The sequence below is a fragment of the Pectobacterium polaris genome (assembly GCF_002307355.1).
In the GTDB taxonomy this organism is placed as follows: Bacteria; Pseudomonadota; Gammaproteobacteria; order Enterobacterales; family Enterobacteriaceae; genus Pectobacterium; species Pectobacterium polare.
The window spans coordinates 747691-863033 of record NZ_CP017481.1 but is presented as its reverse complement, the minus strand read 5'-3'; the positions used below and the strand labels follow the sequence as shown (position 1 = coordinate 863033).

Here is a 115343-nt window from a genome sequence, read left to right as displayed (position 1 = left end):
CGAAGCCCTCTTATTGAATTATGGACTGACGATCGATGTTAGCCATCCACTTGGTAATTATTCCATCGCGGTTCAGCAAATTGTAGCGATTGCCAGAGCTATCGATCTTTCCGCTAAAGTTTTAATTCTTGATGAACCGACCGCAAGCCTTGATGCCAAAGAAGTCGATATGCTTCTGGATATATTGCGGAAGTTGCGCGATCGCGGAATCGGTATGATATTTGTGACGCACTTTCTGGATCAGGTTTACCGCATTAGCGACAGAATTACTGTTTTACGTAATGGACGGCTAGTTGGAACATTGCCTGCCGCAGAATTACCACGTATTGAATTAGTCCAAATGATGCTGGGGCACAGTTTTGATGAAACGTTACTGAAACGTGGTGAGCATAGTGATGTCTCGGGTGAGCCCATCGTGCAGTTTAAACACTATGGTCGGCGTGGCTCGATTAATGACTTTGAGCTTTCCGTGCGCCCGAGAGAAATCGTTGGCCTCGCTGGTCTATTGGGTTCCGGCCGGACAGAAACCGCGCAGCTGATATTTGGTATTAACGTGCCTGATGCCGGTGAAGCAAGGGTTGATGGCAAACAAGTCAGTATTCGCACGCCGCGTGCAGCAGGAAAGCTCGGCTTTGGCTATTGCCCTGAGGATCGCAAGACTGACGGCATTGTCGGTGCGGCAACGGTACGAGAGAACATCATTCTGGCACTTCAGGCGCAGCGCGGTTGGTTGAAGCCCATTTCCCTACGTGAGCAAACCCGTATCGCTGAAAAATTTATCAGCCTATTAGGGATTCGTACGCCCAGTCCAGAGCAGGAAATTCAGTATCTATCGGGTGGGAATCAGCAAAAAGTCCTGCTGTCGCGCTGGCTGGCAACAGAACCACGCTTCTTGATTCTGGATGAGCCAACACGAGGAATCGATGTCGGTGCGCATGCGGAAATCATTCGCCTAATCGAAAAATTGTGTGAACAGGGGATGGCGTTACTCGTGATCTCTTCTGAATTGGAAGAACTGACTGGTTATGCGGATCGTATCATTGTGCTGCGTGACAGGCAGCACGTTGCACATCTTGAACATAATGAGATCTCGGTTGCCGCAGTGATGCAGGCAATCGCAGTACAAACGGGAGCAGCCGATGACAGACAATAACGTCAAACCTGCCAAAAAAGTCCGCCTAACGTTCACCAAAGGGGTGCCACAGCTTCTGGCACTCGTTGCCATCTTGCTGATTGATAGTATGGTCGCGCCCAACTTCTTCTCCCTCCACATTCAGGATGGGCGCTTGTTCGGTAGCCTTATCGACATCCTTAACCGCGGCGCGCCCGTTGCGCTACTGGCATTAGGTATGACGTTAGTGATTGCAACCGGCGGAATCGATTTATCGGTTGGCGCGGTAATGGCGATTGCAGGCGCGACGGCCGCAACGCTCACTGCTGCTGGTCATCCGCTGCCTTCTGTACTGCTGATTGCGCTATTGGTTGGCGCATTATGCGGGCTATGGAACGGTTTTCTGGTTGCAGTGTTACAGATTCAGCCGATTGTAGCGACGTTGATGCTGATGGTTGCCGGACGAGGCATCGCTCAGCTGATTACCGAAGGTCAAATTATCACGTTTGATAACGCCGGGTTGGCTAAGCTGGGTAGCGGAAGCCTGTTCTATCTCCCCATGCCAGTGATTATTGCCTGCGTGATGCTGCTGGCGTTGTGGATTTTGACGCGTAAAACGGCACTTGGGCTATTTATCGAATCTGTCGGTATTAATTTGCGATCGGCTCGCAACGCTGGTGTGAGTACGAAGCTGGTATTGGTCGCAGCTTATGTCATATGCGGCGTGTGTGCGGCCGTAGCGGGCGTTATCGTGACGGCAGATATCCGCGGGGCGGATGCGAACAACGCGGGCCTCTGGCTGGAATTAGACGCGATTTTGGCTGTGGTGATCGGTGGTGGTTCGCTACTTGGGGGCCGCTTTAATTTGCTGCTCTCTGTCGTCGGTGCATTGATTATTCAGAGTATGAATACCGGCATCCTGCTGTCTGGCTATCGCCCGGAATTCAACCTGGTTCTGAAGGCACTCGTCGTTCTGCTGGTTTTGGTTATGCAATCCCCGCGTATTTCGTTGCACCACCTGTTCAGGAGGAAAACATAATGTTGAAACGCCACTTCCCCCTGTTGATGACGATTCTGGTCTTTATTGCTGGCTATCTATTCTGTCTCAGCCAGTTTCCCGGCTTTGCTTCGACGCGAGTTTTCTTTGATTTACTGACGGATAACGCCTTTCTGGGGATCGTGGCGGTTGGGATGACGTTTGTCATCTTGTCTGGCGGTATCGATCTCTCTGTAGGGTCAGTCATTGCATTTACCGGTGTGTTACTGGCCAAATTGATCGGTACGTATGGTATTGATCCTTTCTTTGCGTTCGCAATAGCGCTGGTGATGGGCGCCATGTTTGGCGGGGTGATGGGATGGATTATCGACACGCTGAAATTGCCTGCCTTTATTATCACGCTGGCAGGTATGTTCTTTGTCCGAGGGATGAGCTTTATCGTCTCACAGGAGTCGATTCCAATCGATCATCCGGTCTATAGCCAGCTGGCGGGTTTAGCATGGCGCATGCCGGATGGGGGACGATTTACCTTTCTGGCGTTAGTGATGTTGATTGTGGTGTTGTTGGGGATTGTGATAGCGCATCGAACCCGTTTCGGTAACCGTGTTTATGCGATTGGTGGTAGCAGCTATTCTGCGGAACTGATGGGGGTGCCTGTCAGGCGGACGACGATTCATATCTATATGCTTTCCAGTACGTTAGCGGTGCTGTCAGGTATTGTTTTCTCTCTCTACACCTCCGCGGGTTATGCCCTGGCGGCAAGCGGTGTAGAGTTGGATGCCATCGCTGCCGTTGTCATCGGCGGCACACTACTGACCGGCGGTGTTGGTACCGTATTGGGAACCCTATTTGGCGTACTGATTCAGGGCCTGATTCAAACGTATATCACGTTTGACGGGACCTTGAGCTCATGGTGGACAAAAATCGTCATTGGTTTCCTGCTGTTTGCTTTTATTGGGTTACAGAAAGCGTTAAGCACATTCTGGTTAGCCAGACGTGCTTAGGTTGGTTGTGAGCAAAATAGCTCATGGATTAATCACAATAGGCGTTTTCAGCAATTGACGAATCATAGTCTGCTGATCGCTGTTTTGTAACCAAACGGCATAAAACGGGCGCACGACGGGCTGACTGTCGCCGACTATCCGCAGGTTGGAGTAGGTTTGTAACCAATGGCTAGGTAAAAACGCGCAGCCGCCGGTTGTTTCAAGCAATTGGCGGGTCAACTGGGCCGATGTTGTTGTCAAAACGGGAAGCTGATCGCTGGCTAATAGGCGATGTTCCTGCTGATGAAAGTCTGCGCCCCACTCCAATTTTATATAAGGCAGTTCCTGTCCTGGTGGATGCGCTTCTGCTGCAAACAGCGAAAGGGAGAAATTGCCCAGCAGCTGGCTTGCCAATTCTTCCATTTTTGGCTGTTCGGTCGTAATCAACAGATCCAACTGGCGCTCATGGAGTTGTTTTACCAGCGAGTGGCGTAAGGCAATGCGCGCTTCTAGCTGGAGCAGCGGACGCTGTTGATACAGCGATTGTAACCAGGGAGTCAGATAGGCTTCCCAGAGCGATGCGGTTGCCCCCACCGAAAGCAGGCTGTGTTGCTGCGAGCGTGCGACTTCTTTTTTGGCGATCTGCCAGGTACCGATAAGGCTTTCCGCATAGGGCAGAAGTCGTTCGCCGGCTGGCGTCAGGCGTATGTTGTTCCGATGGCGCGTGAACAGGTTGGCACCAAGCTGCGTCTCTAACTGGCGAATCCGAAAACTCACCGCTGACTGCGTGAGATACAGGGATTCGGCGGCACGGCCAAAGTGTCTTGTCCTGCTGACTTCCAGAAAGGTTTTTAGTAATTCGGTATCCACGCCCATCTCCAAAAAAATTTTGTCGTAATGATTTAAATGTTTTGTTTTACACAATGTCAAGCCTATCTAATACTCCGCGCCATAAACAACACGACCATAGAAGAATTAGGAGCGTGTAAGATGGCAGAAAGCTTCTCTACCACTAATCGTTTTTTTGATAACAAGTTCTACCCGCGTGGTTTTTCCCGACATGGCGACTTTACGATTAAAGAAGCACAACTGTTGGAGCGCCACGGTTACGCGTTTAACGAGCTGGATTTAGGTAAACGTGAACCAGTGACTGAGGAAGAGACATCGTTTGTTGCAATGTGCCGCGGCGAGCGTAAAGCGGAAACGGAACTGGAAAAAATCTGGTCCAAATATCTGGATCGTATCCGTCGTCCTAAACGCTTCCATACGTTGTCTGGTGGTAAGCCGCAGATGGATGCAGTGGAAGAATACACTGAAAGCGATGATTAATTAAGAATGGGGCTAAGGCCTGACGGTTCCCCATAAATAAAGACAGGCATAGAAGGTTGTGATCTACTTAGTGTTCCACCAAAAAGTAAGGTCACGCCTCTATGCCTGCTTCACAAGTTTGCCATAAATTTTTTAGCCAGTCCCTGAACTCACTTCATCAGTACCGTAAAAATGCTCTGCTCGATATGACCGTCGCACTGACGCGTGGCGCATCGCTCTCTCTTACCAGCATCGGCAGGTATCTGCCAGGACCGGCACGGGTTAAGCACAAGATTAAGCGTGTTGACCGGCATCTCAACAGTGACCTGATGTTTAGCGATGTCCCCGCTGTTTATCAGAAGCTTGTATCCCGCCTCACCAGCAGCCTTTCATTATGCGTTATTGCCGTGGACTGGAGCGGCTATCCGTCATCGGAGCTCAGCGTTTTGCGGGCGAGTCTACTGTGCGATGGAAGAGCTATCCCGCTGATGAGTAAAGTCATTTCCTCTCAATACCAGAACAACGCTACCGTTCAGAACGACTTTCTCGATCAGATGGCTGCCGCCATCGGCAAAGATAAGCAGGTCATTGTTGTGACTGATGCAGGCTTTCGCAGCAGTTGGTTTCACCACATTCGCTCTCTGGGCTGGCATTTTGTCGGACGTGTCAGAGGTCGCCTTTATTTTCAGATAATCGGGGATGAGGAATGGAAAATGGCGCGGGATATTACGTCAAGAGCGAAGTCATGCTATCTGGGATTTGGGCGACTGGCACGCAACGCCAGCCGTGACTGCCTCGGGCATTTCTATACCGTGCATAAGCGGGCAACGGGCAGGAAAGGCAACCAGTGCTTCCCTAAAACGGACAAGATGTATCGTAAAAGCGCGCGTGAACCGTGGCTGCTTTTTACCAGCCTGATGGGATATAAACCACGTGAGATAGTTAAAATTTACAGTCGCCGTATGCAGATAGAGCAGAATTTCAGGGATGAGAAAAGTGAGCGCTATGGATTGGGGCTTAGGGCAAGTAAAAGTCGGGGCGAAAAGCGAATATCAGTGCTTTGCCTGATAGCGACACTCTACAGCATCATCATGTGGCTGACGGGTTATTATCTTGAAAGCAAAGGAATAAATAGATGGTTTCAGGCGAACAGTGAGAAATCTCGGAGGGTGTTGTCGTATCTGACATTGAGTGAAAATGTCATCCGTCAATCACCGAGGATCCTGTCGGGGATGAACCCCGACAGGGTATACGACGATATGGCGAGAGCCTATCGAAACATCATCATGGTGTATTGATGATGTTTCTGGGGATCTCTCAGGGCTAACGCCCCATTTCCTTTTGTGGCGAATAAACGTTGTACTCTCGCTATTCAAGGCTTTTGTGGAGCTGGATGAGCAATCGATCCATACAGCGATAGCTCAGCGCTTCGGCAAGGTGTTTTCTCTCTATGTTGTCCCGATCGCCGAGGTCAGCGATCGTGCGCGCAACTTTCAATATCCTGTGCCACGCACGTACGGATAAGCCAAGTTTGTTCATCACCTCTTCCAGATAGGTTGCATCAGCCATCTCCAATCCGCAGTGTTTTTCTATTTCGCGTGACGTGAGCAGTGCGTTGATTTTATTTGCCCGCTTCAGTTGTATCTGCCGTGCGGTCAGCACGCGCTCACGAATTGTCGCGCTGCTTTCGCCTTGGTAATGCTGCTGAGATAAAACCCCTGATGGTAGCAAAGGGACTTCGATTGAAAGGTCAAAGCGATCCAAAAAGGGACCGGAAAGTTTGCTGAGATAGCGCAGTATTTGCTGTGCGGGTAACCGGTTATGAATGCCCTGATAGTGGCCCGATGGGCTGGGATTCATTGCGGCGACCAGCTGCACCCGTGCTGGATAGCACACTTTGGCCCGAGTGCGGGAAATGATAATTTCACCGGACTCCAGAGGCTCTCGTAGTGAGTCCAGTACGCGTCGCTCAAACTCCGGTAATTCATCCAGAAACAGTACGCCGTTGTGGGCGAGCGAGATTTCTCCGGGTTTGGGCAGTGACCCTCCGCCCACAAGTGCAGCCATGGAAGAGCTATGGTGAGGTGCTCTGAATGGTCTGGCCCGCCAGCGCGTCATGGTGGCATCAATGTTGATTAGACTGTTGATGGCGGCGCTTTCCAGTGCTTCTTCATCGCTTAATGGTGGCATCAGGTTGCCTAACCGACTCGCCAGCATGGTTTTCCCTGTTCCCGGTGGTCCTAGCAAGAGCAGGTTGTGACCGCCTGCCGCCGCTATTTCCAGTGCGCGTTTAGCTTGCTCCTGACCGATGATATCCTTCAAGTCGAGCGTATCTTCCCCGATCTGTGGAACGGGCGTCATGTCGGAGCAACTGAGCAATTCCTCTTCTCCGCTGAGAAAAGCACACACGTCCAACAAATGCCCGGCCATCAGCGCTTCACCCTGCGGTATCAGCGTCATCTCCCGTTTATTGTCATCTGGCAGGATAAGCTGGCGGCCTGACTTTATGGCTTCCAATGCAGCGGGAATCGCGCCATTGACGCCACGTAAGGTGCCAGACAGGCCGAGTTCGCCAAGAAACTCGTAGCGGCTTAGCTTTTCACCATCGATTTGTTCTGAGGCCGCCAGAATCGCCAGAGCAATCGGCAGATCGTAGCGTCCCCCTTCCTTTGGCAGGTCTGCGGGGGCGAGATTGACCGTGATGCGCTTTGCTGGAAATGTAAATCCGCAATTGATAAGTGCGCTGCGCACGCGATCGCGTGCTTCCTTGACGGTGGTTTCTGGTAAGCCGACCAGCGTTAGGGCCGGTAGCCCGCTGCTGATGTGAACTTCGATATAAACGCCCGGCGCTTGTACACCAATCATTGCCCGAGTATAGGTAACTGCCAATGACATGCTATTTCCCCTTTGCTGATGGTTTGCATCATGTTCGGCAAGCGAGAAGAAGTAGAGACCGTCTTCGCCAGTCTGCGCGGCGATGTCATGAAATAATTCACTGTTTCAGTAATGCGTAAAATTTGTGCGCGATGTGTCGCAATTATCTAAGGTGAACCGATTGCTTAATGTTATCCGACGATCGACGACGCCCGTTTGCATCTGCCACGTTTCTCATACAACGCTCATTTTTACGCCAACAGGCGAAAATAATTTGATGCGCTTCTACCTTATGATTACGTTGTATTTTTTCCCGTATCATAGGTAATTCTTACGGGTGGCAATGAAAAAAAATGGTTGTCAGTCCATGTCTGACTGTGATAACTCTGTAGGCATTCGTTCGACAGAAGATTAATGAACAACCTATTATGAAAGCCCTATCCCTAGTGATTAGCCTAGTCGTGATTAGCGTGGTGGTGATTATTATCCCACCGTGCGGGGCTGCACTTGGACGAAGAATGGCTTAGAAATCAAGGCCTAATTCAAGAAAACCCCCGCACCGAAAGGTCGGGGGTTTTTTGTTGGGCGTAATCTATAACGGAAAGGAACAGAAAATGAACATCAGCATAAAATTCTGTTATTCCCATAAGATGTCGGGGAAATAACTATGAATGGAGCACAGTGGGTGGTTCAAGCGTTGCGAGCGCAGGGAGTGGAAACCGTTTTTGGTTATCCAGGGGGCGCGATAATGCCAGTCTACGATGCACTTTATGACGGCGGCGTTAAACACCTGCTGTGTCGCCACGAGCAAGGCGCGGTGATGGCGGCGATTGGTTATGCCCGCTCCACGGGTAATGTGGGCGTCTGCATTGCGACATCCGGCCCAGGAGCAACGAACCTGATCACCGGTTTGGCCGATGCGCTGCTGGATTCTGTGCCTGTGGTGGCGATCACCGGACAGGTTGGGTCAGCACTGATTGGCACCGATGCTTTCCAGGAGATCGACGTGCTGGGGCTGTCGCTGGCCTGTACGAAACACAGTTTTCTGGTTGAGTCTCTCGAATCACTGCCGGAAGTGATGGCAGAAGCGTTCGCGATTGCCAACAGCGGTCGTCCAGGCCCTGTTTTGGTCGATATTCCTAAAGACATTCAGCTGGCGGTGGGGGATTTCACTCCAAACTTTGCGCCTGTTGTTAACGATATCGATTTCCCCGATCAAGATATTGCGCAGGCGTACGCTCTGCTGGCGAAAGCGCAAAAACCGGTGCTGTACGTTGGCGGTGGAGTCGGCATGGCGAATGCGGTTCCGGCACTGCGTGAATTCCTGAGCGTAACGGATATCCCGTCCGTTTCTACCCTTAAAGGGCTGGGTGCCGTGGATGCCAATCATCCCTATTACCTCGGTATGATTGGTATGCACGGCACGAAGGCGGCGAACCTGATTGTGCAGGAGTGCGATTTGTTAATCGCGGTTGGCGCGCGTTTTGATGATCGCGTGACTGGCAAACTTAACGCCTTCGCGCCTCACGCCAGTGTTATTCATATGGATATCGACCCAGCGGAATTGAGCAAATTGCGTCATGCTAATGTTGCATTGCAAGGCGATCTGAACGCGATATTACCCGCGCTGCAACAGCCGCTGAGCGTCAGCGCGTGGCGCGAGCAGGCGACCATGATGAAGGCGGAATACCCGTGGCGTTATGATCATCCCGGTCAGGCGATTTATGCGCCTGCGCTGCTGAAAACGATCTCCGAACGAATGGATGCAGACACCGTGGTCACGACCGATGTGGGCCAGCACCAGATGTGGGCTGCACAGCATATGACGTTCAGCCGTCCTGAGAATTTCATCACCTCCAGCGGCCTTGGTACGATGGGCTTCGGTGTACCCGCTGCGGTAGGCGCACAGGTTGCGCGCCCGGACGACATGGTTATCTGCATTTCCGGCGACGGCTCTTTCATGATGAACGTTCAGGAGCTGGGCACCATCAAACGAAAACAGCTGCCGTTGAAGATCGTGCTGCTGGATAACCAACGGTTAGGCATGGTGCGTCAGTGGCAGCAGTTATTCTTTGATGAACGTTACAGTGAAACCGACCTCTCCGATAATCCTGATTTCCTGACGCTGGCAAGCGCGTTTGATATCCCAGGCCAGCGCATCACCCGTAAAGATCAAATTGATGTCGCGCTGGATGCTCTGTTTAACAGCGAAGGACCCTATTTATTGCACGTATCGATTGATGAATACGAAAACGTTTGGCCGCTGGTTCCGCCGGGTGCGGGTAACGAAACGATGCTTGATAAAACCAAGTAAGGCTCGATAAAACCAAACAATGGCCGACTTACACAGAATAAGTGCTGGAGACAACAGAATGACACACCATCAACTTTCGATTCAGGCGCGCTTTCGTCCCGAGGTTCTGGAGCGTGTATTGCGAGTTACCCGCCATCGCGGTTTCAAAGTTTGCGCGATGAATATGGTGCAAACCACCAATGCCGATCACATTAATATTGAACTGACCGTTGCCAGCCATCGTTCGGTGGATTTATTGTCAACGCAATTGAGCAAGCTGTTGGATATTGCCTGCGTTGACATTCAACCGATGACGACATCACAGCAGATCAGCGCCTAACGCAAAAGAGTAAGGAAAAAGAAGAATGACAAAAAAAGCGGACTACATTTGGTTCAATGGCGAGATGGTTCCATGGGCTGAAGCAAAAGTACACGTTATGTCGCATGCCCTGCATTATGGCACCTCCGTCTTTGAAGGTGTTCGTTGCTACAATTCACATAAGGGCCCGGTGGTTTTCCGTCACCGTGAGCATATGCAGCGCCTGCGTGATTCGGCAAAAATTTACCGTATGCCCGTCGCGCAAAGCGTAGATGAGCTGATGGAAGCCTGTCGTGAAACGCTGCGTAAAAATAACCTGACCAGCGCCTATATTCGTCCACTGGTGTTCATTGGTGATGTGGGCATGGGCGTTAACCCGCCAGATGGTTATCAAACCGACGTCATCATCGCGGCCTTCCCGTGGGGGGCGTATCTGGGTGAAGAGGCGCTGGAAGCCGGTATTGATGCGATGGTGTCGTCCTGGAATCGTGTAGCGGCGAATACCATTCCAACTGCCGCGAAAGCGGGTGGCAACTATCTATCCTCTCTGCTGGTGGGTAGCGAAGCACGTCGCCACGGCTATCAGGAAGGGATCGCATTGGATGTCCACGGCTATGTTTCTGAAGGTGCGGGTGAGAACCTGTTTGAAGTGAAGGACGGTATTATCTTCACGCCGCCGTTTACCTCTTCGGCGCTGCCGGGCATTACACGTGACGCCATCATCAAGCTGGCGAAAGATGCGGGATATGAAGTGCGTGAGCAGGTGCTATCCCGCGAGTCACTGTATCTGGCCGATGAAGTCTTCATGTCCGGTACTGCGGCAGAAATTACTCCCGTGCGTAGCGTCGACGGCATTCAGGTCGGTGTTGGCAAACGTGGCCCGGTCACCAAAGCCTTGCAGCAGGCGTTCTTTGGCCTCTTTACGGGTGAAACCGAAGATAAATGGGGCTGGTTGGATCCGATCAATCAGTAAGCAGTCAAGACAGACAGTCAGGCGGTGATGCGTTCCGTCATCGCCAAATTCGTAATTTTTGGAGTAAAAGAGCATGCCTAAGTACCGTTCAGCCACAACCACTCACGGCCGTAATATGGCTGGTGCCCGAGCCTTGTGGCGCGCCACCGGGATGACCGACGACGATTTTGGTAAACCGATTATCGCGGTGGTCAACTCCTTCACCCAATTCGTGCCTGGCCATGTGCACTTGCGCGATCTGGGTAAACTGGTTGCCGAGCAGATCGAAGCCTCCGGCGGCGTCGCGAAAGAATTTAACACCATTGCCGTTGATGACGGCATCGCGATGGGACACGGCGGCATGCTCTATTCTCTGCCTTCCCGTGAACTGATCGCCGACTCCGTGGAATACATGGTCAATGCCCACTGCGCGGATGCCATGGTGTGTATTTCCAACTGCGACAAAATCACCCCGGGGATGTTAATGGCGTCGCTGCGCCTGAATATTCCGGTGATTTTTGTTTCTGGTGGCCCGATGGAAGCAGGGAAAACCAAGCTTTCTAACCAAATTATCAAGCTCGATCTCATCGATGCCATGATTCAGGGTGCAAACCCTAACGTCAGCGATGCCGACAGTGAGCAAATTGAACGTTCCGCCTGTCCGACCTGCGGCTCTTGTTCAGGGATGTTCACGGCGAACTCGATGAACTGCCTGACCGAAGCCCTGGGGCTCTCTCAGCCAGCCAACGGTTCATTGCTTGCAACGCATGCCGACCGTAAGGATCTGTTCCTGAACGCGGGCACGCGCATCGTAGGTCTGGCGAAGCGTTATTACGAGCAGGATGATGCAAGCGTATTGCCGCGCAACATCGCGAATAAAGCCGCGTTTGAAAACGCCATGATTCTGGATATCGCCATGGGCGGTTCCACTAATACCGTATTGCACCTGCTGGCCGCGGCGCAGGAAGGTGAAATTGATTTCACCATGTCGGATATCGACCGCCTTTCACGTAAGGTGCCACACCTGTGTAAAGTCGCGCCTAGCGGTCAGAAATACCATATGGAAGACGTACACCGTGCTGGTGGGGTGATCGGTATTTTGGGCGAGCTGGACAGAGCCGGTTTGCTGAACCGTGAAGTCAACAACGTGCTGGGTAAAACGCTGCCGGAAACCCTGGAAGCCTACGACGTGATGCTGACGAAAGATGAAAGCGTGAAACGTATGTATTCTGCAGGTCCAGCGGGTATCCGTACGACCAAAGCGTTTTCTCAGGATTGTCGCTGGGATTCATTGGATACCGACCGTCAGGAAGGCTGCATTCGCTCGCGTGAATATGCTTACAGTCAAGATGGCGGGTTGGCCGTGCTGTACGGCAACATTGCGCTAGATGGCTGCATCGTGAAAACCGCAGGCGTTGATAAAGATAGCCTGATTTTCCGTGGCCCGGCAAAAGTCTATGAAAGCCAGGATGACGCGGTAGAGGCGATTCTGGGCGGAAAAGTCGTGGCGGGCGATGTGGTAGTTATCCGTTACGAAGGGCCGAAAGGCGGGCCAGGAATGCAGGAAATGCTGTACCCGACTACCTATCTGAAATCGATGGGCTTGGGTAAAAGCTGTGCACTGATCACTGACGGACGCTTCTCTGGTGGTACGTCAGGGCTGTCTATTGGCCACGCGTCTCCTGAAGCCGCAAGCGGTGGCACCATTGGTCTGGTGCAGGATGGCGATATGATTGCCATTGATATCCCGAACCGTAGCATCGTGCTGGACGTCGCAGATAATGAACTGGCAAGCCGCCGCGAAGCGGAAGAGGCGAGAGGCGAGCAGGCCTGGACGCCACATAACCGTGAACGTCAGGTCTCTTTTGCGCTTCGTGCGTATGCCATGCTGGCAACCAGCGCGGATAAAGGCGCTGTGCGGGATAAAAGCAAGCTGGGAGGCTAATGCTGATGGCTGTGTCACAACCTCTTCCTGCCGCGCCGGGAGGCGCGGAGTACCTGCGGGCGATCTTGCGATCGCCGGTGTATGAAATCACGCAGGTCACACCGCTGGAGAAGATGGAAAAGATCTCTTCGCGGCTGGGTAATGTCATTCTGGTAAAACGTGAAGACAGGCATGCGGTGCACAGCTTCAAGCTGCGTGGCGCGTACGCGATGATGGCTGGTCTGAGCGATGAGCAAAAATCCCACGGCGTGGTGACGGCATCTGCTGGTAACCACGCGCAAGGTGTTGCGCTTTCTTCCAGCAAGCTGGGGATTAAATCGCTGATTGTGATGCCAGTGGCGACGGCTGATATCAAGGTCGATGCGGTGCGTGGTTTTGGCGGCGAAGTGCTGCTACACGGTGCCAACTTTGATGAGGCCAAGGCGAAGGCGATTGAGCTGTCACAACAGCAGCATATGACCTTTCTGCCGCCGTTCGATCACCCTGCTGTGATTGCGGGGCAGGGCACGCTGGCGATGGAATTACTACAGCAGGATGCGCATCTGGATCGCGTGTTTGTGCCAGTCGGCGGTGGTGGTTTGGCGGCAGGTGTTGCCGTACTGATCAAACAGTTGATGCCGCAGATTCAGGTGATCGGCGTAGAAGCGGAAGATTCCGCCTGTCTGCGTGCGGCGCTGGATGCCGGGCAGCCGGTCGATCTGCCGCGTGTCGGGCTGTTTGCCGAAGGCGTGGCGGTGAAGCGCATTGGCGATGAAACGTTCCGCCTGTGCCGGGAATATCTGGATGACGTGATTACCGTCGACAGCGATGCCATCTGTGCCGCAGTGAAAGATCTGTTTGAGGATGTCCGTGCAATTGCTGAACCGTCCGGCGCGCTGGCGTTGGCGGGGATGAAGAAATACATCCAACAGCATCAGATTCAGGGTGAACGTCTGGCACATATTCTGTCCGGCGCGAACGTCAATTTCCACGGGTTACGCTACGTTTCCGAACGCTGCGAGCTGGGTGAACAGCGCGAAGCCTTGCTGGCCGTTACGATCCCCGAGAAACAGGGAAGCTTCCTGAAGTTTTGCCAACTGCTGGGCGGTCGTTCCGTTACCGAGTTCAACTACCGCTATGCGGATGCCAAAGACGCCTGCATTTTTGTCGGTGTGCGTCTGACGCGTGGCTATGCGGAGCGGCAGGAAATTATCGCCGAGCTGTCCGCAGACGGTTATGAAGTGGTGGATTTGTCCGATGATGAAATGGCGAAGCTGCACGTTCGTTATATGGTCGGCGGACGCCCTTCCAAACCGCTCCAGGAACGGCTGTACAGCTTTGAGTTCCCAGAGTCGCCGGGCGCATTGCTGAAATTCCTGCAGACGCTGGGGGCGCACTGGAATATTTCACTGTTCCATTACCGCAGCCACGGCACGGATTTTGGTCGCGTGCTGGCCGCGTTCGAGTTGGATGCAGGCGATCGGGAATTCGAGCAGCACCTACAGGCGCTGGGCTATGAATGCCACGATGAAACCAATAACCCCGCGTTCCGCTTCTTTCTGGCGGGTTAAGTTAGCGGTTAAATGTTGAGTGTTCCCTTAACGCCGCCGATGGTGTTTCACCGTCGGCGGCGTTATCTTTAATGTCATCTGACAGCAACAGGGATGGCATTTCTTTATGGCAACGCAGTTCACGGGTTTTTCTCAAGCGGGTTTAACGTTTCTTCAGCAGGTGTCTCAAGGCGTTGTTGAATAAATCTAATCGCAGTTCGTTATTATTATTTTTAAATTAATTGTTCATTTTTCTAATTTCTTTAATTATTGATAATAATTATTTTCTAGGTTAGTTTGGTGAAAAGTGGAATAACACATGGAGACCGAGTGTGAAAAATAAAGAAAAACTTGCCATTCAGTTAAATGAACAATTAAAGAATAACCTTATTAATAGTTCGTTACCTCCTGAAGAAATACTCGCATTGATGATGAAGCTATGCCTTTCTCTGATGCAAGTGACTCAAAGTAATCTTGTGAAAATGAAGACGTCCGATGGGCGAAAACTTTCACTCAAGCTCGATACACCATCAGTGCATTAAAAATATTAACTCTTAGAGGCTGCTAAAAATGTCGAGTATTATCTATTTAGAGTTGACGGGTGATAAACAGGGGTTAATTTCTTCTGGTTGTTCAACATTGCAGTCAATTGGTAATAGAAGCCAAATTGGTCATGAAGATCAAATTCAGGTGTTAAGTTTAAATCACTCAATGAGTCATGCTGATAATTTATCCTGTCACCCCGTTGAAATAATTAAACTTATCGATAAATCGTCACCGTTACTTGGTGTTTCTACCTCTTCCAATGAAAAGTTAAGTGCAAATTTCTTTTTGTATAGGATAAATTCCGCCGGGCAATTAGAGTTGTTTTATGTCATTAAATTAACAGATGCCCGGATTGTTGACATTTCTTGTAGTTATCCGCATTCGATTAATGACAATGACGTAATGCCATATGAGAAAATTTTATTGAAGTATGGTTCTATATCATGGGATCACAAAGTTGCGGGAACATCAGGTTATAGCATCTGGAATGATAGTGGTATTTAGTTTGACTTAGTAATAAAATATGCAGCCATTTATAATTATGTTATTTGTGGCTGTTTTTATTGATTCATCACTAACCGAAAAAGATGCTAAATAATTTTGTACATTGGCGTTGCGTATTAATAAAAGGAATTTACTCAATGCTAAGAGTACCTCAAGGACAAATAACCTTTGATGGCGAAGGGGATGATGTTCCCAATAGCCCTTTTTTTAGCCGAGTCATTCACTGGCCAAGAAAGGCTAAGTCTGGTGTGACGCTGGGGCGAGGCTATGATATGGGGGAGAGAACCAAGGGTGAAATCTATTCGGATATGCTCAGAATTGGTATTGGTAGTGAAAAAGCGAATTTGATAGCGAAGGGGGCAGGGTTAAAAGCAGGTGCTGCCGCAACTTTCGTGAAAGAATATAAAGAAAAAATTGGCATGATTACACATCAGCAACAAATAGCTCTATTTAATATGGTTTATGTTGGGTATATAGAAATAGCGAAAAAACGATATGCACGTTATTCCGCTAATGTACCTGATAGGGTGAATTGGGATGAACTTCACCCCGCTATCAGAGATATTCTGATAGATCTTGCCTATCAAGGGTTTGCTGGGGAGACGACTATTCCTATTGCAGCAAAAAATGATATCGATCTGTTAATAAAGAAAATAGAGAGTACGAAAGATTTTCTAGACTATGAGGCAGGAAGAAATCGAGCAGGTTATTTAAGGATGAGAAAATGAAAAATATCTACTTCTGTATGTTGATGTTATTTGCTATGAATGGTATATCCCCTGCATTTGGTGAGATTTATTGGAGTAAACTGGAATTAATGGAGAAAACGTTATGTAAAGATATAATGAAAGGGGAAAGCTATCATGAAGTGGATATTTGTATTGACCGGATGCTTGCTGATTCGACAGAAAAACTAGAACAAAAAAATAAAGAAGCAATAGAATTTCTCTCCAAACTTATAACTATGGAGGATGAGGAAGATGCCGTTAAGCTTTTCAAAACAGATCAAGCCGCGTGGAAAAATTATGTTGTCCATCGTTGTGCGTATAAAGTACACCCGTATATTAAAGATAGCCCTATTTATTTTTCTGGTAAAAGTCTTTGCGAGGCGGTAGAAAACTACAGGCGGATCGAGTCGCTAGACGGTGAGCTCAATATCCCTTAATACTTATCCCTTGGATAAGTGTGTTACGCCATCGATGGTGTTTCGCCGTTGGCGGCGTTATCTTTATGTCATCTAACAGCAACAGGGATGGCATTTCTTTATGGCAACGCAGTTCACGGGTTTTTCTCAAGCGGGTTTAACGTTTCTTCAGCAGGTGCGTCAGTACAACGATAAAGCGTGGTTTGACGAGCATCGTGCGGTTTACGATGAGCAACTGGTTGCGCCGTTCCGTACGCTGGTGGATGAGCTCAGTCTGACCATGTTGCAGATTGACGACCATTTTGAAACGCGTCCTGCCATCGGCAAAACGCTCTCCCGTATTCACCGCGACACGCGCTTTTCTCACGATAAATCCCGCTATCGCAGCCAAATGTGGCTCACTTTCAAACGTACCCGCAAAGACTGGACGGACGCGCCGGTGTATTTCTTTGAAATCACGCCGGATACCTGGCGTTACGGGCTGGGCTATTACAGCGCGACGCGTAATACGATGGACCTGTTCCGTCAGACGCTGCGCGGTAATCCGTCGCAGTTTCTTGAAGTGGCAAGCTGTCTGGGAAAGACCTTCACTCTGGAAGGCGAAAGCTACAAACGTCCGTTGATTAAAGGTCAGGAGCCGGAGCTGGCTGATTGGTATAACCGTAAGTCGTTTGCCGCGATAGATACCCGACAGGATATGGACGCGCTGTTTTCCGGCGATCTGGTGACGGTTCTGTCACAGGGTTTTACCCAGCTTGAACCGCTCTATCATTACCTGATGAACGTCGAAACCATGAAGAAAGCCGCGCAGGAAGCGGAGTCCGATACGCGGGCCTTTTCGGCGGATAAGTGGTTTGAACGCTAGAACCCAAGTTAGCCAACGCTACGGTGTTTTCTGCTGCTCCAGTGGCGTTTTATCGCGCTCTAACAAATAGTTAAACAGGTAACCTTCTTCCCGACTGCTGCCGAAGGTGGCGATTTGCAGATGATCATCGTCAATGCAGGTGAGCAGTATTTTCACCTGCTGGCCGAAACTGCTTTCGCCTTTGCCAATCGCCTGTACATCGCTCATCTGACGAGCGGTGAAGGTGGAATCATCCAGCTTGTTACCGTAGCGGAATGCAATGGATGCACCGCCTTCAATCTTGCCACGTTGGTTGGTCATCGTCAGGCTGACGGCGTGGTAGGGCGCTTTCTGGTCGTACATTTCCCGAAAATACTCCCCCAGATCGCGGTACTCCTCGGTGGAAAGCCCCGACATCACATACTCATAGCTGAATGAGCCGTGGAAACAAGCGGTGCTTTTCACGGGCGTAATCGGCGATGGGAGTGCGTGTTGCGCGATGTCATTCAGATAGCGCAGCCGATTTAACTGCTGCTGGTAGCGCTGACGCAAACAGTCTTCGTCTTTGCACTGATCGCGTGTGGTCAGCCAACTGCGCTGAAACTGGTTGAGCGTTTTTTCCCACGGTGCGCTGTTGTCGTACGCTGTCAGGAACGTGCGGGAGCTCTTCCATGCCTGTGCCAGTTCTTCATCGAGCTGCCCGAGCAATGGGCTGGCACAAATCAGCTTTTCCTGCGCTGAGGCGGCTTTGTCGCAGGAGAAACTGGCGGCTTGCGCATTATGGCTGAGGGAGGCCAACGTCACCCCTGCGGCGATGAGGGCAGTGAAGGCTATCTTCATGGGGTGTCCTGTAATATGTCCCAAAAGGCGGCAATCAGCGGTTCGCTAAGCCGTTTTTTCTGTACGCATACGCCGAGTTCAAGCGGCTCCATTACCTGCTCGACAAAGACGGAGACGCGGTTGCGTACCGGTTCCGGGCTGTTTTCCAGCACGACGTTGGGAATCAGCGCGATGCCACAACCTAGGGCGACCATCGATACCATCGCTTCATGCCCGGAGATGGTGGCGTAAATTTGCGGGTTGGTGATGTGGTTACGTCGGAACCACAGATCGATGCGCTTACGCACCGGGCCGTGCTCCGGCAGGATGAACGGAATCTGCGACCAGTCTGGGTCTGCCTGCCGCACCAGCGACTGCACGGGGCAGGGAAGTGCCGGGATAATCAACGCCAGAGGCAGTTTATCGAGTGGCATGAAGTCAACGCTGGCCGGGAGCGCTTCCGGGCGTCCCGCTATCCCCAAATCTCCATCGTTCGACTGAATTTTCTCAACCGCATCGGCGGCATCGCCCGTCGTCAGTTTAATTTCTACCAGCGGGTGCAGCGCCCGAAAGCGATCCAGAATCGGCGGCAGGTGGCTGTAGGCGGCGGTGACGGAACAGAAGATCCGCAGCTCGCCGCTTAATGACGGCCCGTGCTGGTCTATCGTGTGGCGTAGCTGCTGATATTGCAGCAGCGTTTGCTGGGCAAACAGCTTCAGGTGCTCTCCGGCATCGGTGAGCTGCACGGTACGGTTATCACGCAGGAACAGCGTCTGCCCTAAATCCTCTTCCAGCCGTTGAATTTGCCGCGATAGCGTGGACGGGCTGATGTGCATCGCCTTGGCGGTACGGCCAAAGTGTCGGCTTTCCGCAAGGTGCAGGAATAATTTGAGATCACGTAAATCCATGCGATACAGGCCCCGTTTTTTATCTTGCAGATAGTGCAATGTGACGTTGTTAATATATCAATTTAAGCAACGCAATTCCTGTCATATGATGGGGTCATAGTGAATTCCCATCTGACGGGAATCCTTTCTCGAATAACAGATAAACAAAACCGTATACGGAGCACGACATGGCTAACTATTTCAACACATTAAACCTGCGTCAGCAGCTGGATCAATTGGGCAAGTGCCGCTTCATGGGGCGTGATGAATTTGCCGATGAGGCGAGCTACCTGAAAGGGAAAAAAGTGGTGATCGTCGGCTGTGGTGCTCAGGGTCTGAACCAGGGTCTGAACATGCGCGATTCTGGTCTGGATATCGCTTACGCCCTGCGTGCTGAAGCGATTGCCGAAAAACGCGCATCATGGCGCAAAGCGACCGAAAACGGCTTCACCGTTGGCACCTACGAAGATCTGATCCCGCAGGCTGATCTGGTGGTTAACCTGACGCCGGACAAACAGCACTCTGCAGTAGTTCAGGCGGTACAACCGCTGATGAAACAGGGCGCAGCGCTGGGCTACTCTCACGGTTTCAACATCGTTGAAGTGGGCGAGCAAATTCGTAAAGACATCACCGTCGTGATGGTGGCTCCGAAGTGCCCGGGTACGGAAGTACGTGAAGAATACAAACGTGGTTTCGGCGTACCAACGCTGATCGCGGTTCACCCAGAAAACGATCCGAAAGGCGAAGGCATGGCCATCGCTAAAGCGTGGGCTGCGGCCACCGGTGGTCACCGCGCTGGCGTTCTGCAATCTTCTTTCGTTGCAGAAGTGAAATCTGACCTGATGGGTGAGCAGACCATTCTGTGCGGTATGTTGCAGGCGGGTTCTCTGCTGAGCTTCGACAAACTGGTTGCTGAAGGCACCGATCCGGCTTATGCAGAAAAACTGATTCAGTTCGGCTGGGAAACCATCACCGAAGCGCTGAAGCAGGGCGGGATTACGCTGATGATGGATCGCCTGTCTAACCCAGCGAAACTGCGTGCTTACGCACTGTCTGAGCAGTTGAAAGGCATCATGGCGCCGCTGTTCCAGAAACACATGGATGACATCATCTCCGGCGAATTCTCCAGCGGTATGATGGCTGACTGGGCGAACGATGACGTGAAACTGCTGACCTGGCGTGAAGAGACTGGCCAAACGGCATTCGAAAACGCACCGCAGTTCGACGGTAAAATCGCTGAGCAAGAATACTTTGATAACGGCGTGCTGATGGTTGCGATGGTGAAAGCGGGCGTTGAGCTGGCGTTTGAAACCATGGTGAGCTCTGGCATCATCGAAGAGTCGGCTTACTACGAATCACTGCATGAGCTGCCGCTGATCGCCAACACTATCGCGCGTAAGCGTCTGTATGAAATGAACGTGGTTATCTCTGATACCGCAGAATACGGTAACTACCTGTTTGCTAACGCTGCCGTGCCATTGCTGAAAGATGCGTTCATGGCCTCTCTGCAGCCGGGCGATCTGGGCAAAGCGGTAGCGGGCACCGAAGTGGACAACGCGCAGCTGCGTGATGTTAACGAAGCCATCCGTAACCACCCAATCGAAACCGTAGGCCACACGCTGCGCGGTTACATGAAAGACATGAAGCGTATCGCTGTTGCGGGTTAATGTTATTTTGACGTTTACCGAAACATGATGATTGCTATGCTGCTCCCTTGGGGAGCAGCATTTTTTTATCTGCGGTTATCCCTCATCTCGCGTTGTCTAGATCGTTTACTGGCAGTGTGTTACGTGAGGCAAGCGCCAGCGCTGTGGTTAATTCTGCTTTTGTCATCCGTATGCAGTAAGACGGCATGTTTCTTTCAAATCGCCAGCCTTCAGACAAGGCCCCCGCGTCTACCCCATCAAATCCGAACGCGTCATAAAGCTCAGCCACAATCGTTTTTCCTTGAGGATCATCACCCGCAAGCGGTAGCGCTCGTCGCTCGGGATGACCCGCGGGTAAACCGTGGTTTTCCAGATGCGTCATGGTAATCGCGTTAAATGCTTTGATGATTTTTGCACCGGGTAACGTATCGGCAAGGAGTTCGCTGGTCGTTGTTTGCTGTGCATCAAGAGCGATGACGCTTCCGTCTCGTTCTGGGTAGTAGTTGACGGCATCAATCGCAAATTTACCCTGTAATGCCTGTGTAGGGAGATTGCCGATAGCGGAGAGCGGAACCGCGATAACGACAATATCGCCAAATGCAGCGGCTTGTGTGGGCGTTCCAATATCGCAGCCGATCATAGGCCGTAGGCTGAAAAGCGTTTTGGGGTCACGCGAATTGCTGAGCATGATTTGATGCCCCGCTTGGATCGCCAGTTTAGCGATCGCCCGTCCGACAAAACCCGCGCCAATAATGCCAATTTTCATCTTTTTTCACCTTCAATGGTTTTGAGACGAAAAGGTTAATCCTCTACTTTTTGAAGATAAAGTGTGTTATCTGAGATAGATAAACAACAAAAATGAGGGAATCATGGATCGGTTTACCAGTATGAACATTTTTGTCAAAACCGTGGAGCTGGGCTCTTTTGCTGCCGCCGCGGATGCGCTCACCCTTTCGCCACAGATGGTCGCAAAGTATGTGGCGTGGCTTGAGGCTCGGCTTGGCTCTCGGTTACTCAACCGCACTACCCGTCGTCAGAGCCTGACGGATGTCGGTCAGCGCTATTACGAACGCTGCAAAGTCGTTCTTGCTGAATTGCAGGCGGCGGATGATATTGCCCGGGAAATGCAGACGACGCCTTCGGGTATTATTCAGGTCAACGCTCCAGTGACCTGGGGATCGCATTTGCTTGCGCCGTTTATCACCCGTTATCTCGAACGCTACCCCGACACGCAGATCGCATTAACGTTAAACGATCGTCAGGTTGACCCCATTGAGGAAGGGTTTGAGGTGATTATCCGTATCGGAGAGTTGGCCGATAGTACGATGGTTGCCTGGCCGCTTCAGCCCTATTCGCTAATAGCATGTGCATCGCCAGATTATGTGGCGCGGGCTGGCCTACCTGATACGCCATCAAGCCTCGCACACCATACCTGCCTGATTTATGGTGTAAAATCCGTCCTTGCACCTTGCCGATGGGTTTTTCAAAAAGAGGGGAAAACGGAAGAAGTCAGGCCGAAGGGCAGACTGTACGCCAACGACTGGAATGCGTTATTGCATGCCGCGATAGAAGGGTATGGCGTTACCCTTGGGCCAGAAGCGGTGCTGCGCAAGGAAATTCAGAGCGGGCGTCTGATTCAGGTGTTGTCTGATTATGACGGGCCGGTGCGTCCCGTGCATGTCATGGTGCCTTCTGTGAGGCGCACAACGGTCAAAGTGAAAACGTTTGTTGATGCGATCAGAACGCATTTCGGATAGTGGCGGTATGCTCTGTAATGAGCGAAAAAAGCCGCTAAGAGCTTCAGAATATGGAGTAAAAAGACCATCGTATGAGATGTCATGCCGAACGGTTGCTTAGCTGACTTGCACTAACCAACACAGGTTGCTTATTGTCATTCAACTTGCCATTCAATTCCCCACATTCTTTTTTGTGCCGCTGTCGCGGCGATGCTGCGTTTTATAGTCATCACTCGGGTTGGAACGGGATCTGAAGGTAATGATGGGCTGCAACGGATCTATTTGTTAACAAGGTTGCACAAGGTTGCAACATGGCTAATATTGACGTTATCCCGATGTGCATCTTCTCATGACAGGAGTGGACTCTATGGGTTCTACCACGATGGGTGTAAAACTCGATGAGGAAACGCGCGAACGTATCAAGACGGCAGCACAGCGTATTGATCGTACACCGCACTGGCTGATCAAACAGGCTATTTTCCATTACCTCGAATGCCTCGAAAATGGCCTCGATACGCCTGAAACACCGCAATGGGCGAACGTCAGCCACATTGAAGCGGAAGAGATTATGCCGCAATCTCGGGAAGAAGAAACCCACCAACCCTTTCTTGATTTCGCCGAACAGATTCTTCCCCAGTCAGTTATTCGCGCCGCCATTACTTCTGTTTACCGCCGCCCCGAAAGTGAACTGGTACCTATCTTACTCGAACAGGCAAGACTTACCGATGAAATGTCGCAGTTAACGCAGAAGCTGGCTTATCAACTGGCAGAGAAATTACGCGGTCAGAAAGCCGGAAATGGGCGTGCGGGCATTGTGCAAGGGCTGCTACAGGAATTCTCACTTTCTTCTCAGGAAGGGGTGGCGCTGATGTGTTTAGCCGAAGCGCTGCTGCGCATTCCTGATAAATCCACGCGCGATGCGCTGATCCGCGACAAGATCAGTCGGGGAAACTGGCAGGCACATATTGGCCAAAGCCCGTCACTCTTTGTGAATGCTGCAACCTGGGGGCTGCTGTTTACCGGAAAGCTGGTGGCGACGCACAACGAAGTGAACCTCTCGAATTCGCTGAATCGCATCATCGGGAAAAGCGGTGAGCCGCTGGTCCGCAAAGGTGTCGATATGGCTATGCGGCTGACGGGGGAGCAGTTTGTCACTGGGGAAACTATTGGTGAAGCGCTGGCGAATGCCCGCGAACGGGAGAGTAAAGGCTTCCGTTACTCTTACGACATGTTAGGTGAAGCCGCGCTGACGGAACACGATGCTGCCGCGTATCTGACGGCCTATCAGCAGGCGATTCATGCTATTGGCAAAGCCTCGAACGGGCGCGGGATTTATGAAGGACCGGGTATCTCCATCAAACTGTCGGCGCTGCATCCCCGCTATAGCCGGTCGCAGTATGACCGGGTGATGGAAGAACTTTATCCACGTTTGTTGATGCTGACGTTGCTGGCGCGCCAGTACGATATTGGGATCAATATTGATGCGGAGGAAGCCGATCGGCTGGAGATCTCACTCGATCTGCTGGAAAAACTCTGCATGGATCCGCAGTTGGCGGGGTGGAATGGCGTTGGGTTTGTCATTCAGGCTTATCAGAAACGCTGCCCGTATGTGATTGATGCACTGATTGAGCTGGCACAGCGCAGCCGTCGGCGGCTGATGATTCGTCTGGTGAAAGGGGCGTACTGGGACAGTGAAATCAAACGTGCGCAGGTTGACGGGTTGGAAGGCTATCCGGTCTACACGCGTAAGGTCTATACCGATGTGTCGTATCTGGCGTGCGCCCGCAAGCTGTTGGCCGTACCGAATCTGATTTACCCGCAGTTTGCCACGCACAACGCGCAGACGGTAAGCGCGATCTACCACATGGCGGGCAACAATTATTATCCCGGTCAGTATGAGTTCCAGTGCCTGCACGGCATGGGCGAACCGCTCTACGATCAGGTAGTGGGCGCGGTGGCTGACGGTAAGCTGAACCGTCCGTGTCGTATTTATGCTCCGGTCGGAACCCATGAAACGCTGCTGGCTTATCTGGTGCGACGCCTGTTGGAAAACGGCGCGAATACCTCGTTTGTTAACCGCATTGCGGATACCTCAATGGCGCTGGAAACGCTGATTGCCGATCCGATTCGTGGTGTAGAAGCGCTGGCAAAAGTGGAGTGGATCATGGGCGCACCGCATCCCAAGATTCCTCTGCCGCGTCAGCTATATGGGCAGGAACGGCAAAATTCGAGCGGACTGGATCTCTCTAACGAGCACCGGCTGGCTTCGCTCTCCAGCGCGTTGCTGAATCATGCGTCACAGCCGTGGTATGCCGCGCCAATGATTGAGGGGGAAAGCGAGGCGAGTGAAGAAAGACCTGTCGTGAATCCCGCAGATATGCACGATGTGGTGGGCTACGTTCTCGATGCCTCGGTGGCGGATGTTGAGCTGGCGGTAGACGCGGCGGTACATGCTGGCACCATTTGGTTTGCGACGCCACCCGCAGAGCGTGCCGCGATATTGAATCAGGCCGCCTCGCTGATGGAAGGTCAGTTGCAAAGTCTGCTGGGGCTGCTGGTGCGGGAAGCGGGTAAATCCTTCAGTAACGCGATTGCTGAAGTGCGCGAAGCGGTGGACTTCTTACGCTATTACGCGGCTCAGATTCGAGACACGTTCACTAACGATACTCATCGTCCGCTGGGGCCGGTGGTTTGCATCAGCCCGTGGAATTTCCCACTGGCGATCTTCACCGGTCAAATTTCTGCTGCACTGGCGGCAGGCAACAGCGTACTGGCGAAACCGGCTGAACAGACGCCGCTGATCGCGGCACAGGCGGTGCGTATTTTACATGAGGCGGGCATTCCTCAGAGTGTGCTGCAATTGCTGCCCGGACAGGGAGAAACGATTGGTGCGGCGTTGGTGAACGATGAGCGGGTACGCGGCGTGGTGTTTACCGGGTCGACGGCCGTTGCCAAAACCCTGCAACGCAGCATCGCGGGCAGGCTCGATCCACAGGGGCGTTTGACGCCGCTGATTGCTGAAACGGGCGGCCTGAATGCGATGATTGTCGATTCGTCTGCGCTGACGGAGCAGGTGGTGAATGACGTTATCGCCTCTGCGTTCGACAGCGCCGGACAGCGTTGCTCGGCGCTGCGCCTGCTGTGCCTGCAAGAGGATATTGCAGATCGCACTCTGGCTATGCTGCGTGGCGCGATGGCGGAGTGTCGAATGGGGAATCCTGAACGGTTATCGACCGACATCGGTCCGCTGATTGACGCGGAAGCGAAAGAGAACGTGGAACGGCATATTCAGACGATGCGGGCGAAAGGCTATACCGTATTTCAGGCAGCGTATCCGCAGGATGAGGAGACGTGGCGGCACGGGACGTTTGTGAAACCGACTCTGATCGAACTGGGCAAAATAGACGAGCTGAAAAAAGAAGTTTTTGGTCCAGTTTTACACGTAGTTCGCTACCAAAGCCAGCAGTTGGATGCAGTGATTGAGCAGGTCAACGCAGCTGGATACGGCCTGACGCTGGGTGTGCATACCCGCATTGATGAAACTATCCTGCGTGTGACGGGCAAGGCGAAGGTGGGTAATCAATATGTGAACCGCAATATGGTCGGTGCCGTTGTCGGTGTTCAACCGTTTGGCGGAGAAGGCTTATCAGGAACCGGACCAAAGGCGGGCGGGCCGCTTTATCTGTACCGCTTGCTGACACATCGGCCGGACGGCGCGCTTGCGGCAGAATTCGCACAGCAGAACCGTGAGCAAGCGCTGGATGCGTCTGCCCGATCGTCGCTGCTGGCGGGGCTACAGGCGCTGGAAGACTGGGCGATTACCGGAGAGCGTCATGGGCTGGCGACGTTATGCCAGCGCTACAGAGAATATAGCGTTAGCGGGACAACGCGATTGCTGCCCGGCCCGACAGGAGAAAGTAATTCCTATACGCTGCTGCCGCGTGAACGGATTCTGTGTCTGGCAGATAATGAGGACGATCGCTTGATTCAGACGGCGGCGGTGCTGGCGACGGGCGGGAAACTGCTGTGGCTGGAAGGTGAGCACGAGAAAACGCTTTATGGCCGTTTACCCGCAGGCGTGCAGTCGCATATTCAGTTCACGCCCGATTGGCAACGGCAAGACGTGTCTTTTCATGGCGTCATTTATCATGGGGATGCCGATCGGTTACGGCAATTGAGTGAAGCGCTTGCAGAGCGCGATGGCCCGATTATCCAGCCGTTAGGCTATGCGCAGGGTGATACCCACGTTCAGTTGGAGCGTCTGTTGACCGAACGTTCTCTGAGTATTAATACCGCTGCTGCGGGCGGCAATGCCAGCCTGATGACGATAGGCTAATCAGTATACCCGTCATTCTTCGAGTTGCATGTGCGTTGGCTGCGCCCAGCCACCCGAATCACTTACTCAAGTAAGCTCATCGGGATTCCTTCGCTTGCCGCCTGCCTGAAACTCGAATTATTTAGGGTATAGTATAAAAAGCGCGGCAAACCAGAAGGTCGGCGCGCTTTTTATGTTCGGGCGTCGTCGTGGCGACTTAATTACGACACAACTTAGTTGCGGTAAAGCACCTTGATCACATGGTAACCAAACTGGGTTTTCACCGGACCAAACGGTTTCAGCAATTCGCAGGAAAACACGGCCTTATCGAAAGCTGGCACCATGTCACCTTTACGAAACTCACCTAAATCGCCGCCGTTGCGTTTTGACGGGCAGGTCGAGTGCTTCTGTGCCAGTTTCTGGAAGTCTGCACCTTTTTCCAGTTGCGCAAGAATGTCGTTAGCTTCCTGCTCAGTGTCTACCAGGATGTGTAGGGCTGCTGCGGTATTTGCCATGTTATTACCTTTTTTGCTAAAGAGATTCCGGCGCGCAATGTAACATTTGCAACGCAAGATGTGGACTGCGATGTGCTTTCCTTAATAACAAATCCTTGGTCAAGATCGATACGGCTTTCTGCTACAATCGCCTTCCGTTTTATGAGTGAGCAAGATCGTTATGCGCTTAAACCCCAGCCAACAACACGCCGTCGAATTTGTCACCGGACCCTGCCTGGTGCTGGCGGGCGCAGGTTCAGGCAAGACCCGCGTTATCACCAACAAAATCGCGCACCTTATTCGCCAGTGTGGCTATCAGGCTAAGCACATTGCCGCCGTGACGTTTACCAACAAAGCGGCGCGTGAGATGAAAGAGCGCGTGGCGCAAACGCTGGGGCGTAAAGAAACGCGTGGGCTGATGATCGCAACCTTCCATACGTTGGGGCTGGAGATCATCAAACGTGAATACGTCGCGTTGGGCATGAAATCTAATTTCTCATTGTTTGACGATCAGGACCAGATGGCGCTGCTGAAAGAGCTAACGGAACAGTGGCTGGAAAACGATAAGGTTTTGCTGCAACAGCTGATTTCGACGATCTCAAACTGGAAAAACGATCTGATCGATCCTGCCGGTGCGGCAGCAACCGCTCGCTCCGAACGCGATAAGCTGTTTGTGCATTGCTACTCGCTCTACCACGACCACCTGCGCGCCTGTAACGTGCTGGACTTCGACGATCTGATTTTGCTGCCTACACTGTTGCTAAAGCGGAATGTTGAGGTGCGTGAACGTTGGCAGAACCGCTTACGCTACCTGCTGGTGGATGAATATCAGGACACCAACACCAGCCAGTATGAGTTGGTTAAGTTGCTGGTTGGCACCCGCGCGCGTTTTACCGTCGTAGGCGATGACGATCAGTCTATTTACTCCTGGCGCGGCGCGCGACCGCAGAATCTGGTATTGCTACAGCAGGATTTCCCCGCGCTTGACGTGATCAAGCTGGAACAAAACTACCGCTCGTCCGGGCGTATTCTGAAAGCAGCCAATATTCTTATCGCCAATAACCCGCACGTCTTTGAAAAGCGTCTGTTCTCGGAGCTGGGTTACGGTGATGAACTCAAAGTGATTACAGCCAACAACGAAGATCACGAAGCGGAGCGGGTCGTTGGTGAGCTGATTGCCCATCACTTTATTAAAAAGACCCAGTACGGCGACTATGCCATTTTGTATCGTGGCAACCATCAATCGCGTCTGTTTGAAAAGATGCTGATGCAGAACCGTATTCCATATCGTATCTCCGGTGGCACGTCGTTTTTCTCTCGACCTGAAATCAAAGATTTACTGGCCTACTTACGCGTACTGACCAACCCAGAAGACGACAGCGCGTTCTTACGCATTGTGAACACGCCTAAGCGTGAGATTGGCCCGGCGACGATGAAGAAGCTAGGCGAGTGGGCAGGGCAGCGCAATAAAGGCCTGTTCAGTGCGAGTTTTGATCTCGGGCTGAGCCAGTCTCTGACCGGTCGTGGGCTGGAATCCCTGCAGCGGTTTACCCAGTGGCTGGCGGAGATTGCCCGTCTGGCAGAGCGTGAACCGGTCGCCGCCGTGCGAGACCTGATTCATGGGCTGGACTACGAAAGCTGGCTGTATGAAACCTCACCCAGCCCAAAAGCCGCAGAAATGCGGATGAAGAACGTCAATCAGCTATTCAGTTGGATGACGGAAATGCTGGAAGGATCCGATCTGGATGAACCGATGACGCTGACGCAGGTGGTAACGCGTTTCACGCTGCGGGACATGATGGAACGTGGTGAGAGTGAAGAGGAACTGGATCAGGTCCAGCTAATGACGTTGCATGCGTCCAAAGGACTCGAATTCCCGTACGTCTTTTTGGTTGGGATGGAAGAAGGTCTGTTGCCGCACCAAAGCAGCATTGATGAAGATAACGTCGACGAAGAGCGCCGTCTGGCCTACGTGGGGATTACGCGTGCTCAGCGCGAACTGTTCTTCACATTGTGCAAAGAACGCCGCCAGTATGGCGAGTTGGTGCGCCCCGAACCGAGTCGCTTCTTGCTTGAACTGCCGCAGGATGATGTGGTGTGGGAAACGGAAAGAAAAGTGGTTAGCGCACAAGAACGTATGCAGAAAGGTCAGACGAACGTCGCCAGTATCCGGGCTATGTTGGCGAAAGCAAAAGGGGAATAAAGCGAGCTCCCCTATGTGCTTATTAAGCTGGAGTTTCTTCCAGCATTAGCGGCCAGTGTACGTAGCTCTGCCAGCGGCTTTCCTGTTCCAGCATTTCTGTCCGTAACGGGTGCTGAGCCAGCCAGCCAGCGGGCAGAATCAAGCGCAACGCTTCGCCTTCTACGCGCAACCGTACTGCTGGCAGCGTGTCATCGCGGCGGCGGCTGGCAAAAATAATCGCCAGACGCAACAGGCGGCACAGGCGCTGTGCCTGATTGACTGGTAGCGCATTTTGCTGACTGAGCGGCATTAAATCGACAGGGTTAATCTGGTTTTGCAGGAGTGTGGCTAACAGCTTTTTCTGGGCGGGTGTAAAGCCGGGGAGATCGCTATGACGAATCAAATAGGCTGCATGCTGGGGCGATTGGCGAAAATCGATGCTCAAACCGATTTCGTGTACCAGACAGGCGCTGCGCAGTAACTCGCGACATCGACTATCTAACTGCCAGTCACGGGCAACCTGTTGTAGAAAGTTGTCCGCCAACGCACTGACGCGTTTAGCCTGTTCGGTATCCAGCAGATAACGGCGTTGCAGCGTCGCTAACGTGCGGTGACGAATATCCTGATCGACGGGCAGATGCAGCATGCCATAGACCAGCCCTTCACGCAGCGCGCCTCCGGCCAGCGTCATCGTTTTGATGTCGAGCTCCTGGAAGATCGCCAGTAGAATGGCTAATCCGCTGGGGAAAACCAGCGCGCGTTCCAGCGTCAGGCCATCAATTTCTAATTCTTCCAGCTTATCGCACTGAATCGCATGCTCTTTAAGCTGTCTGAGCTTCGGCAGAGTAATGTATTCATCCATTCCCTGCGCGACCATAATTTCTTGTAGCGCCTGAACTGTGCCGGAAGCACCGACGCAGATTTGCCAGCCCTGTTCGCGCAGAGAAGCCGCGACAGGACGCAGCATTTCACGTGCCGCCTGTTCAGCGCGTTCAAAGTTACCGGCTTCCAGATTGCGGTCGCTGAAATAGCGATCCAGCCACGTTACGCATCCCATCGGGAGGCTGATCAACTGGGTCGTTTTTGCGCCGATTCCCGTTGCCAGTTCGGTACTGCCACCGCCAATATCCACGACCAGACGCGCATCTGGGCCGCCTGTCGTATGTGCCACGCCTTGATAAATCAAGCGTGCTTCTTCTTCACCGCTGATAACCTGAATCGGCAAGCCCAGAATTTCCTGAGCCCGTTGCAGAAACTCATCAGCGTTCGTTGCCAGCCGCAGGGTTGCAGTAGCGACGACGCGCACCTGATCCTGCGGAATGTCCTGCAACCGTTCGGAGAACAGTTGTAGACACTGCCAGCCACGCTGCATCGCTTCCTGCGAGAGCCGATTCTGTTTATCCAGCCCTGCCGCAAGGCGGACTTTACGCTTTATTTTCGCCAGCGTCTGAATGCTGCCTGCGGTTTCCCGGGTGACCAGCATATGGAAGCTGTTCGAGCCGAGATCGATGGCAGCGTAAAGTGAAGAAGAGCTCAGCATCGACGGTTATTCCGCTCGTTTACGGTTATTACGGGGCGCTCCGCTGCGGCGCGGCGCATTGTGTCGGCGCGGGCCATTATTGGAACGCGGTGGACGCGTTAAACGCTTCGGCGCAGGTAAATCATTCATCAGCGCGTCACTGTTGTATTTGCTGACTGGGATACCGTGACCGATATAGGTTTCGATAGCCGGGAGATTCAGCGCGTACTCTTCACAGGCCAGGCTGATAGAGAATCCGCTTTGTCCCGCACGGCCCGTACGACCAATACGGTGAACGTAGTCTTCGCAGTCATCCGGCAGATCGTAGTTGAAAACGTGGGTCACAGAAGGAATATGCAAACCGCGTGCTGCAACGTCCGTTGCCACCAGAATATCCAGATTACCCTGAGTAAATTCTTCCAGAATACGCAGACGTTTTTTCTGCGCGACGTCGCCCGTCAGCAGCCCAACGCGATGGCCGTCGGCAGCCAGATGGCCCCAGACGTCTTCGCAGCGATGCTTGGTATTCGCGAAAATAATGCAGCGGTCCGGCCACTCTTCTTCCAGCAGCGTTTGGAGCAGGCGCATTTTTTCTTCGTTGGACGGGTAAAACAGTTCTTCTGTAATACGGTGGCCGGTTTTCTGTTCCGGTTCGACTTCCACATACTCGGCGTTATTCATCTGTTCAAACGCGAGTTCACGCACTCGGTAGGAGAGCGTAGCGGAAAAGAGCATGTTCAGGCGCTGTGCCGCTGCGGGCATGCGGCGGAATAGCCAGCGAATGTCTTTGATGAAGCCAAGATCGTACATGCGATCGGCTTCGTCCAGCACGACAACCTGAATCGCACCGAGATTAATATGGTTCTGTTTGGCGTAGTCGATCAGGCGACCGGTGGTGCCGATCAGAATATCAACGCCGCTTTCCAGCACTTTAAGCTGTTTGTCGTAGCCGTCGCCACCGTAGGCTAAACCTAATTTTAGCCCAGTTGCATGAGACAGCGCTTCTGCATCAGAGTGAATCTGGACAGCCAGTTCACGGGTTGGTGCCATAATTAAAGCACGTGGCTGGTTGGTCTGACGCTCTGCATTTGCAGGGTGTGAAAGCAGATAATGGAAAGTAGACGCAAGAAAAGCCAGCGTCTTGCCGGTACCGGTTTGCGCCTGACCCGCAACATCACGCCCTGACAGAGCCAATGGCAGAGCTAACGCCTGAATAGGCGTACAGTTATGAAACCCTTTACTTTCAAGAGCTTCAATAACCTGCGGGTGCAGGGCGAAGTCGGAAAACTTCTGTTCAGTTAAGTGTGTTTTGCTCATAGTGTGGTAGAATATCAGCTAACTATTGCTTTACGAAAGCGTATCCGGTGAAATAAAGTCAAGCCGTTGTTGGTTAATGCTACACCAACAAGGTAGAAATAATCCTGCGGAGTAAAATATGAGCGATAAAATAATTCACCTGACTGATGACAGCTTCGGCACGAAAGTATTGCAAGCTGAGGGCGCTATCTTGGTTGATTTCTGGGCTGAGTGGTGTGGTCCTTGCAAAATGATCGCTCCTATTCTGGATGAAATTGCCGAAGAGTTTGAAGGTAAACTGACGGTTACCAAGCTGAACATTGATGAAAATCCGGCTACTGCGCCGAAATATGGTATTCGTGGTATCCCTACTCTGCTGCTGTTTAAAAACGGCGAAGTCGCTGCGACGAAAGTCGGCGCGCTGTCCAAAGGGCAACTGAAAGAGTTCCTGACGGCAAATCTGTAATTAGCTTGATACCCTAAAAAGGGTGTCGCCGGCGGGCGCAATTGGGCAATATGCAATTCTCATATTGACTGCTTGCCGCTCGTCGGGAAGCATGTTAGATTCTTCATCACTGCATATCGTACTTGCCTATGTTTAAGCCCTTAGGCTTAAGCCTGAAAGTTAGAGTCTAAAGCATTATTCTGTGTCGAAATCGAAAAAATCGTTGTTTTACAAGGTAATTGTTCTACAAGACGATTGTTTTACAACACGTTTGTGATCCGATTTGGGCAGTCTGCTAGTTTTACAATAATTGGTTTTATGTGTCTTCGATCTCCTGCCGTTGATTTATGCGGATATCGTTTATGCGGATGTTGTTTTGCGCGGATTTAATGCGCTTCAGGTGTGAAACCAGACAGGAATCCGGTGGTCGAAGGCTGTTATAGAGGCACGGATGATCCTGCCATACCATTCACGTTATAGTTCGAGATTTACCCCGAGTTAAAGAACCCACCACTATGAATCTTACCGAATTAAAGAATACGCCAGTTTCTGAGTTAATTACTCTTGGCGAAAATATGGGACTGGAAAACCAGGCCCGCATGCGCAAACAGGATATTATCTTCGCTATTCTGAAACAGCATGCCAAAAGCGGCGAGGATATTTTCGGCGATGGTGTGCTGGAGATATTGCAGGATGGCTTCGGCTTTCTCCGCTCCGCAGACAGCTCCTACCTCGCAGGCCCCGATGATATCTACGTTTCTCCCAGCCAAATCCGCCGTTTTAACCTTCGCACTGGTGACACCATTTCTGGCAAAATTCGTCCGCCGAAAGAGGGTGAACGCTACTTTGCGCTGCTGAAAGTTAACGAAGTCAACTACGACAAACCTGAAAACGCCCGCAACAAGATCCTGTTCGAAAACTTAACGCCGCTGCACGCAAACTCTCGTCTGCGTATGGAACGTGGTAACGGTTCGACAGAAGATCTGACGGCGCGTGTGCTGGATCTGGCTTCGCCGATCGGCCGTGGCCAACGTGGTCTGATCGTTGCACCGCCAAAAGCGGGTAAAACCATGCTGCTGCAGAACATCGCGCAGAGCATCGCTTACAACCATCCTGACTGCGTGCTGATGGTGCTGCTGATTGACGAACGTCCGGAAGAAGTTACCGAGATGCAACGTCTGGTGAAAGGCGAAGTTGTTGCGTCAACGTTTGACGAACCTGCTTCCCGTCACGTTCAGGTTGCCGAAATGGTGATCGAAAAAGCGAAGCGTCTGGTTGAGCATAAGAAAGACGTTATCATCCTGCTGGACTCCATTACGCGTCTGGCGCGTGCCTACAACACCGTGGTTCCGGCTTCGGGCAAAGTGTTGACGGGTGGTGTGGATGCCAACGCCTTGCATCGTCCGAAGCGTTTCTTCGGTGCGGCGCGTAACGTTGAGGAAGGCGGTAGCCTGACCATCATCGCCACCGCGCTGGTTGATACCGGTTCTAAGATGGACGAAGTGATTTACGAAGAATTTAAAGGTACAGGTAATATGGAACTGCACCTGGCGCGTAAAATCGCAGAAAAACGCGTGTTCCCGGCGATTGATTACAACCGTTCCGGTACGCGTAAAGAAGAACTTCTTACTACCTCTGAAGAATTGCAGAAGATGTGGATTCTACGCAAGATCATCCACCCAATGGGTGAGATCGACGCGATGGAATTCCTCATCAACAAGTTGGCGATGACGAAAACCAACGATGAATTCTTCGATATGATGAAACGTTCATAAATCCGGGCGTTCATCCATTACGGATAACTCGGGGAACGCCACGCTGGGTCGTGGCGTTTTTTTATCCCCCAATTGGTCAGATGTGAAGGGGCTTTCTACTGGGAAGCTGCGGTTATCACGTCAATTTGTACTGGCGATCAGGGTGGGCGATAGGATATAAGGCGTAAACCGAGTCTATACTGAGCAGCTACAGCGGAGCTGTTAACGGTGAACTTACTCACTATGAGTACCGAACTACTATTTATTTTCTTGTTTTCTCTGGGCTTTCTTTTTTTTGCTCGCAGCATTGCGGGTAAAATAGGGCTTGTCGATCGTCCCAACTACCGTAAACGCCATCGGGGCCTTGTGCCTCTGGTTGGCGGTATTTCCGTGTATGCGGGTATCTGTTTTACCTACTTTATTACCGATCAATATATCCCCAACTTCCGTCTTTATCTGATGTGCGCGGGTGTGCTGGTGTTTATAGGCATGCTGGACGATCGTTTTGATATCAGCGTGAAAATTCGTGCCGTTGTGCAGGCGTTTGTCGCCGTAGTGATGATGGCTTTTGCTGGCTTGACGATACACAACCTGGGATACATTTTTGGCCCATGGCAGATGGGGCTGGGGCCGTTTGGCTATCTGGTCACGCTGTTTGCGGTTTGGGCGGCGATCAATGCGTTCAATATGGTCGACGGGATCGATGGATTACTCGGCGGATTGTCCAGCGTCTCATTTGGGGCGATGGGTATTTTGCTGTACCTGAGCGGCCACACGAATCTGGCATTGTGGTGTTTCGCCATGATTGCGGCGACGTTGCCTTATATTCTGCTTAACCTCGGCGTGTTTGGCTCACGCTACAAGGTCTTCATGGGCGATGCGGGTAGCACGATGATTGGCTTCACCGCTATCTGGCTCCTGATTCAAACGACGCAAGGTCCGCAGCATCCGATTAACCCGGTTACGGCACTGTGGATTATCGCTATCCCGCTGATTGATATGATCGCCATTATGTATCGGCGCTTGCGTAAAGGGATGAGCCCGTTCTCGCCTGACCGACAGCATATCCATCATTTAATGATGCGGGCTGGCTTTTCTTCCCGTCAGGCGTTTGTGCTGATTACGCTTGCTGCCGCCTTGTTGGCAGCGGTCGGTGTGTTGGGAGAATATTTCTTTTTCATACCCGAATGGTTCATGTTGGCATTATTCTTGCTTGCATTTCTACTGTATGGCTACTGCCTGAAACGAGCATGGCGGGTCGCCCGTTTTATCAAGCGAATCAAACGCCGTATGCGGCATTCTGATGAGCAAAAGCAGTCATCCTGACCAAATAATTTTGGGGAAGTAATGAAATCAGAGAACTTGTCTACCGGGAATGCGTTGATTGATAACGAATTGGATATACGTGGTTTATTTCGCCTGCTGTGGCGTGGAAAGGTATGGCCGATAGCGATCGGCCTGCTTTTTGCCATTGTGGCATTAGGCTATTCCTATCTTGTTAAACAGGAGTGGAGCGCGACAGCGATTACTGACAAGCCGACGGTCAATATGCTGGGCGGGTATTATTCGCAGCAGCAATTCCTGCGTAATCTCGACGCCCGCTCTTTTTCCACGCCTCAGCCAGAGCAACCGTCTATTTCGGCTGATGCTTATGACGAATTCATCATGCAATTAGCGGCCTATGATACCCGCCGCGATTTCTGGTTACAGACTGACTATTATAAGCAGCGTCTGGAAGGTGATGGAAAAGCTGATGCGGCTCTGCTGGATGAACTGGTTAACAACATTCAGTTTACGCCGCGCGACAGCGGGAAAAAAACCAATGATTCTGTGAAGCTGGTGGCGGAAACCTCTGCGGATTCCAATACGTTGCTTCGTCAGTACGTGGTTTTTGCCAGCCAGCGTGCAGCCAGCCACCTGAATGAAGAGATCAAGGGTGCTTGGGCTGCCAGAACCATTTTCATGAAGTCGCAGATCAAACGTCAGGAAGCGGTAGCAAAAGCGATTTACGATCGCGAAGTCCGCAGCCTTGAACTGGCACTGAAAATCGCACAACAGCAAGGTATTAGCCGTAGCCAGACGGATACGCCAGCAGACGAAATCCCCGCATCAGAAATGTTCCTGCTTGGCAGGCCGATGCTTCAAGCCCGACTGGAAACGTTGCAGACCAGCGGCCCGCACTATGAACTGGATTACGATCAAAATCGCGCGATGTTGGCGACGCTGAACGTCGGCCCAACGCTTGAGGGCAGTTTCCAGACATATCGTTATTTGCGTACGCCGGAAGAACCGGTGAAGCGCGACAGCCCGCGCCGGGCATTCCTGATGGTGATGTGGGGTGCGATTGGTGCGCTCGTTGGGGCGGGTGTTGCCTTGGCTCGTCGTCCGCGCTAACCAGCTTGCTGATGCTCAGTGAGCGTCAGCGTCTAACCTGATTAAAGAGATTCAATGTGAAAGTATTGACAGTTTTCGGCACCCGGCCAGAAGCCATAAAAATGGCGCCGCTGGTTCATGCCTTGGCTCAGGATGGAGCCTTTGAATCGAGAATTTGCGTAACAGCCCAGCACCGGGAGATGCTGGATCAGGTGCTGCGTTTGTTCGACATTACGCCGGATTACGATCTGGATATTATGCGACCGGGACAGGGACTTAGTGAGATATCCTGCCGGATTTTATCGGGACTTGAACCCGTTATGGCGGAGTTCAAACCCGACCTGGTGTTGGTGCACGGCGATACCACCACGACGTTGGCAACCAGTCTGGCGGCTTTTTATCAGCGTATCCCCGTCGGCCATGTAGAAGCGGGATTGCGTACTGGCAATCTGTACTCGCCCTGGCCGGAAGAGGCTAACCGTAAACTGACCGGACATTTGGCGATGTATCATTTCGCCCCAACGGAAAATTCCCGCCAAAATTTACTGCGTGAGCATCTGTCTGACCGGCATATTTTTGTGACGGGTAATACGGTGATTGATGCGCTGTTCTGGGTGCGCGATCGTATTCTCGGGGATGCCGCGCTACGCCGCAGCCTCGACGAGAAATATGCCTTTTTAGACGATAACAAGAAGCTGATTCTGGTTACCGGACACCGCCGCGAAAGTTTTGGCGGCGGCTTCGAGCGCATTTGCAGCGCGCTGGCCGACATCGCCCGTCGACACCCCGAAGTACAAATTGTGTATCCGGTCCATCTGAACCCTAACGTCAGTGAACCGGTGAATCGCATCCTGAGCGGCATTGATAATGTGATGCTGATTGCGCCGCAGGACTATCTGCCTTTCGTGTATCTGATGAATCGGTCTTACATGATTTTGACCGACTCTGGCGGCATTCAGGAAGAAGCGCCGTCGTTAGGCAAGCCTGTATTGGTGATGCGTGATACGACAGAACGGCCGGAGGCGGTTGAAGCCGGTACGGTCAAGCTGGTAGGGACAGAAGTAACCAGCATTGTCGATGCGGTATCTATGCTGTTGACGGATGAAGAGGCGTATCAGGCAATGAGCCGTGCCCACAATCCTTATGGTGATGGTCAAGCCTGTCAACGCATCGTTGATGCTTTAAAAAATCGCTAGGAGCGATTTTAAACGTCGTCATGTGACGGCCCGATTTACAGAATGCAAACGGTGATAATGGAATAGAAGAGTAAAGCGTTTGCGCCATGGATGGCGCAATCCGAGCGTACAGGGATGTATTCACAGCGTCTTTACGATCTATCCATTATCACCGCTCAATGCATCTATCAGTATCCGATATCAGTATCCGAGAAATAATTATGGTGACACTATGAGCTTTACTACCATTTCCGTAATCGGTTTAGGCTACATCGGTTTACCCACTGCTGCGGCGTTTGCGTCGCGCCAGAAAAAAGTCATCGGTATCGATGTGAACAAACTGGCGGTCGAAACCATTAATCGCGGCGAAATCCATATCGTCGAGCCCGATCTGGATGCGTTGGTCAAAGTGGCAGTTGAAAATGGTTACCTTCAGGCGCTGACAAAGCCTGTGCCAGCCGATGCTTTCCTGATCGCCGTTCCTACCCCCTTCAAAGGCGATCACGAACCGGATCTGGCCTACGTTCAGGCGGCTGCGGCGTCCATCGCGCCCGTGCTGAAGAAAGGCGATCTGGTGATTTTAGAATCGACATCCCCCGTGGGTGCAACCGAGCAAATGGCCGAGTGGCTGGCCGATGCGCGCGCGGATTTGACGTTTCCGCAGCAGGTTGGAGAAACGGCGGATATCAACATTGCCTATTGTCCTGAACGTGTGCTGCCGGGGCAGGTCGTGGTCGAGCTGATTAAAAACGATCGCGTCATTGGCGGCATGACCCCAGTGTGCTCTGCTCGTGCGAGCGAACTGTACAAAATCTTCCTCGAAGGTGAGTGTGTGGTTACTAACTCTCGCACCGCCGAAATGTGCAAGCTGACGGAAAACAGCTTCCGCGACGTCAATATTGCGTTCGCCAATGAGCTCTCGCTGATTTGTGCCGAACAAAACATTAACGTATGGGAACTTATCCGATTGGCAAACCGCCATCCCCGCGTCAATATCCTGCAACCCGGCCCTGGCGTCGGCGGGCACTGTATTGCGGTCGACCCTTGGTTTATCGTGGCGCAGAATCCGCAGCAGGCTCGGTTAATTCATACCGCGAGACTGGTGAACGATGGCAAACCGCTCTGGGTGGTGGATCGCGTAAAAGCGGCCGTGGCGGATTATCTGGCGCAAACGGATAAACGTGCCAGCGAGGTTACGGTGGCCTGCTTTGGGCTGGCGTTCAAGCCTGATATTGACGATCTGCGTGAAAGCCCAGCGGTAGGGATTACGTCCATGATTGCACAGTGGAACACTGGCGTGACGTTAGCCGTCGAACCGAATGTCAAACACCTGCCGTCCGTGTTGGCCGGGCAGGTAAAACTGGTCGATACCAGCAGTGCATTAAAAGAAGCCGATGTGCTGGTGATGCTGGTCGATCACCGTCAGTTTAAAGCGATTAACCCAGATGATGTAAAACAACAGTGGGTTATTGATACCAAAGGAGTATGGCGTTGAAACGTATTTTAATTACCGGTGGCGCAGGGTTTATTGGTTCGGCGTTGGTCAGACACATTCTGACGGAAACGCAGGACAGCGTTGTTGTTGTCGATAAACTGACCTATGCGGGCAACCTGTCTTCGCTGGCACCCGTCGCTGATAGCTCACGCTTCGCGTTCGAGCAGGTTGATATCTGCGATCGTGCTGAACTGGACCGTGTCTTTACGGCTTACCAGCCTGCGCTGGTGATGCATTTGGCGGCAGAAAGCCACGTCGATCGCTCTATCGATGGCCCAGCAGCGTTTATCGAAACCAATATTGTCGGCACCTATACGATGCTGGAAGCAGCACGTCACTATTGGCAGAACTTAGCTGATGCGGACAAGCGTGCATTCCGTTTTCACCATATCTCCACCGATGAAGTGTTTGGCGATCTGCACGGGACGGATGATCTGTTTACAGAAACCACGCCTTATGCGCCAAGCAGCCCTTATTCCGCATCGAAAGCCTCCAGCGACCACCTTGTTCGCGCCTGGCTGCGCACCTACGGGTTCCCGACGGTTATCACCAACTGCTCGAACAACTACGGTCCTTACCATTTCCCAGAGAAGCTGATTCCGCTGGTGATCCTGAATGCGGTCGCGGGCAAACCGTTACCGGTTTACGGTGACGGCGCGCAAATCCGTGACTGGCTGTTTGTCGAAGACCACGCTCGCGCACTGTACAAAGTGGTGACGGAAGGCGAAATCGGCGAGACGTACAACATCGGTGGTCACAACGAGCGTAAAAACATTGAAGTGGTGCAGACCATTTGTGCGCTGCTGGAAGAGCTGGCGCCGAATAAGCCTGCTGGTGTAGCGCATTACCGCGATCTCATCACCTACGTGAAAGACCGCCCAGGCCACGACATGCGCTATGCGATCGATGCCGGGAAAATTGAACGTGAGCTGGGCTGGCGTCCAGAAGAAACGTTTGAGACGGGCATGAGAAAAACCGTCAGTTGGTATCTGAATAACGAAAAATGGTGGCGCAGCGTGCAGGATGGTTCTTATACCGGCGAGCGTTTAGGGTTGAACGACTAAACCCGTGTCAGACGTTGGCAAACCGGAAGTTGGAAAACCAGATGGCGGAAAAGAAAGGAGCGAAACGATGATCCATCCGATATCAATTGGAAAGGGAGAGATTCGCGCCACGGTTGAACCGCTGGGCTGGGAGAGCGAATTCTTCCAGATTGACAGCGGTAAGCTGAATTTTTCGCCATCTGCGCCTGCGTTGAAGCTCGATGCGCTGAACGCATTTACGCTGACGCAGGCTAAAATCGCAGCGGACAATCTGGTGCTGGCAGATGCGCTTGCCGATCTAGGTTTTCGATTGGTGGAAGGCGAGGTCGATCTCAGTCTGCCGCTGCAACGGGCTACGATTGTTACGCCGCTACCGCGCTGGCGTGAAGCCACACCCGACGATATCCCTGCACTGAGGGACGCTGCGTCACGTGTTTTTGCGCTGAGCCGTTTCCGTTCTCCGTGGTATCAACCGGAGGATAGCGGGCGTTTCTATGCGCAGTGGATTGAGAATGCCGTGCGCGGTACGTTCGACCACTGCTGTTTGCTGGTGGAAGACGCCGCTGGCAACCCACAAGGCTGGGTCACGTTACGCAGAGTGAATGACTCGGATGCCCGCATCGGGCTACTGGGCGTTTGGCCGGGTGTTACCGTACGGGGCATTGGTTCACAGCTGATGGCGCTGGCGGAAACGTGGTGCCGACAACAAGAGTTGATATGTCTTCGGGTCGCGACACAGGTTAGCAACGTGGCGGCGCTTCGTCTTTATCTTCGCCGTGGTGCCATGATTGAGAGCACGGCGTATTGGTTATACAGGTGATCACATGATTCCATTTAACGCGCCACCGATTGTCGGTACGGAACTGGATTATATGCAGGCTGCCATGAGCAGCGGCAAATTGTGCGGCGATGGTGGCTTTACCCGCCGTTGTCAGCAATGGCTGGAACATTATTCCGGCAGCAAAAAAGTCCTGCTCACGCCTTCCTGCACCGCGTCGCTGGAAATGGCTGCGATATTGCTGGACGTTAAGCCCGGCGATGAAGTGATCATGCCGAGCTATACCTTCGTTTCTACCGCCAACGCCTTTGTGCTGCGCGGTGCGAAGATCGTGTTTGTCGATATCCGCCCGGATACCATGAACATTGACGAAACGAAGATCGAAGCCGCCATTACGGAAAAGACGCGCATTATCGTGCCGGTTCACTACGCGGGCGTGGCCTGCGAGATGGACGCGATTATGGCTCTGGCGAAGAAATACGATTTATATGTCGTGGAAGATGCCGCGCAGGGCGTAATGTCGAGCTACAAAGGCCGCGTTCTGGGCTCTATCGGCCATATTGGCTGCTTCAGTTTTCACGAAACCAAGAACTACACCTCGGGCGGTGAGGGCGGAGCCACGCTGATTAATGACGCAAGGCTGGTGGAGCGTGCGGAAATCATCCGTGAAAAAGGCACCAACCGCAGCCAGTTCTTCCGTGGGCAGGTGGACAAATACACCTGGCGTGATATCGGTTCAAGCTACCTGATGGCGGATATTCAGGCTGCCTATCTTTGGGGACAGTTGGAAGCGGCGCGGCCGATCAACGAGCGTCGTCTGAAACTGTGGCAGAACTACTACGCGGCATTCAAATCGCTGGCCGATGCCGGGCGTATTACCCTGCCGACCGTGCCTGCCAATGGGATTCACAACGCGCACATGTTTTATATCAAACTGCGCGATCAGGATGACCGCAGTGCGTTTATCAATTACATGAAAGAAGCCGAAATTATGACGGTCTTTCATTATATCCCGCTGCACAGTTGCCCAGCCGGTCTGAACTTCGGTCGTTTCTCCGGTGAAGATCGCTACACCACGCAGGAAAGCGAACGGTTGGTACGTTTACCGCTGTTCTACAACCTGTCAGACGTCAATCAGCGGACGGTGATTAATACCATTCTGAGCTTCTTCTCCTGATATGTCGTTGGCGAAAGCATCGATATGGACGGCAGGCTCTACGCTGATAAAAATCGGCGCGGGGCTGGTTGTCGTCAAACTGCTGGCGGTCATGTTTGGCCCCAGCGGCGTGGGGATGGCAGGGAATTTCCGTCAGCTTATTACGGTTCTGGGCGTGTTGGCCGGTGCGGGGATCTTCAACGGCGTCACCAAATACGTCGCGGAGTATCAGCAGCAACCGGAACGGTTGAGGCCGCTGCTCGGAACGTCAGTCACGCTGGTGCTGGGCTTCTCCACGCTGCTAGCGATTCTTTTTCTTACTGCCGCAACGCCTGTCGCCACTCTGCTGTTTGGGCATGATGACTATCGCGATGTGGTGCGTGCGCTGGCGTTTATCCAGATGGGTATCGCTTACGCCAACCTGTTTCTGGCGATTCTCAAGGGCTATCGGGATGCGATAGGCAATGCGCTGGCTGTGATCGGCGGCAGTCTGATTGGGCTGGCAGCCTTTTGGCTCTGTCTGCAACTGGGCGGCTATGTTGGCGCACTGGCCGGGCTGGCGTTGGTGCCCGCGCTGCTGGTGATTCCAGCAGGCATCATGCTATATCGGCGCACGCCGCTCTCGCTGATATCGCTGAAACCCGCGTGGGATCGTGCGATTGCCGGGCAGTTGGGCAAGTTCACGTTAATGGCGTTGATGACGGCGGTGACGCTGCCCGTTGCGTACATCATGATGCGTAACCTGCTGGCGGCACATTACAGCTGGGATGAAGTGGGTATTTGGCAGGGCGTCAGCAGTATTTCCGATGCTTATCTGCAATTCATTACTGCCTCCTTTACCGTGTATTTGTTGCCGACACTCTCGCGTCTGACGGATAAAGCCGCGTTGTCGCAGGAGATTGTTCGCTCGCTGAAGTTTGTGCTGCCCGTTGTGGCAGGCGTTAGCTTTTGTGTGTGGCTGCTGCGAGATTTTGCCATCTGGCTGCTGTTCTCCAGCGAGTTCACGGCAATGCGAGATCTCTTCGTTTGGCAATTGGTAGGCGATGTAATGAAAGTGGGCGCTTACGTCTTTGGCTATCTTGTCATTGCGAAAGCGGCGCTGCGCTTTTATCTGCTCACGGAAGTGAGCCAGTTTCTCCTGCTGACCGGGTTTTCCCACTGGCTGATTCCGCTTTATGGCGCACAAGGTGCGGCGCAGGCCTATATGGCAACCTACCTGGTCTATTTTTTGCTTTGTTGTTGCGTATTCATTATTTACCGTAGGCGAGCATGACGACACTGATTCATGTATTGGGATCTGACATCCCGCATCATAACCAGACCGTTTTACGTTTTTTTAACGACGTACTGGCGACGGAATTCCCCGAACAGCAGATTCGGCATTTTATCGTGGCTGCTCACGACGGCATTTCATCGGCTGATTTTCCCGCGCTGCGTGTCGAAACCTGCGTGGATAAGAAAACGCTGGCTGAGGCAGTCATCGCCAGAGCCAAAGCGAATCGTAAGATGCGCTTTTTCCTGCATGGGCAGTTTAATCCCACGCTGTGGCTGGCGTTGCTGAGCGGAAAAATCAAATCCGAGCAGGTTTACTGGCACGTTTGGGGCGCGGATTTGTATGAAGAAGCGAGTAGCCTGAAGTATCGCCTGTTTTATCTGCTGCGGCGTATGGCGCAAAAGCGTGTCGGACACGTGTTTGCCACGCGTGGCGATCTGGCGTGGTATCAGCAGCGTTCACCTCGCGTGCCGACGTCATTGCTGTACTTCCCAACGCGAATGAATCCGGCGCTAACGGGCATGCAGGTGGATAAACCGCTGGCAGGGCCGATGACGATTCTGGTCGGCAATTCTGGCGATCGCACGAATCGCCATCAGGAAGCGCTGCGGGCGATTCACAAGCAGTTCGGGAAAAATGTGCGGGTCATTGTGCCGATGGGCTACCCTGCGAATAACGAGTCCTACATCGCGCAGGTGGAAAAGGACGGTTTGGCGCTGTTTGGCGTGAAAAATTTCCAACTGCTAAAAGACCAACTGGCATTTGATGATTATCTCAACATGCTGCGCACCTGCGATTTGGGCTATTTTATTTTCGATCGCCAGCAGGGAATCGGGACGTTATGTCTGCTGATTCAGTTTGGCGTGCCGTTCGTGATCAGCCGACAAAATCCGTTCTGGCAGGATCTGACGGAACAAGGGCTGCCCGTGCTGTTTTACGGTGACGAGTTGGATGAAGCGCTGGTACGTGAAGCGCAGCGCCAATTGGCATCAGTCGATAAGCACCAGATTGCGTTCTTTAATCCCAATTATCTGCAAGGCTGGCGCGATGCGCTGGCGTTGGCAGCGGGAGAACCAACATGACGCTGGGGCAATTTGGTGGGCTGTTTGCCGTCTACCTGATTTCAGTCATCTTTATCCTGAGCCTGACCTGGATGGAGTTTCGGCGGGTACGTTTTAATTTTAACGTGCTGTTTTCCCTGCTCTATTTATTAACATTCTATTTTGGTTTTCCGTTTACCTGCGTACTGGTATTCCGCTTTGGCGTTGAAGTGGTTCCCGTGCAGTTCCTGCTTCAGGCGATGCTGTCTGCGACGGCGTTCTATGCGATCTATTACGTCAGCTATAAGACGCGGTTACGCCAGAAAGCTTCCACGCCGCGTAAGCCACTCCTGACGGTGAACCGGGTTGAAGCCAATCTGACCTGGCTGCTGCTGGCGTTGATTGCGGTCGCCACCGTCGGTATTTTCTTCCTCAACAATGGCTTCTTGTTGTTTAAGCTAAATTCTTACAGCCAGATATTCTCCAGCGATGTGTCCGGCGTGGCGTTGAAACGCTTCTTCTACTTCTTCATTCCGGCGATGCTGGTAGTGTATTTCCTGCGGCAGACGCAGCGTGCTTGGATAATGTTCCTCATCGGAACGGTCGCGTTTGGGATGCTGACGTATGTGATTGTGGGCGGAACGCGTGCGAATGTGATTATCGCCTTCGCTCTATTTCTGTTTATTGGCATTGTGCGAGGCTGGATTACGCTCTGGATGCTGGTTGCGGCTGGTGCGTTCGGGATTGTCGGGATGTTCTGGCTGGCGCTGAAGCGTTATGGGCTGGATGTCAGCGGTGATTACGCCTTTTATACGTTCCTCTATTTAACCCGCGACACCTTCTCGCCCTGGGAAAATCTGGCGCTGCTGTGGCAGAACTACGACAAGATTGAATTCCAGGGGCTGGCACCGATTGCCCGTGATTTCTACGTCTTTATTCCTTCCTGGCTATGGCCGGATCGTCCGAATCTGGTGTTAAACAGTGCGAACTATTTCACCTGGGAAGTGTTGAATAATCGCTCTGGACTGGCGATTTCCCCCACGCTGTTGGGCTCGCTGGTGGTGATGGGCGGCGTGCTGTTTATCCCGCTCGGCGCGATTGCGGTAGGGCTGGTTATCAAATGGTTCGACTGGGTGTACGAGTTAGGGAAGAACGACAGCAATCGCTATAAATCCGCTATTTTGCAGGCGTTCTGCTTCGGGGCGGTGTTCAATATTATTGTGCTGACGCGTGAAGGCGTCGATTCTTTTGTTTCACGTGTGGTGTTTTTCTGTCTGGTATTTGGTCTGTGTCTGCTGGTTGCCAAGCTGCTCTATTGGCTGCTGGAAAGCGCCGGACTCATCCGGCAGCGTCTGATGCGTATGCGTGCCACGCCGCTCGCGCCGACACCCAACACCGTGGATCCTGTGATAAAGGAGCAGGTATGACAGCGTTAAAAACCACAGAGACCATTCCTCTGTATACCATTCGTGGTTTGCCCATTCACGGTTTTCGCAATATGGCGCAGTTTGTTGATTACCTGTTTGCGGGCGAGCGGGTTGAAACGGGCACGCTCGTCGCGATTAACGCTGAGAAAGTGCTAACGGCGGAAAAAGACGTAGCGCTGCGTGCGTTGCTCGATCGCGCTGAGTACAAGTATGCGGACGGCATCAGTATCGTACGCTCCATTCGACGCAAGTACCCGCAGGCTGATGTCACGCGAGTTGCGGGGGCTGACCTGTGGGAAGCGCTAATGGAACGAGCGGGCGAGGAGGGAACGCCGGTCTTTCTGGTGGGCGGCAAACCTGACGTGCTGGCACAAACGGAAGCGAAGCTGCGGGCGCAGTGGAACGTGAATATTGTCGGCAGTCAGGATGGCTATTTTACGCCAGAACAGCGCGATGCGCTGTTCGAACGTATCCGCGCCAGCGGTGCGCAAATTGTCACTGTTGCGATGGGGTCGCCACGACAGGAAATTCTGATGCGCGACTGTCGTCACCACTATCCCGATGCGCTGTATATGGGCGTGGGGGGAACGTATGACGTCTTTACCGGACATGTGAAGCGCGCCCCGCTCGTGTGGCAAAACTTAGGGTTGGAATGGCTGTATCGTTTGCTGTCACAGCCGAGCCGTATTTTTCGGCAGTTTAAGCTGTTGAAATATGTCGCCTATCACTACAGCGGTCGCCTGTAGCTTCATTGAATTGGCGCGTTAAACGCGCCAACTTTTCTCCGTTATCTTTCCCTGCAGTATATAAATCTGACTTCTTATTCCTATTCGATTTTAATTGTCTGTTTTCTAGCCAATCAGAAATACAGAATTCTATCTTTGGCGTATTCGTCATCCCTGATGTGTTATTCAAACCCACATTACGGTATTTTCATGCCGCTAATTTGGGGCAAGGGTACGTTCTTCCTCATCGGTAGTCGGCAGTATTTCTGAAATAAGAACAATAACCGGCAGCAGCCGGGATAAGCACAACATAAAGACAGAGGATATATGGCAGAAGATGTAAAGCAGGAAAAACTCCATCGGGGGTTGGAAGCCCGGCACATTGAGCTGATTGCGCTGGGTGGCACGATCGGCGTCGGGCTGTTTATGGGCGCGGCTAGCGCGCTGAAGTGGGCAGGGCCGTCAGTATTGCTGGCCTATATTGTCGCTGGGATCTTCGTTTTCTTCATCATGCGTTCAATGGGCGAAATGCTGTTTCTAGAGCCGGTTGCGGGATCCTTTGCCGTCTACGCGCATAAATACATGAGTCCCTTTTTCGGTTATCTCACCGCATGGGGCTACTGGTTTATGTGGATGGCGGTCGGGATTTCGGAAATTACCGCCATTGGCGTCTATGTCCAGTATTGGTTCCCCGATTTGCCGCAATGGCTACCGGCCATTGCCGCCGTTGCGCTGGTCGCGGGCGCAAACCTTGCGGCGGTAAGACTGTATGGCGAAATCGAATTCTGGTTCGCGATGATAAAAATCACCACCATTGTCGTGATGATTGTCGTCGGTGTTGGCATTATCTTCTTCGGCTTTGGTAACCACGGTCAGGCGACTGGATTTAGTAACCTGACCGAACACGGCGGTTTCCTCGCGGGAGGCTGGAAAGGTCTGCTGTTCGCACTCTGTCTGGTCGTGGCGTCTTATCAGGGCGTGGAGCTGGTCGGCATTACGGCGGGCGAGGCGAAAAATCCGCAGGTGACGCTGAAGCGCGCGATCAACAACATTCTGTGGCGCATCCTGATTTTCTATGTGGGCGCGATCTTCGTTATCGTCACGATTTTCCCCTGGAATGAAATCGGCACGTCCGGCAGTCCGTTCGTGATGACATTTGCGAAGATTGGTATCACCGCAGCGGCAGGGATCATCAACTTTGTGGTGCTGACGGCCGCGCTGTCCGGCTGCAACAGTGGCATGTATAGCTGTGGACGTATGCTGTATTCGCTGGCCAACAACCGCCAGCTCCCTGCCTGGTTGGGTAAAGTGACGGCTAGTGGCGTACCTGCGGCAGGCGTCATGATTTCTATTCTTTGCCTGATGGCTGGGTCGGTGTTGAACTACATCATTCCTAACCCAGAAAAAGTGTTTGTGTATGTTTATAGCGCCAGCGTGCTGCCGGGTATGGTGCCGTGGTTTGTGGTGTTAATCAGCCAGTTGCGTTTTCGTGAACAGCATCGTGCTGCGCTGGCCACACATCCGTTTAAATCGGTATTGTTCCCGTGGGTAAACTACCTGACGATGGCATTTTTGCTGTGTGTGCTGGTGGGAATGTACATCAATATCGATACGCGGATGTCTTTATTGGTCGGTGTCGCCTTTTTAGCCGTGGTCAGCCTGTGTTATTTCGCACTGGGACTGGGCAAAAAAACGTCGCTGACAGAGGGTAAATCGTAGTATTTGGGGGCGGGAAGGGCGGAACTGTGTGTTATTTAGCTTGGAATGAGCAAATCATAATCAAACGCATCATTTCGATAAAAAAGCACTAGACAGCCAGTCGCTAAGCCCGTAATATCCCGCCCCGCAACGGCGCTAAGCGCCCGTAGCTCAGCTGGATAGAGCGCTGCCCTCCGGAGGCAGAGGTCTCAGGTTCGAATCCTGTCGGGCGCACCATTATATTCTGTATGAAGTATGTTGTGTGCAAGAGCTGCGGTGGTACACTTTTTTTCGTAAAGAAAGTATCCCGTGAAAAGGAAGTACCGCGTAATAAGTAGTTGATGTAAAGTGTGGTGATGGTGGCTATAGCTCAGTTGGTAGAGCCCTGGATTGTGATTCCAGTTGTCGTGGGTTCGAGTCCCATTAGCCACCCCAGATTTTGCAACTAGAGTAGTTGATTGACTGTTTGTGAGTTATGCGAAGGTGGCGGAATTGGTAGACGCGCTAGCTTCAGGTGTTAGTGTTCTTACGGACGTGAGGGTTCAAGTCCCTCTCTTCGCACCACACAAACAAGAACATCAGTGATGTTCAAAAAAGCAGTACATTCGGCGAGTAGCGCAGCTTGGTAGCGCAACTGGTTTGGGACCAGTGGGTCGGAGGTTCGAATCCTCTCTCGCCGACCAATTAAAAAGAAAAGCACATCGAAAGATGTGCTTTTTTTTCGTTTGTACTTTGCCTTCTCTGGCGAAAGCCTTGTCGGATTTATCAACCCGACAAGACGTTGTTGTTCCCTGCGATATCGCGCGTTACGGCGCGTAATGCACGGGTGCCAGCGCGCTGCTATCGATACGTTCTCGCATTGATTTCAGTGCGGTATCAAAAGGACACAGTGTGCCTTTTTCTGTCTGCTGGCAGCCCTGAGAGGTAAATTCCTCTTTCAGTAACGGCTGCCGATCGTCAAGCGGCGTCAGTGAACGAATCTGATCCAGCGACTGCGTCTGGAAATAGATACGCAAGAAACGCTGCTGAGTGGTGGTATCACGCCAGCGTTCGAATACCAGACTGCCTGCGGGCGGAATATTATCCGCGGTATCGCCGGGTAGCTGCCAGTGAAACTGCAATAGCGTGCGCAGATAGGCGATGTTGGTGTCGTGAGCAACATACAGCAAGTAAGGAACGGCCGGTGGTTCACCTTGTGACGTGTCCTGCGCTTCCTGCGTCCCTTGCGCCAGAGCCTGTGCGATTTGCTGCATGAATAGCGAACCGCCGCGCTGTGCGATATAGGGAACATCATTGGTGAAGTCGTATTTAGCGGTCATCGGGGCCATCAGCGGAATGAGATCCTGTGTGTTGCTGACGTGACCAAAAGCGACCTGTGCCTGCGGCAGATTCTCGCTGTACTCCAGCAGGAAAACCTCGCTCATATTCGCCAGCGTATTCAGGCCGCTGATAGAAGTCGAACCGTCTTTATCCTGTTTTATCGCCCACGGTTTATCAAACACCGGGCACGGCTTATCTGCTTCGCATACGACCTGCTTCAACAGCTCGATACTGGGCTTAAGACGCTGATAGGCGATATTCAAATCACCGCCCATGGCTTCCAGCACCGCAGCCTTTGCCCGTTCGGGGTCAAGCGTGCCAATGCCCATTTTATCCCCGTGGAACAGCGGATCTTGCTTTTCATCCTCAACGGCATGCGTCGCAACGCCGCAGCCTGGAAACATGCCGTCCATATAAGCTTGTGCCGTTGCGCGGGTACGTTGTAGCGGACTGGCGAGCACATAAATCTGCTGTTCCGTCGGACAACCTGACGCGAACAGATGCTGTTGACGATAATATTCACCTTCGTAGCGGCCTTTTAATACGGTGGCGGCATAGCCATGTCCGGTTAATTCACCTTCCCGCGTGACCCACTGAGGCCACTGTCGTGCCGTGCCGGATTCCAGTGCCATCGTGTTGGATTCTATTGGAGGACGTACGCCATGACGGCTGACTTCAACGACCTTTTCCAGAAGATAGCGATCCTGCGCCTGAGCCTGAGTAGAAAAGGATGAAATAATGATCATGGTAATCAATAAGCTACGGGGAGTACGTAATGTCGTGTGGGAAAGCATGATAATCCTTCGGCAGCGGTCATACGGATAAGGAGTTTCATTGTAGGAAGAGGAAAGTGACAAATGGGTTTTTCAGCAGAGGAGAGAGTGTTAGCGAACATTTCTGCATGCATAGTTTGCAATCAAACTTTTTGATCTAAGATAGATCCCAAAGGTATAAAGCGCATAATTTCCGCATGTTATATTTTTAAAAATTAAAAAGACGATATAAATCCCGCCTGATAAATCCAACACTAACGAGTTAACTATGGCATCACATCTTATTGATTTTCTTCTTATAGGGAATAATTTTGGCACGCCTGAAATGCGCGGCGTCTGGTCCGAGCATAACCGACTGACTAAACAGGTCGAAGTAGAAGTCGCCCTGGCGCTTGCCGAGGGTGAACTGGGTGTCATTCCGCTGGATGCGGCAAAAACCATTGCAGAAAACGCTGACGCAAGCGCGCTTAACGTTGAAGAGATTGCAAAAGATGCCGCGCGCATGAAGCACTCTCTGATGCCGACGATTGCCGCGATTCAGAAACAGTGCGGTGCCGCGGGTGAGTTTATTCACTACGGTGTGACCACGCAGGACATCGTTGATACGGCGACGGTGTTACAGCTGAAACAATCTTTTGATATTGTCGTCAGAGATACACAACTGCTGGCCGTTGAGTTGAAACGTCTGGCAAAGAAACACCAGCATACGCTGATGGCCGGTCGTACCCACGGTATGCAGGCGCTGCCCACCACGTTTGGCTTCAAACTGGCCGTCTGGCTAGATGAATTTATCCGTCACCTCGAACGTCTGGGTGAAATCAAAGAACGTGTTTTGGTTGGCAACATCAACGGTGCGATTTGCACCTATGCCTCTTTTGGCGAGAAAGGGCCGGAAATCGAGCGACTGACGCTGGATAAACTGGGGCTGAATACGCCGAATATCGGCTGGCAGTCTGCCCGCGATCGCTTCTCCGAATATGCTTCTGTTACGGTTCTGATCAGCGGTACGCTGGGCAAAATCGGCAACGAGCTGTACAACCTGATGCGCACCGAGATTAACGAAATCGAAGAACCGTTCTCTGAAGGGAAAATCGGTTCTACGACGATGCCGCATAAACGCAACCCTGCCGCCCTGGAAGGGCTGGCGAGCCTGACGGCTCCGCTGTTTAAGAGCGCCGCGCTGATTCATGAATCTATGAAAGTTGAGCATGAGCGTGATGCGATGAGCTGGCGTGCGGAGTGGATTGCGCTGCCGGAAATCAATATCTATCTGTCTGCTCAGCTTCAGAATGCGCTTGGCATCCTGCGTGGCATGTCCGTCAACGAGAAGCAGATGCTGGCGAACCTCGATCTGCAAAATGGCCTGCTGCTGTCTGAGAAAGTGATGTTCGAGATTGGCAAACGTCTTGGCAAGCAGACTGCTCACCATCTGGTTTATGAATGTTCTATGCAGGCATTCGAGCAGAATCAGTCCTTTAAATCGGTACTGCTGGCTCACCCAGTGCTTTCTGAACAGGTGACCGCCGCCGATTTGGACGAATGGCTGAATCCGGCTAACTACGTTGGCAGTGCGCCGCAGAAGGTTGATGACGTGATTCGCTACGCGGATAACTCCGGCCTGCTGCCAGAATAAGGTGACATCATGAGTATCGTATTTCGTCAGGCTACGCTTGCGGACGATGAAACCTATCTGGCACTGGCGCTAGCGGCATTTGAGCCGATTCGCCAACTGGGTATCAACTTTTCCGCCGCCCATGCGGATATCGACATGGTGCGTACGCATATTGCCTCACACGGCGTTTATGTGATGGAAAAAGACGGTGAGATGGTGTCGTCATTTACCATCCGCTATCCGTGGGGGCCGGAGCCGGGCCCGTTCGGTCTACCCCATCTGGGCTGGTTTGCGACGCACCCTGGCTATAAAAAACAGGGGCTGGGTAAGCAAATGATGAGCTGGCTGGAGGAAGAAATTCTGATTAACCAGCTTAAAGCGCCTGCCGTGTCACTTGGCACCGCGCAAAACCACCCGTGGTTGATTGAGATGTACAGAAATTATGGTTTCAAGGAAGTCGGGCAGACGAATCTGGGAAAAGGACACCTGACAATCTGGATGGAAAAAATCCTTGATAACCAATTGTATGACCAGTGGAAAGATAAAAAATCAAAAAGAGAGGCAGTAAAATGATGAAAAAAGTAACGTTGTCTGTTCTGGCGCTGACGACCGCCTTTCTTGTGGCTGGCTGTGATTCTGGGAAAAGCGGCTCTGAGCAGGAAAAAGTATTGAAAGTGGGTTCAACAGGCCAAAGTTATCCAAGTGGCTTCAAGCAGGATAACAAGCTGGTCGGGTTTGACGTTGAAGTCACGGAAGCCATCGCGAAAGATCTGAACTACAAAGTTGAGTGGGTCACCGCCGATTTCAGCGGCCTGATGGGTCAACTGGAAGCGAGAAAACTGGATACTGTAGCGAACGTGGTAGCCATTACGCCGGCGCGTCAGGAAAAATACAACTTCGCCCAGCCGTACAGCTTCTACGGCAGCCAGATTGTGACGCACAAAGACAATGCGGACATTAATACACTGGCCGACCTGAAAGGGAAGACGGTTGCTGGGGTTCTGGGCTCTAACCACGTCAACAACCTGAAAAAAGCGTTTGCCGACGGCAGCGTGAATATTCGTACCTATGAAACACGCGATGGCGCGATGAACGATGCGCTGTCTAAACGTGTTGAAGGCTACGTGAATTCACGTCCGATTCTGTTGGCTGAAATCAATAAGCGTAACCTGCCGTTCAAACTGGTCGGTGAGCCGCTGGTGATTGAAGAAGTGAGCTTCCCGTTCCATAAGGACGAGAAAGGCGATGCGCTGCGTAAACAGTTCGATGCAGAATTGACGAAAATGCGCGCAGATGGACGCCTGAAAGCGTTCTCCGAAAAATATTTTGGTGAAGACATCACGGTATCACCGGCTAAATAACCTCGCGCCGTCATTCTGGCGAGCCGTTACGTAGCCAGATGATTTGTTATGTAGCTAGATGGTTCGTTATGTAGCAAATAGTTATAACCCTGTTCCACCGGTGCAATATGGCCGGTGGATGCATTAATGGTATTACTCATGAATATCGATCTTGCCTACCTGCTAAAGGTCTTTCCCCAGGTATTAATGTATTTGCCAACCACGCTGTTCCTTGCCGTGGTTTCGATGTTTTTTGCTATGGTGCTCGGCCTTCTCCTGGCGTTAGTCCGTGAAAGCAAGATCGTCGTGGTCGTAAAAATCGTCGAACTGTATATCTCGCTGTTCCGCGGTATTCCCTCGCTGGTTCAGCTGTTTATCATCTACTTCGGCCTGCCGCAGCTATTCCCTGGCTTATCCAATCTGGATGCGATGACGGCCGCGATTATCGGCTTTAGCCTGAAAACGTCCGCCTATATGGCTGAGATTTTCCGTGCGGGCTTGGCCTCAGTGGATTTCGGCCAGACGGAAGCGGGCCTATCCATTGGCATGAGTAAAGCACAGGTTTATCGCCGCATCGTGTTGCCTCAGGCCATGCTGAATGCGCTGCCCGCGACGGGGAACACTTTCATCTCCCTGATTAAAGATACCTCGGTGGCCTTTGCGCTGGGCGTCTCCGAACTGTTCGCGGAAGGCAAAATGATTGCCGCTGAATCTCTGCGTTTCTTTGAGACCTTCCTGGTTGTGGGTCTGATTTACTGGATGGTGATTGTTGTTTACGCCTGGCTGCAAAAACAGCTTGAGAAGAAACTGAATCACTCGCTACAGCGATAAGGGGCTGACATGATCAGTGTAAAGAATCTTTCTAAACGCTTTGGCGATCAGGTGGTGTTGGACAACATTAGTCTGGATATCGCGAAAGGCGAAGTCGTGGCGATTATCGGTCCATCTGGTTCAGGTAAATCCACGCTGCTGCGCTGCCTGAACCTGCTGGAAACGCCAGAGTCGGGCACGATTGAAATTGGCGAGCAAACGCTGGATACGCGTCGTTACTCCGCTAAAGAGGCCTATGCGCTGCGCCGTCAGACGGCGATGGTGTTCCAGAGTTACAACCTGTTTAAGAACAAGACGGCGCTGGAGAACGTGACAGAAGCGCTGATTGTCGTGAAAAAAATGCCGAAGCAGAAGGCGAATGAAATCGGTCTGGCTTTGCTGGAGCAGGTCGGTTTGCTGCCGCAGGCGGCACAGTATCCGGTGACGCTATCCGGCGGGCAGCAGCAGCGCGTGAGTATTGCGCGGGCGCTGGCGGTGGATCCGAAGGCGATTTTGTTTGATGAACCGACCTCGGCGCTTGACCCAGAAAGGGTACACGAAGTGCTTCAGGTGATTCAGAAGCTGGCGAAAAATGACACCACGATGGTGATCGTCACCCATGAAATGCAGTTTGCGAAAGAAGTGGCTGACCGCGTGATCTTCATGGCGGACGGTCATATCGTTGAGGAAGGCCCGGCGGAGCAGGTGATTAGCTTCTCGGATAACCCGCAAACCCAGCGTTTCCTGCGTCAGTTGACCAAGCTGCCTGAGCCGCTTGAGTACGATATTTAACGCATACGTAGACACACCTGCACGCCTGAACAAGGCAGCCCTGTCAGGCAGGGCACGATAATGTGGAGCAAGTATTCATGAGAACAGCACCTCAGCACGAGCCTCTGGCTCAGTTTATTCAGGCATTTCGCCACGATTTACACCGCAACCCTGAACTGTCGAATCAGGAGTTTGAGACCACGAAGAAGATTCGTGCGGTATTGGAAAAAGAGGGCATTCGTGTCCTCGACCTGCCGCTGAAAACCGGCCTGGTCGCGGAAGTCGGCGGCTTACAGGATGGTCCACTGGTCGTGGTTCGTTCTGATATCGATGCCCTGCCGATTGAAGAAGAGTCCGGCGTAGAATTTACGTCGCTCAACAAAGGCGTGATGCACGCCTGCGGTCATGATTTTCACTCTTCCGCTGCGCTGGGCGCGGCGATTCTGCTGAAGAAAATCGAGCCGGAGCTGAAAGGTACGGTGCGGATTTTGTTCCAGGCTGCTGAAGAGACCGGGCTGGGCGCACCGGAAGTCATTGCCGTCGGCGCGTTGGACAATGCGGTAGCGATTTTCGGCATTCACAACGATCCGACGCTGCCTGTTGGCGTCATTGGTGGGAAAGATGGTGCATTGACGGCGGGCGTTGACCGCTTTGAGATCAAGATCGCAGCGAAAGGCTGTCACGCTGCGAAACCGCATGAAGGTAACGATCCGATTATCATTCTGGGTCAGCTGATTTCTGCCGTACAGACCATCATCAGCCGTACGGTATCGTCCGACAATAACGCGGTGGTGTCGATTACTCAGGTACATAGCGGCAGCACTTGGAACGTTATTCCGGACACTGCCTATGTTGAAGGCACGGTCAGAACGTTCAATCAGGCCGCACGCGATTTGATTGAACAGCGTTTCCGTCAGATTGTTGCAGGTATCGCTAGCACCTTTGGCGCAGAAATTGAGTTCCTGTGGCATGCAGGGCCGCCGTCGGTGATCAACACGCCAGAGTGGGTTGAGTTTGCGCTGAATGTGGCGAGTGACGAAGGGTTTGAAGCGCGCCGCGTGGAAGCCAGCCCGATTGGTGAAGATTTCGCGTTCTATCAGCAGAAACTGCCAGGTACGTTCATGATGGTCGGCTCCGGTGGACCGTATGCGCTGCACCACCCAAAATTCCGCGTTGATGACAGCGCGCTGTTCCCGACCGCGCACTATCTGTATCAGGTAGCGAAGCAGAGTTTAGAACAGCTGTCCTCCCGTTAATCTCCTCTCATTAAGCCAATCCTGTCCGCGTCGGTTTCCCGGCGCGGATATTTCCCCTTTTTTAAATTGAATCAACAGCTTTAATGGGACTGTCGGAAAAACACGACACTTGAGGGGTTCTGCTGTCGCAAAAAAGAGACATTTAATCCATTGATTAATAATGATTAATATTTTATTCGATAAATTCGTCTCTGAATGGCGACAGGTTTTGTGAGCGCGATCTCGTTTTTGCCGGCTAACGTGTCTGAGGTCTTCTCCCAGTCGATAAATAAAAATAGTATTTATTATTAGCTGGTTATCGCGATTTCATGAGCTAGTGATAATAAAATTATGCATGTTGGCATAATTTGTGCTTAAATAAGCGGGTAGATGCTCATTCCACCTTCTATGCTTGCTTCGGCTTCATAATCCTGGGAATGACGCAGAGCCAATTTGAGGTGCCTATCGTCCAACTCCAGATGAAGATGCAAATCTCCATCGGGCCTTCCGGACATAACGTTGAGTGAGGCACCATTCTGTTGTCTGACAGACCTGATATTTTCAACGCTTACCGTTTATCGGTAAGCGTTTTTTTTCGTCTGAGGAAAATGTCCGGTAACCGCCTTCTGTTGGGCTATTCGGACGGGTCATACAAAAGAATAAGGCTCCAAAAAGGAGCCTTATGAAAGGAATTACGTGGTAATTAGCTGGCAGGCTGCTGTAGCGTGAGTAACAGCCCTTCGCGCCGCATTTGGGCCGCTTCATCCGGCAGATGCAACCGATCTAGCGCATCTGCACGCCAGGCATAATCGTAAGCGTCCGGCCGTAATTCCAATGCGGTGCGGAAAGCATCGCTGGCCTGCTGCCACTCGCCGTGTTTCATCAGCAACTGACCTAACGTACTACTCAACAGCGCAGTAGCGCCTTGCTGCTTGATGTACTGATGCAGCACTTTTTCCAGCTGTTCTGGGTTTCCGGCTTTGAGGCGTGGCATGAGCAGGATCAAACGTTCGTCATACTGGCGTTTGAGTCCATCGAGAATGATCTTCTGAGCGGTATCATGATCGTCACACTCGATCAAATGCTCAACCATCGCGACCTGGAGCGGGATTTCATGGCGTACTTTGCGGCTCTGATTATTCCACCATGATTTCAACCCTTCGCTGCCACCATCTGCCATCGCCTGATTCATCAGGCCGATATAGGCCTGCTGCTGTAGATCCAACAAACGTTCTTCAGGGTACAGATTGATCTTGCGCATCGCAGGCAGAATATCCAGCAGCGCGCTGTAGGCGTGAGTACGCAGGAAAGCCTGCTCCGCTAAACGCAGTACCTCAGGATGGCGGGGCGCAACCTCCAGCAGTTTGTCCACGCCGTGACGTGCAGCATGATCTTCATTACGCGCTAGCTGAATACGCACGCGTGTAATATCTACCGGAAGCTGATCGGTATCTGCAACCTCGGCGGCACGCTCCAGATATTGCTTGGTGCGGAAGTCGTCGCCGCGCTGCTGAGCGGCTTCGGCTGCCAGCAGGTAGTTAACCACAGGCTGCTCGGCATGATCGGCATTGCGCGTCAGTAGCTTCTCTACCTGTAAATAATCGCCCTCGGCCAGCTTGAGCAGCGCGGCTTTGGTCTGTTTTCTGGCGCGTGTGCGTTTGCGGCCGAGGAACCAGCCACGCGTGCGGGATCCGGTACGAAAGATCCGGCGGAGCACCAATTCCACCGCCAAAAAGGCGAGAAAGAACAGTACCAGCATAATGACCAGACCGGTCACGCTGGTTTGAATGTCGTAGTTATCCGTTTGGATCAGGACGTAACCTTGGTGACCCGCGACGATCGGGCCGATCACGATGCCGGCGATCAGGATCAGGAACAGCAATAAGACTTTTAGCATGCTCATTCCCCTTGCTGTGTGGCTGGCGCCTGAGCCAGTAGGTTACGAACGCGCGTTTGCATCAGTTTTTCCAACAGTGCCTGACTTTGTAGCTCCGTTGGGACATCCAGTGAAACTGACTGCTGGCTTAAGGCATCGAGCTGATCCAAAAAGGCCTGCGTCGTGGGGTCGGTGGTATCGAAGTAGGCGCGAACCCAGGTTGCTGCCGTTTCCAGCGACTGTTTGTACACTTCATTCTGGTGGCGAGGAATGGCCTGTGCGGCAACCAGCAGACGTGAGCGGATATTCTCGCGCAGATACACATCCTGATTCGGTGCCAGCAGCGGTTCGGCAGCGCTGTCGCGGCGGCGAATGGTGATAAAATCAGCCAGGAAATTGTGCCAGCTCTTGCTTAGATTTTGTCGCCACTCGCTCAAGGAAGCGGACAGCTCTGTGCTGTTGGCGTCCATCGGTGCTTCATCAGTATTGTTGTCGGCGAGCTGTAAGTTATCCAGCTGATCGGTGAGCTGATTTACTTTCAGAATGATGCCGTCAAAATCGACCTGACTCACGCCTGCCAGTGCACCGATATCGTTGGTCAGTGCGCGGCGGATTTCTATTAGGCTGGGATCGTTCATTTCCGCCAGGCTAGCGTCCGCGCTTTTCAGCAATGCGCCTGCGGTGGTGACGTCTTTGTCACTCCACAACTTGCGTCCTGCCAGTTTCACCAGAAAATCTGCCTGAGCGATCAGCCAGGTATTGGTGTCATGGCTGGAAAGCGCCGCCAGCTTATCGCGCAGCTCGTCCGACTGACGCGTTAGCGCCTCAAGACGCTGTGCGGCAGTCTCCTGCGCTTTGCTTTGCTGCTGTTGAGCGTCCAGCCACTGCTGCTGCTCTTGCTTATGCTGCTGCTGCAATGTGTTTAACTGCGCTTCCAGACGTTGCAGCGCAGCGGTTTCTTTCTGCGCCTGCTGGTGGCCGTGGTAATACAAGCCCGCGCCTATTGCCAGCGCAATCACAATCGCGATCGCCCCGAGCACGGCACCGCTACGTTTGGGCTGCGGTGCAGGATCCTGCTGCTGATGCGCGGGTTCAACCCGTTCAGCAACCTCGTCGGATGGAGCTGTGGGGGTATTGTGTTCCGTCATAATGGTACATCCCATGATCAGGTTTATTGTAGTGCGCGCACGAGCGCATCGTTATCGGCGTTATCGGCCACTCGGATATCACGCCAGCCAAGCTGACGAGCCTGTTCTGCCAGCCGTTCGCTGACGACGATCAGCTGGCAGCCGAGTAACCAGGAAGCCCGATAGTAATCAGGTACTAAAGTATAGATCCGTTGTAGCATTTCTCCGCTGGTAATCACCAGTTTGTCGATGCCTATTTGTTGCCAGTGGCGGCTTTGCTCTAGCCCGTCATAGTGAACGTCTCTGCGCTGATAACATTCACAGTAGGTCACCTGTGCGCCGCGTTCGGTTAGCGTTTCTCCCAGCAGTTCCCTGCCGCCGTTGCCGCGCAGCAATAGCGCGCGTTTACCGGAAACATCTTGCAGGTCAGGAAGTTGCAGGAGCGTTTCGCTGGTTTCGCGCTCAGGCGGATAGGTTACCGGGTGTGCGCTGATTTTATGCAGCGCCAGCGCGGTGGTACGGCCGATGGCGTAATAAGCGAGATGGGCAGGCCAACTGATGCCTGTGCGTGCCAGCATCGGATCGGCGTAATGAATGGCGTGTTGTGAGAGCGCAAACACCAAATCGTCGGCGCTCAGTGCCTGTAATAGTGAAGGCAGGCTGGCGAGTTCTCGTCCGGGTGAAAACTCGATCAGCGGGCTGTGCCAGGCGTTATAGCCGAGCTTTCTTAAACGGGTCACCAGTTGTTCGCCAGTTGGTGACGGACGGGTAACCAGAATAGTCATGATGAGCTTGACCCTTGATAAACGGCTTGAAGGATGGCGCTGGCTCCTTTTGCTAACAGCTCTTCAGCCAGTGCAATGCCGATTTGTTCGGCATCGGAGACGCTTCCTTTACGTTCACCGACGATCATTTGGCTACCGTCCGGCGCGCCAACCAGCGCACGTAGCCACAGCGTGTCGCCTTCCAGTTCAGCATAGCTGCCAATCGGCACCTGACAGCCGCCTTCAAGGCGTACATTCATGGCGCGTTCAGCCCATACGCGAGCCGCGGTATCGGCGTGATTGAGCGGGGCGAGGAGTTGGCGGACATGTTCGTCATCCAAACGGCATTCGATGCCGATAGCGCCTTGTCCGACGGCAGGCAGAGACTCTTCAGGGCTTAATGCACAGCGGATGCGTTCTTCAAGGCCGAGGCGTTTCAGGCCGGCGACAGCAAGAATAATGGCGTCATAGTCGCCGTTATCCAGTTTTGACAGGCGTGTACCGACATTGCCGCGCAAATCACGGATCACCAGATCGGGACGTCGGGCGCGTAGCTGGCATTGGCGGCGCAGACTGGAGGTGCCGACACAGCTGCCTTCTGGTAATTGATCGAGGCTGTCGTAATGATTGGAAACAAAAGCGTCGCGCGGGTCGTCGCGTTCGCAAATGGTGGTCAGGCCGAGGCCGTCTGGGAATTCGACGGGCACATCTTTCATGGAGTGGACGGCGATATCAGCGCGCCCTTCAAGCAGCGCCAATTCCAGTTCTTTAACAAACAATCCTTTACCGCCGACCTTTGCCAGTGGCGTATCCAGGATGATGTCGCCGCGGGTTACCATCGGTACCAGCTCCACGTGTAAATCCGGGTAGAGGTGGTTCAGACACTGCTGAACATATCGTGCTTGCCATAGGGCTAGCGGGCTTTGTCGGGTGGCAATTCTAATAATATTGGCTAACATGCTTGATACCGTTTTTATCATTTTCCGCCATCGTATCATTGATGGTGCGTTGGTGTCAGGTTGTGGGCATTAGCGGCGCGCCTTTTAAAACGGTCTGAAATTCGGGTGCCGCAAGTCGAGTAAAGAAGCCGTGCTGATGCAGTCGGGTAGGTAAATTCGTAATAAAGCAAGATAGGTAAGTCTAACTTTCTTTACTTTCTTTACGCCCAATCAGCAAGGTGTTAAATTGATCACGTTTCCAGCAATAATTCGCTAAACATTCTTCTAATTTCATCATGCGGATTTGGAACACGGGGTTTTTCTAGGCACTGGGATAAATCAGGCGAAACGTCTTGTACTTCTACATCGAGACTTTGAAGCAAAGACTGGATGCGATCAACCAACTGCGTGTTGACCGTGCTCTGGGAGCAATGAAACCCGCTTTTCAGCAGGTTTACAGTCTTCTGCCCATTTTATTACATCATCATCACCCGTTGATGCCAGGCTACCTTGAAGGCAAGGTGCCTCACGGTATCTGCACTCACACGCCTGATGAAAAGCAGCAACAGTACCTTGATGGCATCGCGTTGCGCTGGGGGCCGTTTGACTGTTCTCATCCGCAGGGTGAACTGCCGATCACGGGCATCTATTCCATGGGAAGCACCTCGTCTATCGGGCAGAGCTGTAGCTCCGATCTCGATATCTGGGTGTGCCACCAATCCTGGCTGGATAGCGAAGAACGCCAACTCCTACAGAAGAAATGTACGCTGCTTGAGCAGTGGGCTGCGGCGCAGGGCGCTGAGGTCAGCTTCTTCCTGATGGATGAAAGCCGTTTCCGCCACAATGAAAGCGGTAGTCTTAGCGGTGAAGACTGCGGCACCATGCAGCACATTCTATTACTCGATGAATTCTACCGTACCGCCGTGCGTATGGCGGGTAAACGTATTCTGTGGAATATGGTGCCGGTCGAGGAAGAATCTCACTACGACGAATATGTGCTGTCGCTGTACTCGCAGGGCGCGCTGGCACCGAACGAGTGGATGGATTTAGGCGGCTTGAGCACGCTGTCGGCGGAAGAGTATTTCGGCGCGAGTCTCTGGCAGCTCTATAAAAGTATCGATTCCCCGTATAAAGCCGTACTGAAGACGCTGCTGTTGGAAGCCTATTCCTGGGAATACCCGGATACCAGCCTGCTGTCGAAAGAAATTAAAAAACGTCTGCATGACGGTGAGATCGTCTCTTTCGGTCTTGATCCTTACTGCATGATGCTGGATCGCGTGACGCACTACCTGACGGCGATCAACGATCCCACGCGTCTGGATCTGGCGCGTCGATGTTTCTACTTAAAAGTCTGTGAAAAGCTCTCCAGAGAAAAAGCCTGCGTCGGCTGGCGTCGCCAGATTCTGAGCCAACTGGTGCAAGAATGGGGCTGGAGCGACGAGCATCTGGCTATGCTGGATAACCGCGCTAACTGGAAAATCGAACAGGTACGCGAAGCACATAATGAGCTGTTGGATGCGATGATGCAGACCTATCGCAACCTGATTCGCTTCGCCCGCCGTAATAATCTGAGCGTCAGCGCCAGCCCGCAGGATATCGGTGTGTTGACCCGTAAACTGTACGCTGCGTTTGAAGCGCTGCCGGGTAAAGTTACCCTGCTGAACCCACAAATTTCGCCCGACTTATCGGAGCCGAATTTAACCTTTATTTATGTTCCTGCGGGGCGCGCGAACCGTTCTGGCTGGTACCTGTACAATCAGGCACCGTCGATGGATGCGATCGTCAGCCATCAGCCGCTGGAATATAACCGCTATCTGAACAAACTGGTGGCGTGGGCATATTTTAACGGCCTGTTGACGCCGAGCACGCGCCTGCACATTAAAGGCAACGAGCTGTGTAACATCACGCGCCTGCAAGCGCTGGTGGACGACGTAGCCAGCCACTTCCCGCTGCGTCTGCCTGCCCCTACGCCGAAGGCGCTGTACAGCCCGTGTGAAATTCGTCATTTGGCGATTATCGTCAATCTGGAACACGATCCGACGGCGGCCTTCCGCAATCAGGTGGTGCATTTCGATTTCCGTCATCTGGATGTCTTTAGCTTCGGCCAGCAGCAGCAGTGTCTGGTCGGCAGTATCGACCTGCTGTATCGCAACTCGTGGAACGAAGTGCGTACGCTGCATTTCAGCGGCGAACAGGCGGTGTTGGAAGCGCTGAAAACCATTCTGGGCAAAATGCATCAGGATGCGGCGCTGCCGGAATCGCTGGAAGTCTTCTGCTACAGCCAGCACCTGCGCGGGCTGATTCGTACCCGTGTGCAGCAACTGGTGTCCGAATGCATTGAGCTGCGCTTGACCAGTACGCGTCAGCAGGAGCCAGGGCGCTTCAAAGCGGTGAAAGTGGCAGGGCAAACCTGGGGTTTGTTCTTCGAGCGGCTGAGTGTATCGGTGCAGAAGCTGGAAAATGCGGTCGAGTTTTATGGCGCGATTTCCAACAACAAACTGCAAGGCCAGCCGGTTCAGGTTGAAACCAACCACGTGCATTTACCGCCAGTGGTCGATGGCGTCGCCAGCGAAGGGATCATCCAGTTCTTCTTTGAAGATCTGACAGAAAATCAGGGCTTTAATATCTATATTCTGGATGAGTCGAATCGCGTTGAGGTGTATCACCATTGTGAAGGCAGTAAAGAAGAGCTGGTGCGTGATGTCAGCCGCTTCTATTCGTCTTCGCACGATCGCTTTACCTACGGTTCCAGCTTTATCAATTTCAACCTGCCGCAGTTCTACCAAATCGTACAGCTGGACGGCCGCACGCAGGTGATCCCGTTCCGCAGCAGCGCACTTTCTCATCTGTGCATTACGCCTGTGGTGGATGATGAGGTGATGACGATGAAGCAGCGGTTACAGATTCTATAACCCTCTGACACTCGGCTTTCAGCGTATTCAGAAAGGGATGTATTGATGGACTCGTTGCAACGCCGAAACCTGATACTGCTGGCGCTCGGACAAGGGCTGACCGGCAGTATTATTTCCCTGATGACGCTGTGCTCTACGCTGGTTGGCGTATCGATGACGCCCGTTCCGCTGTTGACCACGCTACCGATTACCGCGACGGTGTGCGGTGCGGCGCTGATGATCTATACCGTTTCGTCGCTGATGACAAAATATGGCAGGCGCAATGCGTTCATCATCGGCACGCTGATCGGGCTAGTGGGCGCGCTTTTGGCGGCGCTGGCGATTGCGCTACACAGCTTCTCCCTCTTTGTATTTTCGACATTTTTTCTGGGGATGTCCTGCGCCTTCAATCAGTATTATCGCTTCGCCGCGGCTGAGATATTTACCGATAATCAGCAGAAAAATCGTGCCATTTCGTGGGTGATCAGCGGCGGTATCCTGGGCGGTTTTCTCGGCCCGTTCGCGGCGAGCCAGTCTTCTCAGCTCTGGGCGTCGTACCCGTTTCTCGGCAGCTTTATCGCAGCGGGCTGCATCTGTGTTGTCACGTCTCTGCTGTTGCTTGGCCTGAAACTTCCCCTGATGCCTATTGTGACGCCCAGCGCTCAGCGTAGTGAACCGCTGGGATCGATCCTGAAAAGCCGAGCGTTTGTGTTGGGAACGGCAAGCTGTTCCGTCGGATTTGTCGTGATGACGCTATTGATGAACTCCGTGCCGCTGGCAATGCACCAACACCACTTTTCCGTCAGCCACAGCGCGACGGTGTTGCAATGGCATTTTGTGGCCATGTATGCGCCTGCGCTGCTGTTAGTGCTGCTGGCGAAACGACTGACGCCGATTCAGGTCGTGGTGATTGGCATGGTGTGTAACGTCGTCGGGGTGGCGGTGGCGCTGAGCGGTTTGACGTTCTGGCACTTCCTGTTTGCGCTGATGCTGTTCGGTATCGGGTGGGCGTTTATGTTCAACGGCGGGACATTCATGCTGAACGCGTTTACCCATTCAGTGCATAAATCGCGTTTGCAGGGGATTAACTCGCTGGTGATTTACGTGCCTAACGCGCTGGCTTCGCTGTCTGCTGGCAGCCTGATGGCGCTGACCAGCGGCTGGCCGATGGTCAATATGGTAGGTATCGGCATGCTGTTGTTGCTGGTTCTGGGATTGATAATTCTGGGACGGCGCTGATGTGTGGCGCGCCGCGTGGCCGTTGAAAAGGCCGTTACCCGAAGTGAACGGTTTCCCCGGCCTGATCCGAGCAGGCTGCTGACAGCAGCGCGATAAAATCTTCACCGCTGCGAGCGCATACCCAGCGTTCCGCCTGAAGATTAAAATGGTAACCGCCTGCTTTGGTCGCCAGCCAGATTTGGTGCAGCGGCTCCTGCCGATTAATCACGATTTTGCTGCCATTTTCAAAACTCAGCGTCATCACGCCGCCGTTGGTTTCGTAATCGATGTCGGCATCACCTTCAAACCGATCCAGCGTTTCTTCCAACTGAAGCATGAGTTCGTCGGCTAATTGGTGGAACTCGCTATCGTTCATTTTCGATTCCTATTGATTTTCATGATCCACCTGCGATTATAGAGAGCATACGAGTATTAATGACAGGTCTTAACGTGATGAAAAACGTGTTTCGCCAGTTTTTTCTGGTGTTATCAGTAGTGAGTTTATTCGGTTGTGGTCTGAAAGGGCCGCTTTATATGCCTACCGATGGTAAATCCGGTGCGTCAACGACTCAGCAAAATGAGAACCAGCCGCCGCAAAAGAAAACGTCAATGCGTCCTTAATGCGTGACGACAGTAATCAATAACAGGTCACGCGCCCGGTTAAGCAAGCGGGGGAGTCAGGATAATGCAGTTCGCTAAGATGCACGGGTTAGGCAACGATTTCATGGTTGTTGATGCCGTTACGCAAAACGTTTATTTTTCACCCGAATTGATTCGCCGTTTGGCGGATCGACACTGTGGTGTAGGGTTTGACCAACTGCTGGTCGTCGAGCCGCCCTACGATCCTGAACTGGATTTTCATTACCGCATTTTTAACGCGGATGGCAGCGAAGTGGCGCAGTGCGGCAATGGCGCGCGCTGCTTTGCTCGCTTTGTTCGCCTGAAAGGGCTGACCAACAAGCGTGATATTGCCGTCAGTACGCAGACAGGCCGGATGGTGCTGTCGGTGACCGATGACGAACTGGTGCGCGTCAACATGGGCGAACCGAATTTCGAGCCGCAACAGGTGCCTTTCCGCGCGGTCAAAGCGGAGAAAACCTACATCATGCGTGCCGACGAGCACACGGTGCTGTGTGGCGTGGTGTCGATGGGCAACCCGCACTGTGTGATTCAGGTTGAGGATGTGGACACGGCGAAGGTGGAAACGCTGGGGCCGCTGCTGGAAAGCCACGAGCGTTTTCCCGAGCGAGCCAACATCGGTTTTATGCAAATTGTTGATAGCCACACTGTCCGTCTGCGGGTGTACGAACGCGGTGCGGGAGAAACACAGGCGTGCGGTAGCGGCGCGTGTGCTGCTGTGGCGGTAGGGATCCAGCAGGGATTATTGTCCGCGAACGTTCGCGTATCTCTGCCGGGCGGGGAGTTGGATATCCAGTGGGATGGGCCAGGACATCCGTTATTCATGACCGGGCCTGCAACGCATGTCTACGATGGATTTATTCATTTATGAAGAATGTCGAGGAACAGGCAGAGCGCGAGATCGCACTCAGTGACGAGATGGTTTTGCAGTTCCTGCAACAGAATCCTGATTTTTTTATCCGCAATGCGCGTCCCGTCGAGCAGATGCGCATTCCTCACCCCGTCAGGGGAACCGTGTCGCTGGTAGAATGGCAGCTGGCACGTCAGCGTAACCACATTACTCAGCTTGAGGAAGAGATCACGCTGTTGATGGAGCAGGCGGGGGCGAACGAAGTGCTGTTCAATCGCCTGCTTGGGTTACAAACTGAATTGGCGTCGGCGGACAGCCTGACGGACATGTTGGAACGCTTGCAGCGCTGGGCGCGTCAGCTTGGTCTGGCGGGGGCAACGGTTCGTCTGTTTAGCGATAAATGGCGCCTTGGTGCGCCTTCTGGTTTTACCCACCTTGGGCTAAACCGCTCCACCTTTGAGCCGCTGCGCATTCAGCGCTTCGGACAAAGTAACCACTATCTTGGCAGTCTGAACGGGCCGGAGCTGCTGCTCCTGCTGCCACAGGCCAGACAGGTTGGGTCGGTCGCACTGTCGCTGATGGGAAATCATCACGATTTGGGCGTGCTGATTTTCAGCAGCCGCGACAGCCACCATTATCAGGATGGCATGGGGACCGTGCTGCTTCAGCAAATGGCCATGATGCTGCCAGCGATGCTGGCGCGCTGGGTTGAACGGGTATGAGTCAACAGCCCGCGCCATCGGAAACGCCTTCCTCTTCGCCGTTACAAACCGATGTTGATGCGTTCCTGCGCTACCTAAAAGTAGAACGTCAGCTAAGCCCGCTGACGCAGACCAGCTATTTACGCCAACTGTCAGCGGTTATCACGATACTCTCCGCAGCAGGTGTGGCTGACTGGCGCAAGCTGGATGCTTCTGGCGTGCGTTCCGTGGTGTCCCGCAGTAAGCGCGATGGGCTACATTCCAGCAGTCTGGCACTACGTTTATCGGCACTGCGCAGCTTTCTCGACTGGATGGTGTCACGCGGCGTGCTGGCGGCGAACCCTGCTAAAGGGGTATCCACGCCGCGAGCCGGACGGCCATTACCGAAGAATATGGACGTAGATGAGGTGAACCGGCTGCTGGAGATCGATTTGGACGATCCCCTTGCGGTGCGCGACCGCACGATGCTGGAAGTGATGTACGGCGCGGGGCTGCGTCTGGCGGAGCTGGTTGGTATGGATTATCAGCATATTGATTTGGCCAGCGGTGAAGTCTGGGTCATGGGGAAAGGCAGTAAAGAGCGCAAGTTGCCGATAGGAAAAACGGCAGTAACCTGGCTGGAACGCTGGCTGGCACTGCGTGAGTTGTTTGGCCCGCAGGATGATGCCGTGTTTATCTCCAATCAGGGGCGGCGCATTTCGATGCGTAACGTGCAGAAGCGTTTTGCCGAATGGGGAGTTAAGCAGGGCGTTAATAGCCATGTTCATCCGCATAAACTGCGTCACTCCTTTGCGACGCACATGCTGGAATCCAGCGGTGATTTACGGGCGGTACAAGAGCTGCTTGGTCACGCTAACCTGACCACAACGCAGATTTATACCCATCTTGATTTTCAACATTTAGCCTCCGTGTACGATGCCGCGCATCCACGCGCCAAACGAGGGAAACCCTGATGCATTTTTACCGACCTCTTGGCCCGATCCGGGCAATCACGTTCGATCTGGATGACACGCTGTACGATAACGCGGACGTCATTCGGCGCACGGGGCAAGAGTCAATCCACTTTCTGCAACAGTATCATCCGGCGCTTCGTGATTTTCAGGCCGATGATTTTCAGAACTTACGCCAGACCTTGCTTGAGCGAGAACCGGACATCTATCACGACGTGACTGAATGGCGTCGCCGTGCGGCTGAACTGGCGATGTTAGAGCGCGGCCTGAGTGCGGCAGAGGCTAAGGATGGCGCAACAGCGGCAATGGAAAACTTTGCCCACTGGCGCAGCCAGATTACGATTACCGAAGAGACGCACCAGACGTTAGCGGCGTTAGCGGAGAAAGTGCCGCTGGCCGCCATCACCAACGGTAACGCGGAGCCGCACCGCTTTGGCCTCGATCGCTATTTTTCTTTCATCCTGCGCGCTGGCCCGCACGGTCGTGCCAAGCCGTTTGATGACATGTACCATCTGGCGGCGCAAAAACTCAACCTGCCTGTGCATGAAATCCTGCATGTCGGTGACGATCTCACGACCGATGTGGCGGGGTCGATCCGCTGCGGTATGCAGGCCTGCTGGATTAACCTGCGTGAAGGCAGCCTGACGCAGATTGGTGACGCCCGACTGCTGCCGCATATTGAAATTTCGCGGTTGGCATCGCTGTCGGCATTGCTATAATCACAGCATTAATCTGTATAAATCACCAGTGGAAATGCCTTGCTTATGCGGCGTTTCCCGCCACCGGATAACCCGTACCTATGGACGTTTCTGAACTGCTCGATGGCCTCAACGACAAACAGCGTGACGCGGTAGCCGCGCCGCGCAGCAATTTATTGGTGCTGGCGGGGGCAGGCAGCGGCAAAACGCGGGTACTGGTTCATCGTATTGCCTGGCTTTTGTCCGTCGAAAACTGTTCGCCGTACTCCATCATGGCAGTGACGTTTACCAACAAAGCGGCGGCGGAGATGCGCCACCGTATCGATCACCTGATCGGCACCAGCCAGGGCGGCATGTGGATCGGCACCTTCCACGGGTTGGCGCATCGCCTGCTGCGTGCACACCATATGGATGCCAATCTGCCGCAGGATTTCCAGATTCTGGACAGCGAAGATCAACTGCGTCTGCTGAAACGTCTGATTCGTGCGCTCAATCTGGATGAGAAACAATGGCCGCCGCGTCAGGCGATGTGGTTCATCAACGGGAAGAAAGATGAAGGTCTGCGCCCGCAGCACATTGAAAGCTACGGCAACCCTATCGAACAAACGTGGCAGCGCGTGTATCAGGCCTATCAGGAAGCGTGCGATCGCGCTGGGCTGGTGGATTTCGCCGAACTGCTGCTGCGCGCGCACGAACTGTGGCTGAACAAGCCGCATGTGCTGAACCACTATCGCGAACGTTTTACCAATATTCTGGTGGACGAATTTCAGGATACTAACCGCATTCAGTACGCCTGGATCCATATGCTGGCGGGCGACAGCGCCAAGGTGATGATCGTTGGGGATGACGATCAGTCGATCTACGGTTGGCGCGGGGCGCAGGTCGAAAATATTCAGCTGTTCCTGAAAGATTTTGCCGGTGCGGAAACAATCCGCTTGGAGCAGAACTATCGCTCGACCAGCAACATCCTGAAAGCGGCGAATGCGCTGATTGCCCACAACGGCGGGCGACTCGGCAAGAACCTGTGGACCGATGGCGCAGAAGGTGAACCCATTTCGCTGTATTGCGCGTTCAACGAACTGGATGAGGCACGTTACGTCGTCAACCGGATTAAAGCCTGGCAGGAAAATGGCGGGGCGCTGAGCGATAACGCCATTCTGTATCGGAGCAACGCCCAGTCGCGCGTACTGGAAGAGGCGCTGTTGCAGCAGAGTATGCCGTACCGCATCTACGGCGGAATGCGCTTCTTCGAACGGCAGGAAATTAAAGATGCGCTGTCTTATCTGCGCCTGATCTCTAATCGTAACGATGATGCGGCGTTCGAACGTGTGGTGAATACGCCGACGCGCGGCATCGGTGATCGTACTCTGGACGTGGTACGCCAGACGGCGCGCGATCGTCAGCTGACGCTGTGGCAATCCACGCGAGTGCTGTTGCAGGAGAAAGTGCTGGCTGGACGGGCGGCGGCATCGCTGCAACGCTTTATCGAACTGATCGATGCGCTGGCCTATGAAACCTCTGAGTTGCCGCTGCATATTCAAACCGACCGGGCGATTAAGGATTCCGGCTTGTGGAGTATGTACGAGCAGGAAAAAGGCGAGAAAGGGCAGGCGCGGGTAGAAAACCTGGAAGAATTGGTGACGGCAACGCGCCAGTTCAGCTATCAGGAAGAAGATCAGGATTTGATGCCGCTTCAGGCTTTCCTGTCGCATGCCGCGCTGGAAGCGGGCGAAGGTCAGGCGGACGCCAATCAGGATGCGGTTCAGCTCATGACGCTGCACTCGGCGAAAGGGCTGGAATTCCCGCAGGTGTTTATCGTCGGCATGGAAGAGGGCATGTTCCCTAGCCAGATGTCGCTGGATGAAGGCGGGCGTCTGGAAGAAGAGCGTCGTCTGGCTTATGTCGGTGTCACGCGCGCGATGGAAAAGCTGACGATCACCTACGCGGAATCCCGCCGTTTATACGGCAAAGAAGCCTATCACCGGCCTTCCCGTTTCGTCGGAGAACTGCCGGAAGAGTGTGTTGAAGAAGTGCGATTACGCGCCAGCGTCTCCCGTCCGGTTAATCATCAGCGCCTCGGCACGCCGATAACGCAAAACGACAGCGGTTACAAATTGGGGCAGCGGGTTCGCCACGCCAAGTTCGGTGAAGGTACGATCGTGAATCTGGAAGGCAGCGGCGATCACGCCCGCCTTCAGGTCGCGTTTCAAGGGCAGGGCATTAAATGGCTGGTCGCCGCTTATGCTCGGCTGGAAACGGTGTGATCGTCACGATGCGACTTGGTGTATGACGGGGTTATATAACTTATAAAAACCCTGTCTTAGTCTTTATCGTCATTTTCGACAATGCTAGGTGGCCTGCCGCGTATCCATGGATGTGTGGTATCACAATAAAAACGGAGCATGCCCATGACGCTAGACCAAATTATTGCCGAACTACAGAAGAAGAAATGGGTCGATCTCACGCACACGGTGACGGAGTCGATTCCTATTTTTAGCGCGTTTGAAGGTGTGTTACAGCGCAAGACCTTATTCAACGTCGAAGATCACGGATTTTATGCGCAGGCGGTGACGTTTGCGACGCAGACGGGGACGCATATTGATGCGCCGGGGCATTTTGTCGCGGGTAAACGCTATCTGGATCGTATTGATAATAAAGAGCTGTTGCTACCGCTGGTGGTGCTCCACAAACAAGACGCCGTCGCACACGATCCCGATTACCGCCTGTCGGTTGATGACATTCTGACGTTTGAGCTCGAGCATGGGGAAATTCCGTCAGGCAGCTTTGTCGCGTTTGCCAGCGGCTGGAGCACGCGCTGGCCCGATATTGACGCCTTCGCCAATAAAGATGAAGAAGGCAACAGCCATACGCCGGGGTGGTCGCTTGAGGCGCTGACGTTCCTGTTTGAAGAGCGCGGCATTAGCGCGGTTGGGCACGAGACGCTGGATACGGATTCCGCCGCTGATTTCCGTCGCAATAACGGGCTTATCGGCGAGTTCTTCGTGCTGAACCAAAATGCCTGGCAGGTCGAGGTACTGAATAACCTGCATCAGCTACCGTCTACCGGTGCTTATATTCATGTCAGCTACCCTAATTTCGCTGGTGCACCCGGCTTCCCCGTCCGTGCCATCGCCTATTTACCCGACAACGCCTGACAGATAAACGCAGTTCTTTTTTACTCTGAGGACTGCGTTTTTTACCACTTTCCGCGCCGAATTTATTGGATAAACCTTATCCAGTTGACCAATATTTTACAGCGTGTTTCAGCCGCGGTTTTAAAGTTGAAGTCTTTTTCATCTCAGCGTAACATGCGCGCATCATTATTCTCGGAGGACTAACGCCTTGGACACACCCAGTCGATACTGGCTCACTAACCTGTTCATTAGGTACAACTTCTAAGGCTATCTTCCTCTGCTGATACCCTTCGTGGTTGTCAGCGATGCTGTTTTTGTCGCTACGAGTCAGATCCGTCGAACGGACTGAAACCTGCTGGTGACACCTCACCTCTGTTTCTGTGCTTCAATCGCGTTGTCCATCTCTGCTACTGAAAGGGGAGCTATGGCCCATGCTGAGCGCATTTAAACTGGATAATTGCCGTTTATCTCGTCTGGAACTGGATGACTCCGATGATCTCACCACGTCAATTTGGGTCGATTTGATCGAGCCGGAAGACGATGAGCGTGAAAAAGTACAAACCGAGCTGGGACAAAGCCTGGCCACCCGTCCTGAACTGGAAGACATTGAAGCATCGGCACGTTTTTTTGAAGATGAAGACGGCCTGCACATTCACTCCTTTTTCTTTTTTGAAGATGCTGACGATCACGCGGGTAACTCGACCGTGGCGTTTACCATTCGCGATGGTCGCTTGTACACCTTGCGCGAGCGTGAACTCCCTGCGTTCCGCCTGTACCGCATGCGTGCCCGTAACCAAACGCTGGTAGACGGTAATGCTTACGAACTGCTGCTCGACCTCTTTGAAACTAAAATTGAGCAACTGGCGGACGAAATCGAGAACATCTACAGCGATCTGGAATCGCTGAGCCGCATCATTATGGAAGGGCGTCAGGGCGAAGAGTACGACGACGCGTTGTCCACGCTGGCGGAACAGGAAGACGTGGGCTGGAAAGTTCGCCTGTGTCTGATGGATACCCAACGTGCACTGAATTTCCTGGTGCGTAAAGCTCGCTTGCCATCCGGCCAGTTGGAACAGGCGCGTGAAATCTTACGCGATATCGAATCTCTGCTGCCGCACAACGAATCCCTGTTCCAGAAGGTTAACTTCCTGATGCAGGCGGCGATGGGCTTCATCAATATCGAACAGAGCCGGATTATCAAGATCTTCTCGGTCGTTTCCGTGGTGTTCCTGCCACCGACGCTGGTGGCGTCCAGCTACGGGATGAACTTTGAATTTATGCCGGAGCTGAAGTGGTCGTTTGGCTATCCGGGCGCGATTGTGCTGATGATTCTCGCTGGACTGGCACCGTACCTCTACTTCAAACGTAAGAACTGGCTCTAAATCTGTCCGAATGCGTCTGATGGGATTGACCCGTCAGGCGCGTCAATATTCCTTCCTTTTATCGTTCTCCGATTCGCTATTCTTGTTTATTCTTCTGCGCCTGTTCATTCTCCGGCCATCTTGTTTAGAATGGCGAACAGTCTTTCTATTCTTACTTTCGATTATTCAATACAGGTCGTGTGCATGAAAGGGATGTCTCCTTGGATGCAATGGGGAATGTTGCTGTCGGTTTCATTATCCCTTGGGTTTGGGCTACAGATTTACCACGTTCCCGCCGCGCTGTTGCTGGGGCCGATGATGGTCGGCGTCGTCATGGGGTTAAACGGTGCGACAATTCGCATTCCGCCCGTCTGCTTTGCGGGCAGCAATGCTGTTCTAGGCTGTCTGGTCGCACAAAGCCTGTCATTTTCTATCCTGAAACCGTTGATGAGCGAATGGCCGCTGGTGCTGTTCATTCTGCTGGCGACGCTGGCTGCCAGCGGATTGTCCGGTTGGCTGCTGGTCAAATTTAGCGAACTGCCCGGAACGACCGGAACCTGGGGGGCATCGCCGGGCGGTGCGTCGGCGATGGTCGCGATGTCTGGGGAATTTGGCGCGGACGTGCGGCTGGTCGCCTTCATGCAATATTTACGTGTGCTGATGGTCACGGCGTCGGCGGCGTTCGTGGCGCGCCTGAGTTTGGGTGACGAGGCGGCGGAAAACAGTGCGATGCTGGTCTGGTTTCCCGCATTGGACTGGCGCTTTCTGGCGACGCTTTGCGTGGCGTTTGGCAGCGCCTGGTTTGGAAGACGCCTGCGTATTCCATCTGGGGCGCTGTTGGGGCCGATGATTATCGGCTCAATGCTGCATGCCAGCGGCACCTTGCAGCTGCAAACCCCGGAATGGCTGCTGGCGTTGGCCTATGCTTTTATCGGCTGGAGTGTGGGACTCTGTTTTACTCGCCCTATCTTTTTACTGGCGATACGCACGCTGCCGCACATGATGGCGTCGATAGTCGGACTGATGCTGCTGTGCGGTGGAATGGCGTGGATGGTGACGAAAATGATGCCGGTGGATATGCTGACCGCCTTTCTGGCGACCAGCCCCGGCGGGCTGGATTCGATTGCGATTATTGCCGCAGGCAGTCGGGTGGATATGGCATTTGTCATCGCCATGCAGACGCTGCGGCTGTTTTCGACGCTGTTGTTCAGCCCGATCTTATCGCGCTTTATTTCCCGTCGTGTTGAGGCTGGGAAACTGTAACTGGCGTGCGCCGTAGCTTACGCTGCGTATAAAGTGCATCCAGAATGAACAGCCCCAACGCGCCCCAGATGAAGGCAAAAGTAATCAGTTTGTCGCTGCTGAACGTTTCACCGTAGAACACCACCGCCAACATGAACATGATGGTCGGGCCGAGATACTGGAAGAAGCCGAGCGTTGACAGGCGCAGGCGCATCGCCGCTGAGGTGAAAAACAGCAACGGCACGGTGGTGACGATGCCCGCCGAGATCAGCAGTAGATTCAGCGACCAGGGGTTGGCTGTCAGATGGCTGCTTGGCGTGTCGGCAATAAAAAACAGATAAATGACCGCAACCGGAAGCAGCCACAGCGTTTCGATCAGCATGCCGGTTTGTCCGTCGATACCAATCTTCTTACGCAGCAGGCCGTATAACGCGAAGCTGAATGCCAGCCCGAGCGCGATAACGGGCAGCGAGCCAAACGTCCACAGCTGAACCAGTACGCCGGTCACGGCGAGCAGCACCGCCAGCCATTGCAGACGGCGAAAGCGTTCGCCCAGAAAGATCATACCCAGCATGACGTTAACCAGCGGGTTGATGAAATACCCCAGACTGGCTTCCAGCATGTGATGATTATTGACCGCCCAGATGTACAACAGCCAGTTCCCGCCGATAAGCACCGCCGTTAATGCCAACAGAAACAGATGCTTGACGTTGCGGCAGGCAAGGCTCACCTGACGCCATTTCCGACCGACCGTCAGCAGGATCAGCATAAAGAAGAATGACCAGATAATACGGTGCGTCAGTATTTCATTGGGTGGAATGTGCTCAAGTAGCTTGAAGTAAACGGGAGCAATTCCCCAAATAAAATACGCGGCGAGGGCGAAAAAGATCCCCTCACGGGTTTGTTGCGCGTTCATGGGTGACTCGATAAGGACGGCGGGAAAACGCTAAGTCTACCCAAAACTGTGAGCGCTTTCACGTAAAGTGTTAATGACAATTTTTTCTAACGTAAAGGTTACCCGACAATATAGGTTGCGGTGGCGCTGGCGAGATGCGAGCCCTGTTCGTTATGCAATTCGGCGCGCGCAACGGCGATTTTATTACCACCGCGCAGTAGCGTGCTGGTAATGGTGAAGCGTTCCCCATAGCCCGGACGTAGATAATCTACCCGCATATCAATCGTTCCCATGTGTGCGAGCCGATGGTGAAATTCCTGATCGCTGATTGTCTCATGGCGCAGCAGCGTATTACCGACGCAGACCAGCCCAGCGGCCACGTCCAGCCCGGCAGCAATTACGCCGCCGTGCAGGATTTTTTGTGCCGCATTGCCGATGAGCTTATCTTGTCGGGCGAACGTCAAGACGGCTTTGTCGGCTTCAAATTGCTGTAATTCAAGACCTAATTCGATGTTGAATGGCATCTTGTAAATGAAAATCTCGCCAACGAGCTGGCGCACAGTCTCTCTGGTTAATGTGGTTCCCTGAAATGATGGTACGTCAGCCATAGTTGTTTCCCGCTCGGATAAGAGACACATATTAAATGTGGTTGATTTGATGTATTTACGTTATGTGAATGTTTATTTTATGCATTGATTTTGTATCTTTCCAGAAAAGGCAGAGAAACGGGAGAACGATAATTCAAACGTCGTTGAACTGTGTAGAATGGCGGGCTTGAGTGGGGAAGGCGTATCACTATTTAGATAAATGAGTTTATTTAGATAAATGAGTTTATTTAGATAAAAGATTTTATTTGGATAAAAGAATGCTGGAGAAAAACATGTCGGAGAAAATGAATGCATAAAATCGGATTCGTACTGGCAGCATTACTGACAGCACAGGCTCATGCCGAAGACACAACAAACGCACCTGCGCCAAATCAACCTGCGGTACGTGGCAGCATTATTGCCAGCTTGTTAGAAGAGCACAACACCCCGTTTGTTCTCTATCCTTACGAGAGCAACTACATACTGTATACCTATAGCAGCAACATCAATAAAACGGCGATACAGAGCTATAACTGGGGCGATGAAGCACGTAAAGATGAAGTGCATTACCAGTTGAGCCTGGGGTTCCCGATTTGGCGTGGCATTCTGGGTGATAACTCGTTGCTGGGTGCTTCCTATACGCAGCGCTCATGGTGGCAGTTGTCTAATAAGAGCGAGTCTTCTCCGTTCCGTGAAACCAACTATGAGCCACAGGTCTTTTTGGGCTGGGCAACGAACTACACCTTCGCGGGCTGGACGCTGCGGGATGTGGAAATGGGCTTTAACCACCAGTCTAACGGCCGTTCCGAACCGACGTCGCGCAGTTGGAACCGTGCTTATGCTCGCCTGATGGCGCAGAACGGCAACTGGCAGGTTGATGTGAAGCCGTGGGTGCGTTTCTCCGACAGTCAGGATGACAATCCAGATATCACCAAATACATGGGCCATTACCGCTTACGCGTCGGCTATGTGTGGGGCGACAGCGTGTTTAGCGCAGAAGGTCGCTATAACTGGAACAGCGGCTACGGCGGTGGTGAACTGGGCTGGAGCTATCCGCTGACGCGTCATGTCCGTTTCTACACCAAAGTGTTTAGCGGCTATGGCGAATCCCTGATTGATTACAACCACCGTCAGACCCGCTTTGGCGTTGGCGTCACGCTGAACGACATGTTCTAACGACCATCTTTTCGCGGCTGGGTTTTTAGCGATTACCGCTTTAACCCTTGTCGTTTTACCAAACTAACGATTGCAGTTTTACCCAACGGCGCTGAAAATAGCGCCTGTTTGATTTCATTGAATTGGGGAAGGCGTGTCTACGGCGGAAGTATTGAATAAGGAAGCGCTGGCGGTTCAGGTTCTGCGGGACACGTTCGGCTACCAGCAATTCCGACCGGGTCAGCAGGAAATTATCAGCGCGACGCTCAGTGGGCAGGACTGTCTGGTTATCATGCCGACAGGCGGCGGTAAATCGCTGTGCTATCAAATCCCTGCGCTGGTGATGGACGGGCTGACGCTGGTGGTGTCCCCGTTGATTTCACTGATGAAAGATCAGGTCGATCAGCTTCAGGCCTACGGCGTTTCGGCAGCTTGCCTGAATTCGACGCAGACGCGCGAGCAGCAGCTTGAGGTGATGGCCGGTTGTCGTACTGGTCAGATCAAGCTGCTTTATATTGCGCCTGAACGCCTGACGACGGACAGCTTCCTCGATCATCTTGCCCACTGGCAGATCGCCCTGATCGCGGTGGATGAAGCGCACTGTATTTCCCAATGGGGGCACGATTTCCGCCCTGAATACCGGGCGCTGGGGCAGATTAAACAGCGTTTCCCTCATCTTCCTTTTATTGCGCTGACCGCTACCGCCGACGAAGCCACGCGGAACGACATCGTTCGTCTGTTGGATCTCCAGTCGCCACTGATTCAGATCAGCAGCTTTGACCGCCCGAATATTCGCTACACGCTGGTGGAGAAGTTCAAACCGCTCGACCAGCTCTGGATATTCGTGCAGGCGCAGCGTGGAAAAAGCGGCATCATCTACTGCAACAGCCGTTCCCGCGTGGAGGACATCAGCGCGCGTTTGCAGGCGCGTGGGTTGAGCGCAGGGGCTTATCACGCTGGATTGGATAACGAACGACGTGCACAGGTGCAGGAAGCGTTCCTGCGTGACGATCTTCAGGTGGTGGTCGCGACCGTTGCATTTGGTATGGGCATCAACAAGCCTAACGTGCGGTTCGTGGTGCATTTTGATATTCCGCGCAACATCGAATCCTACTATCAGGAAACGGGGCGAGCCGGACGTGATGGACTCGCTGCTGAAGCCGCGCTGTTCTACGATCCGGCGGATATGGCGTGGCTGCGCCGCTGTCTGGAAGAAAAACCGACTGGCCCGCAGTTGGATATCGAGCGTCATAAGCTCAATGCGATGGGCGCGTTTGCCGAAGCGCAGACCTGCCGCCGTCTGGTGCTGCTGAATTATTTCGGTGAAGGACGCCAAGAGGCCTGCGGCAACTGTGATATTTGTCTCGATCCACCGAAGCGCTATGACGGGCTGGTAGAAGCGCAAAAGGCGCTCTCCTGCGTATACCGCGTTGGGCAGCGCTTTGGTTTAGGCTATATCGTCGAGGTGCTGCGCGGGGCGAATAATCAGCGTATCCGTGACTTCGGCCATGACAAACTGCCGGTTTACGGTATTGGTAAAGATAAATCGCAGGAGCATTGGGTCAGCGTGCTGCGCCAATTGATTCATCTGGGCTTGCTGAACCAGAACATCACAATGCATTCCGCCGTACAGCTTACCGAATCTGCGCGCCCAGTGTTGCGGGGAGAGATGCCGCTACAGCTGGCCGTGCCGCGTGTGATTAACCTGAAACCGCGCGCCAATCAAAAATCTTACGGTGGAAATTACGACCGCAAGCTGTTTGCTAAATTGCGCAAACTGCGTAAATCCATCGCGGATGAAGACAATATTCCGCCTTACGTGGTGTTCAGCGATGCCACGCTGCTGGAGATGGCTGAAATGATGCCGATCACTGCGGGTGAACTGCTGAATATCAACGGGGTTGGACACCGTAAACTCGAACGTTTCGGTGCGCCTTTCATGAACATGATTCGCGATCATGTCGATAATAATGATGACGAGTGATGATCGTCTTGTCTGACTGCATTTAAAAAACAGGAAAACCAACATGCTGATGCTATTTATGACGGTGGCGCTGGTGCATTTCATTGCGCTGATGAGCCCGGGACCGGATTTCTTTTTCGTTTCACAGACTGCGGCCAGCCGTTCCCGCCGTGAAGCGATGATGGGCGTGTTAGGTATTTCTCTGGGCGTTATGGTCTGGGCAGCTATCGCGCTGCTGGGGCTGCACCTGCTGTTGCAAAAAATGGCCTGGCTGCATACAGCCGTTACCGTCGGCGGCGGGTTGTACCTGTGCTGGATGGGCTGGCAGATGCTGTGCTCCGCACGAAATAAAGCACAGCTGGAAACCACGCAGGAGAAGGCGGTGGTACTGCCTCAGCGCGGTAAAACCTTCATGCGCGGATTGTTGACGAATCTGGCGAATCCGAAGGCGCTGATCTATTTCGGCAGCGTGTTCTCGCTGTTTGTCGGCGACAGCGTCGGCAGCGGTGCGCGTTGGGGCTTGTTTGCGCTGATCTCAATTGAAACGCTGCTCTGGTTCAGCCTGGTCGCGATGGTTTTCGCCCTACCGACAATGCGTCGTGGCTATCAGCGTCTGGCGAAATGGGTGGATGGCGTGGCGGGCGTGCTGTTTACCGGGTTCGGCCTGCACCTGATTTTCTCTCGCTAATCTTCCCTGTGAGAATATCCCTCTAAGATCATTTTCTTTAGAGAAAAAAAGCAGCGCGCCGCAGTTTGATACGGCGCGCTGCCGTCATCAGGCCTTTCTCGCCGTAGCGAGTAACGCGCCAACCAGCACGAACAGTGAACCAAATATCCGGTTGAGCGTCTTCATCTGCCGTGGGCCTTTCAGCCATCCGGCGATACGCGTGGCCAGCGTGGCGTAGCCAATCATCACGATGATATCGACCACCACGGTGGTGATGCCCAACACCAGATACTGTGCGGCCTGCGGCTGGTGGGGAATAATGAACTGCGGGAACAGCGCTGCCAGAAACACGATGCTTTTTGGGTTGGTTAGATTCACCAGCACCGCGCGTTTAAAGAGCCTGCGACGTGGCATCGCGCTGGCGATTGCCTGAAGATCCAGAGCGCCTGCGGCGCGCCATTGCTGAATCCCCAGCCAAATCAGATAAGCCGCGCCCAGCCATTTCAGCATATCGAAAGCCAGTACAGACTGGTTAAGCAACGCGCCTAACCCAATGCCGACCAGCACGATATGAATCGCCAGCCCGACCTGTAAACCACAGATCGAGGCCGCCGCACCGCGATAGCCGTGGCTAATTCCGGTGCTCATGGTGTTGATGGCACCAGAGCCGGGCGACAGGCTGAGAATAAGCGTTGTGAGTAAGTAGGTTAACCACCAATCCAATGTCATGAAGCATGCCCCTGGAAAATTTTTATGTCACAATACGCCTATGCTTCATCGCTTGTCATGTTCTTTACCTGCTCCACCGGAGAGGTGTGATGATTCAACGCCACAATACGTTTGTAACAGCTGAATTGTTAACGCCTGAATCGTTAGCGGCAGGTCTGTTAACGCGAGAAGCGCAGTTTGCCGCTTTTGCTACCGGAGAATTACTGGATTTCTGGCGTCAGCGCGAAGAGGGCGAATTCTCTGGCGTTGATGATGTACCGATCCGGTTTGTTCGCTTTACCGCGCCCCAGCACGACAAGATTGTCGTTGTCTTTTCAGGCCGTATCGAAAGCTATGTCAAATATAGCGAAGTCGCTTATGACCTCTTTCATCGCGGCTATGATGTGCTCATCATGGATCACCGTGGGCAAGGGCGATCGGGTCGGGTGCTGCAAGACGGACACCGTGGACACGTCGTGCGCTTCAGTGATTATGTCGATGATGCCGAAACGCTGTGTCAGCAGCATATTGGCCCGAAGCACTATACCCGTCGGTTTGCTTTAGCGCATTCAATGGGGGGCGCGATTCTGGCGCAGCTTCTGATTCGTCAACCTGAGACGTTTGATGCCGTCGCGCTGTGTGCGCCGATGTTTGGCATTCGTTTGCCGCTTCCCCATTGCATCGCGGGCTGGATTGTCGATTGGGCGGAACGTCGCCCAGCAATACGCGATTACTACGCTATCGGCACCGGACAGTGGCGTCCTTTGCCTTATCGGATGAATGTGCTGACGCACAGCCGTGAGCGCTACCAGCGCAGCATTCGATTTTATGCGGATTCACCGGATTTGCGCATCGGCGGCCCGACCTATCATTGGGTGCGGGAGGCGATACAGGCGGGGAAACAGCTAGTGGCACAGGCCAACGCCATCACTACGCCGCTTCTGCTGCTACAGGCGGGAGAGGAACGCGTGGTGGATAACCGCAGCCAGAATGCGTTTTGCCAGACACTGGCACAGAACGGTAACGCCAATTCAAACGGCGTTTTGCAGGTGATACCCGGTGCGCGGCACGAAATCCTCTTTGAAACGGATAACCTCCGCGCTAAGGCATTTGCGCTGATTTTTGCGCACTTTGCGCGTTATCATTAATTTTAGACTGTTGGCACGTCGTTCAACGGGCGCTGCCAGCAACCTCGTTAATTTTTTGCGGCACGTGCCGCCACAACACACCAGAAGTGAGATCTCATCGCTATGTACCATGTCGTTGCTTCCGATTTAGATGGCACACTGCTGTCACCTGACCACTCGTTGTCCCCGTATGCGAAAGAAACCCTCAGGCTGCTGACGGAGAAAGGGATTCACTTTGTGTTTGCTACTGGACGGCATCACATGGATGTCGCGCAGATCCGCGATAATCTCGGTATCAACGCGTTTATGATTACCTCGAATGGTGCGCGCGTGCACAACTCGCAGGGCGAGCTGATTTTCAGCCACAACCTGGATCAGGATATCGCCCGCGACCTTTACAGCGTCGTACACAATAACCCCGATATGCTGACGCACGTTTACCGCGATGATGAGTGGTTTATGAACCGTCCGCGCGCGGAAGAGGAGCGTTTCTTCAAAGAGTCGATCTTTAAATACAAACTGTTCGAGCCTGCACTGCTCGAAACCGATGGCGTCAGCAAGGTGTTCTTTACTTGTGATTCCCATGAACAGCTGTTACCGCTGGAAGAAGCGCTCAACGCGCGCTGGGGCGACCGTGTTAACGTGAGCTTTTCGACGCTTACGTGTCTGGAAGTGATGGCGGGCGGCGTGTCTAAAGGCCATGCGCTGGAACAAGTGGCGAAGATTATCGGCTTCTCACTCAAAGAGTGCGTGGCGTTTGGTGATGGCATGAACGACTACGAAATGCTGTCGATGGCGGGTAAAGGCTGCGTGATGCAGAACGCGCATCAGCGCCTGAAAGATATGCTGCCAGATCGCGAAGTGATTGGGTCTAACGCGGACAGCGCGGTGCCGAATTACCTGCGTGAACTGTTCCTGAAGTAATCGATATGATTAAGTCAGTGCATCATCGGGCACGCCGTGCCCGATGGCAATGCTGAGACTCAGCGCGGTTTTTTCAGGAAATCGACCGCTTTGTCGGGAAAGTCGGTGAACAGGCCATCAACATTTGCCTGATAGTAGAGAATGTCGTAGAGCCGATCGATATCGTTGGCGTAGGCCGGTAGCCTGTCGGCTCTTGCCGTAAACGGCTGTACCTGAAGTTTATGCTGGTGGGCTTCCTTCACCATGTCGGTAAAGGTGATGTGGTCAGGCGTCGCCCCTTTCTGGACGAGCATATGATAGTCCGGGCCGATGCCGTCGGCATAGGTCGCAATTTGCTGCATAGCGCCGGGCTTTTGCATCCAGTCGTAGTTGTAATTCACCCACGTCCCATCGGCCTGCTTCTCGTAGGTTTCATGCCAGTCGGTATAGGCAATGAGCTGAATCAGGTTCAGATCCATCTTCATCTGCGGCTGCAATTCGGTTTTGATGCGCTTTAGCTCGGCGACATCAAACGATTGCAGGAAAACCTTATCGCTCTTCTTCGTATAGCCATATTGCTTCAGCACGGTCAGCGTTTCGCGCGCGATGTCTTTCCCTTCCTGATGGTGAAACCACGGCGCTTTGATTTCGGGGTAGAGCCCGATGTTCTTGCCAGTTGAGTGGTTCAGACCCTGAATAAATTCAATTTCTTCCTGAAAGGTATGAATACGAAAGTCGGATTTCCACATCGGAAAACGGTTCGGGTAGCTCTGTACCTGTTTGCCGTCTTTGATGTCGAATCCTTCGGTGAATTGTAGCGACTTGATCTCTTTTAGCGTGAAGTCGATAGCGTAAAAGCGTCCATCTTTACGGGCGCGTTGTGGAAAACGTTCTGCTACGTCGGTCACGCGATCCAGATAGTGATCGTGCAGGACAATGAGCGCGTTATCTTTGGTGAGCACCAGATCCTGTTCCAGATAATCGGCACCCTGAGCGTAGGCCATCGCCTTCGCCGGAAGCGTATGCTCGGGCAGATAGCCGCTGGCACCGCGGTGGGCAATAACGATTTTGTCGGTTGAGGAAGCGGAAACACTAAAGGAAACGGAGAGCGCGAGGGCGGAGAGTAGGGATGTTACGGTAACGTTCATGCGATCAAACCTCTTTCTGTTGAGAGAAAGGCGGCGTCATCAGGACGCCGCCAGAGGGATGCTTACAAGAGCGGGTTAGGCGCGGTTGGCTAACTCAGCTTTATGCTTTTTCTCATTCAGCATAACAACAATCAGCAGAAGTACAGCCAGAATACTGCCGCCGATCATCACCATAAAGCCGCCGTCCCAACCGAAGAAGTCAACGGTGTAGCCGACGATGGCGCTAGCGGCAACGGAGCCACCGAGGTAACCGAACAGGCCGGTGAAGCCCGCTGCGGTACCCGCTGCTTTTTTCGGTGCCAGTTCCAGCGCGTGCAGACCAATCAGCATGACCGGGCCGTAAATCAGGAAGCCGATAACGATCATACAGGCCATGTCCACACCCGGGTTGCCGGCTGGGTTCATCCAGTAAACGATGGTTGCTATTGTCACCAGCGTCATGAAGAACACGCCCGTTGCACCACGGTTGCCTTTGAAGACCTTGTCGGACATCCAGCCGCACAGCAGCGTGCCCGGAATACCTGCGTATTCGTAGAAGAAATAGGCCCAGGAAGACTTATCCAGTGCGAAGTGTTTAACTTCCTTCAGGTAGGTCGGTGACCAGTCGAGGATACCGTAACGCAGCAGGTAAACGAAGACGTTGGCGATCGCGATGTACCACAGCAGTTTGTTCGGGAAAACGTACTGCATGAAGATCTGCTTAGCCGTCAGTTCTTCTTCTGCTTTTTCATTGTAATCAACCGGATAATCGTTTTTGTACTCTTCAATCGGTGGCAGACCACAGGATTGTGGTGTGTCACGCATCAGTGCAAAAGCGATCATGGCAATCAGAATGGCGGCGAAGGCCGGCATATAGAGTGCGGCTTTCCAGTCGTTGAACCAGGCCATACCCAGCAGGAACAGCAGAGGAGGAATACCACCGCCGACGTTGTGAGCACAGTTCCATACGGACACGATGCCACCACGTTCTTTCTGCGACCACCAGTGAACCATGGTACGTCCGCACGGTGGCCAGCCCATACCCTGGAACCATCCGCACAGGAACAGCAGAACGAACATAATCGCAATGCTGGACGTTGCCCACGGCACGAAGCCCATGAACAGCATGACCGCAGCTGACAGAATCAGACCCGCAGGCAGGAACACGCGCGGGTTAGAACGGTCGGATATCGACCCCATGATAAATTTGGAAAAACCGTAGGCAATGGAGATGCCCGACAGCGCAAAACCGAGGTCACCGCGTGAGAAGCCCTGGTCAATCAGATAAGGCATGGCAAGTGCGAAGTTTTTACGCACCAGATAGTAGGCGGCGTAGCCAAAAAAGATCCCCATGAAAATCTGCCAACGCAGGCGGCGATAGAGCGGATCGACGTGTTCTTGTGACACGCGCGGCTGGTGGGCGGCGGGCCTAAAAATACTCAGCATAGATATCTCCAATGCGAAAAAAAACGAGAGCTTTTTTGTTCTATTACGAACGTTATTGTAAGGGGGTAGCGTGCAAATGAGTGTGATTCATGACGCTAATGTTACACTTTTATGAAACTGTGACGATTTTTGCGCTCATGTTAACAGAATCGAAAAATTCCACAGTGCGGTTTTAGTGACCCAAATCACACTTATTGTTTTTAAACCCCTTCTTGTTTTCGTTTGGTGTTCGTTTTTGCTCTTTATCAAACATTAATCCTTCTTTTTGTGTCCCAATAGCAACATGTATACCATCCGCCTGGAGCGAGAACATGATGCAAAATACGGGGAACTGGCGTGAAACTGACGTGGTTGTCATCGGCGGTGGTGCGACGGGAGCGGGTACGGCACGGGACTGTGCTCTGCGCGGACTGCGCTGCCTGCTGCTTGAACGTTATGATATTGCGACCGGAGCGACCGGGCGTAATCACGGCTTATTACACAGCGGCGCCCGCTATGCGGTAACCGATGGCGAGTCTGCCCGCGAGTGTATTGAAGAAAACCAGATTCTCCGGCGGATTGCTCGCCACTGTATTGAACCTACTGACGGTCTGTTTATCACCTTGCCCGAAGACGATCTCGGCTGGCAGGCACAGTTTATTACCGCCTGCCAGCAGGCGGGGATTCGCGCGCAGGCGTTGGATCCGCAGGAAGCGTTACGACTGGAACCGGCAGCAAACCCGACGCTGATTGGCGCGGTGCGCGTGCCGGATGGTTCGGTCGATCCTTTTCGCCTGACGGCGGCCAACATGATTGACGCCTGCGAGCACGGCGCGGAAGTGCTGACCTATCATGAGGTCATCGGGCTGATTCGTCAGGGCGACCGTATTACCGGCGTGCGCGTTTTCGACCATAAAAAAGGTGTAGAAACAGAAATCTATGCACAGGTGGTGGTTAACGCGGGCGGTATTTGGGGGCAGCACATTGCGGAATATGCCGATCTGCGCGTGCGTATGTTTCCGGCAAAAGGCGCGCTGTTGATACTTGGACACCGCATCAACAACATGGTGATCAACCGCTGCCGTAAACCGGCGGATGCCGACATTCTGGTGCCGGGCGATACCATTTCGCTGATTGGCACCACCTCAACCCACATCGATTACGATCAAATCGACAATATGCTGGTAACGCCTGCTGAGGTGGAAACGCTGATGCGGGAAGGCTCGATGCTGGCACCTAAGTTGGCGAGCACGCGTATTCTCCGCGCCTATGCGGGCGTCCGACCGCTGGTTGCCAGCGATAGCGATCCGAGCGGCCGTAGCGTGAGCCGCGGCATTGTCCTGCTCGACCATGCCAGCCGCGACGGGCTGGAAGGGTTTATTACCATCACTGGCGGCAAGCTAATGACCTACCGCCTGATGGCGGAGTGGGTGACTGACGCTATTTGCAAAAAGCTGGGTCATGACGTGGCCTGCTCGACGGCACAGACGCCGCTGCCCGGTTCTGAATCGCTGGAGGAGGTGAAATCTGCTCCTCACGCTCTGTCTGCTTACCCTGCGGCAAAACCGCTCTCTGCGCCGCTGCGCGGCTCGGCGATTTATCGCCATGGTGAACGTGCCGGAAGAATGCTGTCCGGTGAGCGTCTGGACCGCAGTCTGGTGTGCGAATGCGAGGCGGTGACGGCGGGGGAAGTGCGCTACGCCGTGGAATCACTGCAGGTGAATAACCTGATTGATTTACGTCGGCGCACCCGCGTGGGTATGGGCACCTGTCAGGGTGAACTGTGCGCCTGTCGTGCGGCGGGTTTACTGTGCCGTCTGGGCACCGCGACGCCGGAACAGTCGCTCACGCAGCTCAGCCAGTTTTTGAACGAACGCTGGAAAGGCGTTCGCCCGATTGCGTGGGGCAATGCGCTGCGCGAAAGCGAGTTTACCAGTTGGATTTATCAGGGATTGTGCGGCCTGACGGCCAGCGACAGTCAGGAGGATCGTCATGCGCTATGACGTTGTGATTATCGGTGGTGGACTGGCGGGATTGACCTGCGGTATTCGCTTATTGGAGCAGGGGAAACGCTGCGCGATTGTCAGCGCGGGGCAGAATGCGCTGCATTTTTCTTCCGGCGCGTTGGATTTACTCTCCCATCTGCCTGACGGGCAGCCCGTGAGCCAGCCGCTCGATGCACTGGATGAATTGGCGCGTCAGGCTCCTCATCACCCTTATTCCCGCATGGGTGCGGCGGCAGTTTCGGTACTGTTGCCACAGGTTGAAGCATTGCTGGAACGCAGCAATATCACTTTGCAGGGCAATCATCAGCAGAACCACTGGCGCATGACGCCGTTAGGTAAGTTTCGCGCCTGCTGGCTGAGTCCGGTCGATGGCGTAACGCGTGGTCTGCCGGATTCCCGCTTTGGCGACAATCCGTTGGTTGCGGGTATCGAAGGCTTTCTGGATTTTCAGTCCCGTATTGTAGCCGGTACGCTTCAGACGCAGGGGATCGCGGCACGCAGTGATGAACTCAAGCTGCCTGTGCTGGATCGGTTGCGTCAGAACCCCAGCGAATTCCGCGCGGTCAATATCGCCCGCGTGCTCGACCGACCGGAAAATCGCTCGGCACTGGTGGAAGAGCTGTCGCTTCTGGCTAACGGTAACGATGCCATCATCATGCCTGCCTGTCTGGGATTGGACAGCCCTGAAATCATTAATGAACTCGCTGATGCGTTAGGTAAACCGGTGCTGCTGTTGCCGACATTGCCGCCGTCATTGCTCGGATTACGCCTGCATCAGGCGCTGTCGCAGCGCTTTCGCCAACTGGGTGGCATGGTGATGCCGGGCGATCGTGCGGTGCGCGCCTCGCTGTCGCCGCAGGGGATTGCGATTCATAGCCACCATCATCGCGATATTCCGCTGCGGGCGAAGCACGCGGTGCTGGCGAGCGGCAGCTTCTTCAGTAACGGGCTGGTGACGCAGTTTGATCGGGTGACCGAACCGGTCTTTGGGCTGGACGTTCGATTCGCTGACCAGCGCGAGGGCTGGAGCCAGCAGGATGTGTTTGCGCCGCAGCCTTATATGCAATTTGGCGCGATTGTCGATGAACATCTGCATCCGCGCATTGGGGGCGAAACGGTCAACAACCTGTACGCGATTGGCGCGGTGCTGGAAGGTTTCGACCCAATTGTGCAGGGATGTGGAGCGGGGGTTTCCTTACTCAGTGCCCTTCATGTTGCCGAACAGATTTTGAAGGAGGGCAACCCATGAGCCTGCTTAGCGATAACAGTTTTGAAGATTGCATCAAGTGTACGGTCTGTACCACGTACTGCCCGGTTTCGCGCGTGAACCCGCTTTATCCCGGCCCGAAACAGGCTGGGCCGGACGGCGAACGCCTGCGGCGTAAAGATCCGGCGCTGTATGATGATGCGCTGAAATACTGCACCAACTGCAAACGTTGTGAAGTCGAGTGCCCGTCAGATGTCAAAATTGGCGACATTATTCAGCGTGCAAAGGGGACCCACAGCACCCACAAGCCGACGCTGCGCGATGCGATTCTGAGCCATACCGATCTCATGGGGTCGATTGCCACGCCGTTTGCGCCGCTGGTGAATACGGCGACCAGCCTGAAGCCAGTGCGCCAGCTGCTGGATAAAGCGTTGAAAATCGACCATCGTCGCCAGTTGCCGAAATATTCATTCGGCACCTTCCGGCGCTGGTATCGCCAGCAGGCAGCAAAGCAGCAGGCTTATGATGAGCAGATCGCCTACTTCCACGGCTGCTATGTGAACTACAACCATCCACAGCTGGGTAAAGATCTGGTTCAGGTCTTTAACGCAATGGGCATTGGCGTCCAGTTGCTGAATAAAGAGAAGTGCTGCGGCGTGCCGCTGATCGCCAATGGTTTTCACGACAAAGCCAGAAAGCAGGCACATGCCAATATCAAATCGCTGGATGAGGCAATCAATCAGAAATCCCTGTCGGTAGTCGCGACATCCTCCAGCTGTACGTTCACGCTGCGGGACGAATATCCGCATCTGCTGGGCGTGGATAACGGCCATGTGCGCGATGGTGTCGAACTGGTGACGCGTCAGCTTTACCGTCTGCTGGAAGAAGAAGGGCGCACGCTGCCGCTGGGTAAATTGCCGCTGCGGGTGGCGTATCACACGCCTTGTCACCTGGAACGCATGGGCTGGACGGCGTATACCCTGGCGCTGCTGCAACGTATCCCCGGTCTTGAGCTGGTGATGCTGGATTCCCAGTGCTGCGGTATTGCGGGCACCTACGGCTTCAAGAAAGAGAATTACGCCACGTCGCAAGGCATTGGCGCACCGCTGTTCCAGCAGATTGAAGAGAGCGGGGTCGATATTGTGGTGACGGACTGCGAAACCTGTAAATGGCAGATTGAGATGTCGACCAGCAAGCTGTGTGAACACCCGATCACTCTGCTGGCAAGGGCATTGACGCAGCCAGAGTAACAAACAGAAGGGGAGCAAAACGGGCTGTTTTTCAGTCCGTATTGAGAATAAGAATTTATCGCAAAAAGCACTTTACAAGTGCGAATGATAATGATTATTATTGCTGTGCGTTCCGGGGAACGATGTCATGCGCCTGTGTTAGTTATTGATAGTGTTCATGGCGATCCGGCTTCCCTGTGAAGGCACGACATTGCTCACATTGCTTCCAGTATTATTTAGCCAGCTCGGGTGCTGGCTTTTTTTTTGTCTGTCGGAAATTAGCGTGAAAAGGTAGAAAACGGCAGTAAGCGCGTATAGGTAGCTAAATCTCACACCAAATTTAAGGCGAGATAAACCCTTTCAAGTCCCTCAAGATCCCCGCAACTTCCAATTTATGCCGATGGATTTTATTTTTCCTGTGTTTTTTATCTGAATATTTTTCGCAGAAAGAATAATATTATTATATTTTAGTTTAAGCAGACATGTTAATTAATAAAAAATTGGCTGTGTTGTAGCGCGGCTATGAAAAATAAAATTAATTTCGTGTCGGGTTTTAATAATAAACATATTCGATAAATGGTTTATTTTATTATGATAAATTTCATTTTTTGAAAACATGAAGTGTTAGCGCTTCATTATTCCCTGTTGTGTTGGGGTTAAGTGTGCTTATTATATTATCCATCAGTGTGAATGTGCTGCTGAATTTAATTTTTTACCATTATCTCATATTTGAGACGTTTTGTCTTATATGTGGATCTTGATAATGAATTTCACGAAGAATAATATCCTGCGAAGTTATTATCAGGATTAATTACATGCAAGACGAAAGAAGCGAAAATAAAAAGTCAGGAAAAAAAACGGCTTTATTCATTTTACCTGCGGCCCTCACTATTTGCCTGGTCACATTTTTTTTATGGACCTATGTGGGTAGTCATACAGCAACAACAGAGGATGCCTACGTGGAGGGTAATCTTGTCCAGGTTACTAGCCAAGTGGGAGGCACTATCACCGATATCAAAGCTGACAATACGGATTATGTTAAGCAGGGTGATGTAGTCGTTGCAATAAACCCAATTGACACCAAAGTTCAACTTGATAAAGCCAAAGCTCAGCTCGCCAGCACAGTACGAGCTGTCCGAAATCAGTTTGCCAATTTGCAGCAACTTGCCGCAGCTATCGAAGTGAAAAAAGCTGACTATAACAAGGCTACTGCGGATTATCGCCGTCGTTCAGGTCTAAGTAAAAGTATGGCTATTTCTGTCGAAGACATGAACCATGCTAGCGACGCTGTTAATGTGGCAAAAGCAGCAGTTAAAGTTGCAGAAAGCCAATATAATGCAGCACTGGTATACACATCCAATACCACACCGGATTCTCACCCTGATGTGCTGGCCGCCGAAGCTGTTTTTCGACAAGCCTGGCTCGACTGGCACAGAACGAATGTCATTGTACCCGTCAGTGGTGTTATTGCTCAGCGTAGTATTCAGGTTGGACAGCATATTTCATCTGGAAGTACCTTGATGTCAATTATCCCTCTGGATTCAATCTGGGTTACAGCCAACTTCAAAGAAACACAACTCGGAAATATCAAAGTAGGCCAGAATGTCACGCTTACGTCTGATGTATACGGAAGGGGCGTTCAATATAAAGGAAAAATTCTGGGGATCGAGCCAGGTACTGGCAGTGCTTTTTCATTGCTGCCTGCCCAGAATGCTACAGGTAACTGGATTAAAGTCGTGCAACGCATTCCTGTCAGAATTGAGTTAGATAAAAACCTGTTAAGCCAATATCCTCTGCGCCCTGGTCTATCAATGAAAGTAAAAGTAGACACCAGCAGTGTCGGGACTGGGGAGATTCGACCTTATAACGTGACGACTCAGAAATGGAAGACTGATGTATATAACAATGAAGATGTAAAAATTGATGCGTTAATTAAAAAAATTGTGAAAGAAAATGAATAATGAAAGTTGGTTTGTCACCCATCCAGTAAGGCAAAAAGTGCTGTTGGTTACTATATTTTTGCTGACAACCTTGGAGTTTCTCCAGGCTGGAATGATCGCATTTGCGGCTTCGCCAATCATGGGCGAAACCGGTACGTCACCGGAAGAGTACAGCTTTATTACGGCCACCTATGCCTGTGTGGCGATTATGATGATCTCAAAACAACGATGGATCGTTGAAAGAACCGGATGGCGTCTCTATATATGGTCTTCACTGATTGTTTTTATCACTGGAGCCCTATTCTGTGCTGAGAGTAGTACATACCATGCTTTCATGACGGGACGAGTTATAATGGCAATAGGTGGAGCCTCTTTTATGACGGGGGCCAGAGTGCTTGTGAATTTATTACCTCCCAGCCCATTACGTTTTAGTGGTATTAAATACTTTGCAACTGGCTTAGCTGTTGGTACTGCTTTGTCACCCTGGCTTGCATCACTGTCAGTGAGCGAGGATACATGGGGTGCCATATTTTACATACTGATTGCAGTCGCAATTTTAACGTTTATTACATCGTCATTCTGTTTACCTGATTCGTCTCCACCAGACAAGATGAAAAGCGATACCCATCCATTCCTCTTGATGTGGTTAGCTGGGGGAACGTTCAGCATTTTGTGGGTTTTTCAACGATCTAATTATAATTTCTTTAGTGATTCAATTATATTAATAACAATTCTTTGTACAGGGTTTACAGCACTTTTTTATTTTTTTAGAAGCATGTCTAAATATAATGGAAAACCGCTTTTAATGGTCAGGTTACTTTTTAGTAATAAAAAATATATCGCTGGAGTTGGTGTTTTTGCACTCTGCTACCTAGTGTTGGGTGCTAACAATTATATCATTCCACAGATATTACAGGCTGGGCTCGGTTTCTCCTGGATAACGATTGGAAAATGGCATGCAATAGGATTGTCTTCAGCATTGATTGCCTGGTTTGTTATGAGTTGGCTAATGCCAAAGAGGCCTTCATCTAAAAAATTCTTTGTCATCGGATTTCTGGCGTTGGCTGTCTATGGATGGATGATGAGGGGATTAACACCGACAGCAAACCTTATTACGGATATCTTGCCGGCACTACTGTGCAATGGCATTTTCATCATGCTAGTTATGGCGACAACGGCTATGCATACTTTCAGAGAAGTACAACATGATGAAACGGTTTTCTCACATGCACAGCAAGTTAAAAATATGATAGCTCAGTTCTTTATGGCTTTGGGTATAACCTTTGCCACACTGATGATGCAGTGGAGAACGACAATTCATTATGCTGTTCTCAACACCGATATAAAGAAGGATAATCCACTCTATCAGGATGTCCTGTTCCGTATTACGAATTTATATCAACATCATTTTTCGCTCAGTAAATCACAATCAATTGCATTTTCATGGATAGCCCAAGCAGTAAAACAGCAGGCAACAATACTTGCCGGTATGGATTATTTTACAATCATTACGGTTACGGGCATCGCGGGAATGCTTATCATGATTAAGCAGAATATTATGAAGTAGGAAAAAATGATTATTTATAACCCTGAAATTGTGTCGAAATGGATCGTTATTCTTGTGTTTTTAGTTGGAGGTATATTGAATACGATTGGAATTCAGTCTGTCAGAGATGAATTTTCCCGGTGGGGATTAAATTCATGGATTAGGATAGGAGTAGGGCTTTGTGAACTGGTCATCGCAATTTTATTAATTATGAATGTTTGGGTTTCTCAAAACCTGATTTTTGCTGCATTAATTATGATTTTCGCGGTTCTTATTATCGCATATAATAGAGAGTATGTAAAAATATGCCTTCCTGCCGTTGTGTTGCTTGTTATTATGATATCTCTGTCATTACAATAACATAATGGTTTTTGTTATACCTTATGTCTTCCTATTTTTTATAAAACAAAATAAATAAAAATTTTATATATCTTAATTACATATTTCCATTCCTGTCTTTCTCAAGAATAGAATTTATTTGTTCCTGGGAATTCATGGCTAAATAACCTAAGAGGATAGATCTTTCATTTACTTCTTTTGCTCTGAGAATAAGCACTTGTGCACGTTTTTTCGTGCCAATTTTAAAATCACTCTTACTGGAGTGAGATAATGCGATGAAATATTTTTCACTCAGTCGATTCTTCTTTCCATAAAACTCAGTGACTATCTCCCCTGACAGAACGTAAATGAAAATTCGTTCGTTACTCTCGATGCCGAATTTTTTTATTTCTGTTAATGTGAAAATGTCTAGTCTGAATTCACCGAGGCCATTTTTTTGACCATCAATACATAATGTCTCATTGTTTCTTTTAGGATGGCATTGAAACTTTTCAGTCCTGTAAGACATTTTTTTTAATGTTGAATGTGTGTTAAGCAAGATAGAAATTCCATGGACATAGCAATTTACAGAACTTACTCTCTCCTCATAAACAACACCAGATCCTGAATTCATGCAAAATAATTCTCCTGGTGTTAACAACTGGGTGTCCTCACCGACACAGATAGACAGTGAACCCGTTGAATCTGGCAACAGTAAAGTAAGGCGGAGAACGCCAGCATGTGGTGAGGGCTGAAAAACTGGACCGGAAATGATAAATTCTTCGAATTTTATCAATGGATTAAGGTCGCATGCATCGTTCTTCATGTCTATTAATGCAGTCTCATAATGAGCGCTGTGTCGTTGGTTTTCAATATGAGTTATGGATACGATATCTTTTATCATAAAATAAGCCATGGGTAATTGTAGAATAATTATATATCCCAGCTTATTATTCTAAATAGTGTAAATTGAGATGCAGGGTATTATTTTTAGGACAGCATATGGATTTTAACGACCTTTATTTTTTTTACTTGATAGCTGAACATGGTGGTTTCACTGCTGCAGAAAGAGTTTCTGGGGTGACAAAATCCTTACTAAGCCGGCGCATTGCTAAACTCGAAGAAAGGACAAATGTCAGGCTAATTCAGAGAAACAGCCGTAGTTTCAGTCTAACCAGTGCAGGTAAGGTTCTGTTCGAGCATGCCGCGCAGATGGTTAAGGATGGCCAGTTAGCCTATGAATCTGTAAGCGAACTCATTGCCGAGCCAAGTGGAACCATCAAGGTAAGTTGTCCTACCGTTCTGGCACAGTATAACCTTGCTCCTATATTACCTGGTTTTATGGCCAGGTATCCGAAAGTCAATGTTATCATTGATGCAACAGACCGGCATGTACAGATTATCGAAGAAATGTTCGATTTTGCGCTAAGAGCTAAGGCTAGCCTGGATGACGAACCTGGATTAATTGCCAGAACGTTGGCAACATCGAGGCTTATTCTTGTCGCCAGTCCTGGTTTTTTAAATCATTATACTCTTCCTGAGTCACCTGATGATTTAGGAATGATGCCCACTATCAGTTCCGTGCTGGATCGTTACGAAGGTGAGCAAAAATGGAAACTCGTTAATACAGAAGGTACGGCTGTCATTATTAAACATCGGCCCGTACTTTATTGCTTAAATCCAAGAGTTCAGCTTGAAGCCGTCCTTCATGGCATTGGTGTAGGTCTAATCCCGAATCGATAGCATTTCCTTCTGTTCGTGAAGGCAACCTGGTACAGATTCTAAAGGAATGGACTATATTTGACCATATTATTCATGCTGTATATCCCAGCAGAAAACATATGAATCCTGCTGTACGTGCATTTCTAGAATACCTTCTGACTCACCTGCCAACTAATATGAAAAACGCACATTATGGTTCATCCTAAATTTGAGATGTAGCCTTCTATTTGTGATTATTGATCTAATGCGTTAGCTATTATAAATTTGACTCCGTAACGTAGTGTTACGAAGGAAAAGTTACTTTCTCGTTTGGTATTATTGATTGCCGGCGCCAGAGCCGGCTTTTTTTAATTAAAAGTGTATTTATACTGTTTTTAAAGTAAGGAATGATTATGTTGAGATCTTTGGCTTTAGTTGGCTTAACGTTTGTTTCATCTATGTCTTTTGCTGCAGAGTTAGTGACACATGAAGAAGTAGCAAAACTAAATCTTGTGAAAATTGAGACCATTTCAGTCGGCTCACGAGTCGGTGAGGATATAAAATCGCCAAGTGATGTCCGCAATAATGTTTTTTCTGAGAAAGCGGATGCCAAGGGTGGGAGTTATTACGAAGTTGTTTCCGTTCGTGAGCAAGGTCAAACACTAGTGGCAACAGCGATTGTTTATAAGTAACATATAAATTAATGCCTGAGGGCCATATTTATATTTTTAAATCCCTCTACCTACCCTCAGGTACTATCTCATTTTTAATTAATATCTCTCTGTATTTAAATTTAATATTTTTTAGATTCTGTGGCTTTGTTGAATAAATCTAACTTTTGGTCGCAAGCTGAACCAAGCACACTGCATTCCTGACGATACTCTGGTATCCCGTGACAAAGAAAAAATTCAAAATTACCAGTTGAGCAACCTGCATACGCCATCCTGTTCTGATTTTTCGAACAGAGCGGTGAGTTTTTTGCGCTATCTTATTTATCGCCGCCCGTTACACTTTCCTTATCAAAAACGCGGGAGGAAATAACATGATCTATTTACGTCAAGCGCAAGATCGCGGACATGCGAATCACGGCTGGCTCGACAGCTGGCACACGTTCTCATTTGCCGATTATTACGATCCTGATTTCATGGGATTTTCGGCACTGCGTGTCATTAATGAAGACTATATCGAAGGCGGTCAGGGCTTTGGCACGCATCCGCATAAAGATATGGAAATTCTGACCTATGTATTGTCTGGTGCGGTTGAACATCAGGACAGCATGGGAAATAAAGAGCAGGTGCCAGCGGGCGAATTCCAGATTATGAGTGCGGGCACGGGCATTCGTCACTCTGAATACAATGCCAGCAAAGACGAACAGCTGCATCTGTATCAAATCTGGATTCTGCCGGAAAAAACCGGGCTGACGCCGCGCTACGAGCAGAAGCGCTTTGATGTGCAGCAAGGGCGTCAGCTGGTGCTGTCCCCGGATGCGCGTGAAGGCTCGCTGAAAGTCTTTCAGGACATGACGCTGTGGCGTTGGGCGCTGAAAGCGCAGGAGCAATCGGTGTATCAGATTCAGGCCGGTCGCCGCGTCTGGGTTCAGGTGGTGCGCGGTACGGTAGAGATTAACGGCCAGAAAGCGGAAGCCAGCGATGCATTCGCGGTCTGGGACGAAACGGCGATCTCCGTACACGCCAGTGAGGACAGCGAAATCCTGCTGTTTGATCTGCCGCCAGTATAACGGCGAGTGAGAAAAGTGAAGAAGCCCGCGTAGGAAAGGACGCGGGCTTTTTATTTGTCACGGCCTGACGTCATCATTCAGATTCTTCCCCTTTGCCTTTACTTTCTTTATGCTTTTTTTGTTAGACTTAGATTACTGTTTTTCAGGCATTTTAGTCGACGATGAAGAAAAAAAGACCCGTTCTCCAGGACGTTGCTGACCGCGTTGGAATTACCAAAATGACGGTAAGCCGTTATTTGCGTAATCCCGCTCAGGTATCCGCCGCGTTGCAGGAAAAGATCGCTATTGCATTGGATGAGCTGGGCTATATCCCCAACCTCGCGCCGAATATGCTCGCCAGCTCCACCAGCCGGGCGATTGGCGTGCTGCTGCCGTCATTAACCAATCAGGTTTTCGCCGAAGTCTTGCGCGGGATTGAACGCACGGCAGAAGCGCACGGCTATCAAACCATGCTGGCGCACTATGGCTATCATCCTGACAGAGAAGAACAGCGTCTGACGTCACTGCTGTCGTATCACATCGATGGGCTTATTCTGGCCGAACGTACCCACACGCCGCGGACGCGCCAGATGCTGGACGTTGCCGGCATTCCGGTCGTCGAGCTGATGGATTCCGTCTCGCCCTGTCTGGATATGGCCGTCGGATTTGATAATGTTGAAGCTGCCCGGCAGATGACATTGCGTATGGTCGCGCTGGGGCATCGTCATATCGTCTATCTCGGCGCGCGTCAGGATGAGCGTACGATTATGCGCAGTCAGGGCTACGAGCAAGCGATGTGGGAAAGTGGGCTTAAGAGCTATTGCGTGATGAGCGAGCAGGCGTCTTCCTATTCGCTCGGTGGCGAACTGCTGCGGCAGACGCAGGCAGAATACCCGCAGGTTGATAGCGTATTTTGTACCAATGACGACTTAGCCGTCGGTGCGATGTTCGAATGTCAGCGACAGGGATTGCGCGTGCCGGATGACATTGGCGTAGCCGGCTTCCACGGGCACGACATTGGTCAGGCGATGGTGCCGAAGCTAGCTAGCGTACTGACACCGCGTGAACATATGGGACGCGTCGGCACCGAACAACTGCTGGCTCGTCTGCGGGGCGAGCCAGTCGCGCAGGATAGGGTCGATGTCGGCTTTACCGTGCTGGACGGCGAAAGCCTCTAAGCCGCAGTGTTAGCCTGCCGCGCGCAGTGCGTCAACGCAGCGCTGCACGACGTCTTCCCGAGTGCCGTCAATATCGACTTTCAGGACATCCGGCTCATCGGTGCCCGGTTCTTCCAGCGCATCGAACTGGCTTTTCAGTAGGTCTGTCGGCATGAAGTGACCTGCTCTGGCTTTATGCCGCTCCAGAATCAGCTCAAAGCTGCCTTTCAAATAGATAAACACCATCTTTTCGTTGCCTTCGCGCAGGCGGTCGCGGTAACGCTTTTTCAGCGCGGAACAGACGATGATGCCGGTCTCGTTTTTGTGCGCCAGACTGTAGGCAACATCGCTGAGACGCTCCAGCCACGGTGCGCGGTCGTCGTCATTCAACGGTGTACCGCTGGCCATTTTCTGGATATTGGCGCGCGGGTGCAGATCGTCGCCGTCAATAAATTTTGCCTGAATGGCGCGGCCAAGTTCAGCGCCAACTGAGGATTTTCCACTGCCTGATACGCCCATCAGAATAATGCTTCGACCTGACATAATTTGATCTCTATCTCAAAATGTAAATTAAATGGTGTTTGATAGTTCCTGATTTTAACATGTTACCCGTATCATGTTACCGGTATCAAATGATGGTGTGATACACCTCACAAACAATTAGCCAACCCAGACCGAGTGCCCTAAAGAGATTATTAACGATGACAGAAATCACCTCCGCCTATAGCGCCAGTGTGTTGTTGACCATTGCCGCTGGTGCAGTCGCACTGTTACTAGTGCTGATTATGCGCTTCCGCGTCCACGCGTTTTTGGCGTTGACGTTGGTGAGCCTGATCACGGCGCTAGCGACGAAAACCCCTTTTGAGAAACTCGTTCCTACGCTGCTCAGTGGTTTCGGCAGTACGTTGGCATCTGTTGCCTTGCTGGTTGGTCTGGGGGCAATGATTGGTCGCCTGCTGGAAGTGACTGGTGGTGCAAATGTGCTGGCGGATACGCTAATCAATAAATTTGGTGAGAAACGTGCGCCTTTCGCACTGGGTCTTGCCTCTCTGCTGTTCGGCTTCCCGATCTTTTTCGATGCCGGGCTGATCGTGATGCTGCCGATTATTTTCAGCGTGGCGAAACGTTTTGGCGGCTCAACGCTGACCTATGCGTTCCCTGCTGCGGGCGCGTTTGCCGTTATGCACGCCTTGCTGCCACCGCATCCCGGTCCGGTTGCTGCCAGTGAACTGCTGGGTGCCAACATTGGCCTGTTAGTACTGGTTGGTGCCGTGATTGCTTACCCTACCTGGTATCTGGGCGGTTATCTGTTCGGCCTGTGGGCAGGTAAGAAATTCCATTTGCCGTTGCCGTCTACCTTCCTGACCGAAGTCAAAGCGGATGAGAAGCATACGCCGCCAGCGTTTGGCGTGGTGATGTGGGTGCTGTTGCTGCCGCTTATCCTGATTTTCCTCGATACCGGGTTGAATACCCTGACGGTAATGGGCGTCATCAGCGGCGATAGCGGTCTGGTGCAGTTCCTGCGTATGTTAGGGAAAACGCCGATTGCGCTGCTGATTACGGTCTTGTTCGCCATGATTATGTTTAGCGGTCAGCATAGCCGTCGACACCTTGAGAAGATCTGTGAAGGCGCGCTGGGTCCGGTTTGTTCGATTATTCTGGTCACCGGTGCGGGCGGGATGTTCGGTGGCGTTCTGCGTTCCAGCGGCATCGGCAATGCGCTGTCTGGCGCGCTGGCGGATACCGGTATGCCGGTGATTGTGGCGGCGTTTGTGGTGTCTGCTGCACTGCGTGTAGCGCAGGGTTCCGCAACGGTAGCACTGACAACCACGGCGGCGCTGATGGCACCGGCGGTAGCGGCGACACCTGGCCTTAGCCAGTTCGATCTCTGTTTTATCGTGGTAGCGATTGCGGGCGGTGCGACCGTGCTGTCGCATGTGAACGACTCAGGCTTCTGGCTGGTTGGCCGTTTCCTCGAAATGGATGAGAAGACAACTCTGAAAACCTGGACGGTGATGGAAACGCTGCTCGGCACCATCGCGTTCCTGATCGCGTTAGTGGGGAGTATTCTTCTTTGATGTGTTTAGCCCCCTCCTTGTTGCGGGGGCTTTTAGTCACATTTTCATGCCGACTGAGAGAAGGTTTCGTGCGCGATAATGTCGTTATTTTCATGCTACTTCGTAGCACGCGCCCGACATGGGGCGGCTCAAACGCCGCTCGCCCCATGACCCCCTGGCTTTTGGCTAAATTATGCCGCTACGCGGTGCCATCGGCGTTCATAACCACTTTTCGAGCCGACTGTGACGCGCTCCCGGCGCGGCACAGTCTTTCGCGGCGTCCTTGCCGCTCACTCGGTGGTCATGCCCACCGCTGCATAATTTTTACGCCAGATAACGTCAACCCCCATAATAATTTGCGCGTTTATGTATAAGACACAGGGGGCACCGGAGCGGTTATAGCTTCATATACGCACGTATGCCGTCGAGGAACATCTGCGTCGATAGCATCACCAGAATCAGGCCCATCAATTTCTCCAGCGCACTCACGCCTTTCTCACCCAGCAAACGCAAGAACAAATCAGACATCAGCAGGATGATGAACGAAATCGTCCAGGCGATAAACAGCGCCAGCGTCAGGTGAGGTAGCTGATTGGGATACTGGTGGGAAAGCAGCATCAGCGCCGCGAGGATCGATGGCCCCGCGACCAGCGGAATCGCCATGGGCACCAGAAACGGCTCTTCTCCGGCAGGCAGACCGCTGCTATTGCCTTCCTGCGAAGGGAAAATCATACGAATCGCGATGAGGAACAGCACGATACCGCCGGAAATCGACACGGTTTCGGTGCGCAGATTCAGGAACGCCAGAATGTGTTCACCGGCGAACAGGAAAATCAGCATCAGTCCGAGTGCGATCAGCATTTCACGGATCAGCACCACACGTCGGCGTTTGGGGTCGAGGTGTTTGAGTACGGACATGAAAATCGGCAGGTTGCCGAGTGGATCCATAATGAGCAACAGCAGCACTGTTGCGGAGATCATTTCTGTCATTTTGGTTTTTTACTCCCGAAACCTTGTTTCCTGACCTGGGCCATCTTTACGGGCTGACCAACGTGATTATCCTGCGTCAGGTTGATGATATTAGAATGACTGCTGAAAAAGGGCGTACTATCGAATAAATTCACTTGCGACTTTATGTACATTTTGTAAGGTTGAATGACACGATTATTTACAGGTTTACGACACGACGCGCGCGCGACTTCTGCGGGAGATCACCGAGCCAGCAATCACTAAGCGCTATCGACGTTAGCCAGAATTCTTTTTGTTACCCCCAAAGCAGGACAGTTACCATGAAAAATGTTGGTTTTATTGGCTGGCGCGGTATGGTCGGCTCGGTTCTCATGCAGCGCATGGTGGAAGAACGCGACTTTGATGTGATTCACCCGGTATTCTTTTCGACTTCTCAGCACGGCGAACCTGCTCCGGCGTTGGGCGGTCATAAAGGCGTGTTGCAGGATGCTTATAATATCGAAGCACTGCGCGCGCTGGACATCATCATTACCTGTCAGGGCGGCGATTATACCAATGAAGTGTACCCAAAGCTGCGTGAAAGTGGCTGGCAGGGTTATTGGATCGATGCCGCATCCTCACTGCGTATGAAAGATGACGCGATTATTATTCTGGATCCAGTGAACCACGGTGTGATTCAGCAGGGTCTGGATAAAGGCATCAAAACCTTTGCCGGCGGTAACTGTACCGTCAGCCTGATGCTGATGTCGTTGGGCGGCCTGTTTGCGAATAATCTGGTGGAGTGGGTTTCTGCTGCGACGTATCAGGCGGCTTCTGGCGGCGGTGCGCGTCACATGCGTGAACTGCTGGCCCAGATGGGCTCGTTGCACGGTGAAGTGGCGAAAGAGCTACAGGATCCGGCCTCTGCGATTCTGGATATTGAACGTAAAGTAACCGCGCTGACCCGTAGCGGTTCGCTGCCGACCGATAACTTCGGCGTACCGTTGGCTGGTAGCCTGATCCCGTGGATCGACAAACAGCTGGATAACGGCCAGAGCCGCGAAGAGTGGAAAGGTCAGGCGGAAACTAACAAGATTCTGAGCACCAGCAGCGTCATTCCTGTTGACGGTCTCTGCGTACGCGTCGGCGCACTGCGCTGCCACAGCCAGGCGTTCACCATCAAACTGAAAAAAGACGTAGCGCTGCCGGAAATCGAACAGCTGCTGGCAACCCACAACGACTGGGTGAAAGTGGTGCCGAACGATCGCGATATCACCATGCGTGAGCTGACGCCTGCTGCGGTAACGGGCACGCTCTCCACGCCGGTGGGTCGTCTGCGTAAGCTGAACATGGGGCCGGAATACCTGTCCGCCTTCACGGTCGGCGATCAGCTGCTGTGGGGAGCCGCTGAACCGCTGCGCCGTATGCTGCGCATCCTGCTGTAGTTATCTTGCTATAGTTCTGCTGCTTTTCTGGCGCAACATCGGTTGGTGTTGCGCCATATTTCTACTCGTATTTCTTCACGCGTATGTCTTCGAGAACCGCGACGGGCCGGATATTTCAGAACGTCTAGCGCACAAGCGGCTTGCCGTATGACGGGTATCACTCACTGATATTTTCAGCAAAGTACCAGACCTCTTTGTTGCAGACACTGGTTTAGCCGATCCACGTTATCTTTAGCCGTCGTGGTGCAGATAAAACGTGGATTCTCATGTAAATAGACTTCGCCGTTCTGAAGTAATCCAACTTCAAGCAACTGCAATTCGGCTTGTTGTAACTGTTGCTGTAACACTGGCAGGTAAAAACCGGATGCATCATAAAAGAACTCTTCAGGAGTGATGTCTCCGATTGGGAAACCCTGCTCGTCAAACAAACTGTCTATAGATAACGCGATCCCAGCTTGCTTAATAGGGGTTAAAGCCTCCAGAGCCTGAAGATCAAATTCTTTCCATTCGATATAACAAAGAAAATCTTCCCCCAATAAATCATCCAGCCAATAGACCTGTGCATATTCGCCATGCGACTTATCCAATGCTTGCGTAATGATATCTTGTGCTGAAAAACCGGGCACTGCCTGTTCAAATGCAGCATAAAGTGCGGTATCGGTCATAACGCTTCCTTGTATTGATAAACTGATTTTTCTCTGCCGTCACGGTAGCCTGCCACCTAATCCGCAACGCCTTTATTTCCCCATCACGCCACGCTATCCAACTGTTCCAATGCCTGACGGGGTGAGATCAGTGGGACGCGAACTTCTACGCGGGTGAATTTATCCGCTTCGCTGACTACTGTGATGCCATAGCGGTTGCCGTAGCGTGCTTTGATGCGGCGGTCGACCAGATTCATACCTAGCCCATCGCCGCCGCTGCGGGGCTGATAGGTGCCAGCGTTATCTTCGACTGACAGTTCCAGCGTGTTGGCGTGCAGGCGTCCGCTAATGTGGATGTGTCCGTTTTCAATCATCTGCGAGATACCGTGCTTAATCGCATTTTCGACAATCGGTTGCAGGGAAAACGCGGGTAATCGCGCCTCACGCAGCGCTTCCGGCAGCGAAATGTCTACGGTCAGGTGATCGGCGAAGCGCGCCTTTTCGATTTCGAGATAGGCGTTAACGTGCTCCAGCTCGTCATTAAGCGACACTTCATCGTTGCTGCGCTTGAGGTTTTTACGGAAAAACGTCGATAGGGACAGCACCAGCTGGCGAGCGTGGGCAGGATCGCGTCGTATCACCGCGGACAGCGTATTCAGTGCGTTAAACAGAAAATGCGGGTTGACCTGCGCGTGTAGCAGCTTGATTTCCGACTGGGCCAGCAGCTGTTTCTGCTGTTCAAAACGGCCCGTCAGAATCTGTGCGGAAAGCAGGTGAGCGATCCCTTCCCCCAGCGTGCGGTTAATGCTGGAAAATAGCTTATTCTTGGGCTCATAAAGCTTGATCGTGCCGACAACGCGCTGATCTTCGCCCCGCAGCGGGATCACCAGCGTGGAGCCGAGTTTACAGTGTGATGAAACCGAACAGGTATAAGACACCTCGTTGCCGTCGGCGTATACCACCTGATTGTTGTCTATCGCCCGACGGGTGTGTGATGACGTGATAGGCGCGCCGACGTTGTGGTGGTCGTCGCCCAGTCCGATGAAGGCCAGCAACTTGTCGCGATCGGTAATGGCTACGGCACCCACGCCTAACTCTTCATACAAAATACGGGCGACGCGCATACTGTTTTGCGGGTTAAATCCCTGACGCAGCGCCCCTTCGGCGCGGGCGGCGATTTGCAGCGCCTTGGCGGAAAATGCGGAAGTGTATTTTTCAAAAATGGCGCGTCTGTCGAGCAGGATGCGCATGAACATGGCAGCACCGATGGTGTTGGTGATCATCATCGGTAAGGCGATATCTCGAACCAGTTCAACCGCGTTATCAAACGGACGGGCGACCAGCAGGATAATCGCCATTTGCAGTATCTCCGCAACCAGCGCGGTCAGGCCGACGACGAGGGGCTGAAACAGCAGATCGATGCGGTTGCGGCGTGCCAGATAGCGGTGTAACAGCCCGCCGAGCAAGCCTTCGGCAATCGTCGACAGCATACAGGCTAACGCGGTCATGCCGCCCATCGAATAGCGGTGTAATCCGCCCGTTAACCCGACGAGAAAACCGACAGAAGGGCCGCCCAGCATGCCGCCGAGCACGGCACCCGTCGCGCGGGTATTGGCAATAGAATCGTCTATATGCAGGCCGAAATAGGTTCCCATAATGCAAAACACGGAAAAAACCAGATAGCAGACCAGCTTGTGCGGCAGGCGGATGGTGACCTGCATCAGCGGGATAAAAAGCGGTGTTTTACTGAGCAGATAGGCGATAACCAGATAAACGCACATCTGCTGTAAAAGGGAAAGAATCAGATCAACCTGGCTAACCATGGGCGGGGTCTCTTCACACACAATTTGCAACATACATAATCGCCAAATTGTACTGCTTTTTGCTAGCGGACGAATCGATCTTTGAACAAAAGATGCTAATCATCTTCTGTCATAACTTATTCATATAAATATAAACGGAAAAATTTCATCCGTTCTCGGATATTTCTCCGTTCTTTGACTACGCTGAATTAGGGGCGTGGTTCAAGAACTCTTTCATAGTATTCATTATTTTTACACGTCGCCGTTATTCATTAGCAAGCTAATAACCCGTTATTTTTATTGGTTTTTTGTTAAAAATAAGTAACGGGAGAATATAAGCGCAGCGTAATGCGTTTTTTATATTACTTATTTATTTAATTCAAATGGTTAATCAGAGGATGGATACCATGTCAGCGTTTTCTGAGGCGATTAATTCACTTATTTCCGGGCATTATGCCGACCCGTTTTCGCTGTTAGGTATGCATCATTCCTCCAAAGGTCTTGAAGTTCGGGCACTGCTGCCGGATGCGCAGGCAGTCTGGGTTGTGGATGCCAGCAATGGACGAAAAATCGTCGAGCTGGATCGTGTAGACGAACGCGGTTTTTTTTGTGGTCTGGTGCCGCGTCGGAAAAGTGCTTTTCACTATCAATTGGCCGTGACCTGGGGTGAAGAAACCTGGGTGATTGAAGATCCCTACCGCTTTGGCCCGCTGTTGCAGGATATGGATATTTGGCTTTTGGCCGAAGGCACGCACCTGCGGCCTTACGAGCGGTTAGGCGCACATCTGGAAACGCTGGACGGTGTTGAAGGCACGCGCTTTGCCGTCTGGGCACCGAATGCTCAGCGCGTTTCCGTGGTGGGGCAGTTCAACTTCTGGGATGGCCGACGTCACCCGATGCGACTGCGACAGGAAAACGGTATTTGGGAACTGTTTCTGCCCGATGTGAAAGCGGGGCAGCTCTACAAATATGAAATGATCGACAGCCACGGCAGTGTTCGGCTGAAGGCCGACCCGTATGCGTTCGAAGCGCAGATGCGCCCGGATACCGCATCGCTGATTACACCGCTGCCCGAGAAAGTCCCGACCAGCGACGCTCGGCGTGAGGCGAACGATCTGCGTTCACCGATCTCCATTTATGAAGTTCATCTCGGTTCCTGGCGGCGGCATACGGATAACAATTTCTGGCTGAGCTATCAGGAACTGGCGAATCAGCTGATTGATTATGTGCAGTACATGGGCTTCACGCATGTGGAGCTGATGCCAATTAACGAACATCCGTTCGATGGTAGCTGGGGTTATCAACCGCTCGGGCTGTATGCGCCAACCCGTCGTTTCGGCACTGCGTCGGAGTTCAGAGCGTTTGTTGATGCACTCCATGAGGCGGACATCAACGTCCTGCTGGACTGGGTTCCGGGGCATTTTCCCGGCGACGAATACGGTTTGGCGCAGTTTGACGGCACCGCGCTGTATGAATATGCCGATCCGCGCGAAGGCTATCATCAGGACTGGAATACGCTGATTTATAACTATGGCCGCCATGAAGTACGTAACTATCTGGCGGGCAATGCGCTGTTCTGGATGGAGCGTTATGGCATCGACGGCCTGCGGGTCGACGCCGTGGCTTCCATGATTTACCGCGACTACAGCCGCAGCGAAGGCGAGTGGGTGCCGAACCATTACGGCGGTAAAGAGAACCTCGAAGCTATCTCGTTTCTACGCTACACCAACCACATGCTGGGTCATGCGGCGCCGGCGGCGATCACGCTGGCCGAAGAGTCCACCGATTATCCGGGCGTCACACTGCCGCCGGACTGCAACGGCTTAGGATTTCACTACAAGTGGAATATGGGCTGGATGCACGACACGTTGACCTATATGCAACTCGATCCGGTTCACCGCAAATACCATCACGATTTGCTGACATTCGGCATGTTGTACGCCTATAGCGAGAATTTCGTGCTGCCGCTGTCTCACGATGAAGTGGTGCACGGCAAGCACTCGTTGCTGGATCGCATGCCCGGCGATGTCTGGCAGAAATTTGCCAATTTGCGCGCGTATTACGGCTTTATGTGGGCATATCCCGGCAAGAAGCTGCTGTTTATGGGCGGCGAATTTGCGCAAGGGCGTGAGTGGAACCACGACGCCAGTCTGGACTGGCATCTGCTGGATGAGCCGGAAGGCTGGCACCGCGGCGTACAGACACTGGTGCGCGATCTCAACCACTACTATCGCCAGCAGCCGTCGCTGTATCAGTTGGATTTTCAGCCGCAGGGCTTTGAATGGTTGGTGGTGGATGACCGGGAAAACTCGGTCTTTGCCTTTGTCCGGCGTGATGAGCAGGGCAACGAAGTGCTGGTGGTCAGCAACTTCACGCCGGTGCCGCGCTATGGCTATCGAATTGGCATTAACCAGCCTGGCGGCTGGCGAGAAGCGATCAACACCGATTCGGTTCACTACAACGGAAGTGATTCGGGCAATGTCGGGACGATTTACAGCGAGGAGCAGGCCAGCCACCAGCGTCAGCATTCTCTGGTTCTGACCATTCCGCCGCTTGCCACGCTGTATCTGGTGAAGGAGACATAAATGGCGGAATTGCAGACGGGCAAGCCGACGCCGCTGGGGGCCAGTTTCGATGGACAGGGCGTGAATTTCGCTCTGTTTTCGGCAGATGCCGAGCGGGTTGAGCTGTGCGTGTTTGACGAACGTCAGCAGGAACAGCGCATCGCGCTGACGGCACGCAGCGGCGATATCTGGCATGGCTATCTCCCTGATGCACAGCCGGGGCTACGCTACGGTTTCCGGGTCGATGGGCCGTTCGAACCGTCGCAGGGTTTGCGCTTCAATCCGCATAAACTGCTGTTGGATCCCTGTGCGCGCCAGCTTGATGGCTGGGTGGTGGATGACGCTTGCCTGCAAGGCGGGATTGACCAGCGGGATGAGCGCGATAGCGCTGCCATCATGGCGAAGTGCGTCGTTACGGCTGAGGATTACGACTGGCAGGATGACCAGCATCCGCACACGCCCTGGAATCAGATGGTGATTTATGAGGCGCACGTTCGCGGGCTGACGCAACTGCACCCCGATATTCCCGAAGACATTCGCGGTAGCTATGCGGCGTTAGGCCATCCGGTGATGATTGATTATCTGACGTCGCTGGGTGTGACAGCGCTGGAACTGCTTCCGGTGCAGCAGCATGCCGATGAACCCCGGCTTCAGCAACTGGGGCTGCGTAATTACTGGGGCTATAACGTGCTGCTGCCGTTTGCCGTCGATAACAGTCTGGCTGCGGGTGACGACGCGCTGAATGAATTTCGCGATGCGGTGAAAGCGCTGCATCACGCGGGTATCGAGGTGATTCTGGATGTGGTGTTTAACCACAGCGCCGAGCTGGACGTCGAAGGCCCCACGCTGTGCCAGCGCGGTATCGACAACCGTAGCTACTACTGGCTGGGTGACAACGGCGAATACCATAACTGGACCGGCTGCGGCAATGTGCTGCGCCTGAATCATCCAGCGGTAATGGACTGGGTGATGGACTGCCTGCGCTTCTGGCGCGAGGTCTGCCACGTTGATGGTTTCCGCTTCGATCTGGCAACGGTGCTGGGGCGTACCCCAGATTTTACCGCCGACGCGCCGCTGCTGTCCGCCATGAAAAATGATAGCCGCTTACAGGGTTGCAAGTTGATCGCTGAACCGTGGGACATCGGGCATGGCGGTTATCAGCTCGGTCAGTTCCCGACGCCGTTTGCCGAGTGGAGTGACCGCTACCGTGACGACATGCGCCGCTTTTGGCTGCATGGTGACATTTCTCTTGGCACATTTGCCCGCCGCTTTGCTGCCTCCAGCGACATCTTCCAGCAGCGCGACCGCCTGCCTTACGCCTCTATCAACAAACTGACGGCCCATGACGGCTTTACGCTGCGCGATCTGGTGAGTTTTAACCACAAGCACAACGACGCCAACGGCGAGGGCAATCGCGACGGCACAGGTAGCAATTTCAGCAATAACCACGGTACGGAAGGGCTGGAAGTGGACGACGACATCCTTCAACGCCGACTGGCCAGCCAGAAGGCGCTGCTGACGACGCTGATTCTGTCACAGGGAACACCGATGCTGCTGGCAGGCGATGAGCTGGGACACAGTCAGCAAGGCAACAACAACGCCTACTGTCAGGACAACGAATTGACCTGGCTGCACTGGGAAAACGCGAATAGCGCACTGCGTGAATTTGTCGCCGGATTGATCCAGTTACGCCGCACGATTCCGGCATTACAGCAGGAAGCGTGGTGGCAAGAAGGGGATGGCGCGGTGCAGTGGCTGAACCGAGAAGGGCAGCCTTTGACGCCGCAACAGTGGGAGCAAGGGGAGCATCAGCTACAGATTTTACTTTCCGGTCGTTGGCTCGTGTTGTTTAACGCCAGCTTGCATGCCGGAGCGTTCATTTTGCCAGAAGGCCACTGGCAGGTTTCACCGCCGTTTGATGAGACGAATCCGCCTGAGGGTGGAGTTTGGCACGGACAAGCGCAGGCGGTAGGCGTCTTGATAAAACAAACCGCCTAAGCGCAAGCCATTAAAAGAATAATCAGGAGATAGCCATGGTGAATAACGACAAGCATGACCCTCTGATGTTGGCAAGACAGCTCCCTTTGAAATCCGTGGCATTAATTTTGGCCGGAGGCCGTGGAACGCGACTGAAAGGGCTAACGGCATTGCGTGCCAAGCCCGCAGTCCATTTTGGCGGCAAATTTCGCATTATTGATTTCGCGCTCTCTAACTGCCTGAATTCCGGCATCCGCCGTATTGGCGTGATTACGCAATATCAGTCGCATACGCTGGTGCAGCACATTCAGCGCGGCTGGTCATTTCTGAATGCGGAAATGAACGAATTTGTCGATTTGCTTCCTGCGCAGCAGCGCCATTCTACCGATCACTGGTATCGGGGAACGGCGGATGCGGTTTGTCAGAATCTCGACATTATTCGGCGCTACCGTGCGGAGTATGTGGTGATCCTCGCGGGCGATCACATCTACAAGATGGACTACTCACGTATGCTCATCGATCACGTGGAGAAGGGCGCGGAATGTACGGTCGCCTGCTTGCCCGTGCCGATAGAAGAGGCCAGCGCCTTTGGCGTCATGAGCGTGGACAAACAGCATCGCATCCTCGATTTTTCCGAAAAGCCGGATAACCCGACGCCGATGCCAGATAACCCCGATATGGCGCTCGCGAGTATGGGGATCTATGTTTTTAATGCGGACTATCTTTATCAATTACTGGAAGCAGATCGTAACGCGACAGATTCTGCCCACGACTTTGGGCAGGACTTGATTCCGAAGATTGTCTCGCAGCGTCTGGCCTGGGCGCATCCTTTTACGCTGTCGTGCGTCACGTCGGGCGAAGATGAACACCAGTATTGGCGGGATGTCGGCACGCTGGAAGCCTACTGGCGCGCCAATCTCGATCTGGCATCCGTTACGCCGGAGCTGGATGTGTACGATCGGCACTGGCCGATTCGTTCTGCGATTGAATCGCTGCCGCCCGCCAAATTTGTCCAAGACCGTTCCGGCAGTCACGGCATGACGATGAACTCGCTGGTATCCGGGGGCTGCATCGTCTCCGGTTCTGTCGTCACGCATTCCGTGCTGTTCCCGCGCGTGCGGGTGAATTCGTTTTGCAGTATCGATTCGACGGTGATCCTGCCGGATGTCAACGTGGGGCGCTCCTGCCGTTTACGCCGTTGTGTGATCGATCGCGCCTGCCACTTGCCGGAAGGCATGGTGATTGGTGAAAACGCGGAAGAGGATAGCCGCCGTTTTTACCGTTCGGAAGAGGGGATCGTGCTGGTCACGCGATCAATGTTGGAAAAGCTGTAAACACCATCGGAACAAAACGGGAGTAATAATGCGGGTCTTACATGTTTGTTCGGAGCTATTTCCATTATTGAAAACCGGTGGACTGGCGGATGTGGCTGGTGCGTTGCCCGGCGCGCAGATTGCGGCGGGGATGGATGCCCGTGTCATCCTGCCTGCCTTCCCCGATCTGAAAAAAGGCATCGCCAACCTACAGGTCGTGCGTGAGCTGGATACCTTCGCGGGACACGTCACGCTGCTGTTCGGCCATTTTAACGGCGTCGGTATTTATTTGATTGACGTGCCTGAGCTGTATGAACGCGCGGGTAGCCCTTATCACGACCCGGCGCTTTATGCGTATGCCGACAACTACCTGCGGTTTGCGCTGCTAGGGTGGATGGGATGCGAAATGGCAGGCGGGCTGGATCAGTATTGGCGACCTGATGTTGTGCATGCCCATGACTGGCACGCGGGGCTGACCTGCGCCTATATGGCGGCGCGCAACCATCCGGCGAAATCGGTCTTTACCGTTCACAATCTGGCCTATCAGGGGCTGTTTGATGCCCGGCATATGCCAAATCTCCAACTGCCGAGCGAGTTCTTCCAAGTGTACGGGCTGGAGTTTTACGGCCAGATTTCCTACCTCAAGGCGGGATTGTACTACGCTGACCATATTACGACCGTGAGCCCAACCTACGCGCATGAGATTACGCTGCCGGCTTATGGCTACGGCATGGAAGGCTTGCTGAAAACGCGCGAAGAAGAAGGACGGCTGTCCGGCATCCTTAATGGCGTAGACGAAACGATTTGGAATCCTGCGCACGATCCTTTACTTACCAGCCATTACTCCCGAGATGCTTTAGCGGACAAAGCCGCAAACAAGCGGCATCTGCAAACGGCGATGGGCCTGAAGGTAGACGACAAGGCACCGGTTTTTGCCATCGTCAGTCGCCTGACCAGCCAGAAAGGGCTCGATATCGCACTAAGCGCGGTGCCGGACCTGCTTGAACAGGGCGGACAACTGGTGGTGCTGGGTGCTGGGGATGCGGATTTGCAGGAGGGCTTTCTGGCGGCGGCGGCGGAATATCACGGTCAGGTTGGCGTACAGATTGGCTATCACGAGTCCTTCTCGCACCGCATTATTGGCGGCGCGGATGTCATCATGGTGCCGAGTCGATTTGAGCCTTGTGGGTTAACGCAGCTCTACGGCCTGAAATATGGCACGTTGCCGCTGGTGCGCCGAACTGGCGGGCTGGCGGATACGGTATCGGACTGTTCGCTGGAGAATCTGGCGGATGGGCTGGCAAGTGGGTTCGTCTTTAACGATTGCAGTGTGGGATCGCTATCCCGCGCGATTCGTCGTGTGTTTGTGTTGTGGTCCCGACCCACGCTATGGCGCTATGTGCAGCGTCAGGCGATGGCGATGGATTTTGGTTGGCAGGTTTCTGCTCAGGCTTATGGTGCGCTATATCAACGCTTGTATACCCACTAGTTTTCCCACTGCGCGTCATCCTCGTGCAATCTGAAAACGACAGGGTAGGGTAACACTCACTTGGGAATGAATATTATGAACTCGCCGTTTATCTATACTTCACCAACGCTCAGTGTGGAAGCGCTGAAACACTCTATTGCTTATAAGCTCATGTTTAGCGTAGGGAAAGATCCTTCCATTGCGAATAAACATGACTGGCTGAACGCCACGCTGCTGGCCGTGCGTGACCGGATGGTGGAGCGCTGGCTGCGCTCGAATCGGGCACAGCTTTCGCAAGATGTGCGGCAGGTCTATTACCTGTCGATGGAATTTTTGCTGGGGCGGACGTTGTCGAACGCGCTGCTGGCGATGGGATTGTACGACGATCTGAAAGCCGCGCTGGATGGCATGGGGCTGGAACTGGACGATCTGCTACAGGAAGAAAACGATCCCGGCTTAGGGAACGGCGGTCTGGGGCGTCTGGCTGCCTGTTTCCTGGATTCGCTGGCGACGATGGCGCTGCCGGGGCGCGGCTACGGTATTCGCTACGAATACGGTATGTTCAAACAGAATATCGTTAACGGCAGACAGGCGGAATCGCCGGACTACTGGCTGGAATACGGTAATGCGTGGGAATTCCCGCGCCACAGCACACGCTACAAAGTGCGCTTCGGCGGCCGAATCCAGCAGGAAGGCAGCAAAATGCGCTGGCTGGAAACGGAAGAAGTTATTGCGTGCGCCTACGACCAAATCATTCCCGGCTTTGATACCGATGCGACCAATACGCTGCGTCTGTGGGGCGCGCAGGCCAGTAACGAAATCAATCTGGGTAAATTTAATCAGGGCGACTATTTTGCAGCGGTGGAAGATAAAAACCACTCGGAAAATGTGTCGCGCGTGCTGTATCCCGATGATTCCACCTATTCAGGCCGCGAGCTGCGTTTGCGTCAGGAATACTTCCTGGTTTCCGCCACGGTGCAGGACATTCTCAACCGCCACTGGATGATGCATAAAACGTACAACAATTTGGCGGAGAAGTTCGCCATCCACCTGAACGATACGCATCCGGTGCTCGCTATTCCTGAGCTGATGCGTTTGCTGATTGATGAGCATAAATTCAAGTGGATAGAGGCGTGGACTGTGGTGAGGAAAGTCTTCTCCTACACCAACCACACGCTGATGCAGGAAGCGCTGGAAACCTGGCCGGTTGATATGCTGGGTAAAATCCTGCCGCGCCATCTGCAATTGATTTTCGAAATTAACGAACATTTTCTGGAGTACGTCCAGAAAGAAGTCCCCGATGACAATGAACTGTTGGCGCGGGTTTCCATCATTGATGAAAACAACGGGCGTAAAATACGCATGGCATGGCTAGCTGTGGTTGCCAGCCATAAGGTGAACGGCGTATCGGAGCTGCATTCGGATCTGATGGTGCAGTCTCTGTTTGCCGATTTCGCCCGCCTCTTCCCTAATCGGTTCTGCAATAAAACCAACGGTGTGACGCCGCGGCGCTGGCTGGCGCTGGCCAACCCATCGCTCTCCAAGCTGCTGGATGACACCATTGGGCAGACCTGGCGCACCGATCTGAGCCAATTGAGCGAACTGAAACAGCACATCGATTATCCGGCATTTGTGCAGAAAATCAGCAAGGTGAAGCTGAAGAACAAAGTACGTTTAGCGACCTATATGGCGGAAAACCTGAATATTGTGGTTAATCCGGAATCGCTGTTTGATGTGCAGATTAAGCGTATTCACGAATACAAGCGGCAACTGCTGAACGTGCTGCACGTCATCACACTCTATAACCGTATTAAGGATGACCCCGAGATCGAGCGTGTGCCGCGTGTCGTCATTTTTGCGGGCAAAGCTGCATCAGCCTATTACATGGCGAAGCACATTATTAACTTGATCAACGACGTCGCGAAGGTGATCAACAACGATCCGACGCTGCACGATCGGCTGAAAGTGGTCTTCATCCCGAACTACAGCGTGAGTCTGGCACAGATGATCATCCCGGCGGCGGATCTCTCTGAACAGATCTCGCTGGCGGGGACGGAAGCATCCGGGACCAGTAATATGAAGTTTGCTCTGAACGGTGCGCTGACGATCGGCACGCTGGATGGGGCGAATGTCGAAATGCTGGAGCATATTGGCGAAGAGAATATGTTCATCTTCGGCAACACGGCCGATCAGGTCGAAGCGTTGCGTCAGAACGGTTACAACCCACGGCAATATTACGATCAGGACGAAGAGTTGCACCGCGTGCTGACGCAAATCACCACGGGCGTCTTCAGCCCTGATGATAGCCGACGTTACAGCGATCTGTTTGATTCACTGGTGAATTTTGGCGATTACTACCAGCTACTGGCAGACTATCGCAGCTATGTGGATACACAGGACCGGGTTGATGAGTTGTATGAGAAAAAGGACGAATGGGCGCGCTGTGCCGTCCAGAATATTGCCAACATGGGCTATTTCTCATCTGACCGCACCATCGGCGAATACGCAGAAGATATCTGGAATATTAAGCCGATACGGTTGTGATGAGAGAAGACCTCTCCATTGACGGTTAATTTTTAAAAAGACAACAGGCGCTCAATGAGCGCCTGTTTACTAAAGATGGGGGAAGCGCTGTGGTATATCATCCGATATTCACACTTCCCCCACCAATCAACACGCCCCCACAGCTTACTGCATCACCCGTGCGTGCTGCTGGTTTACCATCAACGAGTACGCTGGATGAACCGCTGCTAATGCTCCGGTCATGGCCGTGAGGAGACAGCGGATCGCCCTGACGAGCCAACGGCAAACCATCAACCTTAACCGTTGATGAACCCGCTGCGACAGGTGTCGGTGGATGACTCCCATGCCC

At 52.6% G+C, this 115343-nt stretch carries 98 protein-coding genes, 4 tRNA genes and 1 pseudogene (2 of these 103 only partly in view); 78 read left to right on the top strand and 25 right to left on the bottom strand.

Features of this window, described 5'->3' with window-relative positions:
- The 3 genes in view from ytfR to yjfF are tightly spaced (each overlapping or abutting the next) and all read left to right on the top strand, a layout consistent with a single transcriptional unit that may run on beyond the window.
- Positions 1–1153, top strand: partial view of a galactofuranose ABC transporter, ATP-binding protein YtfR gene (gene ytfR / locus BJJ97_RS03880; protein WP_095995316.1) — the 3' portion only. It extends 368 nt beyond the left edge of the window; the window shows 1153 of its 1521 coding nt (coding positions 369–1521); its start codon lies off the left edge, out of view; its stop codon occupies positions 1151–1153.
- Positions 1140–2150, top strand: coding sequence for a galactofuranose ABC transporter, ATP-binding protein YtfT (gene ytfT / locus BJJ97_RS03875; RefSeq protein WP_095993121.1), 1011 nt, complete (start codon positions 1140–1142; stop codon positions 2148–2150). The genes ytfR and ytfT overlap by 14 nt, the downstream gene beginning before the upstream one ends.
- Positions 2150–3112 carry a galactofuranose ABC transporter, permease protein YjfF gene (gene yjfF / locus BJJ97_RS03870; protein WP_039487951.1) on the top strand — a complete coding sequence of 321 codons (963 nt, stop codon included), beginning with the start codon at positions 2150–2152 and terminating at the stop codon, positions 3110–3112. Before ytfT ends, yjfF begins: the two co-directional genes overlap by 1 nt.
- Before the next feature lie 21 nt (positions 3113–3133).
- Here the strand turns inward: yjfF and hdfR are convergent, their stop codons facing one another.
- Positions 3134–3961 (bottom strand): HTH-type transcriptional regulator HdfR, encoded by an 828-nt coding sequence (gene hdfR, locus BJJ97_RS03865; RefSeq protein WP_010294681.1) that lies wholly within the window; start codon positions 3959–3961, stop codon positions 3134–3136.
- 120 nt (positions 3962–4081) lie between these two features.
- Here hdfR and BJJ97_RS03860 point away from each other — a divergent pair, with 120 nt between their 5' ends.
- Together BJJ97_RS03860 and BJJ97_RS03855 are read left to right on the top strand one after the other, a co-directional pair.
- The gene (locus BJJ97_RS03860) at positions 4082–4420 is read left to right on the top strand and encodes a DUF413 domain-containing protein (protein ID WP_010283921.1); all 339 of its coding nucleotides are present in this window, start codon (positions 4082–4084) and stop codon (positions 4418–4420) included.
- Between the two features lie 101 nt (positions 4421–4521).
- Entirely contained in the window at positions 4522–5697 is a 1176-nt protein-coding gene (locus BJJ97_RS03855) for an IS4 family transposase (protein WP_095993120.1), read from the top strand.
- 70 nt (positions 5698–5767) lie between these two features.
- On the opposite strand, the gene BJJ97_RS03850 is transcribed toward BJJ97_RS03855, so the two are convergent.
- Positions 5768–7294: a YifB family Mg chelatase-like AAA ATPase gene (locus tag BJJ97_RS03850; protein WP_095993119.1), complete on the bottom strand. Its 1527-nt coding sequence runs from the start codon at positions 7292–7294 to the stop codon at positions 5768–5770.
- A gap of 407 nt (positions 7295–7701) precedes the next feature.
- Here BJJ97_RS03850 and ilvL point away from each other — a divergent pair, with 407 nt between their 5' ends.
- From ilvL to BJJ97_RS03795, 11 genes are all read left to right on the top strand, one after another.
- A complete protein-coding gene (gene ilvL, locus BJJ97_RS03845) occupies positions 7702–7800 on the top strand; it encodes an ilv operon leader peptide (RefSeq protein WP_071531109.1) in 99 nt (32 codons plus the stop codon).
- Positions 7801–7940: 140 nt separating this feature from the next.
- Positions 7941–9587: an acetolactate synthase 2 catalytic subunit gene (gene ilvG / locus BJJ97_RS03840; protein ID WP_095993118.1), complete on the top strand. Its 1647-nt coding sequence runs from the start codon at positions 7941–7943 to the stop codon at positions 9585–9587.
- A gap of 58 nt (positions 9588–9645) precedes the next feature.
- The gene (ilvM, locus tag BJJ97_RS03835; RefSeq protein WP_010294673.1) at positions 9646–9906 is read left to right on the top strand and encodes an acetolactate synthase 2 small subunit; all 261 of its coding nucleotides are present in this window, start codon (positions 9646–9648) and stop codon (positions 9904–9906) included.
- A gap of 25 nt (positions 9907–9931) precedes the next feature.
- Positions 9932–10858, top strand: a complete 927-nt coding sequence (locus BJJ97_RS03830; protein WP_095700894.1) for a branched-chain amino acid transaminase — start codon at positions 9932–9934, stop codon at positions 10856–10858.
- 73 nt (positions 10859–10931) lie between these two features.
- The gene (gene ilvD, locus BJJ97_RS03825) at positions 10932–12782 is read left to right on the top strand and encodes a dihydroxy-acid dehydratase (RefSeq protein ID WP_095993117.1); all 1851 of its coding nucleotides are present in this window, start codon (positions 10932–10934) and stop codon (positions 12780–12782) included.
- Positions 12783–12787: 5 nt separating this feature from the next.
- A complete protein-coding gene (gene ilvA / locus BJJ97_RS03820; protein ID WP_095995315.1) occupies positions 12788–14332 on the top strand; it encodes a threonine ammonia-lyase, biosynthetic in 1545 nt (514 codons plus the stop codon).
- 311 nt (positions 14333–14643) lie between these two features.
- The gene (locus tag BJJ97_RS03815; RefSeq protein ID WP_095993116.1) at positions 14644–14853 is read left to right on the top strand and encodes a hypothetical protein; all 210 of its coding nucleotides are present in this window, start codon (positions 14644–14646) and stop codon (positions 14851–14853) included.
- A gap of 28 nt (positions 14854–14881) precedes the next feature.
- Positions 14882–15361, top strand: a complete 480-nt coding sequence (locus BJJ97_RS03810) for an Hcp family type VI secretion system effector (protein ID WP_095700892.1) — start codon at positions 14882–14884, stop codon at positions 15359–15361.
- 137 nt (positions 15362–15498) lie between these two features.
- A complete protein-coding gene (locus tag BJJ97_RS03805) occupies positions 15499–16089 on the top strand; it encodes a lysozyme family protein (protein ID WP_095993115.1) in 591 nt (196 codons plus the stop codon).
- On the top strand, positions 16086–16526 hold the full coding sequence (locus BJJ97_RS03800) for a lysozyme inhibitor LprI family protein (RefSeq protein ID WP_095993114.1): 441 nt from the start codon (positions 16086–16088) through the stop codon (positions 16524–16526). Before BJJ97_RS03805 ends, BJJ97_RS03800 begins: the two co-directional genes overlap by 4 nt.
- Positions 16527–16626: 100 nt before the next feature.
- Complete coding sequence (locus BJJ97_RS03795) at positions 16627–17370, top strand: DUF2461 domain-containing protein (RefSeq protein ID WP_095993113.1); 744 nt, start codon at positions 16627–16629, stop codon at positions 17368–17370.
- An 18-nt stretch (positions 17371–17388) separates the two neighbouring features.
- Here the strand turns inward: BJJ97_RS03795 and BJJ97_RS03790 are convergent, their stop codons facing one another.
- Positions 17389–18189 carry a lysozyme inhibitor LprI family protein gene (locus BJJ97_RS03790; RefSeq protein ID WP_095993112.1) on the bottom strand — a complete coding sequence of 267 codons (801 nt, stop codon included), beginning with the start codon at positions 18187–18189 and terminating at the stop codon, positions 17389–17391.
- The gene (gene ilvY / locus BJJ97_RS03785; protein WP_039363271.1) at positions 18186–19076 is read right to left on the bottom strand and encodes an HTH-type transcriptional activator IlvY; all 891 of its coding nucleotides are present in this window, start codon (positions 19074–19076) and stop codon (positions 18186–18188) included. The genes BJJ97_RS03790 and ilvY overlap by 4 nt, the downstream gene beginning before the upstream one ends.
- A gap of 167 nt (positions 19077–19243) precedes the next feature.
- Between ilvY and ilvC the strand changes: the two genes are divergently transcribed.
- A complete protein-coding gene (gene ilvC / locus BJJ97_RS03780) occupies positions 19244–20722 on the top strand; it encodes a ketol-acid reductoisomerase (RefSeq protein WP_039487964.1) in 1479 nt (492 codons plus the stop codon).
- 82 nt (positions 20723–20804) lie between these two features.
- Here the strand turns inward: ilvC and BJJ97_RS03775 are convergent, their stop codons facing one another.
- Positions 20805–21467: an NADPH-dependent F420 reductase gene (locus tag BJJ97_RS03775; RefSeq protein ID WP_095993111.1), complete on the bottom strand. Its 663-nt coding sequence runs from the start codon at positions 21465–21467 to the stop codon at positions 20805–20807.
- Between the two features lie 103 nt (positions 21468–21570).
- On the opposite strand from BJJ97_RS03775, the gene BJJ97_RS03770 reads away from it, so the two are divergent.
- A complete protein-coding gene (locus BJJ97_RS03770; RefSeq protein WP_039486675.1) occupies positions 21571–22458 on the top strand; it encodes a LysR family transcriptional regulator in 888 nt (295 codons plus the stop codon).
- Between the two features lie 346 nt (positions 22459–22804).
- On the top strand, positions 22805–26773 hold the full coding sequence (putA, locus tag BJJ97_RS03765) for a trifunctional transcriptional regulator/proline dehydrogenase/L-glutamate gamma-semialdehyde dehydrogenase (RefSeq protein ID WP_095993110.1): 3969 nt from the start codon (positions 22805–22807) through the stop codon (positions 26771–26773).
- Positions 26774–26985: 212 nt separating this feature from the next.
- Here the strand turns inward: putA and ppiC are convergent, their stop codons facing one another.
- Positions 26986–27267 carry a peptidylprolyl isomerase PpiC gene (gene ppiC / locus BJJ97_RS03760; RefSeq protein WP_010294655.1) on the bottom strand — a complete coding sequence of 94 codons (282 nt, stop codon included), beginning with the start codon at positions 27265–27267 and terminating at the stop codon, positions 26986–26988.
- Between the two features lie 160 nt (positions 27268–27427).
- Between ppiC and rep the strand changes: the two genes are divergently transcribed.
- The gene (gene rep / locus BJJ97_RS03755; RefSeq protein WP_095993109.1) at positions 27428–29449 is read left to right on the top strand and encodes a DNA helicase Rep; all 2022 of its coding nucleotides are present in this window, start codon (positions 27428–27430) and stop codon (positions 29447–29449) included.
- A gap of 22 nt (positions 29450–29471) precedes the next feature.
- Here rep and ppx read toward each other — a convergent pair whose 3' ends face one another.
- Together ppx and rhlB are read right to left on the bottom strand one after the other, a co-directional pair.
- Positions 29472–30968 (bottom strand): exopolyphosphatase, encoded by a 1497-nt coding sequence (ppx, locus tag BJJ97_RS03750; RefSeq protein ID WP_095993108.1) that lies wholly within the window; start codon positions 30966–30968, stop codon positions 29472–29474.
- A gap of 6 nt (positions 30969–30974) precedes the next feature.
- The gene (rhlB, locus tag BJJ97_RS03745) at positions 30975–32264 is read right to left on the bottom strand and encodes an ATP-dependent RNA helicase RhlB (RefSeq protein ID WP_095993107.1); all 1290 of its coding nucleotides are present in this window, start codon (positions 32262–32264) and stop codon (positions 30975–30977) included.
- 118 nt (positions 32265–32382) lie between these two features.
- On the opposite strand from rhlB, the gene trxA reads away from it, so the two are divergent.
- The 18 genes from trxA to BJJ97_RS03655 all read left to right on the top strand — a co-directional run bounded on the left by trxA (position 32383) and on the right by BJJ97_RS03655 (position 49308).
- Entirely contained in the window at positions 32383–32709 is a 327-nt protein-coding gene (gene trxA / locus BJJ97_RS03740) for a thioredoxin TrxA (protein WP_010283883.1), read from the top strand.
- 494 nt (positions 32710–33203) lie between these two features.
- The gene (gene rho / locus BJJ97_RS03735) at positions 33204–34463 is read left to right on the top strand and encodes a transcription termination factor Rho (protein ID WP_010283881.1); all 1260 of its coding nucleotides are present in this window, start codon (positions 33204–33206) and stop codon (positions 34461–34463) included.
- Positions 34464–34670: 207 nt separating this feature from the next.
- Positions 34671–35768: a UDP-N-acetylglucosamine--undecaprenyl-phosphate N-acetylglucosaminephosphotransferase gene (gene wecA / locus BJJ97_RS03730; protein ID WP_095700882.1), complete on the top strand. Its 1098-nt coding sequence runs from the start codon at positions 34671–34673 to the stop codon at positions 35766–35768.
- A 21-nt stretch (positions 35769–35789) separates the two neighbouring features.
- Entirely contained in the window at positions 35790–36836 is a 1047-nt protein-coding gene (wzzE, locus tag BJJ97_RS03725) for an ECA polysaccharide chain length modulation protein (protein ID WP_095993106.1), read from the top strand.
- A 56-nt stretch (positions 36837–36892) separates the two neighbouring features.
- Positions 36893–38011 (top strand): non-hydrolyzing UDP-N-acetylglucosamine 2-epimerase, encoded by a 1119-nt coding sequence (wecB, locus tag BJJ97_RS03720; RefSeq protein WP_029367259.1) that lies wholly within the window; start codon positions 36893–36895, stop codon positions 38009–38011.
- Between the two features lie 211 nt (positions 38012–38222).
- Positions 38223–39485, top strand: coding sequence for a UDP-N-acetyl-D-mannosamine dehydrogenase (wecC, locus tag BJJ97_RS03715; protein WP_095993105.1), 1263 nt, complete (start codon positions 38223–38225; stop codon positions 39483–39485).
- A complete protein-coding gene (rffG, locus tag BJJ97_RS03710) occupies positions 39476–40549 on the top strand; it encodes a dTDP-glucose 4,6-dehydratase (protein WP_193438348.1) in 1074 nt (357 codons plus the stop codon). Before wecC ends, rffG begins: the two co-directional genes overlap by 10 nt.
- A 67-nt stretch (positions 40550–40616) precedes the next feature.
- On the top strand, positions 40617–41348 hold the full coding sequence (wecD, locus tag BJJ97_RS03705) for a dTDP-4-amino-4,6-dideoxy-D-galactose acyltransferase (RefSeq protein ID WP_095993104.1): 732 nt from the start codon (positions 40617–40619) through the stop codon (positions 41346–41348).
- Between the two features lie 4 nt (positions 41349–41352).
- On the top strand, positions 41353–42483 hold the full coding sequence (gene rffA / locus BJJ97_RS03700; RefSeq protein ID WP_039492900.1) for a dTDP-4-amino-4,6-dideoxygalactose transaminase: 1131 nt from the start codon (positions 41353–41355) through the stop codon (positions 42481–42483).
- Position 42484: 1 nt separating this feature from the next.
- On the top strand, positions 42485–43735 hold the full coding sequence (gene wzxE, locus BJJ97_RS03695) for a lipid III flippase WzxE (protein ID WP_095993103.1): 1251 nt from the start codon (positions 42485–42487) through the stop codon (positions 43733–43735).
- Positions 43732–44817 (top strand): TDP-N-acetylfucosamine:lipid II N-acetylfucosaminyltransferase, encoded by a 1086-nt coding sequence (locus BJJ97_RS03690; protein ID WP_095993102.1) that lies wholly within the window; start codon positions 43732–43734, stop codon positions 44815–44817. The genes wzxE and BJJ97_RS03690 overlap by 4 nt, the downstream gene beginning before the upstream one ends.
- Positions 44814–46202 carry an ECA oligosaccharide polymerase gene (gene wzyE / locus BJJ97_RS03685; RefSeq protein WP_095993101.1) on the top strand — a complete coding sequence of 463 codons (1389 nt, stop codon included), beginning with the start codon at positions 44814–44816 and terminating at the stop codon, positions 46200–46202. Before BJJ97_RS03690 ends, wzyE begins: the two co-directional genes overlap by 4 nt.
- Positions 46199–46948, top strand: coding sequence for a lipopolysaccharide N-acetylmannosaminouronosyltransferase (wecG, locus tag BJJ97_RS03680; RefSeq protein WP_095700875.1), 750 nt, complete (start codon positions 46199–46201; stop codon positions 46946–46948). The genes wzyE and wecG overlap by 4 nt, the downstream gene beginning before the upstream one ends.
- Positions 46949–47254: 306 nt before the next feature.
- Positions 47255–48646: a bifunctional threonine/serine APC transporter ThrP gene (thrP, locus tag BJJ97_RS03675; RefSeq protein ID WP_095700874.1), complete on the top strand. Its 1392-nt coding sequence runs from the start codon at positions 47255–47257 to the stop codon at positions 48644–48646.
- A 139-nt stretch (positions 48647–48785) separates the two neighbouring features.
- A tRNA-Arg gene (locus BJJ97_RS03670) sits at positions 48786–48862 on the top strand.
- Between the two features lie 122 nt (positions 48863–48984).
- A tRNA-His gene (locus tag BJJ97_RS03665) sits at positions 48985–49060 on the top strand.
- A gap of 42 nt (positions 49061–49102) precedes the next feature.
- A tRNA-Leu gene (locus tag BJJ97_RS03660) sits at positions 49103–49189 on the top strand.
- Between the two features lie 42 nt (positions 49190–49231).
- Positions 49232–49308 (top strand) — tRNA-Pro (locus tag BJJ97_RS03655).
- A 123-nt stretch (positions 49309–49431) separates the two neighbouring features.
- Here the strand turns inward: BJJ97_RS03655 and BJJ97_RS03650 are convergent.
- Positions 49432–50739: a histidine-type phosphatase gene (locus tag BJJ97_RS03650; RefSeq protein ID WP_095993100.1), complete on the bottom strand. Its 1308-nt coding sequence runs from the start codon at positions 50737–50739 to the stop codon at positions 49432–49434.
- 247 nt (positions 50740–50986) lie between these two features.
- Between BJJ97_RS03650 and purB the strand changes: the two genes are divergently transcribed.
- The 6 genes from purB (at position 50987) to BJJ97_RS03620 (ending at position 56507) form a co-directional block, all read left to right on the top strand.
- Complete coding sequence (gene purB / locus BJJ97_RS03645; protein WP_095993099.1) at positions 50987–52351, top strand: adenylosuccinate lyase; 1365 nt, start codon at positions 50987–50989, stop codon at positions 52349–52351.
- A 9-nt stretch (positions 52352–52360) separates the two neighbouring features.
- Positions 52361–52903, top strand: a complete 543-nt coding sequence (locus BJJ97_RS03640) for a GNAT family N-acetyltransferase (RefSeq protein ID WP_095700871.1) — start codon at positions 52361–52363, stop codon at positions 52901–52903.
- Positions 52900–53691: an amino acid ABC transporter substrate-binding protein gene (locus tag BJJ97_RS03635; protein ID WP_039486699.1), complete on the top strand. Its 792-nt coding sequence runs from the start codon at positions 52900–52902 to the stop codon at positions 53689–53691. The genes BJJ97_RS03640 and BJJ97_RS03635 overlap by 4 nt, the downstream gene beginning before the upstream one ends.
- A 138-nt stretch (positions 53692–53829) precedes the next feature.
- Positions 53830–54501, top strand: a complete 672-nt coding sequence (locus BJJ97_RS03630; protein WP_039486752.1) for an amino acid ABC transporter permease — start codon at positions 53830–53832, stop codon at positions 54499–54501.
- A gap of 9 nt (positions 54502–54510) precedes the next feature.
- Entirely contained in the window at positions 54511–55272 is a 762-nt protein-coding gene (locus BJJ97_RS03625; protein ID WP_039486701.1) for an amino acid ABC transporter ATP-binding protein, read from the top strand.
- A 77-nt stretch (positions 55273–55349) separates the two neighbouring features.
- A complete protein-coding gene (locus BJJ97_RS03620; RefSeq protein ID WP_039325746.1) occupies positions 55350–56507 on the top strand; it encodes a M20 peptidase aminoacylase family protein in 1158 nt (385 codons plus the stop codon).
- A gap of 682 nt (positions 56508–57189) precedes the next feature.
- On the opposite strand, the gene hemY is transcribed toward BJJ97_RS03620, so the two are convergent.
- The 4 genes from hemY to hemC are packed head-to-tail and all read right to left on the bottom strand — an operon-like array spanning position 57190 to position 61212.
- Positions 57190–58383, bottom strand: a complete 1194-nt coding sequence (gene hemY, locus BJJ97_RS03615; RefSeq protein WP_095993098.1) for a protoheme IX biogenesis protein HemY — start codon at positions 58381–58383, stop codon at positions 57190–57192.
- A 2-nt stretch (positions 58384–58385) separates the two neighbouring features.
- On the bottom strand, positions 58386–59510 hold the full coding sequence (gene hemX / locus BJJ97_RS03610; RefSeq protein ID WP_095993097.1) for a uroporphyrinogen-III C-methyltransferase: 1125 nt from the start codon (positions 59508–59510) through the stop codon (positions 58386–58388).
- Between the two features lie 23 nt (positions 59511–59533).
- A complete protein-coding gene (gene hemD / locus BJJ97_RS03605) occupies positions 59534–60274 on the bottom strand; it encodes a uroporphyrinogen-III synthase (RefSeq protein ID WP_095993096.1) in 741 nt (246 codons plus the stop codon).
- Positions 60271–61212 carry a hydroxymethylbilane synthase gene (gene hemC, locus BJJ97_RS03600; RefSeq protein WP_095993095.1) on the bottom strand — a complete coding sequence of 314 codons (942 nt, stop codon included), beginning with the start codon at positions 61210–61212 and terminating at the stop codon, positions 60271–60273. The genes hemD and hemC overlap by 4 nt, the downstream gene beginning before the upstream one ends.
- A gap of 332 nt (positions 61213–61544) precedes the next feature.
- Between hemC and BJJ97_RS03595 the strand changes: the two genes are divergently transcribed.
- Positions 61545–64103, top strand: coding sequence for a class I adenylate cyclase (locus BJJ97_RS03595; protein WP_095993094.1), 2559 nt, complete (start codon positions 61545–61547; stop codon positions 64101–64103).
- A gap of 45 nt (positions 64104–64148) precedes the next feature.
- Positions 64149–65321, top strand: a complete 1173-nt coding sequence (locus BJJ97_RS03590; protein ID WP_095993093.1) for an MFS transporter — start codon at positions 64149–64151, stop codon at positions 65319–65321.
- A 34-nt stretch (positions 65322–65355) separates the two neighbouring features.
- Here BJJ97_RS03590 and cyaY read toward each other — a convergent pair whose 3' ends face one another.
- Positions 65356–65676: an iron donor protein CyaY gene (cyaY, locus tag BJJ97_RS03585; RefSeq protein ID WP_095993092.1), complete on the bottom strand. Its 321-nt coding sequence runs from the start codon at positions 65674–65676 to the stop codon at positions 65356–65358.
- Between the two features lie 59 nt (positions 65677–65735).
- On the opposite strand from cyaY, the gene lptM reads away from it, so the two are divergent.
- The 10 genes from lptM to BJJ97_RS03540 all read left to right on the top strand — a co-directional run bounded on the left by lptM (position 65736) and on the right by BJJ97_RS03540 (position 74896).
- A complete protein-coding gene (gene lptM, locus BJJ97_RS03580) occupies positions 65736–65921 on the top strand; it encodes an LPS translocon maturation chaperone LptM (protein ID WP_039486713.1) in 186 nt (61 codons plus the stop codon).
- 64 nt (positions 65922–65985) lie between these two features.
- Positions 65986–66810, top strand: a complete 825-nt coding sequence (dapF, locus tag BJJ97_RS03575; protein ID WP_039277685.1) for a diaminopimelate epimerase — start codon at positions 65986–65988, stop codon at positions 66808–66810.
- Positions 66807–67511: a DUF484 domain-containing protein gene (locus tag BJJ97_RS03570; RefSeq protein WP_095993091.1), complete on the top strand. Its 705-nt coding sequence runs from the start codon at positions 66807–66809 to the stop codon at positions 67509–67511. The genes dapF and BJJ97_RS03570 overlap by 4 nt, the downstream gene beginning before the upstream one ends.
- The gene (gene xerC / locus BJJ97_RS03565; protein WP_095993090.1) at positions 67508–68443 is read left to right on the top strand and encodes a tyrosine recombinase XerC; all 936 of its coding nucleotides are present in this window, start codon (positions 67508–67510) and stop codon (positions 68441–68443) included. The genes BJJ97_RS03570 and xerC overlap by 4 nt, the downstream gene beginning before the upstream one ends.
- On the top strand, positions 68443–69159 hold the full coding sequence (gene yigB / locus BJJ97_RS03560) for a 5-amino-6-(5-phospho-D-ribitylamino)uracil phosphatase YigB (protein WP_095993089.1): 717 nt from the start codon (positions 68443–68445) through the stop codon (positions 69157–69159). The genes xerC and yigB overlap by 1 nt, the downstream gene beginning before the upstream one ends.
- A gap of 80 nt (positions 69160–69239) precedes the next feature.
- Positions 69240–71402 carry a DNA helicase II gene (gene uvrD, locus BJJ97_RS03555; RefSeq protein ID WP_095700860.1) on the top strand — a complete coding sequence of 721 codons (2163 nt, stop codon included), beginning with the start codon at positions 69240–69242 and terminating at the stop codon, positions 71400–71402.
- A gap of 144 nt (positions 71403–71546) precedes the next feature.
- Positions 71547–72293, top strand: a complete 747-nt coding sequence (locus tag BJJ97_RS03550; protein WP_095993088.1) for a cyclase family protein — start codon at positions 71547–71549, stop codon at positions 72291–72293.
- Between the two features lie 187 nt (positions 72294–72480).
- Positions 72481–72537 carry a YsgD/CorL family protein gene (ysgD, locus tag BJJ97_RS22445; protein WP_349814568.1) on the top strand — a complete coding sequence of 19 codons (57 nt, stop codon included), beginning with the start codon at positions 72481–72483 and terminating at the stop codon, positions 72535–72537.
- A gap of 166 nt (positions 72538–72703) precedes the next feature.
- Positions 72704–73654 (top strand): magnesium/cobalt transporter CorA, encoded by a 951-nt coding sequence (gene corA / locus BJJ97_RS03545; protein WP_095700858.1) that lies wholly within the window; start codon positions 72704–72706, stop codon positions 73652–73654.
- Between the two features lie 183 nt (positions 73655–73837).
- Positions 73838–74896 (top strand): AbrB family transcriptional regulator, encoded by a 1059-nt coding sequence (locus tag BJJ97_RS03540; RefSeq protein WP_095993087.1) that lies wholly within the window; start codon positions 73838–73840, stop codon positions 74894–74896.
- Here BJJ97_RS03540 and rarD read toward each other — a convergent pair.
- Both rarD and BJJ97_RS03530 read right to left on the bottom strand, forming a co-directional pair.
- Positions 74862–75791: an EamA family transporter RarD gene (gene rarD / locus BJJ97_RS03535; RefSeq protein WP_095993086.1), complete on the bottom strand. Its 930-nt coding sequence runs from the start codon at positions 75789–75791 to the stop codon at positions 74862–74864. The two genes, BJJ97_RS03540 and rarD, sit on opposite strands and share 35 nt — an antisense overlap.
- 98 nt (positions 75792–75889) lie before the next feature.
- Positions 75890–76378 (bottom strand): thioesterase family protein, encoded by a 489-nt coding sequence (locus BJJ97_RS03530; protein WP_095993085.1) that lies wholly within the window; start codon positions 76376–76378, stop codon positions 75890–75892.
- Between the two features lie 288 nt (positions 76379–76666).
- Between BJJ97_RS03530 and pldA the strand changes: the two genes are divergently transcribed.
- The 3 genes from pldA to rhtC all read left to right on the top strand — a co-directional run bounded on the left by pldA (position 76667) and on the right by rhtC (position 80163).
- Positions 76667–77533, top strand: coding sequence for a phospholipase A (gene pldA, locus BJJ97_RS03525; protein WP_095993084.1), 867 nt, complete (start codon positions 76667–76669; stop codon positions 77531–77533).
- Positions 77534–77666: 133 nt separating this feature from the next.
- Positions 77667–79496, top strand: a complete 1830-nt coding sequence (recQ, locus tag BJJ97_RS03520; protein WP_095993083.1) for an ATP-dependent DNA helicase RecQ — start codon at positions 77667–77669, stop codon at positions 79494–79496.
- 43 nt (positions 79497–79539) lie between these two features.
- A complete protein-coding gene (rhtC, locus tag BJJ97_RS03515; protein WP_095993082.1) occupies positions 79540–80163 on the top strand; it encodes a threonine export protein RhtC in 624 nt (207 codons plus the stop codon).
- Between the two features lie 87 nt (positions 80164–80250).
- Here rhtC and rhtB read toward each other — a convergent pair whose 3' ends face one another.
- On the bottom strand, positions 80251–80871 hold the full coding sequence (rhtB, locus tag BJJ97_RS03510) for a homoserine/homoserine lactone efflux protein (RefSeq protein WP_039311603.1): 621 nt from the start codon (positions 80869–80871) through the stop codon (positions 80251–80253).
- An 89-nt stretch (positions 80872–80960) separates the two neighbouring features.
- Between rhtB and pldB the strand changes: the two genes are divergently transcribed.
- Complete coding sequence (gene pldB / locus BJJ97_RS03505) at positions 80961–81998, top strand: lysophospholipase L2 (protein ID WP_095993081.1); 1038 nt, start codon at positions 80961–80963, stop codon at positions 81996–81998.
- A gap of 102 nt (positions 81999–82100) precedes the next feature.
- Positions 82101–82901, top strand: a complete 801-nt coding sequence (gene yigL / locus BJJ97_RS03500; protein ID WP_039486735.1) for a sugar/pyridoxal phosphate phosphatase YigL — start codon at positions 82101–82103, stop codon at positions 82899–82901.
- Between the two features lie 59 nt (positions 82902–82960).
- Here the strand turns inward: yigL and glpQ are convergent, their stop codons facing one another.
- Complete coding sequence (gene glpQ / locus BJJ97_RS03495) at positions 82961–84028, bottom strand: glycerophosphodiester phosphodiesterase (protein ID WP_095993080.1); 1068 nt, start codon at positions 84026–84028, stop codon at positions 82961–82963.
- A 75-nt stretch (positions 84029–84103) separates the two neighbouring features.
- The gene (gene glpT / locus BJJ97_RS03490) at positions 84104–85453 is read right to left on the bottom strand and encodes a glycerol-3-phosphate transporter (protein ID WP_095700848.1); all 1350 of its coding nucleotides are present in this window, start codon (positions 85451–85453) and stop codon (positions 84104–84106) included.
- A 311-nt stretch (positions 85454–85764) separates the two neighbouring features.
- Between glpT and glpA the strand changes: the two genes are divergently transcribed.
- From glpA to BJJ97_RS03460, 6 genes are all read left to right on the top strand, one after another.
- Positions 85765–87435, top strand: coding sequence for an anaerobic glycerol-3-phosphate dehydrogenase subunit A (gene glpA / locus BJJ97_RS03485; protein WP_167385188.1), 1671 nt, complete (start codon positions 85765–85767; stop codon positions 87433–87435).
- On the top strand, positions 87425–88687 hold the full coding sequence (glpB, locus tag BJJ97_RS03480) for a glycerol-3-phosphate dehydrogenase subunit GlpB (protein WP_095993079.1): 1263 nt from the start codon (positions 87425–87427) through the stop codon (positions 88685–88687). Before glpA ends, glpB begins: the two co-directional genes overlap by 11 nt.
- Positions 88684–89895, top strand: coding sequence for an anaerobic glycerol-3-phosphate dehydrogenase subunit GlpC (glpC, locus tag BJJ97_RS03475; RefSeq protein ID WP_095993078.1), 1212 nt, complete (start codon positions 88684–88686; stop codon positions 89893–89895). Before glpB ends, glpC begins: the two co-directional genes overlap by 4 nt.
- Before the next feature lie 794 nt (positions 89896–90689).
- Positions 90690–91835, top strand: coding sequence for an HlyD family secretion protein (locus BJJ97_RS03470; RefSeq protein ID WP_095993077.1), 1146 nt, complete (start codon positions 90690–90692; stop codon positions 91833–91835).
- On the top strand, positions 91828–93381 hold the full coding sequence (locus tag BJJ97_RS03465; RefSeq protein WP_095700843.1) for an MFS transporter: 1554 nt from the start codon (positions 91828–91830) through the stop codon (positions 93379–93381). The genes BJJ97_RS03470 and BJJ97_RS03465 overlap by 8 nt, the downstream gene beginning before the upstream one ends.
- Before the next feature lie 6 nt (positions 93382–93387).
- Positions 93388–93720 carry a DoxX family protein gene (locus BJJ97_RS03460; protein ID WP_095993076.1) on the top strand — a complete coding sequence of 111 codons (333 nt, stop codon included), beginning with the start codon at positions 93388–93390 and terminating at the stop codon, positions 93718–93720.
- 76 nt (positions 93721–93796) lie between these two features.
- Here BJJ97_RS03460 and BJJ97_RS03455 read toward each other — a convergent pair whose 3' ends face one another.
- On the bottom strand, positions 93797–94582 hold the full coding sequence (locus BJJ97_RS03455) for a pirin-like C-terminal cupin domain-containing protein (RefSeq protein ID WP_157910769.1): 786 nt from the start codon (positions 94580–94582) through the stop codon (positions 93797–93799).
- Positions 94583–94680: 98 nt separating this feature from the next.
- Between BJJ97_RS03455 and BJJ97_RS03450 the strand changes: the two are divergent.
- The 4 genes and pseudogenes from BJJ97_RS03450 to gntR all read left to right on the top strand — a co-directional run bounded on the left by BJJ97_RS03450 (position 94681) and on the right by gntR (position 98274).
- A pseudogene (locus BJJ97_RS03450) lies at positions 94681–95606 on the top strand (LysR substrate-binding domain-containing protein).
- Positions 95607–95792: 186 nt separating this feature from the next.
- A complete protein-coding gene (locus BJJ97_RS03445; protein ID WP_095700839.1) occupies positions 95793–96071 on the top strand; it encodes a YdgH/BhsA/McbA family protein in 279 nt (92 codons plus the stop codon).
- Between the two features lie 350 nt (positions 96072–96421).
- Positions 96422–97117, top strand: a complete 696-nt coding sequence (locus tag BJJ97_RS03440) for a pirin family protein (protein WP_095993073.1) — start codon at positions 96422–96424, stop codon at positions 97115–97117.
- A 161-nt stretch (positions 97118–97278) separates the two neighbouring features.
- Complete coding sequence (gene gntR / locus BJJ97_RS03435) at positions 97279–98274, top strand: gluconate operon transcriptional repressor GntR (protein ID WP_039484773.1); 996 nt, start codon at positions 97279–97281, stop codon at positions 98272–98274.
- Between the two features lie 9 nt (positions 98275–98283).
- Here gntR and BJJ97_RS03430 read toward each other — a convergent pair whose 3' ends face one another.
- On the bottom strand, positions 98284–98796 hold the full coding sequence (locus BJJ97_RS03430; protein ID WP_095993072.1) for a gluconokinase: 513 nt from the start codon (positions 98794–98796) through the stop codon (positions 98284–98286).
- A 158-nt stretch (positions 98797–98954) separates the two neighbouring features.
- Between BJJ97_RS03430 and BJJ97_RS03425 the strand changes: the two genes are divergently transcribed.
- Positions 98955–100331 carry a GntP family permease gene (locus BJJ97_RS03425; RefSeq protein WP_039484767.1) on the top strand — a complete coding sequence of 459 codons (1377 nt, stop codon included), beginning with the start codon at positions 98955–98957 and terminating at the stop codon, positions 100329–100331.
- Between the two features lie 375 nt (positions 100332–100706).
- Here BJJ97_RS03425 and BJJ97_RS03415 read toward each other — a convergent pair whose 3' ends face one another.
- Positions 100707–101300, bottom strand: coding sequence for a YhgN family NAAT transporter (locus BJJ97_RS03415; RefSeq protein ID WP_039484765.1), 594 nt, complete (start codon positions 101298–101300; stop codon positions 100707–100709).
- Positions 101301–101599: 299 nt separating this feature from the next.
- Between BJJ97_RS03415 and asd the strand changes: the two genes are divergently transcribed.
- On the top strand, positions 101600–102703 hold the full coding sequence (gene asd / locus BJJ97_RS03410) for an aspartate-semialdehyde dehydrogenase (protein ID WP_095700835.1): 1104 nt from the start codon (positions 101600–101602) through the stop codon (positions 102701–102703).
- A gap of 173 nt (positions 102704–102876) precedes the next feature.
- Here the strand turns inward: asd and BJJ97_RS03405 are convergent, their stop codons facing one another.
- Both BJJ97_RS03405 and BJJ97_RS03400 read right to left on the bottom strand, forming a co-directional pair.
- Complete coding sequence (locus BJJ97_RS03405; protein ID WP_095993070.1) at positions 102877–103368, bottom strand: hypothetical protein; 492 nt, start codon at positions 103366–103368, stop codon at positions 102877–102879.
- Positions 103369–103451: 83 nt separating this feature from the next.
- Positions 103452–105170, bottom strand: coding sequence for a sensor histidine kinase (locus BJJ97_RS03400; RefSeq protein WP_095993069.1), 1719 nt, complete (start codon positions 105168–105170; stop codon positions 103452–103454).
- A 386-nt stretch (positions 105171–105556) separates the two neighbouring features.
- Here BJJ97_RS03400 and glgB point away from each other — a divergent pair, with 386 nt between their 5' ends.
- The 5 genes from glgB (at position 105557) to glgP (ending at position 115015) form a co-directional block, all read left to right on the top strand.
- Positions 105557–107734, top strand: coding sequence for a 1,4-alpha-glucan branching enzyme (glgB, locus tag BJJ97_RS03395; protein WP_095993068.1), 2178 nt, complete (start codon positions 105557–105559; stop codon positions 107732–107734).
- Complete coding sequence (gene glgX, locus BJJ97_RS03390; protein ID WP_095993067.1) at positions 107735–109711, top strand: glycogen debranching protein GlgX; 1977 nt, start codon at positions 107735–107737, stop codon at positions 109709–109711. It begins immediately after the preceding gene.
- A 35-nt stretch (positions 109712–109746) separates the two neighbouring features.
- Positions 109747–111024 (top strand): glucose-1-phosphate adenylyltransferase, encoded by a 1278-nt coding sequence (glgC, locus tag BJJ97_RS03385; protein ID WP_014916899.1) that lies wholly within the window; start codon positions 109747–109749, stop codon positions 111022–111024.
- Between the two features lie 28 nt (positions 111025–111052).
- Positions 111053–112492 (top strand): glycogen synthase GlgA, encoded by a 1440-nt coding sequence (glgA, locus tag BJJ97_RS03380; RefSeq protein ID WP_095993066.1) that lies wholly within the window; start codon positions 111053–111055, stop codon positions 112490–112492.
- 75 nt (positions 112493–112567) lie between these two features.
- Positions 112568–115015, top strand: coding sequence for a glycogen phosphorylase (gene glgP, locus BJJ97_RS03375; RefSeq protein WP_039484807.1), 2448 nt, complete (start codon positions 112568–112570; stop codon positions 115013–115015).
- A gap of 97 nt (positions 115016–115112) precedes the next feature.
- Here the strand turns inward: glgP and BJJ97_RS03370 are convergent, their stop codons facing one another.
- Positions 115113–115343 carry the 3' portion of a type VI secretion system PAAR protein gene (locus BJJ97_RS03370; RefSeq protein ID WP_095993065.1) on the bottom strand. It continues 36 nt past the right edge of the window, so the window shows 231 of its 267 coding nt (coding positions 37–267); the start codon falls outside the window, past its right edge — the gene reads right to left on this strand; its stop codon occupies positions 115113–115115.

Bases quoted from the DNA above. Each gene is read 5' to 3' on its own strand.
- ytfT (WP_095993121.1), top strand. From the start codon at position 1,140: ATGACAGACAATAACGTCAAACCTGCCAAAAAAGTCCGCCTAACGTTC.
- yjfF (WP_039487951.1), top strand. From the start codon at position 2,150: ATGTTGAAACGCCACTTCCCCCTGTTGATGACGATTCTGGTCTTTATT.
- BJJ97_RS03860 (WP_010283921.1), top strand. From the start codon at position 4,082: ATGGCAGAAAGCTTCTCTACCACTAATCGTTTTTTTGATAACAAGTTC.
- BJJ97_RS03855 (WP_095993120.1), top strand. From the start codon at position 4,522: ATGCCTGCTTCACAAGTTTGCCATAAATTTTTTAGCCAGTCCCTGAAC.
- BJJ97_RS03850 (WP_095993119.1), bottom strand. From the start codon at position 7,294: ATGTCATTGGCAGTTACCTATACTCGGGCAATGATTGGTGTACAAGCG.
- ilvL (WP_071531109.1), top strand. From the start codon at position 7,702: ATGAAAGCCCTATCCCTAGTGATTAGCCTAGTCGTGATTAGCGTGGTG.
- ilvG (WP_095993118.1), top strand. From the start codon at position 7,941: ATGAATGGAGCACAGTGGGTGGTTCAAGCGTTGCGAGCGCAGGGAGTG.
- ilvM (WP_010294673.1), top strand. From the start codon at position 9,646: ATGACACACCATCAACTTTCGATTCAGGCGCGCTTTCGTCCCGAGGTT.
- BJJ97_RS03830 (WP_095700894.1), top strand. From the start codon at position 9,932: ATGACAAAAAAAGCGGACTACATTTGGTTCAATGGCGAGATGGTTCCA.
- ilvD (WP_095993117.1), top strand. From the start codon at position 10,932: ATGCCTAAGTACCGTTCAGCCACAACCACTCACGGCCGTAATATGGCT.
- ilvA (WP_095995315.1), top strand. From the start codon at position 12,788: ATGGCTGTGTCACAACCTCTTCCTGCCGCGCCGGGAGGCGCGGAGTAC.
- BJJ97_RS03810 (WP_095700892.1), top strand. From the start codon at position 14,882: ATGTCGAGTATTATCTATTTAGAGTTGACGGGTGATAAACAGGGGTTA.
- BJJ97_RS03805 (WP_095993115.1), top strand. From the start codon at position 15,499: ATGCTAAGAGTACCTCAAGGACAAATAACCTTTGATGGCGAAGGGGAT.
- BJJ97_RS03800 (WP_095993114.1), top strand. From the start codon at position 16,086: ATGAAAAATATCTACTTCTGTATGTTGATGTTATTTGCTATGAATGGT.
- BJJ97_RS03795 (WP_095993113.1), top strand. From the start codon at position 16,627: ATGGCAACGCAGTTCACGGGTTTTTCTCAAGCGGGTTTAACGTTTCTT.
- BJJ97_RS03790 (WP_095993112.1), bottom strand. From the start codon at position 18,189: ATGAAGATAGCCTTCACTGCCCTCATCGCCGCAGGGGTGACGTTGGCC.
- ilvY (WP_039363271.1), bottom strand. From the start codon at position 19,076: ATGGATTTACGTGATCTCAAATTATTCCTGCACCTTGCGGAAAGCCGA.
- ilvC (WP_039487964.1), top strand. From the start codon at position 19,244: ATGGCTAACTATTTCAACACATTAAACCTGCGTCAGCAGCTGGATCAA.
- BJJ97_RS03775 (WP_095993111.1), bottom strand. From the start codon at position 21,467: ATGAAAATTGGCATTATTGGCGCGGGTTTTGTCGGACGGGCGATCGCT.
- BJJ97_RS03770 (WP_039486675.1), top strand. From the start codon at position 21,571: ATGGATCGGTTTACCAGTATGAACATTTTTGTCAAAACCGTGGAGCTG.
- putA (WP_095993110.1), top strand. From the start codon at position 22,805: ATGGGTTCTACCACGATGGGTGTAAAACTCGATGAGGAAACGCGCGAA.
- ppiC (WP_010294655.1), bottom strand. From the start codon at position 27,267: ATGGCAAATACCGCAGCAGCCCTACACATCCTGGTAGACACTGAGCAG.
- rep (WP_095993109.1), top strand. From the start codon at position 27,428: ATGCGCTTAAACCCCAGCCAACAACACGCCGTCGAATTTGTCACCGGA.
- ppx (WP_095993108.1), bottom strand. From the start codon at position 30,968: ATGCTGAGCTCTTCTTCACTTTACGCTGCCATCGATCTCGGCTCGAAC.
- rhlB (WP_095993107.1), bottom strand. From the start codon at position 32,264: ATGAGCAAAACACACTTAACTGAACAGAAGTTTTCCGACTTCGCCCTG.
- trxA (WP_010283883.1), top strand. From the start codon at position 32,383: ATGAGCGATAAAATAATTCACCTGACTGATGACAGCTTCGGCACGAAA.
- rho (WP_010283881.1), top strand. From the start codon at position 33,204: ATGAATCTTACCGAATTAAAGAATACGCCAGTTTCTGAGTTAATTACT.
- wzzE (WP_095993106.1), top strand. From the start codon at position 35,790: ATGAAATCAGAGAACTTGTCTACCGGGAATGCGTTGATTGATAACGAA.
- wecC (WP_095993105.1), top strand. From the start codon at position 38,223: ATGAGCTTTACTACCATTTCCGTAATCGGTTTAGGCTACATCGGTTTA.
- rffG (WP_193438348.1), top strand. From the start codon at position 39,476: ATGGCGTTGAAACGTATTTTAATTACCGGTGGCGCAGGGTTTATTGGT.
- wecD (WP_095993104.1), top strand. From the start codon at position 40,617: ATGATCCATCCGATATCAATTGGAAAGGGAGAGATTCGCGCCACGGTT.
- rffA (WP_039492900.1), top strand. From the start codon at position 41,353: ATGATTCCATTTAACGCGCCACCGATTGTCGGTACGGAACTGGATTAT.
- wzxE (WP_095993103.1), top strand. From the start codon at position 42,485: ATGTCGTTGGCGAAAGCATCGATATGGACGGCAGGCTCTACGCTGATA.
- BJJ97_RS03690 (WP_095993102.1), top strand. From the start codon at position 43,732: ATGACGACACTGATTCATGTATTGGGATCTGACATCCCGCATCATAAC.
- wzyE (WP_095993101.1), top strand. From the start codon at position 44,814: ATGACGCTGGGGCAATTTGGTGGGCTGTTTGCCGTCTACCTGATTTCA.
- wecG (WP_095700875.1), top strand. From the start codon at position 46,199: ATGACAGCGTTAAAAACCACAGAGACCATTCCTCTGTATACCATTCGT.
- thrP (WP_095700874.1), top strand. From the start codon at position 47,255: ATGGCAGAAGATGTAAAGCAGGAAAAACTCCATCGGGGGTTGGAAGCC.
- BJJ97_RS03650 (WP_095993100.1), bottom strand. From the start codon at position 50,739: ATGCTTTCCCACACGACATTACGTACTCCCCGTAGCTTATTGATTACC.
- purB (WP_095993099.1), top strand. From the start codon at position 50,987: ATGGCATCACATCTTATTGATTTTCTTCTTATAGGGAATAATTTTGGC.
- BJJ97_RS03640 (WP_095700871.1), top strand. From the start codon at position 52,361: ATGAGTATCGTATTTCGTCAGGCTACGCTTGCGGACGATGAAACCTAT.
- BJJ97_RS03635 (WP_039486699.1), top strand. From the start codon at position 52,900: ATGATGAAAAAAGTAACGTTGTCTGTTCTGGCGCTGACGACCGCCTTT.
- BJJ97_RS03630 (WP_039486752.1), top strand. From the start codon at position 53,830: ATGAATATCGATCTTGCCTACCTGCTAAAGGTCTTTCCCCAGGTATTA.
- BJJ97_RS03625 (WP_039486701.1), top strand. From the start codon at position 54,511: ATGATCAGTGTAAAGAATCTTTCTAAACGCTTTGGCGATCAGGTGGTG.
- BJJ97_RS03620 (WP_039325746.1), top strand. From the start codon at position 55,350: ATGAGAACAGCACCTCAGCACGAGCCTCTGGCTCAGTTTATTCAGGCA.
- hemY (WP_095993098.1), bottom strand. From the start codon at position 58,383: ATGCTAAAAGTCTTATTGCTGTTCCTGATCCTGATCGCCGGCATCGTG.
- hemX (WP_095993097.1), bottom strand. From the start codon at position 59,510: ATGACGGAACACAATACCCCCACAGCTCCATCCGACGAGGTTGCTGAA.
- hemD (WP_095993096.1), bottom strand. From the start codon at position 60,274: ATGACTATTCTGGTTACCCGTCCGTCACCAACTGGCGAACAACTGGTG.
- hemC (WP_095993095.1), bottom strand. From the start codon at position 61,212: ATGTTAGCCAATATTATTAGAATTGCCACCCGACAAAGCCCGCTAGCC.
- BJJ97_RS03590 (WP_095993093.1), top strand. From the start codon at position 64,149: ATGGACTCGTTGCAACGCCGAAACCTGATACTGCTGGCGCTCGGACAA.
- cyaY (WP_095993092.1), bottom strand. From the start codon at position 65,676: ATGAACGATAGCGAGTTCCACCAATTAGCCGACGAACTCATGCTTCAG.
- lptM (WP_039486713.1), top strand. From the start codon at position 65,736: ATGACAGGTCTTAACGTGATGAAAAACGTGTTTCGCCAGTTTTTTCTG.
- dapF (WP_039277685.1), top strand. From the start codon at position 65,986: ATGCAGTTCGCTAAGATGCACGGGTTAGGCAACGATTTCATGGTTGTT.
- BJJ97_RS03570 (WP_095993091.1), top strand. From the start codon at position 66,807: ATGAAGAATGTCGAGGAACAGGCAGAGCGCGAGATCGCACTCAGTGAC.
- xerC (WP_095993090.1), top strand. From the start codon at position 67,508: ATGAGTCAACAGCCCGCGCCATCGGAAACGCCTTCCTCTTCGCCGTTA.
- yigB (WP_095993089.1), top strand. From the start codon at position 68,443: ATGCATTTTTACCGACCTCTTGGCCCGATCCGGGCAATCACGTTCGAT.
- uvrD (WP_095700860.1), top strand. From the start codon at position 69,240: ATGGACGTTTCTGAACTGCTCGATGGCCTCAACGACAAACAGCGTGAC.
- BJJ97_RS03550 (WP_095993088.1), top strand. From the start codon at position 71,547: ATGACGCTAGACCAAATTATTGCCGAACTACAGAAGAAGAAATGGGTC.
- corA (WP_095700858.1), top strand. From the start codon at position 72,704: ATGCTGAGCGCATTTAAACTGGATAATTGCCGTTTATCTCGTCTGGAA.
- BJJ97_RS03540 (WP_095993087.1), top strand. From the start codon at position 73,838: ATGAAAGGGATGTCTCCTTGGATGCAATGGGGAATGTTGCTGTCGGTT.
- rarD (WP_095993086.1), bottom strand. From the start codon at position 75,791: ATGAACGCGCAACAAACCCGTGAGGGGATCTTTTTCGCCCTCGCCGCG.
- BJJ97_RS03530 (WP_095993085.1), bottom strand. From the start codon at position 76,378: ATGGCTGACGTACCATCATTTCAGGGAACCACATTAACCAGAGAGACT.
- pldA (WP_095993084.1), top strand. From the start codon at position 76,667: ATGCATAAAATCGGATTCGTACTGGCAGCATTACTGACAGCACAGGCT.
- rhtC (WP_095993082.1), top strand. From the start codon at position 79,540: ATGCTGATGCTATTTATGACGGTGGCGCTGGTGCATTTCATTGCGCTG.
- rhtB (WP_039311603.1), bottom strand. From the start codon at position 80,871: ATGACATTGGATTGGTGGTTAACCTACTTACTCACAACGCTTATTCTC.
- pldB (WP_095993081.1), top strand. From the start codon at position 80,961: ATGATTCAACGCCACAATACGTTTGTAACAGCTGAATTGTTAACGCCT.
- yigL (WP_039486735.1), top strand. From the start codon at position 82,101: ATGTACCATGTCGTTGCTTCCGATTTAGATGGCACACTGCTGTCACCT.
- glpQ (WP_095993080.1), bottom strand. From the start codon at position 84,028: ATGAACGTTACCGTAACATCCCTACTCTCCGCCCTCGCGCTCTCCGTT.
- glpT (WP_095700848.1), bottom strand. From the start codon at position 85,453: ATGCTGAGTATTTTTAGGCCCGCCGCCCACCAGCCGCGCGTGTCACAA.
- glpA (WP_167385188.1), top strand. From the start codon at position 85,765: ATGATGCAAAATACGGGGAACTGGCGTGAAACTGACGTGGTTGTCATC.
- glpB (WP_095993079.1), top strand. From the start codon at position 87,425: ATGCGCTATGACGTTGTGATTATCGGTGGTGGACTGGCGGGATTGACC.
- glpC (WP_095993078.1), top strand. From the start codon at position 88,684: ATGAGCCTGCTTAGCGATAACAGTTTTGAAGATTGCATCAAGTGTACG.
- BJJ97_RS03470 (WP_095993077.1), top strand. From the start codon at position 90,690: ATGCAAGACGAAAGAAGCGAAAATAAAAAGTCAGGAAAAAAAACGGCT.
- BJJ97_RS03465 (WP_095700843.1), top strand. From the start codon at position 91,828: ATGAATAATGAAAGTTGGTTTGTCACCCATCCAGTAAGGCAAAAAGTG.
- BJJ97_RS03460 (WP_095993076.1), top strand. From the start codon at position 93,388: ATGATTATTTATAACCCTGAAATTGTGTCGAAATGGATCGTTATTCTT.
- BJJ97_RS03455 (WP_157910769.1), bottom strand. From the start codon at position 94,582: ATGATAAAAGATATCGTATCCATAACTCATATTGAAAACCAACGACAC.
- BJJ97_RS03445 (WP_095700839.1), top strand. From the start codon at position 95,793: ATGTTGAGATCTTTGGCTTTAGTTGGCTTAACGTTTGTTTCATCTATG.
- BJJ97_RS03440 (WP_095993073.1), top strand. From the start codon at position 96,422: ATGATCTATTTACGTCAAGCGCAAGATCGCGGACATGCGAATCACGGC.
- gntR (WP_039484773.1), top strand. From the start codon at position 97,279: ATGAAGAAAAAAAGACCCGTTCTCCAGGACGTTGCTGACCGCGTTGGA.
- BJJ97_RS03430 (WP_095993072.1), bottom strand. From the start codon at position 98,796: ATGTCAGGTCGAAGCATTATTCTGATGGGCGTATCAGGCAGTGGAAAA.
- BJJ97_RS03425 (WP_039484767.1), top strand. From the start codon at position 98,955: ATGACAGAAATCACCTCCGCCTATAGCGCCAGTGTGTTGTTGACCATT.
- BJJ97_RS03415 (WP_039484765.1), bottom strand. From the start codon at position 101,300: ATGACAGAAATGATCTCCGCAACAGTGCTGCTGTTGCTCATTATGGAT.
- asd (WP_095700835.1), top strand. From the start codon at position 101,600: ATGAAAAATGTTGGTTTTATTGGCTGGCGCGGTATGGTCGGCTCGGTT.
- BJJ97_RS03405 (WP_095993070.1), bottom strand. From the start codon at position 103,368: ATGACCGATACCGCACTTTATGCTGCATTTGAACAGGCAGTGCCCGGT.
- BJJ97_RS03400 (WP_095993069.1), bottom strand. From the start codon at position 105,170: ATGGTTAGCCAGGTTGATCTGATTCTTTCCCTTTTACAGCAGATGTGC.
- glgB (WP_095993068.1), top strand. From the start codon at position 105,557: ATGTCAGCGTTTTCTGAGGCGATTAATTCACTTATTTCCGGGCATTAT.
- glgX (WP_095993067.1), top strand. From the start codon at position 107,735: ATGGCGGAATTGCAGACGGGCAAGCCGACGCCGCTGGGGGCCAGTTTC.
- glgC (WP_014916899.1), top strand. From the start codon at position 109,747: ATGGTGAATAACGACAAGCATGACCCTCTGATGTTGGCAAGACAGCTC.
- glgA (WP_095993066.1), top strand. From the start codon at position 111,053: ATGCGGGTCTTACATGTTTGTTCGGAGCTATTTCCATTATTGAAAACC.
- glgP (WP_039484807.1), top strand. From the start codon at position 112,568: ATGAACTCGCCGTTTATCTATACTTCACCAACGCTCAGTGTGGAAGCG.